This window comes from Paenibacillus sp. EKM206P (assembly GCF_011066155.1).
GTDB classification, from domain to species: Bacteria; Bacillota; Bacilli; order Paenibacillales; family Paenibacillaceae; genus Paenibacillus; species Paenibacillus polymyxa_D.
In genome coordinates this window covers 57,672-173,014 of sequence record NZ_JAAMNQ010000010.1, presented here as the reverse complement: position 1 = coordinate 173,014, position 115,343 = coordinate 57,672, and the positions used below count along the sequence as shown (strand labels likewise).

The following is a 115,343-nucleotide window of genomic DNA, read 5'->3' as shown; positions in this document are numbered from 1 at the left end:
TAGCGATGAGATCAAACCTGAAAGGGCGGACCAGTCCGCCCTTTTTGGCTGTGAAGGAGTTGGGTGGATGTGAAGCGAAGGACGAGGATGTTTACGTTGTTGCTACTGCTTATCATTATAGCAGGAGGGGTAGCCCTCTATATTTGGAATGCCATGCAGCCTGTTCAGCCCCAAACACAACCCGTTGCTTTTACGGTGGTGCAGGGAACAGGAACATCGGCAATCGCAGATACGCTGGAGCAAAAGGGACTTATACGTAATGCGCTCGTGTTTAAGGCTTATGTAAAATTCAAACAGCAAGGAAGCGCATTTCAGGCCGGAAAATATGAGGCGCAGCCTGGCGCAACCTTTGATCAGTTGATTACTAAGTTATCGGCTGGAGATGTTGTCAAAGAGGAAATGATTCGTTTTACAATCCCGGAAGGTTTTACGATTAGACAGATGGCTGATAAGCTGCAAAAGGAAGGACTGGCAGACCGGCAGCAATTTTTGCAGCTGGCCAACGATCCGTCCGCTTTTGACGTCGCGCTGGTGCGGGACATTCCAAAGCAGGCGGGGCTTCGCTATGCGCTGGAGGGCTACCTTTTCCCGGAAACCTATGAGCTGAAAAAGGGCAGCACGGCCAAAGATATGATACAGGTGATGCTAGAACAGACACAAAAGCGGTTGGAGACTGTTTCCGATCTGGATGCCAAGCTGAAACAGCGGGGTGAAACGCTGCATCAACTGCTGACGGTTGCTTCTTTGGTAGAGCGCGAGGTGGTTGTGGAAGATGAGCGGTCTGTAGTAGCTGGCGTCATTTATAACCGGCTCAAACAGGGTAAGAAGCTGGAAATTGATGCTACGGTTCAATATATGCTGGACAAGCAAAAAGAACGGCTGTATTACAAGGATTTGGCTGTGGAAAGCCCTTATAATACGTATTTGCATCTGGGACTTCCACCAGGGCCGATTGCAAGTCCCAGTCTGAACTCAGTGATAGCGGCTTTACAGCCGAAAGCTACAGATTATTTATTTTATGTGACCAAAAAAGACGGGACACATGAACATTTGTTTGCCAAAACGTATAAAGAACATTTGCATAACATTCAGGTAAGTAACCGTAAGACAAATTAGGAGGTGAGCCTATGGCTTACAAACCCGAACTACTGGCAACTTCCAGCTCTCCGGAGGATGCCCGCCATATGCTGGGGGCTGGAGCTACTGCATTACTTATTGGAGATGACCGCTTTGGAATGCGACTGCCGGGACATTTTACACCGGACCAAATCCGTGAAGTGGTAGAAGAAGCACGCAAGCATGCGGCGCAGGTATATGTATCTATGACGAATTTGATGACGAACGAGCTATTGCCGCTCATTCCCGAATATGTGCAGACCCTAGCTGGATGCGGCATAGACGCCATTGAGTTTAATGATCCCGCAGTGCTTATGGCCGTGAAGGAGTATGCCCCGCATCTGAAGCTGTTCTGGAACGGTGAGATGATCTCTACCAACTTCGCAACCGCCAACTATTGGGGTGAAAAGGGGGCTTCCCGGGTCATTTTGGCTCGTGAGCTGAGTATGGATGAAATTACCGAAATGATACCAAAGTTGAACATAGAAGCACAGGTTCAGGTACATGGCATGACTAATATTTATCACTCCAAGCGTAAGCTTGTTCAAAGTTATATGCTGCACCAGGGACGTAATGTAGAAGGGGATTTGGGTAGAGGACGCGGCTTGTTTCTGATTGAAGCAGAGCGGAAAGAAGAGAAGTTCCCTATTTACGAGGATATAAATGGGACACATATTATGAGTTCAGATGATTTTTGCATCATGGAGGACCTGCATATTCTAATGGAGGCGGGCGTGCATAGCTTTAAGATCGAGGGCTTATTGAAGCCTACGGCTTACAATGAGGCGGTTGTTCGTGCTTATCGTAAAGCAATAGATAGTTATACAGCCGACCCGGATGCTTACGCTTATGATGAAAGCTGGCTGGATGAAGTTCGCCGTCTTCAAGATCCTGAACGGGAACTTTCCTTCGGATTTTTCTATAAAGAGCAGGTTTATTAATTTTAAAATGAATTTACAGAGGGGGGAACGTCATGGGGACGATAACCAAAGCGAGAAAATATATAGGTAAACGGAATCGTTTGGACAAGCCGGAGCTGTTGGCTCCTGCCGGAAATCTGGAAAAACTGAAGTTTGCCGTTCACTATGGCGCGGATGCTGTATATATTGGTGGACAAAAATATGGTCTGCGTTCTAACGCCGATAATTTCAGTTTTGAGGAAATGCGCGAAGGTGTAGAATTTGCGAACAAGTATGGTGCTAAAGTGCTTGTGGCCACCAATATCTATGCCCACAATGAAGATATTGCCGGAATTGAGGAGTACTTGCGCAATCTGTACGAGGCGGGAATTCATGCCGTTATCGTCGCTGATCCGGCTATTGTATCCGTGGCATTGCGCGCTGTTCCTGGATTGGAAGTGCATTTGAGCACACAGCAGTCCACGCTGAACTGGCAAGCGGTAAAGTTTTGGAAAAACGAGGGGTTACCGCGTGTGGTACTTGGACGTGAGACCAGTCTGGAGGAAATCGAAGAAATTAAAAAGCATGTGGACATCGAAATCGAGGCTTTTGTCCATGGTGCGATGTGCTCTTCATTTTCCGGCCGCTGCGTGTTGTCCAATCACTTTACAGACCGTGATTCCAATCGTGGGGGATGTTGTCAGTCTTGCCGCTGGAAATACGATCTGTTTGAGGATGCCCGCCCAGGTGAGGTTTGGATATCTGAAGAAGAGGCACAGGTTAGCAATGCACTGAAACAGTTCCAGCTCGGTGTTAACCAGCTTCCATTGTTTGAAGAGAGTGATAATGCTTTTTCTATGGGTTCCAAGGATCTATGTATGATTGAAAATGTCCCTGATCTGATTGATGTAGGTGTAGACAGTTTTAAAGTAGAGGGACGGATGAAGTCTATCCACTATGTGGCAACGGTCGTGAATGTCTATCGTCAAGCGATTGATTCCTATATGGCTGATCCTGAAAATTATGTGCTCAAACCAGAATGGATTGAAGAAATTAACAAGGCAGCTAATCGTCCGCTGAATACAGGGTTTTTCTACGATACACCGGATCATGAGGATCATATTTATGAGCCGGAAGAAAAGGCAGTCCCTTATGATTTTGCTGGACTAGTCATGGACTACGATGCCGCGAGTGGGATCGCAACTATTCAACAACGGAACCATTTTAAACCCGGTCATGAAATTGAATTTTTCGGTCCGAACGGAACATTCTTCAAACAAACGGTCGGAACGATCTGGGATGAGGAAGGCAACGAGTTGGATGCTGCTCGTCACCCGCTTCAACGAATTAGAATGAAGGTAGATCAGCCCGTATCGTATTTTGATATGATGCGTAAAAAGAAATAAATAAGCCTTAAGTCACAGGTGAAAGAATCAAAAGCCTCTCCTATCGGTTGGAGAGGCCTTTTTTTGAATAGTTTTCTAGGAAAAAAGTTTCACAAAATTTAGTCGATGCTCAAAGGAAAGCTACATTCCTTGTCGAATAGTTCCGATAGAAGTTATATAGATAATAGATACATAATGGATGACGTGGAATTAGAAACTAATTATATGGTGGTAGGTGAGAGGAATGGGTTTACGGAAAAAAGAGGGGAATACAGTAAAAAGGCAACCCAAGAAAACGGATCAAATGCAGGGTTTGAAAGGCAGTAAAGCAACGAATAAAGGGGAACAAACGGTTGCGATGTCTTCGAAGGTTGCGCCCTGGTTAGCTAAGGCGATTCGTAAGGGTACACACAATTTAAAGCGTTTACTTAAGCCAGAAAGGTACAGTAAAGATTTCATGCATTTGGTCAAAAACTATAATCCGATACGTTCGGTTGGAATGAAGTTGTTTCTGATCTTTTTTGCGGCAATTATGTTATTTGTGGTCAGCTTGGGGATGCTCTCATACTACAAGGCTAAAAGTACGATTGAGCAAAATGCAGCAACGGCTTATCAGCAGACCGTTCAGCAAACTTCAGAAAAGCTTGACATTATTCTAGAGCGCTTTCAAGACACATCGACACAGGTATTTTTTGATACTGAATTAAGTGATCAGTTGCAAAAGGCTGTAAAGCAAGATAAAAATCCCTTTGCATCTTTTGTTGCTATGGGCGAAGTAAACAAGAAATTAACGAATATTGCTTTTACGAATAAAGCGATTGATTCATTGTATTTGTACCCGGAAGAAACCAAGTTTGCTGCTATGGGCACTGGAACACAAAAAGATGTACGGCAGGAAGCATGGTTTAAGGATATTTTGAAAAACAAGGGAATTGTTTGGTTACCTACACAGGTGAATGACAATGGCAGCAAGACCTTTCGCCTAGCACGCTCCATGAACAGTATGTCCGGGTTGGGAGGGACTTACGTTCTGGTTATGGATTTAAAGTCCAGTGCGGTGGAGGACGAGTTGAAAGGTGTTAATTTGGGCTCAGGCAGTATGATTAGCCTTGTGACAGACAAGGGTGAGTTTGTAGGTTCTAACAATGAGAGCTTGGCAGGAGGAAAGACAAAGCTGGATTACGTTTCCAAGCTTGAAGGGATTGAAGGAAATCAAATTATGGAGCAGGTTGCAGATGGCAAAGAGCAAAATGTGCTTACAGTTCATAATACGCTGGGAACTTCCAAATGGATTCTCGTGGGTGTAGTACCTGTATCTGAGCTGGTGAGAGACGCTAAGGGGATTCTAACCACGACCTGGATATTTGCTGCAGTGGCTGCACTCATTGCATTGTTCATTGGCCTGTGGATCGTGCGCCTCGTGGCTCGTCCATTGACACACCTGAAGGATTTAATGGTCGAAGGCGCCAAAGGTAACATGCAAATTCGAACGAACTATAAGGCTGAGGATGAAATTGGGCAGTTGTCAGAAAGCTTTGATATCATGATGGAGCAAATTACATTGCTGGTAGAGCAGACGAATGCCTCAGCTCAGGAGGTTCTGAAAACAGCGACGGAACTAGGCGATGCCTCGAAGAAGACAGCCATTTCAGCCAAAGAAATAGCAGCAGCAACGGAAGAAATTGCTCATGGCGCCGCCAGTTTGGCAACAGAGGCCGAACGTGGCAGCGGACTAACCGGGAATATATCTCAGCAAATGGATACGGTTATGGCTTCCAATCATGAAATGAGTCTGGTCGCACAAGAAGTTGAACAATCCAGTGAACAAGGGACAGTTCAACTGAAAACTCTATTGAGCAAGACTAAGGTTACGGAAGAAACTACGCATGCTCTGGTAGGCAAAGTAGATGTACTGAAGAAGACAACTTCCGATGTCTTTAAGGTGCTGGACGTATTACAGGATATTGCTAAACAAACGAACATTCTGTCACTGAATGCGACGATTGAAGCAGCACGAGCGGGGACGGCTGGGCGTGGTTTTATGGTGGTAGCCAATGAGGTTCGGCAGCTGGCTGAACAATCACGTCAAGCTATTCGCACAGCTACGGGTATTACTAATAACATCGTCAATGAGATGAATGAAACGGTACAGGCGTTATCTGAGGTGTACCCGCTGTTCCGGGAGCAGATGGGAGCCGTGCAGGAAACAACGGACATTTTCCAATCGGTGCAGCAGCAAATGGGAGAGTTCGCGCTTCGGTTGGGAACGGTCACCGCCTCCATTCATCATCTGAGTGAATCACAGACCACATTGTCCGAGGCAATGACCAATGTAAGTGCAGTAGCTGAGCAATCCTCGGCCACTTCACAGGAAGTCGCTTCACTCAGCACTGAACAGGCCAATATTGGTAATCAACTGGTAGGTTTGTCGGATAAACTGGAAGGAGTATCAGTGAACTTGAAGGAACAGCTTTCGCGGTTTACGGTGTAGATATAACTAAACCATGGGAATCAGGATTGTCACTGATCTCCGTGGTTAACCCATTCAACGTTAAAAGTTGAGTGGGTTTTCTTTTTCAACTACAGGACATACTACTGGAAAAAAGATGAAAGAAGGATGGGTGTGCCGAGGCGTGGTAGCAGTTTCATACGAAAACGTCGAATTGCATATATGGCCTTGGGGGTGATGGCGCTACTGCTGATTTTATTATTCCGACTGGCTTGGCTTCAGGGGACAGCGGGCATTCATATGTCCGTTTATGGGGGGCATTCGCTTAAGGAAATGTCAGCACGTCAGCGACAGGAGGGCATTTCTATCGACTCTGGACGTGGACAGTTTACGGACCGGCATGGGCGACCCTTGACTGGCGGAGTAGTATGGACGCCAGTACTTTTTCCCGATGTAGATGGCAAAGCGGCTTTACATGGCGAAGAACTGGCCGAGCTACTGCGTACGAATAAGAAGCAACTACTGACACGATGGAAAGGGCTGCAATCCCCGCTCATATGGCGAGATGGGCGCGGAGAGCCCGTACAAATCAATCCGCATGAAGCAGGCAAGCTGCTGAAGTTAGCCCCTTCGCTTATTGAGCTTGTACCTTATGCGAAACGTTACAGGGATTTCCCCAATGGCAGGCAATGGCTTGGCTTTTTGTATGAACGTGCCGACCGAGCGAGTGAACTGCCGATGGGGGCAGCCGGGCTGGAAAGAACGCTGGAGCCGCTACTGAGCGGCGTCGGTGAAACGTTCGTCTCCCGATTTGTAGATGCGCAGCGTCGTCCATTGGCTCATGTACCGCTGCGTGTCAGTGCTCCATCCAATGGTCACTATCCATTACAGGTACAGACTACAATTGATCTACCTATACAGGAACAGATTGAAAAGCTGACGGAATCTAGTCATTTGGCAGAAGGGGCGGTGGTAGTGCTCGATGCAGGCAACGCGGATGTACTGGCGATGGTGTCTCGCCCTTTTTATAATCCCGGTCATGTTGATCCCCAGAAAAAAACAGACTGGTCTAATCGTGCACTTAAGGCGATAACGCCTGGTTCCATTTTTAAGTTGGTTACGGCTGCTGCTGCACTTGAATCAGGTGTTGTCCAACCGCAGGAACAATTCCATTGTCATGGAACTTATGGCAAGTACGGTTTGGCTTGCTGGAAAAAAGAAGGACACGGTACCCTGAACCTGGAGGAAGGGCTTGCCGTATCCTGTAATAGTGTGTTCGCTCATCTCGGCGAACGGCTTAATCCTGAGCAAATTCAGGCCACAGCCTCTGCACTGGGATTGGGCCGAACTGTGGGCTGGCAGGAGCGGAATCTTGCAGGACTACCTCAATTCAGACCGCTGGATCACGAAGAAAAGGGAGCCGTATTCGGCCCCCATACGAACGCGTCTGATCCGGGCGTACGTGTACAGACAGCTATCGGCCAACGTGATGTGCTGGTGACGCCTCTCCAAGCTGCCAATCTCATCGTCACCTTGCTGCATGATGGTCAAGTACATGCACCACGCGTCGTCAAACGCATCAGTTATGCAGATGGTAGCACCTTACTGGAACTACCTACTCACGCTGCACCTTCACCTGAGGGTAGCCGCTTGATTCATACATCGACGGCTCGCACGCTTCGTGAAGCAATGGAAAAGGTTGTGACACAGGGGACTGGTGCCTCGTTGCGTAATAAATCATGGAATCTGGCCGGCAAATCAGGTACGGCCCAAGCTTTGAAGAACGGTCAACCTATAAATCACCAGTGGTTTATAGGTTATGGTCCGATAGAGCGGCCTCGTTATGCGGTCGCCGTCCTTGTGCAAAATGCTTTAACAGATTCTACAAATCAAGCTACAGCACTGTTTGGTCAAGTGATGGATCTGTTAGCTCAATCCTCTTGAGTACCACGAGTAGCTTCACGATCCTCCTCCTGTATTTTAACGATAAACGGAGGCTCGTCAAATTCCTCTGTCGGAAACCGAATCCATTGCTGCAGATAGCCTTGCTGCCACAATTCCTTGAGCAAAATGATCAGAATGGGTGACAGAATTAAGCCGGCTAGTCCAAAGATGGACAACGATATAATGGCAAAGGAAAGCATCAGATAGGCAGATGAAACACCGATGGAATTACCAGTGATTTTAGGCTCTGCCAGCTGGCGGACGATCACCGTGACAGCCATGACAATAAGCAGGCCTACAGCCAGGCCGGTATTGCCTGTGATGAACAGATACACTGCCCACGGAATAAAAATAACAGGCACACCCAACAAGGGCAGGATATCAAACAAAGCTGCCACGAGCGCCAATGAGAGGGCATTATCCACTTGCAAAATGAGTAAACCTATAAATACGAGAACAAAGGTAATCCCTACCAGTAGAGCTTGAGCCTTGAGAAAAGCGGAGATAGCTTTAAGTACGTGGTTTTTCAGAAAAAGATAAGCAGTTTTTAGTGTCTTGGGTGTTTTACTACGGGCAATGCTCTTCCAAAGATTAATTTCCATACTTAAAAAGAACGCTAAAATGATTGCAATGGCAAAGTTGCCCATAAAAACAGTGAAAGAACTGAGGAACTGTATGAAAAAGGATAAGCCTAGCTGTGCCCATTTCGTAGCAATGGTGGTGGCAGTCGCAAAATATTCATTCACACGTTCGGTAACACCCGGAGGTAAAGCAGCGATTTTATCTTGAGAAAGATGAAGATACCGCGTGAATTCCGCTTGGATAATCTGAGTATACTGTGGGAGGTTTTGCGCGACTTTCGTAAATTGCGTAACCAGAATCAGACCCAATCCGAAAAAAATAGCAAGTAAAAGGATAATAAACAGCAATACGGAGAGTGCGGAGGCAAAAGGTTTTTTCATTCCTTTTCGATGAAAATAACGGGCAGCAGGTTCAATGCACCAGAACACGACGAACGAAAGGAACACAGGTGCGGCAAGTTGATACAGTTTGCTGGATACGAACATAATTAAATACACGGTTAATACGATCAAACCGATATCAAAAACGGTACGCCAATATTTTTTGTACAATGGAAGCATATGGATACAACGACTCCTTTTAGATTTTTATTTATTGTACACTAAATTGGACCTCAATGCTGACCGTATGAAGTAGCGAAATCTCGGCATGTTTACGTCATTGTGATAACATATAAGTAAGTGAGTTTTCCTCAGGAAGCCTGCTTAGGGAGTTCAGAATAGAAAAGTGGGGATAAAACGTGCAGACTTTGCTGTTATGGATGTTTTACATTTCAACTTTTTATGCTTTTATTCCGGCGCTGGTTAGTCGTATATTTGGTTTCCGGGTGTTCAGGCGCGGCAAAAGTGAACAAGAATATGCGCTCACCTTTGATGATGGCCCTGATCCAGTGTATACATCGCAGCTGCTTGATTTACTGAAGCGTTTTGATGCCAAAGCTACTTTTTTTGTTGTTGGGATAAATGCAGAAAAACACCCTGAGCTTCTGAAACGCATGCATGATGAAGGTCATCTAATCGGTATTCATAATTATGTGCACAAATCGAATTGGCTTATGCGGCCTGTTACTGTTAGAAGACAAATTGCCCAGACAGAGTCAGTCATTCGTCGAGTAACTGGCGAGGGAACGACCTTTTATCGCCCACCTTGGGGGATAGTGAACTTCTTTGATATTTCCAACACCAATGGTCGTCGAATCGTATTATGGTCTTCCATGTTCGGGGACTGGAAGGCAAGCATTGGAGCGAAACAATTGGCAGAGAGAATGCTTAAAAAGCTAAGGGGTGGCGAGGTGATGCTGCTCCATGACTGTGGTACGACATTGGGGGCAGACGCGGAAGCGCCACAGAATATGCTAATCGCACTGGAGAAGCTACTGAGGGTCGCCCAAGAACGACAATTACGCAGCGTGCGGGTGGATACATTGTTTTGCCGTCAGTCTGTCAATCAACCTACTGCCTCCGAGATGTCCAGTATGGGTTGGTATAAAAGAACGCTGGTATTTGGATGGCTTCAGTATGAGCGTCTATTTCATGTTTTGTTTCGTCTTCGTCCCGTAAGTCAGGAGGATACGATCTTTTATTATCGTCGCCGTATCTATCATGGGCCAAATGTAAATATGGAGAACAGCAGGTGGCTAAAAAAAGGGGACCCGGTAATCGAACTTCATTTTGATAATAAAAAGTTGTTCCAATTGGGTTCGACGGCAAAGTCGATGGTACATCTAGCTATTCAATTAATTCGGATTGTAAAAAAACAACTTCCTGATCTGACCCAACGCATTGTACATGATTCTGAAATGAAAGGTGTAAAGGCGATCTATGCAGTAAGTATGATTCATCGGGGACCAGAGAAGTTGGGATTTCAAGTTCGAGAGCTTCCCAAAGGATTGTTTAAGCATGTGTCCACTGTATATCTTAAGCTGTTATTTCGTGTTATCCATCCTTCGGGCTTAGAGAAATTGAGTGAAAAAAAAGATGTAATGGTACCAAAAATAATTGTGATGCCACTGGATACCTTGTTTGAACGTTTTCATCAGGGAGACTCACACCGCTCAAACGAAGCTCTTGAGCAAACAGCTCAGAGAGATGATGTCCATGCACTCAACAGCGAGCTGACTGAATAGGCTAACCCTGATGACCTAATAAAAAAGCCTCTCGATCCTTTGTCAGGGATCGAGAGGCTTTTTAGCCGTTCATAAAGTAGTCCTATCTTAGCAAAGCATTTAGATTTTCATAATTCCGCCGTTACTTGCGTTCGTCACCAGCTTGGAATAACGCGCCAGGTAACCCGTTTTCACCTTCGGCTCAAAGCCTTTCCAGTTGGCGCGACGACGTTCGAATTCTTCGTCCGTAATCTGGAGCTCAATCTTACGATTGTTCAAGTCCAGCTCGATGATATCGCCGTCCTCAACAAATGCGATAGGTCCGCCTTCTGCAGCTTCGGGGGAAATATGACCGATGGAGATACCACGGGAAGCACCTGAGAAGCGTCCGTCTGTAATCAGGCCAACCTTAGCACCAAGCCCCATACCCACGATTTGTGAAGTTGGAGCGAGCATTTCAGGCATACCAGGTCCGCCTTTTGGACCTTCATAACGGATAACAACCACGTGTCCTTCATTAATTTTACCGTTGGCGATACCTGCCAGTGCATCTTCCTGTGAATCAAAGCAGATAGCAGGACCTTTGTGATAACCACCAACCGAAGGATCAACTGCACCGACTTTAATGATGGAGCCTTGCGGTGCAAGATTACCGAATAATACAGCCAGACCGCCACGTTCGGAATAAGGGTTGTCCAGTTTGTGGATGACGTTAGTATCCAGAATTTCCTGACCCTCTACGTTTTCACGAATGGTTTTTCCGGTTACAGTAATACAGTCTCCATGCAGTGCGCCCGGTTTCTTCAACAATTCATTCAGTACTGCGCTTACGCCGCCTGCATTATGAACATCCTCAATATGATAGTCGGAAGCAGGTGCCAATTTGGACAAATGAGGTACGCGGTTTGCGACTTCATTAATACGTTCGATAGGGTAGTCAACTTCTGCTTCATGGGCAAGTGCCAATGTATGCAATACTGTATTTGTGGAACCGCCCATTGCCATATCCAATGCAAATGCATTATCAATAGCTTCTTTAGTCACGATATCACGTGGTTTAAGATCCAGCTTAATCAATTCCATCAATTGGCGTGCAGATTGTTTAACGAATTCTTTACGTTCTTCTGCTACTGCGAGAATGGTGCCGTTACCCGGCATAGCCAGACCCATTGCTTCTGCGAGACAGTTCATGGAATTCGCTGTGAACATCCCTGAACAGGAGCCACATGTCGGACAGCCATATTGTTCTAATTCAAGCAAGCTTTGATCGTCGATTTTACCAGCCTGATATGCACCTACGCCTTCGAAGACGGAGGTCAGGGAAATAGAGCGACCGTTCTTGTCTTTACCAGCTTTCATAGGACCGCCGCTGACGAAAATAGTTGGAATGTTAACGCGCAATGCGCCCATCATCATGCCAGGGGTAATTTTATCACAGTTAGGAATACAAACCATGCCGTCAAACCAGTGAGCGGACACGACAGTTTCCAGAGAGTCAGCTATAATTTCGCGACTGGGCAGAGAATAACGCATACCGATGTGGCCCATGGCAATGCCGTCGTCTACACCGATGGTGTTAAACTCAAAAGGTACACCGCCTGCGTCACGAATGGCTTGCTTGACAATTTTGCCAAACTCCTGCAAATGGACGTGGCCCGGTACGATATCAATATACGAGTTACATACCGCAATAAACGGTTTGTCAAAATCTTCTTCCTTGACACCCGCTGCGCGCAGCAAGCTGCGGTGAGGAGCGCGGTCAAAGCCTTTTTTAATCATATCGGAACGCATTTTCGTCTTAGCTGTCATGATGCTGGTTTCCCCCCAAAGTATAAAAATAGTATGGCGTTCAATGGACGCCGTAATAGCGCAGATGTTTTCTAAAGAGTCTATCATAGATGTGAGCTTTTTTCTACATATATGAAGATTTTGAAAAAGTACAAGAAGTGTTCTGTAATCAACAATATATAGATATGACCAGTTTTATTTGTCTATATATTGCATTTAGAGGAGGTTAGAATGTGATTCTATTAGAAATATGTATACTGATAGGTTTGCGTATCAGGTAAAATATGAAAGGGCCCATTCCGCAATAAAGCGGATGGGCTCAAGCTTGTTTTTATGTTAAAGGAGGGCGGAAGAGGACATTACACCTTAATTTCTGCCGCCTTTACGACCGATGTCTCTGTAGAAATCTTTGTCATGCGACTCAGCTGTAGCATCGCCGCCCTTTTTGCCGATTTCCTGATAAAATTCTTTATCGTGAGAGTTTGCGGTTGCTTCCCCGCCTTTTTTACCAATCTCCTGATAAAATTCCTTATTGTGCTTCTTGGAAGTAGCCTCTCCACCCATACGACCTGCCTCTTCGCGACTCATTTTCCCCTGATTTTGATTACGTGCCATTACAAATCACTCCTTAATAAAAAAGTTGTTTTTTGTTGCGCGCATCCTTTACTTACCACGTCACGCCTGTATGAAACAGGCTCCAAGTGGAGTAAAGAGGGGGTAGACTCGCTTACATGTTGGTCTGTAAGTGGGTTGTGGCGTGTTCAATGTTAAATAAAAAATGGATAAAAAAATTACGCGGACCGTCTAAAGGGATAAGGAGCTGGCTTTAGCATCCACTCTACCTGTGGCTCAATCAGAGGTCGTGTTGCAGTTCGAACCCAAGGCATGGTCAACATACAGCACAGACCAGCAGCACACACTACAATCAACATGACTTCCACTGGAGTGTCTATATATTCGTAGACTCCCTTCGCAACGACGGTACGGACGATCAAGCCATGCAGTAAAAAGACATATAGTGTCCGTCTTCCCATCTCGGTTATACGTCCTGTGACAGCTGGAACAAAGCTTAGGAACGCCATGGATGCTATCCATTGAACTCCATAAATGCCGATGCGGTAAATTCCTGCGTACCATTCGGTATGGCCCAATTCACCGTAAGTCATATTGCCATACAGCCAGCCTGCCGGGATGTCGAAATACGACGTTCCCGCCAGTACCATAAGCAGAAGAGATATAAAGCCAGCGATTATGCGGACTGGAGCTGTGAAGAACCGCCGAACGTCCGCATAATTCAAATGATAACCTGCTACAAAGTAAGGCAAATAAACAAAGGTTCTGCATACGCTCAGCCATATACCATCCACAGGGAGATACCCGACGAGGATACCGAGCAGCACGGATATACCCAATTGGAGGACAGGTGGTATTTTCTGAAAAGACAGCATTAGCAGTCTCCAACAGATATGGCTGGCAAGGAACCAGAGTAGCAAATAAGGAGCAAAGAACGAATGATGGATATGGGGAACGTGGAAGAGCGCAACATCCAAGATCGAATAGAGCGATTGAAAAATAAGATATTGCATACCGATCTGAAGCAGAACTTTTCGGCCTGCAGATCCGGTCAAAGATGTTTGGGCAAAGTAGCCTGTAACGAGTACAAACAACGGCATATGAAACATGAATATCCAGCTGAACCATTGTTGAGCAATATGAAATGAACCGACTAGAGGTTCCAGAGCATTTCCTGCAAATACGCATATGATCAACAGAAATCGCAAATTGAGAAAGAAGCTTTCCCCTTGTACATCATGGCTTGTCGTCATGTGTTTCCCTCCGAGCGGCTTCTGCCGAATAAACTATTTAAAAAATAATTCTTTACAAGGAACAAGGTACGATACTCTGGACTTTATCATTGTGATTTTATTCACAATAGTAAGCGTTATCATAACCTTATTGTGTGGCGAAAGCTTGAACACCAGACAAAGACGGGCTAATACCTGGAAATGTATGCTGATTTGACCCTGTATGTGCAACGATGTTACCCTAACAAGGCTATAGTTACGCTGAGAATACAGCGGCACATTTTATATTCAAATTACGAATTACGAGGTACGAAAGACGAAAGGGACTTTTACAATGAGAAGAAGAACAAGAAGATCATACAATTCATATGGGACACGTGGTCCTCGGAGAATATGGAAAGTTCTCTTAGGCATCCTGATTATTATTGCACTGATAGCAGGGTGGGGAGCATGGAAGGTATTTACGCCTTATCAGCCTGACGAGACGGCGGCGGCTGCATTAGCCGAAGTAGCGGATGCTGTGAAAGTAAATGAACAAGAACATTGGGTTGGTTTTGAGCCTGTAAAAAGAAGCGGAGCTGGAGTCATTTTGTATCCAGGGGCGTTGGTGAAGCCCGAAAGCTATGCGCCTTTGGCACGCCGTCTGGCGGAAAAGGGTCATCATGTGATTATTGCAAAAATGCCACTCAACCTTGCATTGATCTCCCCGGATCTAGCGAATGAAGTGCTAAAGGCATATCCGAAAGAAGCGTTTGTTATTGGAGGTCATTCGTTAGGTGGAGTGATGGCGGCCCGATATGCAGCTGCGCATCCTGATCAGGTCAAAGGTGTATTTTTCCTTGCCTCCTACCCGGATAACAAAGGAAATTTAAAGGATAAAAATCTGCCTGTTATTTCTCTACTGGGAAGTGATGATGGAGTCGTCCAGATGGAAAATGTCCAAAGTGGTAGAACTTATTTACCAGCCAACACGCTGTATTTTACAGTCGAAGGGGGTAATCATGCTCAATTCGGCAGTTATGGTGCCCAAAAAGGGGATAATCCTGCAAAAATTAGCGCTGTCGAGCAATGGAATCAGACGGTAACGGCTTTACAGGACTGGATGAAAGAAAGTGTGGATGTGGCTCCTAAGAATCAGTAAAGGAGGTATGCTGCATGTCTGAGCTGATCGTGCAGGGGGAGCGGTACCCATGCCGTGGTATTCTATTGGATAAAGATGGAACGTTGCTGGATTTTATTCAGTTGTGGGGCCCCTGGGCTCGTTCTATACTGGATATGATGGAGCAGCATCTTGCCGTGGCGGGTGCCGGTTTTACGGTGGAAAAAGGTACCGTTCTAGGTACTGTTCACGATCAGGAGGGCCGTGTGATCGGTTACGATCCTTCTGGCCCGCTGGCCGTGGGGACGGTGGACGAAAGTACAGGGGTACTGGCTTGGCAGCTTTATACTGCTGGTGTACCGTGGAATGAGGCTGTGCGGCTTGTCCGCGACTTTAATAAAACGGCGATGGCTGATATTCGGCGACATCGGGCAGCGAAGGTGTTTCCAGGATTGCGGACATTGCTGGAGCAAAGCCGCCATGCCGGGCTGAAGCTGGCAGTTGTGACCTCTGACAGTACCGAGGCTGCACAGGAGCATTTGGAGTGGATGGGGCTGACATCTTATTTTGACGAGATTATCGGACATGATAGGGTTACATACGGTAAGCCTGACCCGGAAATGGCTGAAAAAGCCTGCGCATTACTAGGATTGTCGCCGGCGGACGTGGTAGTCATCGGAGACAGTAATGGGGACATGCAGATGGGCAAGCGTGCCGGAGTGCGGCTCGCTATTGGATTTGCGCCAGAAGCAGAACGTTCTGGTCATTTACTGGATGCGGATAAGGTTGTTCGTGGATATGAAGAACTGGAGGTGCGTAGGGTATGAAAGTTAATACGTTGGCGGAATGGATACAGCAATCGCAGAATGTTGTTTTTTTCGGCGGAGCAGGCACATCGACGGAAAGCGGTATTCCGGATTTTCGTTCGGCAGCAGGCCTGTATCAAAGTGAGGAGAAATTGCCTTATTCCCCTGAGGTTATGCTGAGCCGTTCATTTTTTGTGAAGCATCCTGAGGTGTTCTTCGACTTCTATCGCAGCAAAATGCTGCATCCCGATGCGGAGCCGAACGGTTGTCATCATTTCCTCGCGTCATTGGAAAAACAAGGCCGTCTAAAAGCGGTTGTGACCCAAAATATTGACGGTTTACATCAGGCTGCAGGTAGTGTGAATGTACTAGAACTTCATGGCTCGGTACATCGCAACCACTGTATGGAATGTGGACGCTTTTACAGTCTAGATGAAGTGATGAACAGCTCTGAGGTTGTACCCAAATGTCCGATAGATGGAGGAATTATCAAACCGGATGTCGTTTTATATGAGGAGGAGCTGAATCAGGATACCATTATTCAATCCGTTCAGGCTATTTCACAGGCTGATCTGCTGTTAATTGGAGGAACGTCGCTGACAGTACATCCCGCTGCGGGCTTGATTACTTATTTTCGTGGTAAACATACGGTGCTGTTGAATACAGATCCGACCTCGTATGATCATAAGGCGGATCTTTTAATCACTGATCCAATCGGTAAAGTTATGGAAAAACTTGCTCATCAATTAGGTTTGTAATCGTTTTCTTGTCAACGCCTGGATAAAAGCGCTATGATGATGTTGTGATGGACATTACAATGTTTCGAGAGAGGCTGGGATAGCATGGTTTATTTAGCTGGCGAAGATCGTTATGAAAGTATGAAATATAACCGTACAGGGAGATCAGGTCTAAAACTGCCCGCTATTTCGCTGGGCTTGTGGCACAATTTTGGCGGGATTAACAACGCGGAGAATGGCCGTAGCATGATTACCCGCTCCTTTGATCTGGGAATTACGCATTTTGATTTAGCTAATAACTATGGCCCTCCTGCGGGATCAGCTGAGGAATTTTTTGGACAAGTTTTAGCCAGTGATATGAAACCGTACCGGGATGAGTTGGTCATCTCCACCAAAGCGGGCTACAATATGTGGGCAGGGCCTTATGGAGACTGGGGATCTCGCAAGTATATGATATCTAGTCTGGATCAGAGCCTGAAGCGGATGGGGCTGGACTATGTCGATATATTCTACTCTCACCGATTTGATCCTGATACGCCGCTGGAAGAAACGATGGGAGCACTGGATCATATCGTACGTTCTGGCAAAGCGCTGTATGTGGGTGTGTCCAATTATAGTGCGGAGCAAACAGCGGAAGCAGCTCGCATTCTGAAGGAACTGGGAACACCGCTTCTGATTCATCAGCCGAAATACTCCTTGCTTGACCGCTGGATTGAAAATGGATTACAAGATGTACTGGACGAAAACGGGGTAGGCAGCATTGCCTTTTGCCCGCTGGCGCAGGGATTGCTGACCAATAAATATTTGAACGGAATTCCTGAGGATTCACGTGCAGCGAGTACATCGGTTTTCCTGAATGAGAACCATGTGACGCCAGAGACACTTCGCAAGGTACGCGCCCTGAATCAGATGGCTGCTGCACGCGGACAAAGTTTGGCTCAATTCTCGCTGGCCTGGGCTCTGCGCGGCGAACGTCTGACCTCTGTCTTGATTGGGGCAAGCCGTGTAAGCCAAATTGAAGAAAATGTTGCTACTTTATCCAATCTGGACTTTTCTCAGGAGGAACTGGATCGGATTGATTCGATTCTGAATGCCGGGAACTGACAGGACGGCGGCACAGCCTAATGGCGAAAGTTAATTTGTAGTCATCGGCCTAATTTCGTGTTCTCTTATACAATATAAATTAACAGCCCGTATCCGTTTAAAGGATGCGGGCTGTTTAAGTCTGTTTTACGACTGTGGATACTGCTTAACCTTGCTTCGGTACTCGGTTGGAGACTGACCACAGAAGCGCTTGAATTGACGTGAGAAATATAAGGCATCAGTTAGTCCGACCGAAGCGGCCACTTGCTCTACCGATAGTTCAGGACGCTCACGCAGCAGTTGACGTGATTTGTCAATTCTTAGCTTAAGCAGATAGGTGACGGGGGAGATGCCCGTTTCCTTTTTGAATATCCGTGACAAATACGCACGGTTATAACCAAGTCCTTCAGACATTTGCTCAATGGAAACGGGATGTGCGTACTGAGTGGACATATATTGCACCATCTGCTTGACTGTACGTTGAATTTGTGAATCCGCCCCGGACGGATCAGTCCAGTCGCTCAGGTAATTGCCTGCTTCCCCCATAATCAGATACAAATAGCCCAAGGCTGATAAATGAGAACTAGATTTTCTGCTATAAAAGGCCAATTGCATTTGCTTCAAATAACCGGGGATTGGACTTTGATCGGAAGCATGGAAGACAGGCTGGTGAACACGCAACCCTGCCTCCTGCACCACCTGCTCAGTATGGTGTCCAGTAAACGCAGACCAACGATAACGCCACGGTTCCTCTTCATCAGAGGTATAGCTCACCAGCTGACCAGGATGGATAAGGAAAAAATCGTTTACTTCAAGCTGATATGTGTGCTGTTCCGTTCGGAAGATGCCTTTGCCCGATTCTACAAAGTGGAGCAGATAGTAATCATAGATTTTCGGCCCTACGGCATGACCGGATTTGGTTTGGCTCTCTCCTGCAAAAAGCACATGCAGTGGGCTATTTTCATAAAACACTGGATTAGAGGCGACAGCATAACTATATGAATGCGTTTGCAAAATAGGGTCATCCTTCCTGCATTTGTGAATAGTTTAGCGTATGCGGTATACTTACATTGTACATATCCAAGTCACATTTATCCATAGCTTAAACACATGGATGCATTACATTGTGTGACGCTTTCATTTATACTGAAATCATAAGAGATGTCAACCTGATTAAGATGTTACAGGGAAATCAGGTGGCCTTTACTAACGGTATACGAGGTGGATGCGGATATGAACTCTACTGAATTAAAGAAACATTTTATTAAAAAATATGGTGAAAGCAGCAATGAACTGCGGATATTTCATGCACCTGGACGTGTCAATCTGATTGGAGAGCATATCGACTATAATGGTGGTTATGTACTCCCGGCTGCGCTGGAATTTGGAACGACGCTGATCCTTCGTGCGCGTAATGATGATGAGATTCATTTTGCTTCGACAAACCTGTCGTATGAAGTATCTATCTCCCGCGGAGAAATAGGTAAAAACAAAACGGATGAGTGGGTGGACTATCCGGTGGGCGTGTTGGTAGAGCTAGCTGATAAGGGAGTTTATCCGTCTAAGGGATATGACCTGCTCTATCACGGAGAAATACCGAACGGTGCTGGATTATCCTCTTCAGCCTCCATTGAGGTTGTTACAGGATACGCGTTCCTCACTATTGAAAAACAGAAAACAGATACGGTCGAAATCGCTTTGTTGTCCCAGCGAGCAGAAAACAATTACGTTGGTGTCAATTGCGGCATTATGGACCAGTTCGCTGTAGCGAACGGAGCAGCTGATCATGCAATTCTACTGATGTGCGATACGTTGGATTACCGCAAAGTTCCATTCCGTACGGGAGATTATAAGTTGGTGATCGGCAATACAAATAAGCGTCGCGGTTTGGTGGACTCGGCCTATAACGAGCGTCGTAGCCAATGTGCCGAAGCACTGTCCATTTTGCAGCAGCAGGAGCCGTCACTGGAATACCTCGCTCAGCTGGATGAGACGCGTTTCGGAGAGCTTCAGCACCACATCACGGACGAAACAGTGCGTCGGCGGGCACAGCATGTGGTGGAGGAAAACGCTCGTGTATTGGCCTCTGTCGATGCTCTCGCGGCGAATGAACTTGCAGCTTTTGGTCAGTTAATGAATGCTTCTCATGATTCATTACGCGATTTGTATGAGGTCAGCTGCACGGAGCTGGACGTCATGGTTGAAGAAGCCCGACGCATTCCTGGCACGTTGGGTGCTCGTATGACGGGAGCTGGATTTGGAGGGTGTACGGTTTCGTTGGTTCATGAGGACGATGTTGAACGTTTTGTGAAGGAAGTCGGCGAAGCTTATCAGACCCGCACAGGGCTGGAAGCCAGCTTTTATGTATGCAAGGCAGGAGACGGAGTTAAAGAACTGAAGGAGGACGAATAACATGGCCATTTTAGTAACAGGTGGAGCTGGATATATCGGTTCACATACCGTAGCAGAATTGTTGAATCTGGGAGAAGAAGTTGTGGTGCTGGATAATTTGCAAACAGGGCACAAAGCAGCGTTGCTTGGGGGCAAGTTGTATGAAGGGGATTTGAGGGATAAAGAATTACTGTCCAAACTGTTCTCTGAAAATAGTATCGATGCAGTTATCCATTTTGCAGCCAACTCGCTGGTTGGAGAAAGTATGCAAAATCCTGGTAAATATTACGACAACAATGTATTTGGCACGCTGAGCTTGTTGGAGGCGATGAAAGATGCCGGAGTGCGCCGAATTGTATTTTCCTCTACTGCGGCTACCTACGGCGAACCGGAAAAGGTGCCGATTGAAGAGGGTGACCGTACAGAGCCAACCAACGTGTATGGTGAAACAAAGCTGATGATGGAGCGCATGATGTCGTGGTTTGATAAAGTTTTAGGCATCAAATATGTGTCTTTACGGTATTTTAATGCGGCTGGTGCGCATGAGAGCGGCAAGATCGGCGAAGATCACCGACCAGAAAGTCATCTGATCCCATTGGTGCTCCAGACAGCCTTGAAACAGCGTCCACACATCGCTGTGTTTGGTGAGGACTATGCGACACCTGACGGCACATGTGTTCGGGATTACATTCACGTAAGTGATCTGGCGGATGCTCATGTGCGTGCAGTAAATTATTTGCGCGAAGGCAATGACAGCAACGTGTTCAATCTGGGCAACGGACAGGGCTTCTCTGTGAAAGAAGTAATTGAGACAGCACGCAAGGTCACCGGGCTCGAGATTCCAGTTGTGACAGAACCTCGCCGCGCAGGCGATCCAGCGATATTGGTTGCATCTTCTGACAAGGCTCGTTCGGTGTTGGGCTGGAGTCCAGCGCGTACCCAACTGGAGGATATTATTAGCGGAGCATGGGGATGGCATCAGTCGCACCCTCACGGCTACGGCGACGAATAGACGGGAGACGATGACATATGAGCGAGCGCCAATCTGCAGATAAAGGCCAAGGCCGGGAACATTCCCGGCATCTGGCCCATGACATCGACGAAACTGTACAGCAGTCGGCTCTATATGCGGTGGAGCAACTGGTTGCATTCGCACAAAATAAGGGCTTGATCGGTCCGCAAGACACAGATTACAGCCGTAATTTGTTATTGGATCAGTTTGGTTTTTCCGAGCCTTATTCAGGTAGGGATGTAGGGGGCATTATGGCCCCTGAAGCCCTCCAGCCTGTGCTTAATGTATTGATAGATTATGGTTTTGCCATAGGCCTTATCCCCGAAAACACAGATACGTATCGTGATTTGCTGGATTCCAAAATTATGGGCCTACTGATGGCGAGACCATCTGAAGTTATCCGTGACTTTCATCAAACGAAGACTGAACGTGGCATAGAGGCGGCGACAGATGCTTTTTATCAATTATCTATCGATTCGAACTACATCCGAATGGATCGGGTTGCCAGCAATGTGTACTGGAATCAGTCGACATCTTACGGAGATATGGAAATTACGATTAATTTGTCCAAGCCAGAAAAAAGTCCCAAGGAAATTGCGATGGCGAAGCTTTTGCCGCCGCCTGTTTATCCCAAGTGTCAATTATGCCGTGAAAACGTTGGATATGCAGGAAGAGTAAATCATCCGTCCCGTCAAAATTTGCGTATCATTCCGGTGGAATTGAATGGGGAACCGTGGTTTTTTCAATATTCACCCTATGTGTATTACAACGAGCATTGCATCGTGTTCCATCATAATCATGTACCGATGAAGCTCACGAAGGATACACTGCGCCGATTACTGGCCTTTACGAAAGCGTTTCCGCATTATTTTATTGGCTCCAATGCGGATCTGCCGATTGTCGGCGGATCGATTCTGACCCATGATCATTTTCAGGGTGGTCGTCATACATTCCCAATTGAAAAAGCGGGTGTGGACGGCGTATACCATAATGAAGCGTTCCCGCAGGTTACAGCAGGGATTGTAAATTGGCCGATGTCGGTCATCCGTTTTACGTCAACAGATGCCGAGGCGCTGTTGGAAGCGGGAAATGCTGCTTTTGAAGCCTGGAAAGCTTATAGTGATCCTGTAGCTGATGTCCTCTCTCATACAGAGCAAGAGGGGGAAACGATTCCGCATAATACTGTGACGCCGATTGTGCGCCGTGATTCCGAAGGCAGGTATCAGATGGATCTCGTACTGCGCAACAACCGAACGAGTGAAGAGTACCCGGAAGGTATTTTTCATCCTCACCGCGAGATGCATCACATCAAGAAGGAAAATATCGGTCTGATCGAAGTTATGGGACTTGCCATATTACCGGGGCGGCTCAAGGATGAACTGGATGGAATTGCAGATATTTTGTGTGGGGATGACAAACTGGCTGTGGCTGTACAGCAAGAAGGACATCCGCTGTTTAAGCATGCAGACTGGATTTACCAGTTAAACACTCGGTTCGGTCGTTTGCCTGACAAGGAGACGGCTGTTCGTACCATACAAAATGAGGTTGGACTGAAATTCAGTGAAATTTTAGAGCATGCAGGAGTATATAAACGGAATCCGTCCGGACAGCAGGCCTTTGGTCGTTTTATGAAACAATTGGGATATACTTTGGGAGAATAAAATTGCTTGCGAAGCACATACTATACTACGAGAACCCTCCCAAGATATGACATGGAACCATGCTCCTCAAGGAGTGTGGTTTTTTTCTGAAAACAAAGCAGATTTGTTTCCTGTAACCGAAAAGGTTATAATAGAGTAGTTTCTTAATATTAAACTTTAGAACTATTGGAGGCGAGCGTTTGCGATGAAAGCATTCGAATTTTATAATCCTACACAATTGATCTTCGGTAAAGGACAATTGGAGGCTCTCAAGCGTGAAGTTCCTAAATATGGTAAACGTGTATTGCTTGTATATGGCGGCGGCAGCATTAAGCGCAGCGGCTTGTATGATAATGTAATAGGTTTGCTTGGTGAAATCGGTGCAGAGGTAACGGAACTGGCTGGTGTGGAACCGAATCCTCGCTTATCTACAGTACATAAAGGCGTGGAATTGTGTAAAACACATCAAATCGACCTCGTTCTGGCTGTAGGAGGCGGTAGTGTGCTGGATTGTTCCAAAGCCATTGCTGTTGGTGCAAAATATGATGGCGACATGTGGGATTTTGCAGAGCGTAAAGCGGCACCACAGGCAGCATTGCCATTAGGTACGGTTTTAACTATGGCAGCCACTGGTTCTGAAATGAATGCGGGTTCTGTTATTACAAATGAAAAAACACAGGAAAAATTGGGCTGGGGCAGCGTATTTGCGTTCCCTGCGTTTTCTATTCTTGATCCAGTGAACACATACTCACTGCCGCAAAATCAAACGGTTTACGGAATCGTAGATATGATGTCACACACGCTGGAGCATTATTTCCATCTGGAATCCAATACTCCGGTCCAACTTGGCTGGTGCGAAACGATTTTGCGTACGGTAATGGACGCGGCTCCAGGTCTGGTCAACGATCTGGAAAACTACGAGCTGCGTGAAACAATTATGTATTGTGGTACGATGGCGCTGAACGGCTTCCTGAACATGGGGCTGACAGGTGACTGGGCTACTCACAATATCGAGCATGCGGTGTCTGCTGTTTATGATATTCCACATGGTGGAGGACTGGCTATTCTGTTCCCGAACTGGATGAAACACAATCTGCATGTGAAGCCTGAACGCTTCAAACAACTGGCTGTCAATGTGTTCCATGTAAACCCAGAAGGCAAGAGTGATGAGGAAGTGGCGCTGGAAGGTATTCAGGCGTTGCGTGATTTCTGGAACTCGATTGGTGCACCAAGCCGTCTGGCTGATTACGAGATTGATGCGTCCAAAATCGATGTTATGGCTGATAAAGCTGTGAAATTCGGATCTTTTGGTGGCTTTAACAAGCTCAATCGCGAAGATGTAGTCGAAATTTACAAAGCATCCCTGTAAAACGACATTTGTATCATTTAAAGCACGTTTGTGCGTCATTAGACGTACGAACGTGCTTTTTTGGGTTTGATTTGGGATATTGGAGGAAAATTTTGAAACTTTTTTAGGTTGAATACGTAAACATAGTTATAGACTGGAAACCAGACTGAAAAGGTACATGGAAGGAGGAGTCGCATGGAAACCATATTTTGGTGGCTATTGGCAGGGGGCGCTATCTTTACCGTGGTCAGTGTGCTGATCGGGGATGTACTCGGTAGTTGGCTGGATGGTGCATTGGAGCTGCCGGGCCTTGATTGGTTCAGACCTGTCGTTTTACTTGGAGCCATGACCGCTTTTGGCGGAGCTGGAGTACTGCTGACAAAGTATACCGGGCTGAGCACGGGATGGGTCGTCGTGCTTGCTTTAGGGATTTCGTTTGTCATCGGAATACTCGTGTTCTTTGCGTTTATCAAACCCATGGCGAATTCGGAGGTATCCAGCGGCTTCTCCATGCGTGAGCTGACTGGCCGGATTGGTGAGGTCACCATTCCTGTTCCTGAGGTTGGTTACGGGGAGGTTATGATCCGCTTGGGTGCAGGCAACACCATACATACAGCATCGAGCTTTGATCACAAACCGCTTGCTGCGGGAACCCGTATCGTCGTGGTTGAGGTCGCAGAGGGCGTCGTCCGCGTAGCGTACCTGGACACCTAGACGGCGCAATCGCTTAACTTGAAGGGAGCGTGATCGGGAGTGTCAAATTTGCAAGATATTGTGCTGGTCCCTGGGATTGTTGTTATCGTTATCGTCATATTAGGGATCGCTTTTTGGGCCCGCTACAAAACGGTAGGGCCGGATGAAGGGATGATCGTGACGGGTTCTTTTCTGGGAAATAAAAATATTTCCGAGGATGACTCTGGACGTAAAATTAAAATTGTACGCGGCGGGGGGGCCTTCATTTGGCCTATTTTCCAGCAGTCCGAATTCATCTCTCTGTTGTCCCATAAACTGGACGTAACCACACCGGAAGTGTATACGGAGCAAGGAGTTCCCGTGATTGCGGATGGTGTGGCGATCATCAAGGTCGGCAGTTCTATTGAAGATGTGGCTACAGCAGCCGAGCAGTTCATCGGGAAGCCACTGGAGGCTCTTAGGGGAGAGGCTCAGGAAGTGCTGGAAGGGCATTTACGCGCAATCCTCGGCTCGATGACAGTGGAGGAAGTATATCGTAATCGGGATCGGTTTGCGCAGGAAGTACAGGGCGTGGCTGCTCGTGATCTAAAAAAAATGGGCTTGCAAATTGTTTCATTCACCATCAAAGATGTGCGTGATAAGCACGGATATCTGGATGCGCTTGGTAAGCCGAGAATTGCCGCTGTGAAACGGGATGCTGAGATTGCGGAAGCAGAAGCTGTGCGGGATGCCCGGATTCAGAAGGCGCGTGCGGAACAGGAAGGCCAGAAGGCCGAACTGCTGCGAGATACCAACATTGCCGAGGCAGCCAAAGAGAAAGAACTGAAAGTGGCTTCGTTTAAAAAAGAACAGGATACAGCGAAGGCAGAAGCCGATCAGGCTTATCACATCCAGGAGGCCCGTGCCAAGCAGACTGCCGTCGAGGAGCAGATGAAGGTCGAGCTGGTGCGCAAAGAACGGGAAATTGACCTTCAATCCAAGGAAATACAGGTACGTGAAAAGCAATATGATGCGGAAGTGAAAAAGAAGGCAGAAGCCGATCGGTATGCGGTCGAACAAGCGGCGGAAGCAGATAAATCGCGTAAAATGCGTGAGGCTGAATCACTGCAATACTCGATTGAGACACAGGCTAAAGCGTCAGCTGAACAAAAACGTCTAAACGGGCAAGCAGAAGCGGATGCCGAACGCGCCAAAGGTACGGCAGACGCAGATGTCATCCGTTTGCGTGGACTTGCAGAAGCGGAGGCCAAGGAAAAACTGGCGGAGGCGTTCCAGAAGTTTGGAGAGGCTGCCGTGCTCGATATTATCGTAAAAATGCTGCCTGAGCTGGCTGGACGTATTGCCGAACCGATTGCGTCCATCGATAAACTCACCGTAGTTGATACGGGAAAAGGAGAAGGAGCAGCGCGTGTCAGCAATTATGTCACCGAATTGATGGCTACGGCGCCCGAGATGCTGAAAAGTGTATCTGGTATTGATGTGGAGCAGTTAATCAAGGGGCTGACCACTGGGAAAAAAGGCCTTCATTCCGTGCCGTCCTCCGGTGAAGCGAACAAGCAGCCTCTTCCAGCCTCGGTGGAGGCAGCACTAACAGATAAAGAATAACGATAAGTCTTTGGGAGCTTCTATCCCTAACCAAAAGACCGCTTTTCATCACAGCATTTTCCGGCAATGTGATGAAAAGCGTTTTCTTTTTATTGACCTTTAGCCGAATATTTGGTACTTTAACGTGGATTCCTCTGAGCTTCATGCTATAATTCTTAGGATCAAGGTTCTGATAAAAGAGGTGCGGATGTGAGCAGCCTAAAAGTGGCCAAAGCGCTGAATAACAATGTGATTATAGGAATGCACCCCGAGCATGATGAGGTTGTCGTGATTGGAAAAGGAATCGGTTTCAATCGCAGACCCGGCGATCTTATGCCGTTGGATTCAGTTGAAAAATTATTTATATTAAAAAGCCATGAAGAACAGGAGCAATACAAACGGTTGCTTCCTGAGCTGGATGAAAAGCTCATCGAGGTCATCGGTGAGGTGCTTCATCTTGTTCAGCTTCAAGCAAAGAAGCCTCTAAATGAGCACATTCTGATTGCTTTAACTGACCATATCGCTTTTTCCATCAACCGTCATAAACAGGGAATTACGATTCATAATCCGTTTTTGTATGAGACTAGGGAAATATATCCTCAGGAATACAAGATGGCTGAGCAGGCTGTTGCTTTAATCAGGGATAAGATGAATGTAGATCTGGGAGAAGATGAAATCGGATTCGTGGCCCTGCATATTTATAGCGCCATGACAAACCAGCATATTTCCGAGGTTAGGAAGGATTCTCGTCTGATTGCTGATATGGTTCAGGTTGTCGAGACGACACTGGATTATCGAATTCCTCTCCAATCCCTTGATTATTCTCGACTGCTGACTCATCTGAGGTTTGCGATTGAACGTGTGCGCCGGGGAGAGATTGTGCAGGAAATTTATCGATTGGACAAGCTTTTGAATGAAGAATATCCAGAAATGTATATGCTGTCCTGGAAACTGACGAAGATTATGGAAAAAAGGCTACGTAAACCTGTTTATCCGGCTGAGGTTAGTTATTTGACAATGCATCTGCAGCGGTTGTCCCAACGCAAAGAGCAGGGGGAGCAACAAAAAGTGATAAAACCGGAATAAAAAAGTATTGCCTCGCATTTAGCGGGGTGCTATAATCAATTCTGCAATGAGGAAGACAACAACTGAACATTTAACGTGTTACTGATTCGATCAGGCATGAGTTGCTTTAAGTTATGATTGTTTACAGCCTACTGGGGTAAGCTATATCCCAAGGTTGTTTTCAAACATACTTAAATCGGCTCATGCCTTTTTTGTTGTTTTGCCTCTGTTCTAAATTTCAGAGAAGGATGTGGAAGGTATGTTTAAAAAGCTTTTCGGCGTTTTACAGCGTGTCGGTAAAGCATTAATGCTTCCTGTAGCGATTTTGCCAGCTGCGGGGCTTTTATTGGGTATCGGTAACATGCTGGTCAATCCTGATTTTCTCCAGTACATTCCGGCATTAAATGCGGGCTGGGTTCAATCGGTTGCGACGATCATGATGAATGCCGGACAAATCGTTTTTGATAATCTGGCACTGTTGTTCGCAGTCGGCGTAGCCGTCGGTCTGGCGGGCGGTGAAGGTGTAGCAGGTTTGGCTGCCATCATCGGTTACCTCGTTATGAACATTACTCTGGGTACAGCCGTGGGTGTCACACCTGGTCTGATTGCTCAAAAAATACCGGGTTATGCGAACGTGTTGGGAATTCCAACGCTTCAAACCGGGGTGTTCGGCGGGATAATCATCGGTATACTGGCCGCAGCCATGTACAACCGCTTTTTCAAAATTGAGCTTCCTTCGTATCTGGGCTTTTTCGCGGGTAAGCGTTTCGTTCCAATTGCAACGGCGGTATCCTCACTTATTGTCGGACTAGCACTGGTTCTGATCTGGCCTCCAGTTCAACAAGGACTTAACGCAGTATCTCACTTTATGGTGTATTCCAACCCGACTTTGTCGGCGTTCCTGTTCGGGGTTATCGAACGCGCGCTGATTCCATTTGGTTTGCATCACATTTGGTATTCACCGTTCTGGTTTGAGTTTGGTGAATATGTTAACAAAGCAGGTCAAACCGTTCACGGTGACCAGCAGATCTTCTTCAGCCAGCTTCGCGACGGAGTGGCTTTGACAGCAAGTACGTTCCAAGTGGGTAAATTCCCATTCATGATGTTCGGTTTGCCAGCAGCAGCGCTTGCGATGTACCATGAAGCAAGACCAGAACACAAAAAATATGTAGCAGGTATTATGGGTTCAGCAGCATTGACTTCGTTCTTGACAGGTATTACGGAGCCACTGGAATTTTCCTTCCTGTTCGTAGCTCCACTGCTGTTTGCAGTACACTGTATATTCGCAGGTCTGTCATTTATGACCATGCAAATTTTACATGTCAAAATCGGTATGACCTTCTCAGGCGGATTTATTGACTTCCTGATTTTCGGGATTATTCCAACCCGTACGCCTTGGTGGTATGTAATCATCGTCGGTCTGATTTTGGCAGTTATTTATTACTTCGGATTCCGATTCATCATACGGAAATTCAACTTGAAAACACCAGGGCGTGAAGAAGCCACAGAAAATGTGGATGGCGCAGCAACTGGTAGTAGTGATGAGCTCCCACACAACATTTTGGCAGCTTTCGGCGGTTCATCGAATATCAAGCATCTGGATGCTTGTATCACACGTCTTCGGATCGAGGTTAATGAGAAATCAAACGTTGACAAAGCTCGTCTGAAACAACTTGGCGCATCGGGTGTCCTTGAAGTCGGTAACAATGTACAGGCAATTTTCGGTACACGTTCCGACACCATTAAATCTCAAATGGCTGATATCATGGCTGGACGTACACCTGCACCAGCTCCGGCGCAACCTGCTCCACAAGAGGAGAAGGAAGCTGGAGAAGAACAACAAACCATTATTGTAGAAGATATTGTAATGCCTGTTAACGGCGAATTGGTTGATATCTCGACGGTTCCCGATCCGGTATTTGCAGAACGTATGACAGGTGACGGCTTTGCGGTCGTGCCAAATGATGGAACGATTGTGTCCCCTGTTTACGGCAAAGTATTCAATGTATTCCCGAGCAAGCATGCGGTTGGTATCCAATCCGATGGCGGTAAAGAAGTGCTTGTTCATATCGGGGTGAATACAGTGAAGCTTAAAGGTCAAGGATTTGACGTTTTGGTGAACGAAGGCGATCTTGTGTCAGCTGGCCAGCCTATTATGAAAGTAGACCTGGAATACGTGAAGGCAAACGCTAAATCCATCATCTCACCTGTCATTTTTACTAACCTTCCTGAAGGTTCTTCGGTAACTTTAAACAAAACTGGAGTATTGAAGGCTGGCGAAGATGGTATAATTACGATAAAATAAACTCTATGTGTTTCGGATTAGTTGATTAGGCGGCTTAGGCCGTCTGATCAATTATTCGGTATACTGCGTGTAAACAAATATTATCTTTAGGAAAGTGGGAGGAACAAATTATGCAAACAACTTTTAGAATTACGGATGAAGACGGTATCCATGCACGTCCTGCAACTGCGCTGGTAAATACAGCTAACAAATTCAGCGGTGCTGAATCTTTTGCCGAAGCTAACGGTAAAAAAGTAACTTTGAAATCCATTCTGGGTGTATTGTCTCTGGGTCTGGAACAAGGCGATACTATTAACATTATCTGCGAAGGCGCTGAAGCTGCCGAAGCACTGAAAGCTCTTGAAAATGTAATCGTCAACGAAGGGCTGGGCGAAGTTCATGCTTAAGATTTCTGGGATTGCCGCTTCGGCAGGCATAGCCATTGCCCGGGCGTTTATCTTGGAGCATCCGAATTACGCTGTAGAGAGACGCGCGGTTGGTGATGTTGAAGCTGAAATCGCAAGATTGGATGCGGCTTTGGCACAATCTCAAACCGAATTGGAATCGATTAAGGAGAAAACGCTTAAGGAACTGGGAGAGAAAAAAGCAGAAATTTTTGCATCTCACCTGCTCATTTTGAATGACCCTGAATTGATCGATCCGGTTAAAGCTAAAATCAGAGACGAGCAGCTTAATGCTGACTATGCTTTGAATGAAGTAGCTACACAGTTCATTTCCATGTTTGAAAACATGAAAAGTGCCTATTTGCAAGAACGCGCATCGGACATGCGTGATGTAACCAAGCGGATCCTGAATCACCTGCTTGGTGTTCATTTTGTTAGTCCTGCAGAAATTGCCGAAGAAACGATTGTGCTTGCAGAAGATTTGACACCTTCCGACACAGCTCAGCTGAACCGTGAATTTGTTAAAGGTTTTGCAACGAATATCGGCGGACGTACTTCGCATTCGGCTATTATGGCTCGCTCACTTGAAATTCCTGCAGTTGTGGGAACAAAAAATATATTGTCTCAAGCTAAAAGCGGCGATTTGATTATCGTTGATGGTTTGGATGGTCACGTATTCGTGAACCCTACCGAAGAGATTGTTGCAGAATACCGTGCTAAACAAGTGGCATACGACAAGCAACGCGAAGAGTGGCGCAAGCTGCGCGGCGAAGCTACGGTTTCTGTCGATGGTGTCCATGTCGAACTGGCAGCCAATATTGGTACGCCTAATGATGTAGCTGGTGTCCTGGACAACGGTGGTGAAGGCGTTGGCTTGTACCGTACGGAGTTCTTGTACATGGGACGCGATAAGCTTCCATCCGAAGAAGTACAGTATACAGCGTACAAAACCGTTCTGGAAAGAATGGAAGGTAAACCGGTTGTAGTCCGTACTTTGGATATCGGTGGTGACAAAGAACTTCCTTATCTGGACCTGCCGAAAGAAATGAATCCGTTCCTCGGATTCCGTGCTATTCGCCTGTGTCTGGATCGCCAGGATATTTTCCGCACTCAATTGCGTGCTTTATTGCGTGCGAGTGTGCATGGTAACTTGCGCATCATGTTCCCAATGATTGCTACGCTGAACGAATTCCGTGAAGCTAAAGCTGTTTTGTTGGAAGAAAAGGAAAAGTTGGTAGCTGAGGGTGTATCCGTATCCGAAGAAATTCAACTGGGCATCATGGTAGAAATTCCTTCTACAGCGGTATTGGCTGACCAATTCGCAAAAGAAGTAGATTTCTTCAGTATCGGTACAAACGATCTGATTCAATACACAATGGCAGCGGATCGCATGAACGAGCGGGTTTCTTACCTGTATCAACCATACAATCCATCCATTCTGCGTCTGGTGAAAATGGTTATTGATGCTGCTCACCGTGAAGGACGTTGGGTTGGTATGTGTGGCGAAATGGCAGGAGATACAACAGCAATTCCGTTGCTGCTGGGTCTCGGACTTGATGAGTTCAGTATGAGCGCCACTTCCATTCTGCCAGCACGTAGTCAAATTTCCAAGTTGTCCCGTGCGGACATGGAAAAACTGGCTACAAAAGCTCTGGACATGCAAACAGCAGAACAGGTTGTTGAATTGGTTCAAAGCATCGAAGGCTAAGGAAGGGTATTACATTTCAAAGGTTATATCTTTTTCCAACAAAAAATTGCTGTGTACATACAGCAGCCGGTATCTAATTAGATACCGGCTTTTTTGCATGCTTTAAGTAGAATTTGTTTTAACTGCATGAGCAATTCAGTACAGGTTTGCGGGCTGCGGTAGTTTCGTCCAATCGTGTGACTGGAGTAGTATATGGTGCATTGAGCACCAGCTCAGGGTTCTCTTCTGCTTCCCGCGCAATATGAATCATAGTGTCGACAAAAGCATCAAGTGTTTCCTTACTTTCCGTTTCCGTGGGCTCGATCATGATGCACTCCTCTACATTCAGCGGAAAGTAAATTGTAGGTGGATGGTAGCCGAAATCAAGCAGCCGTTTGGCTACATCAAGCGTGCGCACTCCAAATTTTTTCAAGCCTCGCCCCGACATCACGAATTCGTGTTTGCAATGTCCAGGGTAGGGCAGATCAAAATGTGGAGCGAGCCGATGCATCATATAATTGGCATTGAGTACAGCGCATTCCGATACACGCTTTAAGCCATCAGGACCGTAGCTACGGATATAAGTATAGGCACGGACGAGAATACCGAAGTTCCCGTAAAAGGCTTTAACCCGTCCAATAGAATCTCCCTGTTCCCGGTCCCAGTGGTACACCCCCTGTGGATCCCGTGCGACAAGCGGCTTGGGCAAATAAGGGATGAGCCGTTGCTTTACGCCGACAGGTCCAGCGCCGGGGCCACCGCCACCGTGCGGGGTACTCATCGTTTTGTGCAAATTGAGATGCACTACATCGAAGCCCATATCTCCGGGACGGGTAATCCCCATGATGGCGTTGGAGTTCGCCCCATCATAGTAGAGCAGACCACCCGCGTCATGCACGATGGCAGCAATGTCAGTGATTTGCTTCTCGAACAGCCCAAGCGTGTTCGGGTTGGTCAGCATGAGCGCAGCAGTGTCGTTGCCTACGGCTTGACGCAGCGCATCCAGATCCACTAGCCCCTCAGGGGTGGAAGGAAGGGTGACTGTTTCGAAGCCTGCGACGGTTGCACTGGCGGGGTTCGTTCCGTGCGACGAATCCGGCACGAGCACCTTGGTACGTCGCTCACTACGTGCTTCGTGGTATGAGCGAATCATCATCAGCCCGGTCCATTCGCCATGGGCGCCCGCGGCGGGCTGAAGCGTGACGGCATCCATGCCAGTTAACGCAGCCAAATCATTTTGGAGCGTATGCAGCAACTCCATGGCACCCTGGATGCTCTCCTCGGGCTGATATGGATGGATTTTGGCGAAGCCTGTATATCGGGCGACATCCTCATTCACCTTCGGATTGTATTTCATCGTACAGGAGCCGAGCGGATAAAATCCATTGTCCACGCCAAAATTGCGCCGGGACAAGGCGGTATAATGCCGAATAACGTCTACTTCGGATACCTCGGGTAATGCTGCAGGTTCGCTGCGCAGCGCATAGTCTGGCAAAAGCTCTGCCACCGGGCGACGGGGAACGTCGCACTCGGGAAGGGAATAGGCGATGCGACCCGGACGGCTCAATTCAAAAATGAGCGCTTGATCGTGTTCCTTTAACAGCTCTTGTTTCTGATCCTGTCCGGTATGTGTCATAGCAATCCCCCCAAGGTGTGCACAAATTGGTCAATCTCTTCTTTGGTTCTTTGCTCCGTCACGGCAATCAACATGTGACCAGCAAGTTCCTCATAGTCCCGGCCCAAATCGTAGCCAGCGATAAATCCAGCAGCTAGCAGCTCGGCCTGGAGTCTGCTCATATCTGTACCCTCAGGCAGTCTCAGGGCAAACTCGTTAAAGGTCGGTGCGTTAAACGAGGCAGTTACGCCCTTCAAGCTCAGCAATTGCTCTAAAGCATATCGGCTTTTATGCAAATTTAGCTCGGCTACTTCCTTGATCCCCTGTCTACCCATAACAGACAAGTATACAGATGCAGATAAAGCTAGCAACGCTTGATTGGAACAAATGTTAGAGGTGGCCTTTTCGCGGCGGATATGCTGTTCGCGCGCTTGCAAGGTCAGCACGAAGCCGCGTTTACCATTGCGATCAGTGGTCTGACCCACAATACGGCCGGGGATACGGCGCATATGTGCCTGAGAAACGGCAAAGTATCCACAGGTCGGACCGCCGAGAGAAGAGGAGATGCCAAGTGGCTGCGCGTCTCCTACCACAATATCCGCGCCCTGTTTGCCGGGTGTCTCCAGCAAGCCAAGTGCCAGTGGGTTGGCACTGACGACCAAAAGACCTTTGTGTGCATGGATGAGGTCAGCCATCGGCTGTAGATTTTCCACGGCTCCGAAAAAGTTGGGGCTTTGGACCAAAACAGCCGCGGTCTGTTCCGATACGGCCGCCGCTAACGCATCAGCATCCGTTACACCGTCCGAACAGCCGATCTCCACGATGTCCAAATTCAATCCGCGTGCATAGGTTGCCAATACCTGACGTGCCTCTGGATGGACGGACCTCGATACGATAAGCTGTTTACGGCGGGTAGCTGCGGCGGACAGTGAGCCCGCTTCCGCCAGTGCAGTCGCTCCGTCGTACATGCTGGCATTAGCTACAGCCATGCCCGTCAATTCGCAAATATACGACTGAAATTCGAAAATGGCTTGTAGCTCGCCTTGGCTTACTTCCGGCTGATAGGGGGTGTAGGCTGTATAGAATTCCGAGCGTGAAGTGATGTGCTGGATGACGGACGGAATATGATGATCATAAATTCCTGCGCCAAGAAAGCTGGCATGTGTGTCTGTATTGGCGTTGTGTCCAGCCAGCTCGGCCAAGTGGCGGGTTAAGGCTTTCTCATCGAGTCGAGAAGAAAGAGGGAGTTCCCCTTGATATCGAATGGCCTCTGGAATGTCACTGAATAAATCATCAATGGATGATACACCCACCACACGCAGCATTTCGGTTTGATCTTGTTCAGTCATAGGGAGATAACGATGCTGCTTCATAGGTTCTGGCTCCTTTCGAAAAGCAAAATTTTAAATCGTAATTAGCTAATAAAAAAGTGTGAGCTGAAAAACCCGGAAGTTCATATCTGACATGTTTGCTTTATTGGAATGAAGAGAGTTTAAGATTAGCGCGGGCGTTTATAAAAGGGTGCTGCCACTACCTCGGCACGCAGGCGTTTGCCACGAATCTCAACCTCCAGCGGTGTGGAGAGGGCGCTAAAACGACTGTCCACCAAGGCGAGGCCCAGATTACGCTTCAAGGTGGGCGACTGAGTCCCCGTTGTGACCTCACCGATGCGTTGTCCTTCTGCGAATACCGGATAATGGGCGCGTGGGATGCCGCGATCAATCATTTCCAGCCCGATCAATTTACGAGGAATCCCTTGATCTTTCTGACGTTGCAGTGCTTCTCTACCGATAAAATCTCCTTTATTCAGCTTGACGAAGTACCCTAGACCGGCTTCAAGTGGTGAAATCGTGGCAGATAGCTCCTGTCCGTACAGCGGCAACCGAGCCTCAAAGCGTAGTGTATCCCGAGCACCAAGTCCAGCGGGAATCAGCCCATACGACTCACCGGAACGAAGCAAACCCTCCCATACGGCGGGTGCTTCCGCAGCAGGTACATAAAATTCAAAACCGTCTTCGCCCGTATATCCGGTTCGTGAGACGAGTGCTTTTGCTCCGAACAATGGCACGTTCTCATGAAAGTGGAAAGATGCCAGATTCGTAATATCCGTATCTGCCACGGCTGCGGCAATACGTGCTGCTTCCGGTCCCTGCAATGCCAGCAATGCTATTGCATCAGACACATTCTCCATGTGAACGGATGCAGGCACATGACGAAGTAACCAATCCCAATCCTTATCAATGTTGGAGGCGTTCACAACGAGCATGTAGCGCTCCGGTCCTTTGCAGTAAACAAGCAGGTCGTCTACTACACCTCCATCGGGGTAACACAGGAGTGAATATTGTGCCTGACCTGGTTCCAACTGGCTGACATCATTCGTGGTCACCCTTTGTAGAAAAGCTTCGGCCTCTTTGCCTTCAACCAAAAACTCACCCATATGCGATACATCGAATAAACCCGCACGTTGCCGGACGGCCTCATGCTCCTTTTGGATACCGCTAAACTGAACGGGGAGCTCCCAGCCGCCAAAGTCAATACAACGAACCCCAGACTGCGTCCCGTAGGACGAATATAGCGGTGTTTTTCGCAAATTAGTCATGTTTCCACTCCTATCCGGTGTGATCGGCAAAACAAAAAAGACAGGCCGAAAAAAACGTATAGACAGCAGTCTATACTCTTTTTTCAGCTCTGTCCTTGATACCAGAAAGTTACCCCGGTATGTACCGGGTTTCCTCTTGGGTGATCCGCTCCAATAGCGAATGCTCTCCAGAGATGCGTCCGGCAGAGGTCCTTTTGCCTGAGAGATTCACCTGCAATGCAGGCTTACTCCTTCGGCGCTACCTTCGGGATCAGCAGTATATTACCTGGCTTTGCAGATAACAACTTGATCCGATTCGCGTGCACAACTGTCTCACAAGCGGCAACAGCTATGCGAATCTTTTTGGCAGTCTCTCCCTCTGCGTTCATCCGCGTTTGCAGTTGTCGGGGTGTTTCCCAAAGTATTTGCTATAACCCATTAATACGCAAATTCATTCAAAATGTCAATAAAAATGTCATCAAAAACAATAGAAAAAACATTTAATATATAAATAAGGATATGTAAGCGTTTGTTATAAATTATTATATTTTTATATAGAGCGCTATAGGAGGTGATATGAAGTATTTTTGTTAGTATTATTGACATGAGTGTTCTTATTGTCATAATCTTAACCTGTCTAATACAGGTGAGCAAATGCGATTTTATTCATATGGAAGTGAGGGGAACAGAATGGGTGAAGTGAAGCAGCAACTTTGGTATACAGACGAACATGAGTGGGTTCAGCGGACAGAGAATGGAACGGTGCGGATTGGTATTACAGACTTTGCACAGCATCAACTGGGTGATATTGTTTTTGTAGAATTACCTGAGGCGGGAGTAACGATTGAGCAGGGAGCGGAGATCGGTACGATTGAATCGGTGAAGACGGTATCCGACCTTTTTGCTCCGGTGACGGGAACCATATTAAAAGTGAATGAAGCGCTGGAAGGTACACCTGAGCTAGTGAATGAATCTCCTTATGACAAAGGTTGGATGGTCGAAGTAGAGATGGATAAAGATGTGGAGGAAGCATTGGGCAAACTACTGTCGGCGGATCAGTATGAGCAGTTGATTTCGGAGTAATAAATAGAGCAATGCAGCATGAAATAATAGCGTGTTATTCGGAATTTTATATTGATTTTTAATTGAATAAGAGCATCGTTAGTTTGCTCGATTTTTGTATAAAATAGTCGCTATGATTTGACGTAGCGGCTATTTTATTGTCTTTTTTTGAAAACGTAATTACGTGTGTTGTTCTGATATAGTGGGTTGTCCCCATATAGGAATCATACATAATCCAGCGCGGTTTTTCGACTAATTTCTATAGCTACAGGTCATATTAAGAAGAATTATGCAGGTATAATATCTTCCTGGATAATTTAAATTTAAATGTTGTCATCAACGTTCATGACGAAAGTACGTTTTCATTTCGTTGATGAAGATAGCGCTGTCATTTAGTATGAATTTTAAGAAAAGGTAGTGATGCTTACCTACAAGGAGGATTTGAATATGAGCACATTGGACACAAAGCCAAGTTCAAAAGGAGGCACTCGTGTCGCCGTACAGCGTTTTGGCCGTTTTCTTAGCGGAATGGTTATGCCCAATATGGGAGCCTTTATTGCATGGGGATTGATTACAGCACTCTTTATTCCGACCGGATGGTTCCCGAACGAGGGTTTTGCACAACTGGTTGATCCAATGAAAAATTATTTACTGCCGCTGCTGATCGGTTACACAGGGGGCACGATGATTCACGGACAGCGTGGAGGTGTGATCGGTGCCATTATGACGATGGGGGTCATTGTGGGGGCCGATATCCCGATGTTCCTGGGCGCGATGGTAGCTGGTCCGCTGGCTGCATGGATATTGAAGAAGTTCGACAAGGCCATTGAAGGCAAAGTCAGATCAGGCTTTGAAATGCTGGTCAATAATTTCTCGGCCGGGATTATCGGTGCCATTCTAGCACTGCTTGCCCATGTGGCGATCGGCCCAGTTGTACAAATGATCAGTCAAGTATTGTCGGCAGGGGTACAGTTCCTCGTGAACGCAGGGCTATTGCCGCTTGTCAACCTCATTATTGAGCCCGGAAAAGTATTGTTTTTAAACAACGCGCTGAATCACGGAGTATTAAGTCCGATTGCGTTGGAGGAAGCTGCAAGAACAGGGAAATCCGTACTGTTCATGCTGGAATCCAACCCTGGGCCGGGGCTCGGTATTTTGCTGGCCTACTGCCTGTTCGGTAAAGGCTCTGCGAAGTCGTCGGCTCCTGGAGCGGTCATCATTCATTTTTTCGGCGGGATTCATGAAATTTATTTCCCTTACATTTTGATGAAGCCGATTCTGATTCTTGCAGCTATAGCTGGGGGCGTTGTGGGAACCTTCTGTTTCATGTTGACAGGTGCCGGACTGGTTGCTGCTCCTTCACCGGGCAGCATTATCGCCTATTTTCTAATGACACCAAAAGGCGGATATTTGCCAATGCTAAGCGGGGTGATCGCTGCTGCGGTCGTATCCTTTGCTGTTGCCGCAGTGTTACTCAAGACTGGTAAGCAACAAGAAGAGGGGCTGGAGGAAGCTGCATCCCGTCTGAAAGATATGAAAAATCAAAGCAAGAGTGCAAGTGCTAATGCCACTGTAATGGAAGATAACCACGAAGCTGATCGTGCTGCCGAGATTGCCACAGATCGAACGCTCAAGGATAAATCCGAAGTGAACAAGATTGTCTTTTCCTGTGATGCAGGTATGGGTTCAAGCGCGATGGGTGCCTCGATTTTACGCAAAAAAATGAAGCAGGCGGGCGTAGACGTAACAGTTACGAATACGGCAATCAGTGAAATTCCACAGGATGCGGATATTGTCATTACGCAAAAAACGTTGACAGACCGGGCTAAAACAGTAGCTCCGAAAGCTGAGCACATTTCCATTGACAATTTTTTGAAGAGTCCTGAATACGAAGCGCTGGTTGAACGTCTGAAATCCGATTCTTAATCCCCGTCTTAGTCAGGCTGACTGTATGCAGTGTACGTCTCCTGCTGGAGGGATGAGCTTGGGAAGGAACGGTATGCGCTTATGAATATTACGAAACGACAACGTGACATCGTGGAATATCTTCTGGAGCAGTCCAAAGAGGTTACAGCCGGAGAAATTGCCACGAAGATCAATGTCAGCACAAGGACGGTTCATCGGGAACTGGGCGCAGTCGAGCATTGGCTGGCAACTCATGAGGTGAAGCTGGAGAAAAAGTCAGGGATTGGTATCTGTATAGATGCAGACCCAGCTCAGCTTGTATGCCTGCGAAAGCAATTGCTGTATACGAATCCAGACGAATATTCGGCTGAGGAGAGAAAGATCGTGGTTCTCTGCATGCTGCTGGATACACGGGAGCCGATCAAGCTGCTGGCGCTGGCTTCAGATCTGAAAGTCACGGTAACTACGGTCAGTCATGATCTGGACGAATTACAAGACTGGATCGGAGATCGAGGGCTCGTGCTTGTCCGCAGACGGGGATATGGTGTCGAGATTACCGGACGGGAGATAGACAAAAGACGGGCGATTTCCGAGCTGGCCCTCGAACATTTGGATGAATCTGATCTGTTTTCCAGCCAGGGAGAGGTTCGTTCTGTGACTCGTGTCTCCGACAAATTGCTGGAGATGATTGGCAGAGGGAACTTGCTGATCGTGGAAAAGGCCCTCTGGCAGCCCCATGAAAAGTGGCTGGAAAACATGGTGGAAAGCAAATATATGGAGTTGCTGATTCAGATTTGCGTTTCGCTGGCACGTCTACGACTCGGGTATGTTATGGATCCTCTTCTCTCCTATTTAAAAACAGATTCGGATGAGAATATCATGCTGCGTACAGCTATGGTAGAACGCATATGCGCAGAATTGTCAGCGGCGCTGGATATTAACTTTCCGGACCCGGAACGATCTTATTTCAGGCTGCTGTTCCGTGATGCCGAGGATCATTCTACCCGGCTGCTGCCGCTCGATGATCTTGTACTGCTGGAGTCGGTTCATGAGTTGATTCGTCGTGTGGAGGAAGAAACAGGCACGCCATTGGAAGAGGACCGTGTTCTGCGTGAAGGACTGATTGCCCATATGGCTCCGGTATTCAAACGTTTGAAGGAAGGCAAGTCGATTCGTAATCCCCTCCTTCAGCAAATCCGCAAGGATTACAGCAGCTTATTCGACTCAGTGAAAAAGGCTGCGGCGGACATGACAGAAATGAAAGTCCCTGATGAAGAGATCGGATTTCTCGTCATGCATTTCGGCGCTTCGCTGGAGCGGCTGCGACAATTGCGGCGGGAGGTGCGGGCCATCGTAGTCTGCACGAGCGGCATTGGTTCATCCAGACTTCTGGCAACAAGGCTCGCCAAAGAGCTGCCACAGATCAAAATTGTGGATAGGGCCTCATGGTACGAGGCGGCGCGGATCCCCAAGGAGGATTATGATCTGATCATTTCGACAGTAGAGCTACCGCTTGAACCAGATCGCTATCTTAAGATCAGCCCGCTGCTGACGCAGGAGGAGAGTGATCGCCTGCGTCAATTTATCCAGCATATTACACTCAATCATCCTGATGACCATCAGCAGGAACACGTCGTTCAGCCCGGTCAGGACATGGAGTGGCTTACCGGTCTGCGGAAAAGTCTCGATGAAATTGTACACATTGTACAGCAATTTCAAGTGTACCCGCTGGAAAATCAGGAGATGGATATGGCGGCGACCGTAGAGGCTATATGCATGTTGGAGGCGGGGCGGGGGAATGTTACAGAGCCTTCTGCGGTTGCTGCACAACTCATGGAAAGAGAGCGCCAAGGTAGTCAGGTGATCTCTGATACCTCCATTGCTTTAGTTCATACGCGTAGCCACTATATTCGCAAACCTTCGCTTACCTTGTATAAGCTGGCAGAGCCGCTGTTGGCGGATACAGGCGAACAGGTAGAATGCGTGCTGCTCATGTTAGGACCTCGTGAGCTGCCGAGAGAAAGCTTGGAGGTATTGAGCGAGATTAGTGCATTACTCTTGCAGGAAGACATGGTTACGCTACTGGAACACGGTAGCAGGGATCATATTGTCAATTATATATCGAGTGAGCTAGCTGGATTTTTACACAGTAAATTAGGGACAGGGAGGAACCTACCGTGAGTATTATGACGATAGACAAAGTAAAAATGAATGCAACCGCCAAAGACAAATATGAGGCGATTCGTATGGCTGGACAAATCCTGCTGGATGCAGGACATATTTCAAGTGAGTACATTGACAAGATGCTGGAACGCGAGGAGATCGTGTCCACCTATATCGGGAACGGGCTGGCTATTCCACATGGCACCAAGGAATCCAAGACGCTTATTCAATCCACAGGCATCTCCATCGTTCAGTTTCCGCAAGGCGTAGATTTTGGGGAAGAAAAAGCATACATGGTAATCGGCATTGCAGCACAAGGCGGCGATCATATGGAGATTTTGACGAGTATTGCTGTGGTGTGTGCAGAGGAAGAAAACATGGAGAAACTTCGCAACGCGGTGACCCCACAGGAAATTATAGATCTGTTCGAAAGTGAGCTGGAGCTATGAGAGCCGTCCACTTTGGAGCAGGAAATATCGGTCGCGGCTTTATCGGATTGATTCTGTCGCGTGCAGGCTATGAGGTTGTCTTTTCAGATGTCAATGACACCCTTGTATCCGAGTTACGCCGTCGTAAACAATACACCGTAGAGTTAGCCAATGATACAAAGGATACGGAGCTGGTCATGAATGTGACGGCGATTGACGGCAAGGATGCAGCGGCTGTAGCCGATGCGGTAGACCACGCTGATCTGGTAACGACCGCAGTAGGTGTCAGCATCCTCAAGCACATTGCAGCAGGCATTGCGGAGGGCATCAAGCGGCGGGTAGAGCGAGGAGCGAGGCCGCTGCATGTGATTGCCTGTGAAAATGCAATCGGAGGTAGTGCGCAACTGAAAGAGCATGTTTTTGCGCTATTGGATGAGGCGACCCGTGCCAAGGCTGAGGCTTCGGTGTATTTTCCAAATGCTGCCGTAGACCGGATTGTGCCGATCCAGCAACACGAGGACCCGTTACATGTGCAGGTAGAGCCTTTTTATGAGTGGGTGGTGGATCGTTCGCAAATGGCATCTGAGCATGAAGAAATCGAAGGTATCCTGTACGTGCAGGATCTAGAGCCTTACATTGAACGAAAGCTGTTCACGGTAAATACGGGACATTGCGTGGCAGCTTATCTTGGTTATACGGCAGGTTATGCTACCATTCAGGAGGCCATGAAGGATAGCAAGGTGGTGGATTCGATACAAGGGTCACTGGAGGAAACGGGAGCGGTGCTTGTGAAGCGCTTCGGTTTGGATCAAGAGGAGCATAGGAAGTACATCTCTAAAATTTTGGATCGCTTCCGCAACCCTAATCTAATAGACGATGTTACTCGGGTCGGACGTTCACCATTACGCAAGCTGTCTCCCAATGACCGTCTTGTACGTCCCGCGCTCCAAGCGCAGGAGTATGGCATTCCGACGGATCATCTGGCGTTAGGAATGGCTGCTGCCTGTAAATTTGATATTACGGAAGACCCCGAGGCAGTCGAGCTTCAGCAGGTGATCCGCAACGAAGGGCTGGGTGTGGCGCTGACGCGTTATACTTCCATAACCGCAGACCACCCGTTACATCGGCAGATATTGGAGCAATATGATATTATAAATTCATAAAACAACGTATTACTAACATTAGATTTCGATAATCCTCTTGAAGACAAAGCATCCACATCAACACTAGCGTGTTCTGTAGAGATGTGCTTCAAGAGGATTTTTATATGCGTGATTTACATCACATAACAACCTGCTTAAATTGTTTATATTGATAATGATTATCATTATCTATAAAATGAAATCATTACTATTATAACTATTAGGGAGGATTATAGTGAAACCGATCTATATTACCTTAGGGTTTTTATTTTTGGCGCTTGGAGTTATTGGTGTAGTGCTACCATTGCTACCGACTACACCGTTTCTGCTGCTCGCGACCTTTTTCTTTATGCGGGGGTCCGAAAGGATTCACCAGTGGTTTTCGAATACCTCCCTGTACCAAAAGCATCTAGAGAGTTTTGTTCAAACAAGGTCGTTGAAGCTGTCTACGAAAATCACGACATTGGGCTTAGCGTCAACGATGCTGATTATAGGCTTTATTTTCACCCCTAATGTGTGGGGCAAAACGCTCATCGTCTTGGTCATCCTTTTTAAATATTATTACTTTATATTCCGAATCGGAACAGTGAGAAACGCTGCAGCAAAAATAACACCATCATCTTCACCTGCACCTACTCCAAAAAAAAAGTCTAAAATGGTCGACAGCCGTCTGCTCGGTCTAGTGGAACATTCTCGAAAATATATCGTATGGGGTGTGCTTGTGCAGTGGATCGGTCTTTTGGGGAGTATAGCCGCTGTGTTGTCTATGGCCTTTGTTATGCAGCAGGCATGGGAAGGACAAGTGACTCGCAAGCTGATTCTATCTATGACGGTCATTGTTATTGCTGCTATTGCAGTTCGCTGCCTGAGCAATTATGCAGCCAGTATGTTATCCTATCGTGCTTCGGTAAATGCTAAAAAAACGCTGCGCTCGCAAATTTACAGCAAGTTGCTGAAGATAGGGCCCGCATATACAGATCATACCTCCACCTCGGGGGTTATTCAGGTTGCTGTAGAAGGGGTAGAGCAGCTTGAAACCTATTTCGGTAGATATATGCCTCAGCTATTTTACAGTCTGCTTGCCCCCGTAACGTTATTCATTACCCTCTCTTTTGTCAGCTTCAAAGCAGCCATTATACTATTGATCTGCGTTCCCTTAATTCCAGTGTCGATCATTGTCATTATGAGGATGGCTAAAAAGCTTTTTCGGAAATATTGGGGTAGTTACGTCAATTTGGGCCACAGCTTTTTGGAGAATGTGCAAGGTCTGACTACGCTCAAAATGTACGGAACAGACCAGGATAAACATCAGGAAATGAACACAGCAGCTGAAGATTTTCGCAAAATGACGATGAAAGTGCTGACTATGCAGCTTAACTCCGTGGCCATTATGGATCTTATCGCATTTGGTGGTGCCGCTGCGGGTGTACTGGTCGCGGTAAGCGAATATTCTTCTGGACGAATTGGCTTGGCAGGAGCAATCATCATTGTTTTGCTGTCGGCAGAATTTTTTATTCCTCTGCGTCTTCTGGGTTCTTACTTTCATATCGCCATGAACGGAATGGCTGCAAGTGACAAAATATTCCAAATGTTGAGCACAGAGGACCTTATACAAGGACAAAAAAGCATAGAAACCACAGATATTCGTCTGGAACAGGTGAGTTTCGCCTACGACGAAAGAGATACCTTACGAAATGTATCCATGGATATTCCCCAGGGCAGCTTTGTATCCATTGTTGGGGAATCAGGCTCTGGTAAAAGTACGGTAGCCGGATTGATTGTTGGGCATCACGAGGGGTATCGAGGAAGCCTGACGATTGGAGGAACCGAGCTTACCGATATTTCGGAAGAAAGCCGCATGCGTCATATGACCTGGATCGGTTTTAACAGCTATATTTTTAAAGGCACCGTGGAAGCAAATTTAAAAATGGGCAATGAGCACGCGGATGAGCAACACATGCTGGAAGCTTTGCGACAAGTGAAGCTGTATGATTTTATCCTCTCAGAAGGAGGTCTGGAAGCAGAACTGGAAGAGCAGGGAGCCAATCTGTCAGGAGGACAGCGCCAACGGCTAGCACTAGCCAGAGCATTGCTGCATGATAGTCATGTGTACATTTTTGACGAGGCCACCTCTAACATTGACAGTGAAAGTGAGGAAGGCATTATGGAGGTAATACATGCGCTGGCAGGTCAAAAAACAGTGATTCTTATCTCTCACAGACTGGAAAACGTAGTCCAATCCGACTGTATCTATGTGCTGCAAAACGGTTTGGTGGCAGAATCCGGGACGCACCATGAGCTGTTGAGCCAGCAGGGGCATTATGCGGAGATGTATCTCAGTCAACATCGGGTAGAGCAGTTTGGAAAAGGAGGGGCTGTATATGCGTAGACACGGATTACGGATCATGGGCCAATTATTGGTATTGGCGGGACCTCTTTTACCTGTGCTGCTCATCACGATTGTTACAGGAGTGCTTGGTTTTGTTTGCGCCATTGGCATTATAGTGTTTGGAGCCCTGGCTCTGCTTACAGCAACGGGCATCACGACAGGCTACACCCTATCGTTTTTGCTGACGACGATCGTGGTTTGCGCCGTACTGCGCGGCGTATTCCGTTATGGCGAGCAAATGAGTGGTCACTATCTCGCTTTCAAGCTGCTGGCTGTACTACGTGACAAGGTGCTTCAAGCCCTGCGAAGACTCGCTCCAGCCAAATTGGAAGGCAAGGACAAGGGAAATCTGATCTCACTCATTACAAGTGATATTGAGTTGCTGGAAGTATTTTATGCGCATACGATAGCTCCTGTTATGATTGGCATCATCACCTCACTGCTCATGGTGTTTTTTATTGGTTCTTATGAGCCTCTGCTAGGCTGGCTTGCTGCGCTTGCTTACCTAACTGTCGGTTTATTTATTCCCTTACTCACGTCACGTATGGGCAAGCGTCAGGGGATGGAATACCGCAGCAGCTTTGGCAAGCTGAGCAGTTATTTTTTGGACAGCTTACGGGGGATGAAGGAAATTGTGCAATATGGGCAAGGAGAACAACGTTTGAATGAGATTAACTGTCATACGGATCAATTGGATGCCAAGCAGAAGGACTTAAAGCATCATGAAGGCATCACAAGAGCCATCACAGATGCGGCTGTAGTTGGATTCTCATTCTTGATGCTGCTGGCTGGATTGTACGGTATGTCTAATGGTCAGGTTGACTTTACAGGTATGCTGATTTCTGTCATTGCCCTGTTTAGTTCATTTGGTCCGGTCATCGCACTGAGCAATCTGTCCAACAATTTGCTTCAAACGCTGGCGAGCGGGGAACGAGTGTTGAGTCTATTGGAGGAAACTCCGGAGGTAGAGGAAAATATCGACGGGATGAGTGTCGCCTTTACTGGGGCACGAGTAGACAAGGTGACTTTTTCATACGATGGTCAAACGGTGCTGAATGATGTAAGTCTCATGATACCGCATAAGCGGATTTTAGGCATTCAGGGTAAAAGCGGCTCTGGCAAGTCTACACTGCTGAAGTTGCTGATGCGATTTAGGGACCCGCAGCAAGGTGAAATTTTGCTATCCGGACACGATTTGAAGGAAATTGGAACCCGACATTTGAGAGGCTTACAGAGCTATGTCGACCAGCATACGTTCCTGTTTGATGATTCCATTGCAGCTAATATCAAAATCGGAAAGCCTGATGCTACACATGAGCAGGTGGTGGAAGCAACACGTAAGGCATCCGTGCACGATTTTATTATGACCTTGCCTCAGGGGTATGACAGCCGAGTTGGAGAATTGGGGGACAGGCTGTCTGGTGGAGAACGTCAACGCTTGGGGCTGGCCAGAGCCTTTGTCCATGATACGCCTCTCTTACTGCTCGACGAGCCTACCAGCAATTTGGACAGCCTGAACGAGGCCATTATTTTAAAATCGTTAAAGGAACAGCAGCAAGATAAAACGATTGTCCTTGTTTCGCACCGAAGTTCTACCATGCGGATTGCTGATGATATTTTTCAAATGGATAATCGAAGACTGTCCTGACTTTTCTAACTATTGTTATATCCTAAGGGCAAAAGTTGTAGCCTGTTCATGGTATTGTCATAAAATGGAGTGTGTGTTGAAATGGAAGCGTCATCCTTGTTTAAATCATCCAGCTTTTCAAGCTTGTCTTATTTTGATAGCCTATTAGGTGAAGATTTTATAAAATCCTAAGGTATATTGACAAGTCATAAACATCATAAATGATGGATGAACAGAGGCTGTAAGCCGATGTACAGAAATGGGTGGTGAACAGAAATGTCAGATTTCAATCAGCTTAAGGAGCTTGAGCACACAAAATATCCCATATATGAAGGCTATGATTTGGGTCTTACTTATACGCCTGCGGGCAGCAAGTTCAAGGTATGGGCCCCGACTGCGAAGCAGGTCCATATAGCGTTGTATAGCGATGCGGGGGCGTACGATCAGGAGGGGAACGTTCAGGAGCACGGCGGGGGTCAGGAATTTCTCATGATCCGTGATGATCAAGGGGTATGGTCTATAGAGCTGGAAGGTGACTGGAACAAATATTATTACATGTACAGGCTGGAGTGGGCGGACAACACTGTTCATTATGCTGCCGATCCATATGCCACAGCGGTATCAGCCAACGGGCAACGTACAGCGATCATTGATTTGGCTCAAACCAACCCGGATGGATGGGAATTGGATGCGGGGCCTACCCTTAAGCGGCCGACGGATGCCATTCTCTATGAGGTTCATGTGCGTGATTTTTCGATGGATACCTATTTTAATACAGGGAAAAAAGGCTTATCTGCTGCTCAGGGACGGTTTGAGGCCTTTACGTATACGGGATTGAAGGATCCTGAGGGGAACAGTATCGGGCTGGATCATCTGCTGGAACTGGGCATTACACATGTTCATTTGCTTCCAGTAGCTGATTTTCATACGGTGAATGACTTTGCGGAATTAGATACTGAATATAACTGGGGCTATGATCCCCAGCATTATAATGTGCCGGAGGGGTCTTATTCTTCCAATCCGGCTGATCCGGAGGCACGTATACGAGAGCTGAAACTGCTGGTACAGTCTTTGCATTCTGCCGGCATCGGTGTCATTATGGACGTTGTATACAACCATACGTATTCGGTGGAACAGGGGCCATTTGAGCCTGTTGTACCTGGATATTATTACCGCACGGATGAACAAGGGCAGCTCACCAATGGATCAGGTGTAGGCAATGAGGTGGCAACCGAACGTCCGATGGTGCGCAAGTATATCAAGGATTCACTACGCTATTGGGCAGAGGAATATCATATAGACGGCTTTCGATTTGATCTGATGGGTCTGATTGATACACCAACCGTGGTGCAGCTTACGCAAGAACTTCGCTCTGAAGTGCGTCCGGATCTGCTGATCTATGGTGAGCCTTGGACGGGAGGAGAATCTCCACAACCCTTGCTTACGCTAAAAGGAACACAACGGGACAAAGGCTTTGCTGTTTTTAACGACAACTACCGTTCTGCTATTAAGGGGGATAGCGACGGTACTGGAAGCGGGTTTGCCACGGGGGCAGAACATCAGGAGGAGCAGGTGCTCAAAGGTGCTTTTGGGGCTATTCATGATTTCACAGCTCAGCCATCGGAGACCGTCAATTATGTAACTGCCCACGATAATCTCAATCTGTGGGATAAAATTTTGACGGTAAGACATTTGCGGGAGCACTGTCGTTTTCCACAATGGGAGCAGGGGAAGCCACAGGATGGGAGGACACCTGAACATGCTGTTGCCGAAGCAGATCCGTATGGGGAACTGGATGAAAATAACCTGCTAGAGGACGAAACCGTGCGCAAGTCCCTGTTGGCCAACGGCATGGTACTCACATCTCAAGGTATTCCTTTTATTCATGCAGGGGATGAACTGTTGCGCTCCAAATATGGAGACCACAATAGTTACCGGAGCTCAGATGTGGTCAATGCCATTCATTGGGATAACAAGGCGAGGTTTCGCCCCGTGTTTGATTACTACCAAGGCTTAATTGCTTTGCGACGCAGCCACCCAGCATTCCGAATGGACCAACGTGAGCTGGTGGAGCAGCACATGGAAGTGCTGCAAAGCAGTGGGCATGTGGTGGCCTTTGCTTTGAGGCACCATGCTAACGGCGATGCCTGGAATCATATTGTGGTGATTTATAACGGCTCGGATACGGAGCAGACGATAGTATTGCCTGCGGAATCGGATCGTTGGCATGTGGTCGTGGACGCACACGGGGCTGGTAATGAGACACGGTATGAAGTCGTAGGCCATCGTGTAACTGTATCGCGCTGGTCAATGATGGTGTTATATGATCAGGAAGAACCTGCACGAGTCTCCTTTTTGACTGAACAAGATCAGGCTAATCGTCAGGCGGAGAACGAATTGGAAGACTCGGATGAGGGAACAGATCAAGAAATTGCAGGTACAGCCATGGCTTTGACAGATGTGCAGCTTGGAAACGATAATGAAGTCGCTCCATTTCGTACGATTGAACTGATCTACGAGCGTACAGATCGGCAATACACTGGCTGGAACGTATGGGTATGGGGAACTGGGCATCGCGACGGACATGTCGAATTTCGGGATTTGGATGACGGTCGTGCAATAGCGCGTATTCAGGTGGCTCCTGATATACAGCGAATTGGCTACATTGTCCGGCTTAATCACTGGGATGCCAAGGATGTTGAGGCAGATCGATATATTGATATAGACCAGAACCAGTCTGTGATGCAGGTACTGATTCATAGTGGCAGAGAAGAATATTTGTTACTGGTAAATGATAATCGGGCCGGTTAGACTTGCGTGCTTGGTTGCGTATATACACAAAAATAGCATTTTTCGATCATTTCGAGAAATGCTATTTTTTTATGCAAACGTGTGTCAGTTTCAGAAAAAAGGGGTAAAATAGAATTATGGACTTGTTTAGTTTTGCCAGCTAGCTGGCTTACATCCTGTAGTACGACTGGTAAACAGGCAAGATTCTTGGAGGAAAATCATTTGTAAGGTAACCTGAAGGAGGTTGTATATCATGAGTTCTAATGGAGGAAGTATTCAACTGACCGCCCAGCCGAGAACAGAGAAGAAGGGTTCGGCCATTCGTGGATTGAGGTTAAAAGGACGGATTCCAGCTGTGGTTTACGGCTCTGAGCTTGAAGGAACCCCTGTACATGTCGATGCCAAGGAATTTAATAAAGTAGTCAAAACCGGACGTTCAGAGGTGTTTAACCTCACAGTAGAGGGTGGAGAAACCATTCCAGTTATTATTAAAGATTATCAACAGCGTGATAACCAATGGTTGCATGCCGACTTTCTGAAAATCTCCAAAAACAAACCGCTTCGCGTGCGTGTTTCTATTGATTATCAGGGTACACCTGCAGGTACAAAAACAGGCGGTATTCTGCAAGTTCAGGAAACGGAAGTTGAGGTCGAAGGTCTTCCGGCTGATTTGCCATCTACCATTGAGGTGGATGTATCCGCGCTGGATGTTGGCGACAAGCTGAGCGCTAGCGACTTGAAACTCCCTAAAGGAGTAACACTGCACGTCCCTGAAGAAGAACTGCTTGCTTCTATTATCGTTCCACGTGCAGTTGAAGTAGAGAATGCTGCTGTGGAAGGTGATGCAGCGGCAACCGAAGGCGCTGAAGAGGCTTCTGAAAACAAGGAATCCTAATATTATCAGTGGTACATGAACCTTTTCCAATTGCAAAGATCATCAAAAATGAATTCAAAATCGCTCCCTGTCAGGGGGGCGATTCTTTGCATTCATTTATTTACAATTACATACTCTTTCCCTTTAAGAGTTGTCCTGTTGTAATTTGACGATTAAAGGGAATGTGGAGTGTTTGCATGATTTTCATTCACTACGTGTTCTGATATGACGATATATAAAGTATGGTATTTACATTTTTATTTTATAAATACCTAATATATATTCTAAGGAGCGCGTACACAATCATGGACAGAACGAGTGAATTGTTGTGGCAAAGAAACAAATTGGTGATCATTATTTTTTGGATTATGGCCTTGAGCGGCATCGTCCCGGCATTATCTAATCCCTCGATGTGGGTATCTAATGGTGTAGGATTTGTAGTCGCGGCAGTTTTAACGATCCTGAATGTGAAAAAGAAAGGAATCCGCCTTATTCCGTGGATTACTACGTTTTTTAGCGTATTAATGTGTATATTTTTGAACTTATCTAACGTCGAGGTAGGGACCACCATATTAATTTGCTCTTTGTTTTTGCTGTATCCGTCTTACCGGTATTTTCTGGTAGCTATGACCTTAAATCTCTGTAATATATTTGTGCAAATAACAATCGGTACGCCCCCAATTCCCCCGGCTACCGGTTCTTTGCGCTATGTGCATGAGTTTATTATTGTTTTACTCATTGGTTTGCTACTGTTAGTGGTATCGGTGTTAAATCAAAAGCAGTTTAAGAAAAGTGAAGAGCAAAATAAAGATATCGATGCTACAAGGCAACGAATTGAATTTCTGTTTGAGCAAGTTAGACAAGCAGTGGCTGGATTGCATAGCTTTACAGAACGATTCAGGAATCAAGTAGATGCGACGGGCAGCGTGACAAATGAAGTCGCTATCGGATTTCAGGAGGTTGCCAAAGGGGTAGAAATGCAAGCTTCGAATATCACCGAGGTTACGGATAACTTGGCTCAATCTGACCAGCACGTGCGAGAGGTAGCTGATCATTCCCGAGAACTGAAGCAGCTTTCCGAAGATACGAAAAATGCCGGGGACAGAGGGAGCAGTCAACTGCTTGCATTGACGTCTCAAATTAAGGATTTGGGTCAAGTCATGAGTCGTACCAAAGAAGAACTGGACGAGTTTAGAGTACAAAGTGATAACATGTCTGCCATGCTTAAAGATATTACTCAAATCTCGAAACAAACTAATTTGCTGTCCTTGAATGCATCCATTGAGGCCGCCAGAGCGGGAGAGCATGGAAAAGGATTTGCCATCGTAGCTGGCGAAGTGCGTAATTTGGCTGAAATGGTAGGGAACACCTCGGTGGCGATGGAAGCTATTTTGACTCAACTGAGAACTCAGATGGATTCTGTCGTAAGCCAATTTGACATGGGACAGCACAGGCTACAGCAAAGTATGGAATCGGCACATTCGACCGAAATTGTACTGGAAGACATCCTGCAAAACGCCAATAAAGTGCTGATGCAGGCCGTGGATGTGGAAAACAGTACGAATAGCATGCAGCAGTATTCATCTCAGGTTGTTCAAGAGATGACGGAATTTTCAAGTGTAACGGAACAGGCGAGTGCAGCATCAGAACAAATTTTGGCTGGAGTAGAGGAACAACGAAATATAACCTCCAATATGGTGACCGGGTTTAGTGAGCTAGAGGCGTTGATTATCCAATTAAAAGAACTGGTACATGATCAGAAGGAGTACAACAGTCCTACCGAAATCAGCAAAAGCAAATAACCGACAAGCTTCTTCATCGGACTAGAGAGCCGGGGAGTATCGCTATCAAGCGGTACTCTCCGGTTTTTTTCTGCGTTTGAAGAAGGGAAATGAAGAAGAGGCGATTTCTAGAAGCTATAATTAGATGGAAGTTGATGGTATAATTTGTGGCAGTTTAAATGCTTTATAACTAAGGGGGGAGAAATTCTATGGAGTTTAAATATTTGTTAATCGGCGTGTTAAGCCTATTGGGTAGTGGAGTGATATATACGATGGAGCGCTTTATATCCGTCATTCAATGGGCTGCGAATTCTGTCCCTGTTAAATTGAATAGTTCAGGTATATCTATGTCAGAACCTGATATGCCGAGTTTTGTTGACAATATATTTGTTATTATTTTATTCGTATGTGGCTTGATGATACTTGGGTATGGTGTGTATGAACGACGTACACGATAACATAAGCATATTCGTTTTTATTTGGGAGGAACGCAGGTGAACGCCTTGTTGGAAATGCTGATGCAGCTATTTGAGCGCGCAGCGTTGTTACTAATTTGTTTATTTTTTATTACACGTATCCCCCGATTTAAGGAAACCTTGCAAAAGAACAGTCATTCTCCGGCAGAGCTGGCCATACTAACATTGATTTTTTGCATGTTTGCACTGTTCGGCACCTACACCGGGATTGAAGTTGAAGGTTCGCTTGTTAACGTTCGAATCATAGCAATTATGGCAGGCGGTATTTTGTTTGGACCCTGGGTTGGGATCGTTACAGGTATTATATCGGGTATCCATCGTTATCTGATTGATATCGGGGGAGTGACCTCGATTCCGTGTCTGATTACGAGTATTCTGGCAGGTGTGGTGTCAGGATACATCGGCCGCCGGGTCAATCGTTCCAAGAGATGGCTGGTCGGTATCGCCGCAGGTATGGTCTGCGAAGCGTTGACGATGCTGCTCATTATGGTGATGGCACAACCCCATAGCCTTGGAGTGGACATCGTTTCCAAGATTGGTCTACCGATGATTATCGGAGAAGTCAGTATCGGTTTAATCGTTCTGTTGATACAGAGTGTGGAGGGGGAAAAGGAGAATATCGCGGCCAGACAGGCCAAGCTGGCACTGGATATTGCCAATAAGACGTTACCTTATTTTCGCTCCATTAATGCCGAATCCTTGCATACGATTTGCTCGATTATAAAAGAAGACATCAAGGCAGACGCGGTGGCGATTACGGATACCAGAGATGTGCTGGCCTATGTCGGTTTTGGCGAAGAGCGTTATCACATCGGAGATGAGATCATTAGCGATGTGACTAAATCGACAATCCGCAGCGGTAAAATCACGATTCGCAACCATATTGCAGACGATAAAACACCCCAAATCCAGTCTCTGCTCATTATTCCGTTAGAAGAGCGGGGAGAAGTAACCGGAACCTTGAAGATTTATTATCGCAAAGCTTATAAAATCACGTATCCGTTGCAGACGATGGCGATTGGCTTGTCTCAAATCATTTCCACGTTAATGGAAGTGTCGCGTGTGGAGCAAATTAAGGAAGCGGCGAATAAAGCTGAGTTAAAGGCACTCCAAACGAAAATTAATCCCCATTTTCTGTTTAACGCGCTGAACGCCATTGCCTCTACGACACGCACCAAGCCGGATAAGGCCCGAGAGCTAATCATTAATTTATCGGGTTATCTGCGCTATAATTTGGAGCTGAATGATGATTTGATTGAAATTCATAAGGAGCTTCAGCAGGTGTCTGATTACGTAGAAATTGAAAAAGCACGCTTCGGCAACCGGCTTCAGGTAGAGTATGTAATGGATGAGGTGTCTGTGCGTATTCCAAGCCTTATTATCCAGCCCCTGGTTGAGAATGCGATTAATCATGGAATCCTCAAGAAAAAGGGGGCAGGTACAGTAACCATTTCTGTAAAGGATCGTGGAGAAAAGGTGCGTATTTCTGTGGCAGATACCGGGGTGGGTATACGCGATGATGTTGTGGATAACCTGTATCATGATCGGGTTCCGGCTAAACAGATCGGCTTGTACAATGTGCACAGACGGCTCAAGCTTATGTACGGCGAAGGAGTTATTATTCTAAAGCATGAGCCGGGCACCGAAGTTTATTTTGACATACCAAAGGAGAAGTCATGAAGGCCATAATTGTAGAAGACGAACTTCCGGCACGTGAAGAGCTGGAGTATCTTATTCAGACTCATAGCAACATTGAGGTGACCGATAGTTTCGAGGATGGGCTAGATGTGTTTCGGTTTCTGCAAGATCAGGAGACGGACGCGATCTTTCTGGACATTAACATTCCTTCATTGGACGGGATGCTACTGGCACAGAACATTAGCAAATTTGCCAAAAAGCCCTATATTATTTTTACGACCGCCTATAAAGAACATGCGGCGCAGGCTTTTGAACTGGAGGCGTTCGACTACATCCTCAAACCATATGATGAAAAAAGGATCGCATCTATGCTACGTAAGCTGGAAAATGCTTATGAGCAGCAGAACGTTCCAATACAGGAGCCTGTCCAGACGGCGCAACCCCGAGCTGCTGAAGCCAGCACCGTTGCTGCGCCAGGTCGTATTAATCTGCTGAAAAATGACAAAATCATCGTAACGGATGCGAACGATATTTACTATGCGTGTGCGCAGGAAAAGGTGACCCGTGTCTTTACTAGGCACGAAGAATATACGATGCCGATGAGCATTTCAGAATTTCATAGCCGGTTGCCGCAGCAGGACTTTTTCCGCTGTCACCGATCGTACACAGTTAATCTGTCGCAGATCCGTGAAATTGTACCTTGGTTTAATCATACGTATCTCCTGCGTTTGCGTGGACTAGAGGCTGAAATTCCAGTAAGCCGTAGCAAGGCCAAGGAATTTCGGCAAATTATGCGACTTTAAAGGCATTTCATTCCGCTATATGTGCATTTCATTCCTCAAACGATTTCTGGCTGACATGCAGGGTTATAATAACCCGTGTAGAGAGAATCCTTACAGACTTGCTCCTCCTCAGGCGCAAAGTATACTGGATTCCCGGTTATCATAATCACAAATTGACGCTGTAGAGCCGGAATGAAAAGAGGAGATTGAAATGAAAACAAACAGCGGAAATCGTTGGCTTGTCGTACTTGGAACAATAATTGTACAAATGGGATTAGGAACCATTTACACATGGAGTTTATTTAATCAACCGTTGGTGGACCGCTTTGGCTGGAACCTCAGTTCGGTTGCCATTACATTTTCAATTACCAGTTTTGCACTGGCGTTTGCTACCTTATTCGCAGGCAAACTACAGGATAAATGGGGACTACGTCGTTTGATTTTGTGTGCAGGTGTCGTGTTAGGAGCAGGGCTCATGCTCAGTTCACAGGTAACTTCGTTATCCCTGCTATATATTTTGGCGGGTATTGTCGTAGGTTTTGCGGATGGAACGGCATATATTACATCACTTTCTAATCTGATTAAATGGTTTCCTGAGAAAAAAGGACTTATTTCCGGTATTTCGGTTGGGGCATATGGAACAGGCAGTCTTATATTCAAGTATATTAATGGTTCGTTGATTCAGTCCGTTGGTGTATCGCAAGCGTTCTTATATTGGGGAATGATCGTGCTGATCATGATTGTGGGTGGTTCTTTCCTGGTAAAAGAAGCTGTAGTCGTGAACAAGCCTTCGGTACAAAATGGGGTTGTACAGCGGGACTACACCGTTAAAGAAATGCTGCGCACCAAGCAGGCATACCTGCTGTTCGTCATGTTCTTTACCGCTTGTATGAGTGGTCTATACCTGATTGGAGTCGTCAAAGATATCGGCGTACGGATGGCCGGCCTAGATGTAGCAACAGCCGCGAATGCGGTCGCTATGGTCGCTATTTTCAATACGGCAGGTCGGATCATTTTAGGTGCGCTATCGGATAAAGTAGGTCGTCTGAAAGTAGTAGCGGGTGCTCTATTAACAACGGCGGTTGCAGTTACAGTGCTGAGTCTATTACCGCTGAATTATGGTTTGTTCTTTGCCTGTGTAGCAGGAATTGCTTTTTGCTTCGGCGGCAACATTACAGTCTTTCCTGCCATCGTAGCTGATTTCTTCGGTCTGAAAAATCAAAGCAAAAACTATGGTATTGTGTATCAAGGCTTTGGCCTCGGTGCGCTGGCGGGATCATTTATCGCAGCCTTGCTCGGCGGATTCATCCCGACCTTTACCACGATTGCGGTGCTGTGTGTCGTATCGTTCCTAATTGCCCTCACCATTCGCACTCCGGAACAAGGTAAAGGCAAACTGCGCAGTGAACGGAAGAAAAATACGAACAGTGTGCGTAGCATGAAGCCCGGAACAAAACTGGGTTAAAGGATTTGAGAAAAAAGGACCAGATGAATGCCAAAAGACCTGTCATCATTTCTCTGTGGGAGATTATGGCAGGTTATTTGTTTTTCCAATAATCTATTTTACGGTATAATAAAAAGATGTGTAATAAGCCGATATATACAAAAGACATAAGCTAAGAACCTGACAGGAGGACGAGTCATGATCGTGGATACAAGCGGGAATCTGCTTGCCCGCAATACGAAGCTGCGAAATACATATCAAATTCGAAGCGCCTTGTCCCGCAGTGAGCTGGCCATCGTGTATACGGCAAGGCTGTTGGATAACCGAGAAAAGGTCATTGTGAAGGAATTTTTTCCGAATGCACTGGCTTTGCGGGGGATGGATCGAAAAACGGTCACTTGCGGTGCTTCTATGCAATCCAAATACGTGGAGTTTATGCATTATTTTTTGCGTGAAGGGCAAATGTTGAAGGAGTTAAGTCACCCGGGAATTGTCGGTTATATAGATCACTTTGAGGAAAATGGAACTGCCTATCTGGTCATGGAATACTGTGCAGGCAAGACACTGGATCGAATGATGAAAGAAGAGGCTGCGCCAACGTATGACCCCACTTTTTTGTACCATACGCTGCTACCTTTAATTGATGCCATGGAGTACATTCATGACAAAGGAATTATTCATCGGGATATTAAGCCGGGCAACATTATGATTGGGGAAAATGGCAACGTCAAGCTGATTGATTTTGGTTCGGCTGTGCATTTTGAAGGCAAAGAGCATCCGATTTTCACCACGGCGGGCTATTCTCCGCTGGAATTTTACTCTAATCGTTCGCAGCAGGGACCTGTGTCGGATATCTATAGTTTGGCCGCTACGCTGTATTATTGCCGAAAAGGAACACCTCCGCCAGATGTGCCAGGCCGATTATTTGCAGATCATGCTGAGCGGATTCAGATTGAAAATGCGGGACTTTCTCTGCTGCCGTATGTCATTCGGCGTGGTCTGGAGGTACAGGCTAACAAGCGCTGCCGCTCACTTCGATGGTTTAAAGCCGCACTACGTGCGGAATATTGGATAAAAAAAGGGAAGCGCCCTACTCTTACGGTTCGTTAATCGTAAGAGACGGCGCTTCTCTTTTTTTACGTTGTGACCGACATTATCCTGTCGGAGCTTGGATATGGTCGGTGTACACTGAAGTATTTGGTTTAATCGCTTTGTATCGCAGCTCGATTTCAGTGACACCATCCTCGAATGTAATGTACAGTTTGTCACTGTACTCCATGACCGCTTTTTTGTTGCGAGCTAATCTGATCTTTCCATGCTGTAAGGCACAGCGTGTATCATGTTTCACGATCAGGCTCCCTTTTTTACCTGCGGAAAATAGGATCCGTTCCGCTTCTGGCAACGGTTCGTGAACGTCAAGCGTACGGAACAACTCCTGCAAGCTGACCTTACGACCCGGAAAGGAGGTGAGCGGCCAGGATTTTACCGGAATCTCCTGCCCACTTGCTGTAGCGAGAAAATATCCTTCGATTCTTCCGGCAAACTGCGGCTTCGGCCGCAAGAACCAATACAGAAGAGCGGCTACCACGATACTGATGGCTACTGTCCATTTAATGGCTGTATACCGAGATTGTACGGTAACGGTTAGTGTAGCGCTGCTGGATGCTCCTTCCGGATCGGTGGCAGTAATCTTTAGCTGAGAGTCACCTGTGCGGAGCTCGGATAGCAGCAGATCATTACCGTTAATCTCAGCATGGATCGCATCCCCAGAGGCTTCTGAATCCAACTTATAGTTCAGCTTGTCATGATTCGGGTCAACAATAAAATCCGATATACTTCGACGGGAATCACCGTCTTCTTTCACCAGGTGAATCGTCAGGTCTTTTAAGACCTGTGGCGCTGCATTGGCCGCGTGAACTTTATGTACAGTTCCCTTACGGTACCATTGCGGACTATCCAGAGATAGCTGCCATGTATAATCCCCGGTTTGAGGGAACGCATATTCGGTATGGAAGGCTCCTGACTTATAGGTCATAGGCACCTTTTTGGCTGTGCCCCCCTTTGGAGTAACAATAATATGGGCTTGGAGAGACGTATATACGGCTTCATCCGTAAGCTTTTGACTGTCGGGTAACAGGAGCTGAGCTTGAAACGGTGTGGCTTGACCTTTCAGCAACTGCACAGGCTTGTCGCCATGAGTTGCCGATGCTTGCTTTCCTCCTATGGTTGCTTCGGCTTCCAGTCGGTAGCTGCCAAGTAAATTGATTTTCACCAAATCCCCGCGTATGCCCCGTAGTTTCAACTTCACTTTGCCTGCCTGTGGATGCTCGATTTTTAAAATCGCATATCGGCTCGACTTGTACCTGCGGACATTTTCTGAATTGGAATATAGCTGTGTTTCCAGAAGGGGATGCTCCGACAAAAGCACCAGATTGGCTTCCTCCATACTGGAATCAGGTAGAGTTACAGTTAATTCCTGCATCTCGCCAGTGGTCGTAATTGCAGCAATTGGAACGAGCTTGGAGCGAATTTGACTGGCGAAAATACGGTTCAGAATTTCCGGCAGATCCTCGGCACTACTCGTAATAAAAGAAGCTCCACCCGTTTGAGAAGCGATCCGTTCGAGTTCTTGTCGGTTCACTGTGCCATCATGGTTCAGACCAATCGTGTACACCGGATATCCTTTGGTCTGTGCAGATTTGATGACAGAGGATACATCGTTATTGGAGTCACCTTTGGATCGGGAACCAGAGGAGGCACCAAAATCAGTCTCTCCATCTGACAATAGAATCATAAAAGGCTGACGCCCTTGGGATGCTCCTGCCGCTAGAAGCTCCGAGCCTTTGCGCAACCCAAGTCCCAAATCCGTATAACCGGAACGGTTAAGTGTTCTGATTTCCTGCTGGATCTGGGATTTTTGCGCTGCCACGGCAATCGAAGTGAGTGGTTTCGAGGCGACCACGTGATGATTGTAGGCAACGAATCCGACGCGTGTGCGGTCTGCATCACTCAAATCCATAAACATATTGATGACTTCCGCGGCAATGCCCTCAGGATCGGTATCCCTCATGGAATAACTGGTATCCAATACAAAAACGGCATCATAACCCTCGATCGGGACAGCGCCTAAAGATGCTGCATTAGCCTGATTTACAGTGCAAATGACCCCGTTTAAGCCCATTTGTAAAAATAGTACAAAAGTCATGAAAATGATAATCCCTAGTTTCCTTATTCTGAACATAAGCTCCTCCATCGCCGAGGCCAACATGGGGGGATCAACTCTCCTAATCCTTGGGATATAAGGGATAAAGGATCAAAACAGCTGATAACCCTCACATTAGCCATGAATTTGATTCTTTTACGCTTATCAGAAATATCCAATGGACTTCTATCGGTAATTAAGTTCCATTTGTGAATATTTCCCTGAAGAAACAGGTCTAACATATCATGAAAATTACGTATTCACGCATAAAATGAGTCAAAATGCCCTATTTCAATCTGAGACTACAGAAATTGACAAAACTGAAGGGTGCTTTGTATGATAGCTCTCGTATCAACGGCAAAAATTGGGATTGAAGTTAGGAATACGAAATCATAAATTTGAAATTTCTGTGTTATCTGACTTTTGATTTTGAAAAAACATCTCATGTGCATGCTTTGCCGTTAAAAGCCGAATAACGCTTCGGACCGATTTTCGAGGTTACATGCCTGTACCGTAAATGTGGTATAAGCTCAATCCTTTGACGAATTTAAATGTTAAGTAGGGGGGAGGAGGCAAAAGAACTAAAAATGAGTATTCGTCCGTTTCAAATTGGACATCCCGTGTCCGTATATGGAGCAATGGACCTATAACTCATACTTTATTCATTTGCCGACAGCGATGGAAATCATTTATCAAACCAACCGGACAATGCTTTTTGAAGAGATTAACCCGGAAAAGCTGGACCTGATCACCATAGTAGGTGATGTGAAGGGTATTGACAGCTTGAGCGATGAGAAGATCAAGGAAATTAATCAGCACCTTCTGGTGCGCAGCTTTGACGAATTTTTGGATAAGTTTTCGCCGACCGTGTATTCGTTTTTTAACGCGGCCAATCAAAAAGTCGTCTACACCCTTAAAAAGCCAGAAGGAATTGATGAGGATAGCATTTCTGAAATTCGTGTAAATCAAAGTAATGACTTTCTGAAAATGTTGTTTACGCTCATCGATACCAAGCGGAGTCAAGGAATCACTAATGTAGATTTCAAATTTGAAAATCTGCTGGATATGATTTCACCGAAAAAGGTCATGGATGATATTCGCCAAGTCCGCAAAGAAATTCACTATATGTACGGTGAATACGACAAGCTGGATGATGGTGACCCGAAGAAACTCGACATGGGGGACAAGCTGAATGGCATGTTCGAGGAAGCGAGTCAAAACTACAACAACGTTATGGCTATGCTTCCACTGGCAATTGAGGACATCAAAACCCGCCTTCTGCTCGGTGGCGCGCAAGAGGAAAACTCCGGTGAACTGATCCAGGTGGGCATGCTCTCCATTGGGGAAAGCGGCGAACTGAAAATTATTGAAGCGCCGAAGAGCGACAGCACTGAGCTGATGTTGTTGGATGAGAACAGCACTGGCGATCTCTCTCAAGTATTCGAAGAAGATTATAACTCTATCACAGATACGCCTTCTGATTATGTGAAGGATTTGGTAGTTCGCACGTTTGTGCCACTGCCAGCTGTTCAGACCAAGGTGGATACAGCAGTTGAGGTTCAGAACTACAACACGTATCTGGAGTTCTATAAAAATGCCAAGGACGATTTCGTAAAGGCGGTTAAGCCGCTTGTGGAAAAAATTCTCGGTGTCAAAATGTTCTTCGATCAATATGCAACGAAGAGCAAAGGCATGCTGCCGACAATGCTGGTGGCGAACAACAAGCTGGACATGCTGGTAAAAAGTAGCAATATTCCGCGCCTGGAAACGTACCTGAACACTGTGAATGCTAAGAATGAATTCAGCGACACGATCTGGTTCGGTATCGTTCCATCCGTCGAGCTGGAAGCAGCCGGTAAGGTAAAGGTTTCACGTGAACGCTTCAAGGGCAACGAGAAGGTCGTTAAGCAGGGCGGAAATTCTATGGAATCGCTCTCGATGTTGCTGCAAGTCGTGAAGGATTACAAAATTCAAATGTTCTTTAATTTTGAATCCGGTGAAGAAACGACTTTCAACAGTATGGCAACAGCAGGCATCGATAAATATGTCGATAAATGCGCCAGTCTCGTTCGCAGAGAATATAGCGAATTTGCAATTCCTTGTGTACCGAACTTTACGATTATTCCGAAGGACAAATCGGGTGTCATTATCGACAGCAAAATGCTACAGACCGAAGATGGTGTACAGCTCTCTAAGGAGAAAGAGGATATTCTCAAGCTGTGGATCGAGGGCGTTTATGTAGGTGCAGCCTACGTTGCCGCCGGCTTGGTTGCTTCCTATCAGTGTCCTGAATACCTGCGTGAGACGTTCAAAACGGTCAATAAGAACTTCCCTGGCGTACGCTTCGACATCGAAGCAGGAGACAACAGTCTGCGCACGGTGACGACGATGGCCAAGGAGATCACCGGTTTCACCAACACGATCAAGGATGCCATCAACCGTAAAAACTTCGGCTTTGTATTTTCGTCGGAGAATGCACAGATCCAGGATAAGGATATCCGCCGGATTACCGTCTACAAGGCGAGAAGCATGGCGATGTCCGAGGACGGTTTTGACTCCATCTACAAGACGCTGGTCAGCACGTATATTGAACGTATTTTGCGCTACCAGACAGGGGACTTCAAACACGAGAATATCGTCCGTTTCTTCAGTAACAATCCGAGCAGTCAGAAGAGCAAGTGGCTGAGCAGCAGAGGATCTGTTAACTCGATCATTCAGGACGGAGACGATATGAGCTTCATTATTGATGAGAAAAGCAATATGTGCCATATCGACCTGGTCTTCAATGGTAATGTGAAGAACCTGGAAGTCATGATCACTAAAGGAACCAGCTCGGTCAAATCATGATCCGAGTCCTACGAAAGATGTTAGAGGCGTTTCTTTCTAGAACCGCCTTTATACATAAATCGCGAAGAAGCTCTGCTTCTTCCGCCATCATATTACCTAATTTCAAGGAGGCAACACACATGGGATTCAGATTGAAAGTAGAAGGACAAGAAACAATTGAGCTGGGCTTGGATAACATCCAAACGGTTATTTATGACACCGATACACCGGACGATTCCAATGCACGCTCCACTGACGTAGGCTCCACGCTGCGCATCAGCGGCAAAATCATCACAGCCGTAGACGGTGACAGCGCGGATGACACGCTGAAACTGGCTTTGTGGTCTCTGGTTCCTGCTGAAAAAGCAGACAGCTACCGTAAAGTAACATTGGAAGTTATCGCAGCTGATCAAGTTGTGCGTAAAATCCACTTCCCGAATGCTTTCGTTGTAGACTACAACGAGCATTTCGGCGACACAGAAGGTGTAGGTGCATTTACACTCTACATCAAACAAAAGAAAGACAAAACCGAGCTGGCTACAATCGACGGCGGATATCCGGTTTAAGCTTAACGTCTTCACGTTAAGTGCAGCTTAAACACACACTCACCCGGCACACAAGTGCAGGGTGGATAAATATTAAGAGGCCTACGGGTCTCTTAATATTTATTTTTTTCGGAGAGGGGAACATCACACAATGACTAACTACTATGAGCTGCTCGGTGTCAGCCGGGATGCTTCGGAGGCAGAGATTAAGCAGGCTTACCGTAAACTGGCCAAAAAGTATCATCCTGATACCAACCAGGGAAGCGAGGAAGCAACGCGCAAGTTTAAGCTGATTCACGAGGCTTACAATACATTGCGTGACGAAGCATTGCGGCAGGCATACGATGCCGAGCTCATCCGAAAAACCGAGGGAGCTGGCGGGAAACAGCAAGAGAGAGGGAGAGGGGCTTCATCTTCCGGCGGTGCGCGTACGGCAGCCAAAGGATTCAATCCGGCTGATATAGGAACTGATTTTGAGCAATTTTTTGGTTTTCATCCGAAAACGAAGGAAGGCTCACCAGGGAAAAAAACGAAAAAATCCGGTGATCCGACGGATACCTCAGCGATGTTTAACCAATTTTTTGGTATTCGTAAAAAATGATGATTTCAGGATAGAAATGGGGGAAGCAAGCAGTGAAAACGGCGCAGAACAGATGGGTTTTCATCATAGATGTTGCCATGTTCGGGCTGATGCTGGCGATCGCCTTTTATGTGTTTAATCGTACAGGCTACAGCGGTTTGAAAACCGTGGTCGCGACAGGTATTGGAATCGGCGTGCTTGTATACATACTGCGCAATCTGGTGTCCGTTGTACCTGTGGCCAAGTCAAGGGCACAACGTCAGCGGATTGCCAAGCTGGTGTTGATTGATGAAGAGGGCGAGTCCATTAAAGAATGGTATATCGAAGGCGAAACGTCGCTCTTAATCGGCAAAACGACGTCACGTTCGGAGGCGGATATTGATTTGGCAGGTACAGATTATGCCTCCCTGGTAAGTGTGGAACATGCGGTACTCAACCGGGTGAACAGCGACTGGTTTGTGGAAGATGTGGATTCCGGTAATGGTACAGGTTTGCGGTCTGCCAACGAAAGTGTAACCAAGAAATTGGAAAGCGGTGAGCCATACCGGATTTACTCAGGTGACTTGTTATATATTGCCAATACAAGGGTGCTCGTTAAATAGATGAGGATGCTGCAAAATCCTCAGATCGCTGAAAAGACAATCATGACAATGGGGGAAGGAACCGACTATGAGTTTGACAAGATGCCCGAACGGACACATGTTCAGTACACGAAAGCACGGAAATACGTGTCCTTATTGCAACACGGTAGTAAATATAGCTGCACCCAAGAGCGCGGAGCCAGCAGCGAAAACAAACGTCGCGGGAGATAATGACAAAACAATGCCGTATTTGGGTGAGACGGTGGGGATTCATCCGGTAACTGGATGGCTGGTATGCATCGAAGGAGCACAGGTGGGTCAGGACTATCGCATTATGGCGGAGAAGAACTTTATCGGGCGCGCAGAGGAAATGCATGTCCGCATTATCGGGGACAACACGATTTCTCGCAGAAATCATGCGGTTATTGTGTATGATCCGAAGAAACGCAACTTTTACTTGCTGCCAGGCGATTCATCGGGTTTGGCGTACCACAATAACGAGGCGGTATATTCACCAGCAGAGCTGGCTGCCTATGACGTGATTCAGCTGGGACACAGCAAATTTATCTTTATCCCGCTGTGTGGCGCCCATTTTGAGTGGGATAACGAAAACTAGGATGGAATTGGGCAATGGTGCAGGGAGGTAACGATATGCAGCCTTATTTTGTTGTAAGTGGAGCTGCGGTACTATTCGCTGTTCTTCTCATGATCCGTATACGACTGACGCGAAGTTCCGGCAGCCGTACCGTAAGTGGAATTGAAATCGGAAATGGTCAAACGATCGGGAGCCGGAGCGAGCAGGATGATTATTTCTCCAGTATGACGACACCTGTCGGTACGCTGGCTGTTGTCGCAGACGGTATTAGTGGACTGGACAATGGACGTATGTCCAGTACCTTGGCTGTGACGACTTTTACAAAGGCATTTGCCAAGCTGGAAGATGCAACGAATTTGAACGGCTATTTTGCAGAAGCGGCAACTCAAAGCAATCGCGGCATTTTGCAAAATTTGAATGGACAGGGTGGAGGAACGACGCTGGCTGCGGTCATTGTGTGCGGATATCAGCTGCATTACGGAGCGGTGGGTGACAGCCTGATTACGATTTACCGTAATGGTCATTTCCAAACAGTCAATTCCAAGCATACAGCAGAAACACTGCTGGAGGAACGAGTGCTTGCTGGACAAATGACCTCGGAGGAAGCCAAAACGAGTCCAGTGCGCAATCAACTGGTCAACTACTTGGGCTATGAGGGCTTTGAGAGCATGGAACTGGGGAGTGCACCGATTCGTCTGTATTCGGGCGATCATGTGCTGTTGTGCAGCGATGGCATTCAGGAGGCGCTGACGGAGATTGAATTGGAAGAGATTATGCGCAAGGGTGGAACACCGCAGGAAACAGCGGATGCCATGATCGACGCCATTAATGATAAAGGCTTTAAAAGTCAGGATAATGCAACAGTACTTATTTTGGCGATAGGATGAAACAAGAAAGACGGGGGTAGCGATGCGCAAGGACAACAGCGATTTTAGTACCGCCTTTGTGTCGGAAGCGGGCTCTTACATAGACAACCGGGACTATTTTGCATTCATGGAGACGGACGACATGGCCTGTTATGTCCTCGCAGACGGTCTGGATTCGGATCAGGAGCTGCGCAGCGCAGAAATGGTTGTCAAAACGGTGCTGGAAAACTTCATGGAGAAGCCTTCCATGTCCAAGCGGCGCTTGATGAGAGATCTGCGTGAAGCGCAGGAATGGCTGCAATTTGAAAGCCGTCGTGTTCGGCTCAAAGCCAGTCTGCTGATGGTAGTGACCAACTACAACAAAATGGTGTACGTTTCGTGCGGTAATGTGCGGCTATATCATTTTCGCAATGGAAGGCTTAATTTTCGCAGCAAGGATCATAGTCTGGCTCAGTCATTGGCAGATGATGGACGCATTCCAGACGAAGCGACCAGCACACATGAGGAACGAGGTAATCTGCTGGAATACTTGGGAAATCCGAATGGAGTTCATGCCCATTACGCCAAAAAGACCCAGCTTGCAGATGGAGATGTAATCCTGCTCGCCACATCCGGGATGTGGGAGGACGTTGAGCTGGCGGAAATGCTGGGGGCGCTAGAGGAAGCGAAGGATCCGGTCATGCTGACGGACACATTGGAAGAGGTTCTGCTAAGCAAACAGCACCGGACGGTGAACAATTACACGGCTGCGGCCATTTATGTAAATAAAGTTTTTCAGGAAAAGCCTAAAAACCGCCGTAAGCTGATCAAACGGATTTTGATTGCGTTGCTCGCCTTTGTAATCGTGGGCGGGGGAGCATGGATTACACTGGCACGTATGGCAGCGAACAAGGCGGCTGCGCTGGAAACGATGGTCGAATCGGCACAGGCCGCGGATGATTACGCCAGGGCAGGAGATTATGCGAAGGCACTCAAGTCCTACAGTGAAGCGAAAAACGCGGCGGTTAAAATTAACGATAAGATTCATAAGCGACTATATACAGCCGAGCAGAAACTATCTCAATTACTGGTGGACGGAGACGGCTATGTGGAAAAGGCGGACTTTACCAAAGCTGAAGCCAGCTACGAGAAAGCACGGAAAAGCGCTGGTCTGTACCCGCCTTTCAATGTGAAGGATATTGAGCATAAAATCGACCAACTGGACAGCTATGCTGAGACGGCGAGCTGGATGAAGGACGGAGATATGAAATTTCAGGGCGGCGATTACACGAATGCACTCAAGCTGTACAAAAAAGCAAATAAGGCTGCGATGGAATCCGGTTATACGTCTGCGCAAAAAGAACTGGAGAAGAAAATTACCGAGGCCAACGATAAATTGACTGCTATTCAGCAGCAGCTCAAGGAGATTCAAGCTGGCAAGCTTCAGGCTAAAGGAGATCGAATGATGAAGGATCTCGATTATGAAGGAGCCATTGATGCCTATAGCGGGGCACAGGAAATTTATCAGGAGATCGATAAGCTCGAAAGTGTTCTGGCATTGGAGCGGAGCATAGCCAAGGCGGAGGAAAAGCAGAGCGCTGAGCAGCAGAAAAACGGTCAGCTTCCTGCTGGATTGGGATTGTCTGACGGAGCGTTGAACGACACGGACGCAGGGGACGCAGCGAGTAATGCTTCAGCTTCCGTCGCTGCAACCCCTGCTGCAGAATCGCAAACGAAGGCTACGCCAACGGCTTCAGCGGGAACTACACCCGCGAAGAAGGAAGTCTCTTCAGCGGCAAAAAATAGCGGTACGGGCGATGGAAATGCCTCTTCGGCCAAGGCGGGCACCAGCAAAGAACAAGGAACTGCTGATTCCGCTTCTAAAGCAGAAGGAGCGTCTGATTCAGAGAACCAAGATCGGGCTGCTGCGAATGGAAGTTAAGTTTTCATGTTCAATGAAGCTGGAGCCGAAAGGAGTGAGACGTCGTGAAAGAGTTGGTACAGGACCGTTTGAGCAAGATGGACGATTTGGAGCAGAGACGTTTACTGAAAAATATGATGGCGGGGGTATTTATGAACCTCGTCGAATATCAGGAAGAAATGACCCGCCAGCTAGAACGGCGGGTATTTGAGGAAATTGAGAATACGGAAGAAAAGATTGATGTGTACGTGTCATTGACATCGCGTGAGGACTATGACCCGATTCATGAATTTTTATACCCTGTGTTACCGTCTGATACGGAGGAAAAGCAGATTGACATCAGCCATGTGGCAGAGGTGGTACGCGAAGGCGGATCGATGCCGCTGTTTACGCTTTTCCTTGAGATGGAGACCGAACGAATCTCAGCACTGGTGCGAAGCAAACGAATTTTCTCAGGAATGTTGGTCACGGAAACCGGCAATTATCCGATTCGTTTTCGTCTGGAGCATAACCGTTCTTATATTTTAGAGATTGAGCAGTTATATCACACGTTTATGCAAAATGGCATGCCGTGGAAAACAATTAATCACCCGTACGCTTATAAGTTTGTGGACTGTGTATTGATTGGTGGAAACGGCGAGCCGGCCGCCCATGAAGAAATTCATGAAATTACAATTTCATTGGAGGAATTCGACGGTTTTAAGAAGGGTGACGTTTTTCCGCTTTGGAACATTGAAAGGCTATCTCTAAAGAACAGCGGCTTTCCTATACCCGCTATGGATCGTGTGAATTATGAGCATGTGCTACCTTTGCGAAAAACAGGTCCTGAGCATGGTTACTTGATTGACGGGACTGAAGGCGATATCCGGTATATCAAGCGTACAGAAGAGGAACTGACGATTGTCACACCACGTGATAAGTCTGGCGAATGGAATGTGTTGAAGGTTACGAAGCCTGTTACAACGAGACTTAGTCGTCAGACTTATCCGTTATTGTCCAATCGGCGACAGGACAGCTTTTTGGGCCGCTATGCAGGAAAACAGGCCGTGATTGTCCGTGCCAAAGCGGAAATCATGCGCATCGTAAACTCGTTTGAAGCAGCGCAGGGGCTTGAGCTGGAACGTGTAGACATCTGGGGAGGTGCAGGGAGAAATGATGTAAGCAACCTTTTAACCAAAACCCAGACGTATCCGTTAAATCCGTTTGTCAGCGATAACGTACGGACAGAGGAAGGCAAGCAGATCATGCGTTTGGGGTTCAGACGTGGTTCTGACGATGTTTTGCCCACTGCGCCTGCTTATATTTTATCCGATTTAATGAGCTTTCTAGTATCAGAAGTGCAGATGTATTTTCCGGAGTACAAGTGTGAAGGAGAATGGGTGTGAATTACGTCTGGGATTTGCTCATGCGCGCGAGGGAACAGGGGCTGGATGTAGATAAATTCCGCTTCGTACCCGCTGTCAGCTACTCTCCGTATATGGAGCTTAGTCTGGCAGAGTTGAATACTTCCCATTTGGAGCAGGTAGTGGAAATCAATCCGTACTACCGCTTTTATTCTATTTTTCGGGATCTGTTTCCACCGGATGCTGAAGAGTATCTAGAGCTGAGAGAATCGCTATTTGATATTATGATGCATTTCCTGGCGGAAATGGACTTGTATCAAGGGATGAATCGGCGGGAGTACCATATCCGGTTTGTTCAGCGTGATATTGCAGAGGGCATTTTTGGCCCGAAGGTAAAGGAAGGCTTTGGACAATTAAACCGTGAGAATCAGGACGCGATTGCTGAAGGATTGCTGCGCCTGTATGAGACGGGAGAAGCCGTACATTTGCTAAAAGAAACGATGCGGCGCGTCTTTCATCGCTCAATCATTTACACCAATTGTGAGGAAAAAGACGAACTGCTCATCTATATCGGCCAAGAGGAGACACCATTGTCACGGATTAAAGTGGATTTGATTCTGGATTTGTTTCTTCCGGCACGTTTTACGACGGAATTGTATTGGACAAGTCATTTCGGCATTTTGGAGGAAGATCCTACGATGAAAATAGACGCTATCGCCCTCTATTAAGGCTAAATGGCTAAGAAAGGACATGTGAACGATGAACGGACCCTATACATACAGGTTGCTAGACCCGCTCACCGATCGAAAAAGCATACGCTTCACGGCGAAATACACGCGGGCGGAATTGGAGCAAATGACGACCTTTCAGTTACGCGGAATATGCGATAAGGAACGACTGGTCGAGGGCTTTGCCAATCGCCTAGCACGTGAAGAGTTGATTCGCGTGATTTTGCGATTTCGGAGCGCGGAAGAGCATTTACTCATCACAAGGCCGAATCCTGGCGGCTTTGAACGCATGGAATCGGCACTACAGCGAAACTGGAACGACCGTCGGCAGGAGAGCAGCGGTATCCGGGTTCCCGCCAAAATCACGCTGTATCAGGGTGTACGCACAGGTCGCATGGACAACTACCGGATTGAATCCGATTTGCCTTGGCTGAGCTCATCTAATGTGCTGCTGGTGAATGCAACAGGAGAACTGTGCGGTGTTTTGAATTTGGTGAAGGATGAGGCACGAACAGGCGTATATTATCTTTCTCGTCATCGTGATGCTGAACTGCGAGAGACGTCCAATCATAGTTATAGCCTGCTGTTTCTGCGAAGACAGGAATCAGAATATTTTTATAACCTCTACTATGGAGATAAGCCCATGCTGCCGCTGAAGCTTCAAGGCCACCGGGTTCCTGTGGCAGAGCTGATCATTCGGGGCACGGAAACAACAGATGCGGTGCTTGCGATTGATTTTGGCACCTCGAACACCACAGCAGGTGCTTATTTAGATAGTTCCTACGTTACGGCTCCTGATACAGGTATGAGCAGCACGGTAAGGCTGAACGCCATCAACTATGTGTCATTCCCCGGCCCACAAGGGGCAGAGGGTGACTGGATCGAAGTATTGCCGACTGCTATTCGCGTCGCAGACTGCTCCAATCCGGAACATATCCTTTATGTATTTGGGGAGGATGCACTACGTGGATCTGACGTGGCAGGCAGCCGTGCAACAGTATTGCGGGGGATCAAGCGGTGGGTCAACGATTATAAGCGAATCGAGGAATTAATGGATTCCGAGGGGAATACAGCAACTGCTTCCCGCAATGATATTTTAGCTGCTTTTATCCGTTATGTGATTGCTACAGCCGAGCAGCAATTTAAGTGTCGGTTCCGCAACCTGCACTTTTCTGCTCCGGTCAAGCTACAGCCCCAGTTTATAGAGATGTTTAGCGATATTTTGCCTGATTACCGGATTGAAGCGGAGGATGCGCTGGACGAAGGGTTGGCTGTGTTGTACAACACGCTGGCAGACCAGATGGAACGAGGGACCTTTGCGGATGGTGAAGAATATCAGGCACTTGTCATTGATTGTGGTGGAGGCACGACAGATTTGTCTTCCTGCCGATTCCGAATTGAGAACGGGCGTATTGCTTATAAGCTGGACATTCACACAACATATGAAAACGGGGATACCAATTTTGGCGGCAACAATCTGACGTATCGGATTATGCAGTTTATGAAAATTGTATTTGCAGGTTATTATGCTGCCGAGACGCGTTTGCCTGACACCGATATTGATGCCCTGATCGGCATTCCTTCGGGAGATTTGTACCGTCATGTGGATGAGTTTGGTGTAGATGCTGTATATGCGGGACTGGAGGAGCGCTACCGAGAGGCAGAGGCCATCTTGCCTACCGCGTTCAAACAGTATGAGCATGCTACACGGGATGAATATCAGCGGGTACTGAGTAATTTTCATCTGTTGTGGAGCGCGGCAGAAAATATGAAAAAGGAATTTTTTCTACGTACGGGGATCTTGCGCAGCCGCTTCGAATCCGAGCAGGTATTATCTGCTGAAAGCGACCTGAACATTGCAGTGATGGACCGTTGGCTGGTTTCAGTCATCGAGAACGGACGGTTTCGTGATGAATATGGTTTGCCTGATGTGGTGTTTAACATTCGGGAAATACAGCAGCTTCTTAAGGCGGACATCTACAATATTGTGCGCAAGTTTCTGGATGAGTTTTATCTGGAGGGACGCTTGCAGGATTATTCGATTATCAAGCTAACCGGGCAATCCTGCCGGATTGACGTATTTCGCGAAGCACTCAAGGAATTTGTACCGGGGCGCAGTATTGAGTTTCGTCAAAAGGCAGAGGACCTCAGCCGGGTACCTGAGTTGAAAATGGCCTGTCTGCGCGGGGCTATCCGTTATCTGAACGCTAAAAAAATGGGCACGATTGAGCCTGTCATTACCAATCATATTCCGGCTATACCGTACACGGTTAGCGCATGGACGCATACGGGGCGCGAAAAGGAGCTGATTGCGAGTTTGGAAAGCAACCGGGTACGCGGTTCTATTTCCCGGCCGTCTCATGCGGCTGAGGTGGAGTTCTTCCTGACGGCCGACGACGGCAAGCTGCGTCAGCGCCATGTGTACCGTAGTCGGCCAGAAGCTTTTGAACCCATGCCGTATGAGGAAATTGCCGTGCTGTACGGGCGGGATATCCCGCAGGATGATACGGACTCCATCCGTAATGGGGAAACGAAATATTTTGTTTTTGTCGGGGATAGCCGCTGGGGCTTTTATGTAGTCCCGATTACTCGCCGAGATGAATTGCTGCATCTGGGTCCCAAACGCTTTTTTGCCTTCGAAAATGATCTCTCCGAGCTGGATTTCTTTGACGGCACGAAATAGTAAATTAAGGATTTCGCAAAATGCTGAAATTAGAAAAGTACACAACACTTGGAGGGGATAACGTGCTGTATGCAGGTTTTTGGAAACGAACTTTGGCTTATATCATCGATAGCCTTATTTTATGGTTTGTATTTTTAATATTTGGGTTGATCTGGTTGGTAATTCGGACCTTAGGGGATTGGGTACCGTCTCCGGCAGAAAGCTCTTTGCTCCCAGACGGATCGTCTTCTATTGTTACCATGAAAGTAATAGGACAGACCTTGCTGAATTGGGGAGCTATATGGCTATATTATGCGCTTATGGAATCATCGAAATGCAAAGCCACGGTGGGCAAGCTGGCTCTCGGCATCGTTGTAGTAGATGAGTTTAATCACAAGCTCAGCTTTGGACGTGCTAGTGCCCGCTACTGGAGTAAGCTTCTATCAGTCATCATTTTGTTCGCCGGCTTTATTATGGCAGCCTTTACGGCGAGAAAACAGGCTCTCCACGATCTGATTGCCCGTACCTACGTTGTGGACAAACGCGAGCTGAATTATATCCTTCGTGAGCAGGCTGGGCGCGGAGCTGGAATGTAACATTTAGGTTGGCACACAGATTCAAAGATTCTGATGAACAGCAGGCTTTAAACAGGAGGAGCAGTAGGATGTACGCTGGTTTTTGGAAAAGATTTTTAGCCCATTTGCTAGATTATACTATTTTATTTGTGACTATTCGTTTGATTGATACGTTGCCGTTTGTGACGATAGGGTTTGTCTCTGCGTTCGTAAAAATGCCGAATTTTTCGGAGTTTGTTTCACACTTAGACGATGTGTCGGTGAGAATTTTGGGAGCTATTATTATTTTTGGCCCTCTTTTATTGGATTGGCTTTACCACACCATCATGGAATCATCAAAATGCAGAGGAACGGTCGGCAAGCTGGCTGCGGGGATTGTCGTTGCGGATGAAAATAATGAAAAAATATCTTTCGGACGGGCCAACGCCCGCTACTGGGGTAAAATCATTAGCTTAGTCACTATATTTGTAGGCTATATCATGGCAGCTTTCACTGAAAAAAAGCAGGCGCTGCATGACAAAATCGCTCGTACCTATGTGGTGAACAAAAATTGGCTGGACTACTCTGAGTATATTAAGCAAAATCCATCGCTGACAGAGATGCCTGTCCCGGCTCCTGCACCCGGTGTGAATCGGTTGTCCGTTCCCTTGAATAAAGAAGAGCAGTAATGACGTCGCAGAGCGACCCGGCTGGCGCATAACGTTGCTACGCAATGTCATTACTGAGGTGCCGGGCGACACTTGTGCCGAAATCGGCACGGAGAGGAGGAAACCACATGTTAACCCATATCGTGCCGAAGTTCGAGAAAGGCCGTATTCTCAAAACCGAGATGCTAGAGAACCTGCGGGACTACCCCCGCAGCTTTCTCGATATCCGGTATCAGGATTATTCGGATGGCATCATTACAGGAATGAACGTAACTGTCGGGGAGTACACGCTAACCATTGGTAGAGGCATCGTGAAGCACAAGGGTAGATTGTATCTGCTGGAGCAGGAGCAGGAAGTGCCGTATGCGGCCACAGGGCGGCTGTCGGTGTTGAAGCTGCTCTTTTTGGAACAAACAGATCGCCCGGATTTCACAGCCCATCATGCAGATATCGTGCTGGAGGATGAGGCAGAAATCGGTCTGGATGAGATGGAGCTGGGCCGATTCAAGCTCAAAGAGGGAGCCGTGCTTCGCTCGGATTATCAGGATTTTGCCGACATGGCAACGGAATTCAATACATGGAGTGATATCCATGCTCCTTTTGCGGGTTTGAAGCAGAGTACATTGCGCCCGGAGACGATGCGCTACTTCGCATCCGAGCTGCTTAAAAGTGGTGCATCCGATCCGATGGATTGTATGTTTGCCCTCATATGCCTGAACTCAGAAGCCGTAGACAGGGAGTCCATTCAGCATTACATCGCAAACCGAAATGGTGCGGAATACAGAGATTATTCTCATGCTCAGTTGCATAGACAGCTAGTTCTTATTCTAGAAGGCGCCGGACGTGGAAAACGAACAGCAGGCCGTTGGCAGGGCGGCGGAGCCGGACGGATGATTGTGGATTAGAAAATCAGGTAGAGGAGTGTGCATTATGAAATATGAGGATGAAAAGATTTTGGATCAGCTCCGTGAGATGGAGAAGCTGAAGAGGCCTAACAATATTTTAGCAGGACCCATAATCATTGACGGTCAATCCTATGTGTTTGAAGAGCGGTCTTTCTTTAAGGATCGGCTGAAAATGCATGTCCCCTCTATCTTTACTCCAATGCCCAAGCATTTGCAAAAGATTAAATATCCTCATGAGCAACGTCCAGAAATGATTTTGACGAATGATTTGGGCAGTGTGGATGTTACCCTGAATCGGGTGGACCAGACGCTACAAGATGAATGGGTGGAACAGCTCACTTCTGGCATGAAGGCAATGATGAAAAATATGAATCCTGCCCATGTATTTTATGAAGAAAAAATAGAAGAGGTACATGGTAAGCAGATTGGCTATTTTGACTTTAAAAGTCCTGCGCTGGACCAGCCCATCTACCACAATATGTTCTACTTTGAGCTGGAAGGAAAGACGGTCATGGGAACATTTTGTTGTCCGTATAAGCAGTATGCTGAATGGCGGGATGTCGCCCTACAGATGATACGCACCATTCAAACGGTTGACGAGGCAGAAAAGGAGGGATATGAATGAGTAACCCCATTTACACCACAGCAGATGTTCAGGTGGCCCCTTATCAGTTTCAACGTGTATTAAGTATCCATCTCATTAAACAGTTAAACGAACATGTGAGCTTCTGCATACGTGGAATTGTTTCGGAGGACAAGCTGGATCAATACGTAGAAAAAGCAGATGAAGATGAGCACATCGAAGTCTTCTTAAAAAGTGAAGGCAAGGAGATCCGGCTTTTTCAGGGAATCGTCACGAATATTGCTGTAAAAGCTGTAAACGGAGTACGCGAGCTTACGATTGAGGCTAGCAGTGAAACCTTAATAATGGACATTCGCCCCAAACGTCGTTCATTCCAAAAAACAGCGGAATCATATAACAATCTATTTTCGCATGTTACAAGTTCATATACTGATGCAGAAGTGATTGACGAGGCTTCTCATGGCGCAGCTATCGGTGAATTGTTAGTGCAATACAATGAAACGGACTGGGCTTTTGTCAAAAGAATTGCTTCTCGGCTGCATGCTGCTTTAATTCCAATTACGATGCAACAAGGATTGAAATATGTGATTGGTATCCCCCATTCTAGTGCCCCTCAACCGCTGAACGAACATAACTATTCCATAAAAAAAGACTTGAAGGAGCACAAGCTCATGTCCCGTAACGGACTGCCGGAATACGGTGAGTCTAACAGCTTGAGTTATGAAGTGACCAGCAACAAAGTGCTAGAGCTGGGCAGTTCCGTCATTTTTCATAGAAGAACGCTTTACATAGCTAGGGCGGAGACGACCACGGAAGGAAATCTGATCGTTAATCGTTACATTTTACGGGATGCACATGGGTTAAAATGCCCAACCGTCTATGCCTATAATCTTTCAGGAGCCTCTCTGTTTGGCAAGGTAATTGATATTTCCAAAGAAAAAGTAAAAATCAAGCTGGAAATTGATCAAGGCTCGACTGCATCCGGGGCTATGTGGTTTCCCTATTCTACGGTTTATTCTTCTCCTGATGGCAGCGGTTGGTATGTTATGCCGGAAGCAGGTGATCAAATTCGTCTGTACTTTCCGGATGAACGGGAGCAGCATGCTTTTGCCGCCAGTTCTGTCGATCTTGCCTCCTCTGATCCTGTTAAAAGAAGTGATCCTGCGGTTAAAAGTATCAGCACCAAATACGGCAAACAAGTCGTTTTCAAGCCTGGTGCAGTAGAAATTATCAACAGTGGGCAAATGCTCATGCGTCTCACGGATGAAGGCGGGATCGAAATTAATAGTAACAAAAAAATAACCCTGTCTGCTCAGGAAGATATCCAAATTACAGGGGGAGCGAAAATTATTATGGAGGGGAAAGAAGGCGTAAGTTTTATTCAATCCGGAGCCAAACTCGACATCATGGACGATGTGAGATTAACCGGGAGTAAGGTGAACATTGAATGAAGCTCATGGATCGGGATGCTGCGTTGCAGGATTTGCTGGAAAAGCACGTATTTACGGAATGGATACATGATTTGGCTCTTATTGAAAACAACTTTCTGACGCGCCAGCAAGCCATTGAAGACGAGCTTATAGCAGCTCTAGAGTCGCTATGCCAGCTCGCTACCCTTCAGCACGAGCAAGGTCGTAAGGGGGATATTCGATATATTTATATCTCCTTGCTCAGAACTCGTGTTGCGAAAAATAAAGCGGTTTATCGTCTAGATGCCTATGATGAAAATTGGTTTCTGGATGAGACTGAATGCGCTGTGGAATGGTCGGCAGACTTTGTTTTCGAGCCTCTGTTCAATCGTATGACTAAGCTGGAAAAGCTTAAATCAGATTATGCCCGTAAGATCTCGACGATGGATATTGAACAAATTCAACAAATTGAGGCGGTCAAATACCATCTGCTCACTGTAGAGTTCTTGAAAAGCCAGATGCCAGTTTTTATAGCTTCCCCTTCGTTAGAAAGGATGCCAAAAGCAAATGTATGCACGATATTTGCTGGAGAGTATCGAGATGATAGCGAAATATTGTGCCGTTTTACGCGTAGTGAGGGAGCTGAGACACGAAAGGAGGAATCTTCATGGATTATTTCCTCTTAAAACAGGATGTGCGGTATACCCATGTTCCTGCGCTACAAAAGGTGATGGAAACGATTGATCCGTGGAAGCTGTATGATTTGCAGCCGGAGGATATTGTCAAGCCATTGATGTTTCACGTGAAGGCAGATGCAGAAAGTATTTTTATTGATTATCTAGAAGGTCCCATCCCACTCATTTCAGATGCTTTAAAACGCCTTGTCCAGGCCTATGTGCCGGAGATGCCTATGAAATTAACGATACTTACTCAGATCGAACAGAGGATACAGAAGAATTACTATATTCCTTTTGTGGAGCGGCTTGCAGCAGTACATCCAGAAAGCGAATGGAATTTAGATCAAAGTGTGCTTAGAAAGCTGGTATTACGTGCAGATGCTATTCGGGGCCACAAGATATTTAGAATCCAGGAGAGTGCTACCCCGATGATCATCGTCCGTTTGGACATTGCGGAAAGTATATTGCGGCGTGATTATACCGGGATCGCTTTGGAGCAAATTCAGGTGAAATAGGGAGGGAAAGGGCACATGTCAGACAATGAGTATTATGTCGTACGGGGGGCTTGTATGCGTTGCACTTGCGGGACGCATCCTCGAAAGATCAATTTGCCGAACAGCCACGGGGCTTATGTTAACGGTAAACCCATGATGAATGAAGGAGATTATTCTCCTGAGAATGTCCCTCATTTTGGAATTTGTACCAGTCCAGAACAGCCGAGTGCCGAGACTATATATCTGATCGCCGAAGATGGCTCCACAATCTCAGGGAAGCCATGCCTACCAATGCTGACGGATAAGTGGAAAAACACAAAAGAACCGACAAAGGTGGAAGGCCAGCCAGCCTTGACGACCTCTTCATTTCAGACTTGTTTATATCATGGATTTATCGAATTTCATACGAATGGCCAGCAGGAGGAGTAGCTGGAAGGGAGGTTTGAAAACATGATAGGATATGATCAGATTCGAATAGATTCCCCTTACCCCATTCAGGTCTTAAAGGATGTTCAGATCGAGTGGAAGCCGGGTGAGCATGGGCGTATTACACTCACAGGCATTTGTAAGGAGTCGAGTCATGCCACGGCTGCGCTGAATGCGACCTCAGAGGATCAGCTACATGTGTATGCGCAGAATGGACAAGAGGAAGTCAGCTTGTTTAAGGGTGTCGTCCATACGGTAGAAGTTGAGAACCATAATGGAGTGTATACACTTACACTGGAAGGAATCAGTGGCTCATTTGAGCTGGATATTGTCAAAAGAAAGCGGTCTTTTCCTGAGGAAAAACAAACATATAAACAGTTAGTGAATAAGCTTGCTCAAGGATATGAGCGAAGTGATGTCTTGTACCAGACCGGAGAGCAGTCGGTAGGCGAAGCCATTTTACAGTATGATGAAACCGACTGGGAGTTTATGAAACGGATGGCGAGCCGTTTACATACAGTGGTGGTCAGCGACATATGGGAGTCCGCATCGCCGAAGCTGTATTTCGGCATGCCTGCTGGCACCCAGCGAACAATTCGGAAGGATACGCCATATACGGCAAGTAAGGATTTAAAGGGCTATCAGCGGGCAGGCGGAAAGTCAGCCGGGCTACATGATACCGACTTTTTCAAATACGAGATTGAAAGCGGAGAACGGTATGCTCTTGGAGACGAGGTGCAATTTCGCCAGAAAATAATGATTGTAACTGAATTGCGAAGCCGCATGGAAAAGGGGCATTTGCTATTCAGTTATGTGTTGGCCCGCGCAGAGGGCATTCGCAGTGATTTCATCCCCAATCCCAAAACAATCGGAATTTCTCTGGAAGGAGAGGTCATTGCGGTACGGGGAGAGGAAGTGAAGCTGCGGCTGGCGATTGATAAGGATGATGGGGTATCCGAGCCGCATTGGTATCCGTTCGCTCCCCCAACGGGAAGTGCGATGTACAGTATGCCGAAGGTGGGAACACAGGCAAGCCTGTACTTTCCAGATGCGTCTGGTTCCAGAGCAATGATTTTGGGTGCGGTTCGTACAAATGGAGACGGTTGCGCGAAAACGAGTAATCCTAATGATCGATATTTTGGAACGGAGCATGGAAGTGAACTGAAAATGGCACCGGGTCGCATCCATATCATGGGTGATCCGGGTGGGACATTGCAGATGAGTCTGGACGATGCTACTGGGATTGAATTAACTAGTCCCAAGAAGTTATCGTTAGAAGCAGAGCAAGAAATCATTCTGAATACGCCGAAGAAAATCATTATTGATGGAACCAGCCAGGTCATGGCGTATCAAACGGGAGGAAGCACGGGGCTTTCGGTAGAAAACGAATACCACGTGTTGGGAGGAAACGTCTGGGCGGACGGTAGCGACCGAACTGCATACCCGCCGTTTGATGATGAACCGAAGGAAGGCGAGCCACCTCCACCGCCGCCACCCCCTGAACCGTTTAACTGGGGCAAGCTGGGGATGAATATTTTGGGCGGTTTGGCAGTTGTGGCAGCCGTAGCCGTGGTAGCAGCCATTACGGTAGCGACGCTTGGAGCGGGTACGGTGGTCATTGCAGCGGTAGCCGGAGGAGCGCTGCTGGCGGGTGGCTTGGGTGTAGCAAGCTTGGCCGCATCAGATATCGCCCGAGGGGAAGTGAGCGACTTCAGCGACTATGCCCTGACCGGCTTGAAGGAAGCGGGAATCGGGGCGGTATCTGGAGCAATCTTTGGCCCTCTCGGTGTAGGGGGAACCTTACTGAGGAAAGCAGCGATCGGCGGTGTCACAAATGCCGCGGAAAATCTAGCGAGTCAGGTGCTGAGTGGTGAAAAGATCAACTGGGGCTCAGTAGCAAAGGACGCGGGATTGGGTTTTGTCACCGTAGGCGTACTGGATTCCAAAGTAGGCAAGGCCATTGGCGGATTCGCTGAAAAAGTAGGCAGCAAGGTTACACCGCAATGGATTAGCAAAGGTGTAGATGCAGTCGGAGCAGGCTTTGGCAAAGCTGTAACCAAGCTGGAGCAGTCCGGCAGTAAACTGGGTCAGAAGTTCAATGAGCAACTGAGTAAAATGGCAGACGGCCTCAGCCCCGGGAAGTTGGCCACAGCCAACGGAGCGCCAGTTCCGCACGTTAATAAGATGGACAGCGGACCACTTCCACAGACGGATGTGCAGAAGAATTACAACAAGGTCATGAAGGAAATGGAAGAGAGCGCGGCGAAAAAGGTTGAGGGAACAGTAGGAAGTAAAGAAAAAGTAACTGTTAAGAAGTATGGTGAGTGGAAATATGATAAATCTGGGAAGCAAAAGCATCACCTTAATCAAGATGCTGCATTTAAAAAAGATGGGAATGGCAAACAGGTAATCCCGTCAGATGAAGGATATACTATCGAATTAGAGGGCAATGCATTTAAGGATGTTGGTTCACCACATTTTATGGCACATAAAACTATGGAAGAATTTTTTAATAGATATAGAAAAGGGGATAAAAAAGGTTTAATTCCTACAAATGCTGAATATAACGTAGCATTATATAAATCGTTGAGAAAGGCCGGATTAACCGAAAAACAAACCTTAGATGTAGTGGAGAAAGCTAGAAGCCAACGGTTAAAATATGGTTTACAAGATGATGATCCAATACCAAAAATACCAGGACAAATAAATTCTATATATAAATATTTATTTCAAAAAATAAAACTAAACTGAGGGGAAGAAAATGAACGAAGTAAAGGATTTTTACGATAATACAATATCTAAAATTGACTTTTTCAGTAACTGTGGGGATGCTATTAATGCTACACTCAATGTTAATGTTACGCAAGTACGTAACTGGGTTGATGTTGAAAAAAAAGTTAATTCTACTTGGGATAATGTTAGACTCCAAATAAGAAATCAACTAACTTCGACTCTACATGAGAATTGGCGAGAAGAATACAGACAGTGGAATAATATTACTATGGAGGCTAAATTATTACTTAAGGATGGAGTCCTTAAAAATATTTCTACTTTTATAGAAAGAAATAAATTAAACAATTGTATATATGAGAGCGTTGAGTGGGATTTGCTTACTGCAATGATGGAATATGCCTATAGCACGTATGTAAAACCAGGCTTTCATACAGAATTGTTGGAAATATATAATTCAGGACATATACCTTGTGGTTGGAAAGGGAAGTGGCCTCAAGGAAGCCTATTGGTATTCTAACAGCCTATGGGAGGACTTCAATACAAAGAGATTGCTTATAAGAGGAAGTGATAATATTGGATATAAATAATCAATTATTAGAACATTATAAGAAATACATTGGTGAGCCAGATTTAATAAATATAGAGACCGTTTCAGAAAGTCTAAATATAAACTTAATCATTTTTCGAGCAAACGACCAAAGAGACTTTCATACTATTATAACGTCAGGAATGAGCTTATTACCTGCACAAGTTTCAGAAGATAATAAAGATTGGGAATATACAGAACTTATCATGTATCTTCCGGCATCATGGCCTGTGGCTAAAGAGGATATTAAAGATTTTAAAGATTATTGGCCATTTGGTTGGCTAAGAAAACTTGGCAAGTTCCCGCATGAAAGAAACACATGGTTTTGTTATGGAGACACTATACCTAATGGGGATCCTCCAGAACCAATTGCAAATGACAATAATTTCACTTGTATGCTATTATTACCTCCTATTCGTGAAGATGAAGGATTTAGCTCGTTAATGTTAAGTAAAGATAAAACAATACAATTTTTAGTTGTTTGTCCAATATATCAGGAAGAAATGGAATTTCAACTATCAAAAGGTTTTGGTGCTCTTCTTGAAAAGTTTGATGAATACAACGTAAATGATATTGTTGAAGTTAATAGATTAAATGCATGTAAATAAAGATATTAATAGCTAATTAAAAGAGCGAGAATAACAGATTGTAAAAAGAATTCACACAATTAATTGGCCCCAAAATTATAATTTATCTTAAAAAACTTATTTCACTCGAACATGAGAGGAATAAGTTTTTTTCTCGTAGAGAATAACCAGTTGTGCGCTATGGTGACACTATAAAATATTGGTGAATAGTCCCTAGTCTCCAAAACAAGCAGTGAACTCTTAGAAGGCTACTCAATAATTAGCTTATTTCTAATCAATCAACCCTATGAAAGCCTATACATTCTTTTAAATAAAAAAGTTGACATATGTCTAAAAACAGGTGAAAAGTCACTAAGACTAAAGTCTCTTGTTAGATGAATTATGCATTCCTTAATCTGATGAAATTCGACATTTTTTATGCTAGATGGATTGTTCGAAATTAAGCTAGAAGTCAATGGGGTTGTCGCATCAAGGAATAAGCCCCGTTTAGGAATTCATAAGTAGGAAACTGGAACGGAGAAGTAGTGCTATTGCGCAATTGTGCTTGTCCTTTATGAGTATTTCTAATCGTTCATTCACATTTTATTAATTCAGTTCGATTAGATTAGAATATTTGCATACATATGTATAAAAATGAGTATTAAGTCTCGGAAACTCCCTTTGCTACTGTGAATTGACAAAATATGAAGCAGTGGCTAATATGGTTGGGTACACGGGAGATATTGGAATTTATAAAGGGGTAATGAGTTTTGAACAAGAGACTAGATAACAGATGTAGTAACAAAATGAAATGGGGCCAAACGATTTTTGGAGCGCTGTTGGCGCTTAGTCTGGTGTTACTCAGTGGGGGTAATGCGTGGGCCTCATCCAATGAACAATTAAAATGGATTGAGGGTGGCCGAAAGGTAGATCTGGGAAAAATGGCTACGGTTGAACTGGACTCATCTCTTCTTTTCTTGGATGCAGCTAACACAGCAAAGGCAAGCGAGATGAATCATGATAAGCCATCTGGTAAGGAGATTGGGAGTATATTTCCGAAAGATGAAAATCAAAATTGGGAAGTTGTTTTTGAATACGATGAACTTGGACACATTAAGGATGATGAAAAAGAAGATATCGATGCAGATGCCATTCTAGATAGTTATAAAAAGGGGACGGAAGAGAGTAACAAGGAAAAAGCGGAAAGTGATCGCTTGTATGTTACGGGCTGGGATGTCGAGCCTTTTTATAATGAAGCGACCCATAATCTAACCTGGTCTATGTTGGCGGAGGATGGGAACAAGGAAAAGCTGATCAATTATAATGTTCGTTTGCTCACTCGTCAGGGTTATATTTCTGCAATATTAGTGTCCGATCCTGCGCATTTGGACGTAGATAAGAAGTTTTTGAATGAGAATATATTACCCAAGCTGACAGTCAAATCAGGTGAGCGGTACGAGGATTTTAATGCTTCAACGGACAAAATATCCGAATACGGCCTGACCGGATTGATTTTGGGAGGAGCAGGCTTGGCAGTAGCTAAAAAAGTAGGCTTGTTGGCATTACTCATTGCTTTTTTTAAGGGCGCGGGAATTAAGGTTATCCTACTTATTGGTGCTGCTTGTGCAGGTATGTTTGGTGTAATAGGCAAGTTTTTCGCCAAATTATTTCGCAAGAAAAAATCGGAATCTATGCACAATGAAACGAACGCCCAGGATCAGTCAGAAACACTACAGTAAAGATAAAAAAACACTCTATAAAATTGCTGATAAATAGGGTTGATGATTGAGCGCAAAACACAATCTGAGGCAGCCTGATAAGTACACACGAACATGTAGCTTGGGCAGAAAATTATGAACAGATGATCATGGTGACGTTAGACCCGTGAATCATCTGTTTTTCGTTTGTTTTATCCCTTGTAATACTTTCGGTACACCGCGGGCGTTGTGCCTTCATACTTTTTGAATATTTTGATAAAATACCCCGGCTCATTAAAGCCGAGCTCGCTACTGATCTGAGATACAGGAATATCTGTAGCTTCGAGCAACTGCTTCGCCCATCTAATCTTCAAGCGGGAAAGATAGCTGGAAAAGTTCTCACCCGTTTCCTTGGCAAACAGCCGACTAAAATAGCTTGGGCTAATGTGGCACAAGTCAGCCATGGCTTTCAAAGAAAAAGTTTCACCCTTGTGCTCAAAGATATATTCGAAGGCGGATTTGAGTACGGGATTTCCGCACGGAATATCCACATCTTCTGAGGAATTCAGATAGGCATCTGCTAAGAAATTATTCATTTCTTTCTTAAGGTTTTCGATATGCTCCAGCGAGTAGCCAGGAAGGATCTCGGACAACTGCGGAGTGGAATGTGTGGCCGACGCCTTCTCGAACATTTCCGCGAGAAGATTTTTGTTCATGGCTTCTTCTACAATATAATTACACAATAAGGATAACATGTTGGAGATCGTCTGAATTTCCTGATAGGTCATGGAGGGCAGATCGGCGTAGTCGTTCTTAAGTTCCTCCCATTTGGAACTGTACAGTTTTTCATTTTTTGACGTGAGGATTTGCTCCAGCTGTAAGGCACTCGAAGGATCGGCTAAACGGACCTGACCTGCCATGACGGCGCCAATGTACTTATCGTCGATAATGATCGGTACCGCGATGTCGACGATGTCATAATGACAGAGATAAATATAAGGTTTGTTGGAACGTACCGCTTCAAGTCCACCGCGAGAGTCACATTTTTGGCAATAGGGGAGGAGATTTTCATCCTGGCGAACCTTCTTGCAAAACGATTGGCATTGACTGTGGCTAGTTACAGGATTCCCTTTATAATCGACGGTGAGAATGGCTAATTGGGTAACGGATGCTAATGAATCCTGCAACTGCTCCCACTTTTTCAAATCAAAGATTTTCTGGATGCTCAAATGTTCACGTATCAAGATCTCATCCCTTAATAGTAAATTATCTTGTAAGCGATAACAAGAAAGTACAATTCGTGATCTTTAGTGCAAAAAAATACGATTGTAGATTATAATATATTCCTTGATTCCTCCAATGTAAAGTTTACATGGTTCGGTTATAGTTTTAATCAGAACGAAGCCAACACAATCATAAGGAGGAATTATAGATGAGAAAAGCTTTTATCAGCCCAAGCAAATATGTACAAGGTGAAAACGAATTGTTGAATTTGGGTTACTATGTGAGCACCTTCGGCAAATCCGCTTTACTGATTGCGCATCCTGCCGATGTGGCGCGGGTAAAAGATAAACTTGATTCCACTTTGGGTAAATATAACGTGACCTTTATTGAAAGCGGTTTTATGGGTGAGTGTTCCAGACAGGAAGTGTCCAGACTTCAGGAAATTGCTACTGCAAACGGATGCGATTGTATCGTAGGTCTCGGCGGTGGGAAAGCGATCGACGCGGCGAAATGTGTGGCTCAAGGGGAAGCGCTTATCATCTGTCCGACGATTGCTGCGACAGATGCACCGACAAGTCACTCGGCCGTTCTGTACACTCCGGAAGGTGCTTTCGACGATTACGCCTATTTTAAGCAAAGTCCGAGTGTCGTATTAGTCGACACCACCGTAATTGCCAATGCACCAACCCGATTCCTTGTATCAGGTATGGGTGATGCACTGTCAACTTACTTTGAAGCCCGTGCGACCTCCCGTTCTTACTCCTGGGTCAATGCCGGACTGCCTAACGGAGTACGCGAAGGACAGTGTGCGCCAGCAGTAGGTACAAATGCGGCGATTGCACTTGCAACGCTATGCTATGAAATGCTGTTGAAAGACGGTGCCAAAGCAAAAGCGGCATGTGATGAAAACCAGGTTACGCAAGCACTCGAGAATATCATTGAAACTAATATTTTACTCTCAGGCCTCGGCTTCGAGAGCGGCGGACTTGCGGCGGCCCATGCGATTCATGATGGACTCACGATTTTGGAAGGCACGCATCATTATTATCATGGAGAGAAAGTTGCGTTCGGCACGATCGCACAGCTGGTGCTCGAAAACGCACCGACGGAAGAATTACATCAGGTACTTGATTTCTGTTTAGCCGTCGGTTTACCGGTCTGCTTGGCTGATATCGGCGTCGATCATATCAGTCAGGAAGAACTCATGGAAGTAGCTGCAAAGGCCTGCATTCTGGAGGAATCGATTCATTCCATGCCGTTTCCGGTCACAGTGGAGCAGGTTGCAGCGGCAATCGCTGCGGCCAACCGTATCGGGAGCCAGTACAAAGCGGAGGTAAAGTAGCATGAAAAAGGTCATCAACCGTGCGGAAAATTTGGTTCTTGAGATGTGCAGTGGTATTGCGCTCGCGCATCCTGAGTTGGAATTTCTGCCAAAATACAAAGTGCTCAAGAAAAAGGAATTGAACGCGGAGAAAGTAACGCTCATCAGCGGCGGTGGCAGCGGGCATGAACCCGCCCACGCCGGCTTCGTTGGCCAAGGGATGCTCGATGCCGCGGTCTGCGGTGATGTCTTCGCCTCTCCCTCACAAATTCAAGTATATCAGGCCATCCGAGCGACGACCGGGAAAAAAGGTGCGCTGCTGATTATCAAAAATTACAGCGGCGATATTATGAACTTTAGAAACGGCGCCCATCTGGCCACTGAAGACGGTCTGGAAGTGGACTATGTAAAGGTTGAAGACGACATCGCGGTAGAAGACAGCCTATATACAGTCGGACGGCGCGGAGTGGCGGGAACGGTACTCGTCCACAAGATCGCGGGTGCAGCGGCGGAAGAGGGCCGGAGTCTGGCGGAAGTTAAAGCAGTAGCCGAGAAAGCCGCTGCGAATGTACGCAGTATCGGATTCGCATTGACTTCGTGTACCGTGCCGGCGAAGGGCACGCCAACATTAGAGCTCGGGCATGATGAAATCGAGTACGGCGTCGGCATTCACGGCGAGCCTGGGACCAGCCGCGAGAAGCTGACGGATGCGGATACGTTGGCAGGCAGAATGGTAACCGATCTCCTTCGAGACATGCAGATTGAAACTGGCTTCAGCGGAGAAATCGCCTTATTGATCAATGGTTTCGGCGGTACTCCTTTGCAAGAACTGTACCTCTTCAACCATTCGGTTACTCGCGAACTAGCAGCGAAGGGGATCAAGATTGATCGCACTTTTGTCAACAATTATATGACGAGTATCGATATGTCAGGTATCTCGGTTTCCATCATGAAGCTGGACAACGAACTGAAAACGCTCCTCTCCCATGAAAGTAACGCGCCTGCGTTCAAGGTGGCTGGACCTGTTGATCATGTCGTATTCACGGATATTTCAACTGTAGCAGACGAAAAGCGGCAAGTATCCTTTGAGGTGGAAACGGACCCTGCCTTCGCAGTTATTGAGAACAACAAAGTTACGTTGAACAATCTTACCTACCTAGTCGATAAGATGAGTGAGGTTATCATCAAGAATGAGGTACCTTTCTGCGATCTTGACGCTCATGCAGGCGACGGCGACTTTGGCATGAGCGTTGCTAAGGGATTTCGTCAGCTGAAACGGGAATGGAGAGACATCCTGAATCAAGACTCTTTGACGATGGGAGCCTTTCTTCATTCATGCTCGCTCGTCATCATGGAATACTGCGGTGGCGCTTCGGGTCCGATCTGGGGCTCAGCATTTCGCGCAGCGGCACGATCTGCTGGCGAACGAACCGAACTCACCGTTTCCGAATTCGCAGATATGATGCAGGCTGCGGTGCAAGGCATACAATCAACAGGCGAACGTTCTTTCGGCAGAGGAGCCGTTGTTGGCGATAAAACACTTATAGATGCATTAGTGCCATGTACAGATAGCTGGTTGGAGAGCGCAAAATTAGATTTTGACGTGAAGACAGCCTTTGTAAGTGGTGCTCAAGCCGCTGTATTAGGGGCCAAAAAGACGGAAGACATCGTGGCGCGTATGGGCCGTGCCGGAACGGTAGGAGAGAGAAGCCTTGGTTATCCAGACGCGGGGGCTTATGCGCTTGGCGTGATTTTTACGGAGCTTGCTGATTGTTTGAACTGATTTTCTATAAATCCAAAATTGCTGGCACGAACACTTCGTTTAGGTTTCCATTCCTGCCCGTACCACTCGCTAATTCTTAAAAATTCAAGGTTTGTTCATTGCAATTGATGTGCATTAGGTTTATAATTTCAGACGGATTCAACGGGCTTATCCCGGAATCCATGGGAGTTCATCCCATCTGAGCTAGCTTACTGCATGCTCAAATATGAATTAAGCGAGGGATTTACAATGAAAACCTGCTGCACCATCCAAGTTGACGAAGACAGTTTAGTTATTGATTTGCCAGAAGAAGGAACCACGCTAGAGTCCCTGCTCGGTGATATTGAGAGCTGTGGAGGTAGTGAAGAACCTTGGCTACAACTTATTGACAAGGTAATAGGTAACTCATCTGAGACTGTACTGACAGAGCAAGCGACGGATGGCGGCGATATGAAGAAAGATCAGACGACCAAAGAACCTCAAGCAACTGCTCAGGGGTAATAGGGAGATCATACGTTAAGACGATATTTGTAACATTATTCGATCACATATAAGATCATCTATAAGACTGCTACCGAGCCAAGGCACGGGAAGCGGTCTTTTTTTATTAAAATAACTAAAATTCTCCGAATTTTGCAATTAGTAAATGAGTCTTTTGTCCCTTTAGTACTCCATAGTAGCCAACCAAGTAGAACACATCCCAAAACCGTGACTTCCTGTTCATTTTCTATCATAAAGTCGAAATGTAACATGGAACTAACTATAATAGTAGTATCATCCATATACAGGTAAGTGACATCGATGTTTGGACCTGATCCTCTTGTTGTATAAAGGAGGGGGTAAAAGAGCAGAGAACAACGTACTGATAAGTCTCATCTACTTTATAAAAAGGAAGGAATGTGTAAATGATGAATGGGCAATGGATCCTGTCAAGGATCGCAAAAAGAGTAGCGGTGATGCTAACAGCAGTATTACTATTAACGTTAACGAACGGATTCAACTGGAATACGCAAACAGCAGAGGCTGCTGGGACGACACCTGTGGAACGTTACGGACAACTTTCAGTAAAGAATGGTAAATTGGTGGATAAAAACGGTAAACCTGTGCAACTCAAAGGTATTAGCTCTCACGGCGTCCAATGGTTTGGGGATCTGGTAAATCAGGACTCTATGAAATGGCTACGGGACGATTGGGGCATTTCCGTATTTCGGGTTGCACTGTACACTGAAGAAGGTGGTTATATCGCCAATCCTTCTTTGAAAAATAAAGTGAAAGAAGCGATTGAGGTAGCACAGAAACTGGGCTTGTACGTCATTATCGACTGGCACATTCTTTCAGATGGCGATCCGAACATTCATAAAAATGAAGCCAAAGCTTTCTTTAATGAATTTTCAACTCAGTACGGCCATTTACCTAACGTAATCTATGAACTTGCCAATGAGCCGAATGGAAATGTGAACTGGAACAATCAAATCCGACCTTATGCGTCTGAGGTATCTCAGGTTATTCGCGCTAAGGACCCGGACAATATTATTATTGTAGGAACAGGCACATGGAGTCAGGATGTACATGATGCAGCAGACCATCCACTTCCAGACAAGAATACAATGTATACCGTACATTTCTATGCGGGTACGCATGGACAATTCTTGCGCGATCGGGTCGATTATGCACTGAACAAAGGCGTGGGCATATTTGCTACCGAGTGGGGTACAAGCGATGCTTCGGGTAACGGTGGTCCGTTCCTGAATGAATCCAAAGTATGGACTGATTTTCTGGCTAGCCGTGGAATCAGTTGGACTAACTGGTCGCTGTCAGATAAAAATGAGACCTCTGCTGCGCTGATGTCTGGTGCTGACCGTAAGGGCGGATGGCCTGATTCACAATTGTCCGCTTCTGGAAAATTCGTAAAACAGGCGATTCTGGAAGGCTCCAGCAACATTGGTGGAGGCGGAAACAACGGTGGGGATAACGGCGGAGATGGCAACACTGGCGGTAATAACGGTGGTGGCAACAACGGCGGCAATAACGACAACGGAGGAAGTACACCAGGCAGTAACGATCAAGGAATTGTGCTACAGTATCGCACCGGTGACACAAATGCCAAGGATAACGCAATCCGTCCTGAATTTAATATCAAAAATAAAGGGAAAACAGCTGTGAAGTTGAGCGATCTAAAAATTCGCTACTATTACACAGATGAAAGCAAACAAGCTCAGCAGTTTTTTGTAGACTGGGCCAGGATTGGCAATGAGAAGGTAAAAGCAACTTTTGTAACATTGCCGAATCCAAAGGCCAAGGCTGATAAATATGTGGAGATTTCTTTCACAGATGGAGCCGGAACGATTCAGCCCGGTGGGGAAAGCGGAGAAATTCAACCCCGTATTCATGCTGCAAATTGGAGCAATTTTGATGAGACCAACGATTACTCCTATGGTGCTACCCAAAAAGCATTTGCAGACTGGGACCATGGCACTGTATATCAGCAGGGTAAGCTGGTTTGGGGTATAGTACCTTAGGAACCTTAGAATTTAACCGTTATTAACTTTATCGGAATGAGTAAAGAATGGGACTTTTGGGTGCAATTTTTCCAAGGTTTGGAGTATAGAATATGCGCCTTTGGTATATACGAACTGGAACTTTAGGAGGTAACAACTGGAACTTTAGTTTCGATGTGTATACTACCAAAGTACCATATGGTGTTAGACTTTTGTAGTGCTTGAATTACTTCCATAGTGTAGATGGGTTGGTTCCAATGAACCCTTTTCTACGACAAACCCCCGCTGTTGCCATTATAGGCTGGCGGGGGTTTTTTATGTTTCTGAAGCTCAGCCTCCGTTCAACGGCTGTCTATACCAAATCAAAAGCTTTGGCCAGCAGACGGTAGGACTGAACACGTTTATCAAAGTCATGAATGGATGAAACGACCAGTAACTCATCGGTACGATACTGCTCAGCCAGTCTTAGTAGCTGTTCCTTACACTGTTCAGGGGTACCAACAACACGCCATGCTGCGGACTGACGCAGCCGCTCACGATCCAACTCTGTGTATGGATAGGCCATTGCTGTTTTCACCGACGGAAGAGAACTCATTTCTTTACCTTGCATGAGCAAAAGGAAATACAAACTAGCACTGGACGCCAGCTGCTCAGCTTCTTCTTCGGTTTCAGCGCAGGCCACCGTAACTGCCGCCATGGAATGGGGCTTATCACCCAGGATCGAAGGCTGAAATTGCTCGTGGTAACGTGCAGTAGCTTCTACACCGCCTGGAGTCCCGAAAAATTGGGCAAAGGCATAGGAGGCCCCCATCATCGCAGCCAATCGGGCGCTCTCTCCGCTGGAGCCGAGCAACCATAATTCAGGAACGGTCGATATCATCGGGGAGGCATGAAGACCGGCAAACCGATGATTGTCAGGCACCGAATCATGGAAGTAGTCGATTAAATCGAGAATCTGCTGTGGATATTGTTCGACAGATTGGTACTTGCCTTCCTGCAGGGCGCGAGTAGCAAGCGGTAAACCGCCGGGAGCCCGCCCTATTCCCAGGTCGATACGTCCTGGATGGAGTGCCTCCAGCAAACGGAAGTTTTCGGCGACTTTATACGCGCTATAGTGTGGCAGCATAATACCGCCTGAACCCACACGAATGCGTGATGTGTGAGCAGCCAAATGCGCAATCAGCACCTCAGGGCTGGAATGCGCTAGTGTTTTGGAAGCATGATGTTCGGATACCCAATAACGGCTGTACCCCAGTTGGTCAGCTTCGCGGGCTAAATCTGTTGTATTGGATAATGCATCCTGAGCAGTACCGCCTTCAGGAATATGAGACTGGTCCAGTATACCCAGTTTAAGCATTTATAATCACCTCTTACACAACTCTATCAGACACAACTCACTAGGTCAAAATTCAAAATGGATAGGTTGGAGTTTGGGGACCTTTTCGTTATAATAAAGGATGTGTAAAGGATGAGAGTACATCCTTGCTAATGGAGAGGGGATTGAAATTGTGTTAAGAACACCTTTAGGGCGTGTCCGACTCATGCTCTGGATTCAAGCTATAGCTTATTTGGCGATACTATTCACCCACCAGCCGCTGCAAGCAGCGGGCATGGCCCAGGCGGTTATGGTGATTGGTAACATATACCGGGTGAGCTTTTTGTTGCTCCTCGTTGCTTTGATCTATGGGAAAACAGCACTGCATTGGTCTATACGGCGGCCTCTTTTTATTATGTTTGCCTCCTTCATTCCGTTTGGTCTGATGATTATGGATTTTGTTTGGGTGCGAAAATGGACAGGGGATTCGGCAGCAGAACAGCGAGCTGCATCGTAATCTTAGAAGTTTTGTTTTGTGTGAGTTGTCGAGGAGTTTGTCTGGCGTAAGCGGGACTGGCCCCGATGCAGCAGAAAAGAACATTACGCAGGTTGATGCGTGGTGTTCTTTTTTTGTGCACCGGAGGAATTATGAAAAATGCTGCACTAAAAATTCAACTGTTTTACGTCTTTGAAAGCCTTCAACCCAATGTCCGGTAAACGGATAAATTTCAATCGTTTTCGGTGATTCAATACGGTTATAAGCGGCGAAAATCGTCTCTGGCATACACACAGTATCCTTGAACCCTACCGATACCATGATCGGGATACGAATACGATGAGCAAGATTCATCACGTCAAAATAACTTAATGTATGTAGCACCTGCTCCAAATGCTCCGGAAATCGGTTAGCAAATTCAGCTGCTTCCGTCAGCGAACTGGTAGAATTCATCATACCAAAATCCATATGACACATATTGGGGATATCCGCTACTGAAATAGCAGCTTTATCGCTGAGCGCAGCCACCATTAATGAAAGTCCTCCGCCCTGACTGGCGCCACTGATTGCGATTTTAGCCGAATCGACATCCGACTGCTCCGCTACCCAATCTACGGCTCTAAGGGCATCAGTTGTAATCGTTTTGTAGTAGCAGGTATCTTTGTCCAATATTCCTTTCGTTACCCAGCCTTTAACCGTACCATGAGCATCACCCAGACGGTCTCCCGTTTCTCCACCTTGACCACGTACATCTACTGCCAATACAGCAAAGCCAAGCATAAGCCAGGAGGAATAATCTTCAGGATAGCCTTTTCCGCCTGTATAGCCATGAAACAGAACGATACATGGCAGCTTTTGATCTCCGGCAAATCGGGGGCGTACATACCAGGCATGCAGAGGCGTATCATCGACACCCTCAAAAGTAACCCGGTAGGCAAGAATATGAGGATATGGCGTTTCTACGAGAGTTTTGAACGCATGTACAGGTTTGGCGTGGACTTCTTCCAGTGTTTTGGCCCAGAATAAATCTATATCATTCGGGGCGGTAAGATCGGGTCGATATTGCTTCAATTCGGCAATTCTTTTTTCAATAACATTCATAATCAAAATTCTCCTTCATATAGAATGAACTTCTCCTTAAGTTTTACCCGGTAAAGTTGACTCCTCTAGCTCTCTCAGTAGCTGATATGCTCTTTCATTAGTGCTTCCGCACGTATCCTCATCAGCATGGAACCCACTGCACACAACTGGGCGCTCAGGTTTGCCAAACAATCGGCAACGGTAATCGGAAGTTAGCTGAGGGCAAGGAACACCAGCTGGTTTTCCATCTGGCATGCCGGGAATAGGGGAAGAAATCGTAATGGCAATGCAGCACGCGGCACATCCTACTCGACACTCCAGTTGGGGTCACTCCTTAATAATCTGTTATTTTTGTAACTTATGCATGAAGTGACATTGATGAAGCCATAATGTGAGGATGGCACAAAAAAAGCAGGAATACAAGGATAAACGCATATGAGACACACTTTTCACACAAGGGGTATAAATAGTCGTAGAGGCACGTAAGATGGTATCAAGTCCCTAAATCAGTGTTCCATACTGTGGTAATATTAACCAATCGTCTTTTGTGTGTTCAAAAGGAGTTCGAGTGGTTAATAATAGAACACAACGATAAAAACTTAAACGAGGTGACGCAAAATGAGTTGGTTATGGGCATTGATTGTTGGTGGTATTATTGGTTGGTTGGCAGGAATTATTGCAGGTCGTGATGTTCCGGGTGGCGTGATAGGTAACATCATCGCTGGTTTTATCGGCGCATGGTTGGGTAGCTTGATTCTGGGAAACTGGGGTCCTGAAATCGGATCATTCTACATCGTTCCTGCATTAATTGGTGCGATTGTGCTGGTCGTGATTGTAAGCTTGATCTTCCGTTCCGTTGGACGGACTAGAGGCTAACCTTACGAATCATTGAATAGACTAGCCCCTATGGGGCACAAGGCTAAAATGGAAAGAAGCTGCTTCCGCAAGGTTCGCAAATGAACCTGTGGGAGCAGCTTTTTTTTGAGGAAAAGTCCTATTGAAAACGCCTGATATGAGGAACACTCAGAACGCCTAGCACGATACACATGCCGATGGTTGCAAACATACCCATGGTGAACATACCACCAAGCTTATCAGCCGCAGCACCTACTGCCAGATAGCCGACAGGGAGCAGGGCAAAGGAAAACATTAGATCCAGACTAGCTACACGTCCAAAAGACTCGGCTGGGACTAATTCCTGAAGGCTCGTCTCCCAGATAATCGCAAATATCATAATGCCAAACCCTTCGAGCATCATGCTCATAATCAGTCCTGGCATCCAAGTGACTACAGACAACAGTAGTAAAGCAAGACCGCTGACAAAAGCTCCTAAGTAAGCGAGCAGGCCACGATGCTTCCAATGCTTGCGTGATCCATACACAAAGGCCCCCAACATGGCGCCAATACCGCTACTTGCCATCGCAATGCCATATACGACTGGATTGTAGCCATGATGAACCTTGAACAGCCATGGAATGAGTACAGCGATAATGCCTGAATAACAAATATTAATGAATGAAAAGGCAAGAATCGTAATCCATAGCCAAGGATGGCTTTTGAGAATGGTAAAGCCTGCGATAAAATCCTTGAGAAAATGCTGTCCCCCCTGATCTTGCTGTTCTGGATCTACCTGACCTTTGCCGATGATGGAGGCCAAATGAGCGCTCAGCATCCAAAAACAGGCAAAAGATATCAGATAAGCGATAGAATCCAGCCCAAAGCCCACACCCGGTGAGGAAAAAGATACAATGAAGCCTCCTAACGGAGGACCAAGTAGACGGACGGCTTGTATACTAATCTGGCTAAGCGCGTTGGCTGCATTGCGTATGTCCGGTGTGAACACCTGTGCACGTAAGGCAGAATAAGCGGGATTAAAGATACCGTCCATCAATCCGTATAACGCTAGGCCAACGAATAGAAACGGCAATTTCATCCCGCCCGTAAACATCAGCACGGCCGCAATGAACATCAGCCCAAACCGGGCGATATTCGTAAACAGAAGGAGACGGATTCGGTCAATTCTGTCCACAATCATTCCTGCGAAAGGCAGAATAAGTACATTAGGCAGCATATAAACCGTCATCGCCAGTCCCATGATAGTAGTCGAGCCTGTTAGGGAATAGATAACCAGTGGCAAAATGACTGTGGTGACTGAGCTCCCCAACATTGCGATCCAATGTCCAAGCCACAACAAGGTGAACGCTTTGGATTGTTTTAAGGGTGAAGTGAAAGTAGCCCAGGCCGAGGGACTGCCTTCAGGTGAAGTAGAGGATAAGGTTGAATTCTGGGTATCCATGATCACACTCCGGTACATATTTCTAAATTGCATATTAAAACCTATTATACGAAATCTCAAACGTGAGGGTACAGAAAAAGTTGCTGTGAGGGGAGTTATAATGAATAACCTGCCAATGAAAGAGTCAACCTAGAATAACTTTAGGCCACAAAAATATATAACTTACCTTTTTCATAGGGATTATTGGATAAAAGCATTGACGCGTGAAAATGAATGATGTACTATTCAATGACCAGCCGCGTGCTAGGTTATCAAGAAAAGGGAAAGAGTGTGGATACCATGAAAAAATTTAGTTTTTTGCCGATTGTACTCATCGTGATGGCATTGCTGGTTTCGGCCTGCGGGAACAACGATAAAGGCGCCAGTACCAATAATGCATCTACCGGAGAAAACGGATCTAATAATGGAAAAGCAGATACCACTGCTACAGCTACTCTTGAATCTGTAAAAGCAAGCGGCAAGCTAAGAATTGGCACGGAAGGCACCTATGCTCCGTTTACCTACCATGATGCTGCTGGTAAACTGACGGGCTTCGATGTCGATATTGCGACTGAAGTGAGCAAACGCCTGGGTGTACAACCGGAGTTTATCGAGACGCAATGGGACGGCATATTCGCAGGGTTGAACTCCAAGCGGTTTGACACAGTGTTCAATGAAGTATCCATTACAGACGAGCGCAAGCAAAAATATGATTTTTCCGATCCGTACATTGTCTCCAAGGCAGTTCTGATCGTAAGCGAAGACAATACAGACATCCATAAATTTGCTGATCTAAAAGGGAAAAAGTCCGGGCAATCCCTGACCAGCAACCTGACTCAAATCGCGAAAAGCAACGGTGCGGAAATTGTGGCAACAGAGGGATTCAACCAAGCCATTGACCTCCTCACTTCCAAACGGGTGGATGCGACCGTCAATGATGGATTATCCTATCTCGATCTGAAAAAGCAAAAGCCAGACGCACCCATCAAAAAGGTGGACGAATCTCCAGATGCTTCACACAGCGCAGCTGTATTCAATAAAGGCAGCGAAGATTTGATCAAGGAAGTAAACAAAGCGTTGGCTGATATGAAGGCTGACGGTACGTATCTGAAAATTTCCGAGAAATATTTTGGAGCCGACGTATCCAAATAATAAATGAAGACCAAACGTTCGCCAAGGCGAACCGAATCTTCTCAAACCTATCTTTTCAAAGGATGTCTGTACAATGGATGATCGCCAAATACAAATCATTATGGATTCATTATTGCCTCTGCTAAAAGCAGGGGTTTCTTTTACGATTCCGCTCACGCTTATCTCCTTTGCTCTGGGACTCGTGCTGGCGCTGATTACAGCGTTAGCCCGGCTGTCCAAATGGAGAATACTCAAGCTGATTTTCGGCTTCTATGTATGGGTGATTCGAGGAACTCCGTTGCTGGTGCAATTGTATATTATTTTCTATGGTTTACCTTCCGTAGGTATTACATTGGACCCGTTTATTGCTTCAGTAATCGGTTTTACCCTCAGCGTAGGGGCTTATAGCTCTGAAATTATACGTGCGGCTATCATATCTATTCAGGAAGGCCAATGGGAGGCGGGATACTCCCTGGGGATGACGCGCTGGCAAGTATTGCGACGTATCGTGCTACCGCAAGCATCCCGTGTGTCCATACCTCCGTTGGCTAATTCATTCATCAGCTTGGTGAAGGATACCTCACTGGCTGCGACCATCACCTATGTGGAAATGTTCAGAACGGCTAACCAGATTGTAGCTACCACATACGAACCGCTATTGGTGTATACCGAGGCGGGGGTTATTTATCTGCTGTTTAGCACTATTTTGACTGTGCTGCAAAATTACCTGGAGAAGCGACTAGGCCGTTTTTCCGTCAGATAAAGGAGATTGTACCGGTGATCCAAATTCGGAATATACACAAATCGTTCGGCTCGCTGGAAGTGCTTAAGGGTGTTGACGTAACGTTGGGTAAGGGGAAGGTGCTTGTTATCATCGGTCCTTCCGGTTCTGGTAAAACAACGTTTTTACGCTGCTTAAATTTGCTGGAGATTCCTGACCAAGGAGAGATTCAAGTAGGGGATATTGCACTGAATTTTGCGAAAGGAACGAAGCTCCGGCAAGAAAATATTTTGGCGCTGCGCAAGCGGACAGGGATGGTGTTTCAATCCTACAACCTTTTCCCACATATGACAGCAGCACAAAATGTGATGGAGGGACAAGTCACGGTTCAGAAAAAGAGCAAGGACGAGGCGCGCAAACGTGCATTGGAATTGCTTAAAAAAGTGGGGTTGGCTGATAAAGCCGAATCCTATCCGCATCAGTTATCAGGAGGACAGCAGCAACGGGTCGGTATTGCCCGGGCAATGGCGGTCGAACCTGAGGTGCTTTTGTTCGACGAGCCGACCTCCGCGCTCGATCCTGAGTTGGTAGGCGAGGTGCTCAAGGTCATGAAGAAACTGGCTGCTGAAGGAATGACGATGGTCATTGTCACCCATGAAATGAAATTTGCAGCCGAGGTCGCGGACCATGTGATTTTGATGGATCAGGGCATAATCGTTGAGCAGGGTACGCCGCATGAGGTTCTGGAGCAGCCCACCAGTCCACGGGCTATTCAGTTTTTGAATCGTCTGAGCGGGGAAGTGGAATAAAGGGAACTACAGTATTTATTAAAATAAGCGTTTAGACTGAATAAAAGGCAGCTACAGCCGGGCATTGAAAAATAAGCCTCGCACCCGTAGCTGCCTTTTGCTCATCAGTTGTCTTCTTTTATTTCATTTTTAATGTAAGCAAAAAAGTAATCAACAGAATACAACAGCCTGCTATAAATGGAGCGAACAGATTTGCATCCAATAAAAAACCCGCTAGAGTAGGGCCTAAAATATTCCCAACACTCATATAGGCATTATTCATACCAGCTACATATCCTTGCTCATTCCCGGCCATCTTCGATAATTGTGTATTAAGAGCTGGACGAAGCATAGCTGTGGCAAAGAAAATAAGGGAAGTGACAAGGAAGATACTCCAGAAATCTTTGGCTAAGAGAAATAAAATATAAGCAACAGAGGTGAAAAGAAGCGATCCTTTGATCACTCTTTGTTCACCAAACTTATTGATTATTTTAGCAACAACTAATGCTTGCATACCGACTCCGATCACAGCACCTGCGGTCAGAATGACAGCAATATTTTGCGGCGAGAATTGGAAGCGGTTCGTTACATATAAACCAAGAACAGATTCAAAATTAGCGAGTCCAAAGGTCATCACCAGGACAAGTACAAAGAGCATTGTATATTTTGACTTCAATGATCTCGCGTATTGTTTATAAATAGATTCCTTCTGAATCATTCTTGCCCGTGCTGCTTTCATTTGCTCTTTCGATAAACTTTCAGGCAAACAAAACACTGAAAAAATAACAGCAGCTATAGCAGCACCTGTCGCTGTGTAAAGCGGCACTCTCGTTCCATATCCTGCAAGAAGACCACCCAATCCAGGTCCAATAACAAATCCGAATGACATGGCTGCGGCGAGCAGGCTGTTCCCTTTGGCGCGTTCTTCGGTTGTTGTAATATCCGCTACATATGCCATCATGGGTGGAACAATCAAGGCTGCTGCCATTCCTTCCAGAAGTCTTGAGGTATACAGCATCCATAATTCATCTCCGATAGCAAAGATAAATTTAGCTACAGCAAAAACAATGACACCTACGAGGATAAAAACTTTTCTCCCATATCGATCAGACAGCTGTCCAGTCAGGGGAGAGAGCAGGAACTGCGTTATGCCATAGGCTGCTACCAATAAACCGATTGCCCGCCCACTGGCTCCAAACTCAATGATCAGTTCCGGCAGGATGGGGGTAATTAAACCCACGCCCACCATAACAATGAAGATATTAATCATTAGAATCCCAAGTATTCTTTTCATGCAAAAAACCTCCTTATCCATTGGTTTCTGGATAGGAGGCAGACATACGAACAAGAAGATACACTGCTCCCGTCAAAGAAGCAATGCTCTTATCGTTAATACCCAAAAGCCTACACTAATCCTATCCAGAAAATTCGTAAGATTACGATTTTTTTCTTTGGTGGAATAGGATTAGTAGATCATTGGCTTAAGGTCACCCTTTCGATACTTTATTGTTTATCAACGTAACATAAATTTCTTGATAAGGCAATGAAAGGATAAATCAGAAGAACCCGACTCGTCCTTCGGCCACATTTTTTAGCCAGTCCTGCTTACGGCTCTTATCGAGCTCGCCTCGCATACCTTTGATAATCAGTTCAATATCGGCTTTTCCCTGCTCATGCCACTCCAGAGCCGTGCTGACATAAAGTTCTCCGAGCTGTGCCAGCGAAAACCCGTCAGTCATGGCTGCCGCCTTCTGTGTACCCGTTTCTCCTGCAAAAACAAGGAAGTTACGCAACTTGAGATATGCCAGTCGCAGCGCTTCGTCAGGCAAACTGATTTCATAAGCCCGGTCGAAACGCCCTGCCCGGTTCATCAGACCCGGGTCGATTTTTTCGGGATAATTGGTCGTTCCGATCAGGAAGATGCCCTCCTTGGATGTAGCACCGTCGAGGGTATTCAGGAAAAAAGAACGCACCTCCTGAGGCATGGAATCAATGTCCTCAATGACCAGCACCATCGGAGCCAGGCGAGTAGCCGCCTCGAACACCTCTTTGACCGATTCACTGGTTGTATACTCCGTAATTTGCCAGTAGGCTGCCGGACCCGGTACACTGCTGGCAATTGATTTTACAAGTGTTGTTTTACCATTGCCCGGATGGCCGTATAGCAGAATGCCGCGCTTGTAAGGAATGTTATAAGTCTGATAGAAGGTACGATCCGCTTCAAAAAACTGATCAAGTGATCGGAAAATATCCCGTTTGATTTCCGCTTTCAAAATCACGTCATCTCGCGTAATTGCGCGGGTTATCGGCTCTGCCTGCCGAGAAAGTCCACGGCTTGTGTCGGTAAACACGGTGACACGCTTCATATTCTGCTTACGTTCACGACCGCGTACTCCCGCGAGGAAGCCTTGCAGCTCCTGGTCGCCTATCGCAAATACGTAATCTTCATTGTACACGCCATTATCACGGAAAAAGGGAACTCGTGCCAGCGCGATGCCCCACTTGGGATAGGCGAATACATTATTACGCATCGATAGATGCACGCCGTATTCAGGAGTCGGCCCGTCATCGTCATACTGGATGGTGCGTTCCTCCAAACGATCGAAGACCCGTGCCACATGCTCCAGGTCGGGACTGCCTGAACGAATATCCTCCTCCAGCAGATCCCAATACTCAATATTGGGATCATCGCTGGCATACAGCACGTATTTTACGCCATAGCGGTTATAGAGTGCTTCACTGATACCGTCGATCAGACGGGCATAAGCGGCATAACCGGTAATGCGTCCATCTGTACGTTCATCAAATTCATAAATAGCTGGGATGTCTATACTCAAATTATTTGGCTCCTTTCAGGGCAGCTAGCGGCTTGCATTTGGCTACAACTGCTGCGAGTCCTGCCCCGGTGACACTTTCGATAATATCATCTACATTTTTGTAGGCTTGCGGAGATTCGTCGATAATGCTTTCCAGTGATGCCTGATTGACCACAATTTCGTCGTCTGTCCCTACACCCAGGGCCCCTGCAAAATCGTCCACACTGACGAGTCGTTTGGTCGCAGAACGCGAACGAATACGGCCTGCTCCATGGCAAATGGAGTGGAAGTTATCCTGACCGCCCGGTAAGCCTACCATAATATAAGAGGCTGTTCCCATAGAGCCGGGAATCAGGGCCGGATGCCCTGTCGCCTGATAAGGCCGCGGATTGTCGGGGTGTCCTGCTGGAAGAGCACGCGTAGCACCTTTACGATGCACAAACACACTACCGTGATCCGGATGGGATTCCTCCCAAGCATAATTGTGCATTAGATCGTACAAAGTACGCAACTCGCACTTTGTACCAAAGACATCGCGAAAGGCTTCACGCACGGAGTATGCGATGAGATGTCGGTTCACCACGGCATAATTCAGCGCCGAATACATCATATCGACATAATGTGCAGCTTCGGGATGGTCCAGCGGTGCGAATACCAGTCTCGGGTCAGAGGTACCGAGTCCGAGACGGCTCATCGTCTTGGCAATGGCAGATGAACTAGCCTGGCTGACTGCTCCACCCCAAGCCCGCGATCCAGAATGAATCATCACAGCCACCTGACCGTCGAACATCCCCCAAGCTTCAGCTGTTTCACGGTTTTCCTCCGCGATTTCAATCGCCTGAATTTCGACGAAATGATTGCCTCCACCCAGTGTGCCGAGCTGTCGGTGAGCCCGGTGCCATGTACGGTCTTCGACAAGATTCAGCACCTCCTCGTCAAAGGAGAACTTACTGTGCTCTACATGGGTGAGTGAGGTGGATTTCTTAGGAGTGTAGCTGTCCGGAATATATTTGTTGGGTAAGCCGTGTAGACCCTTGCGTACAATATGCTCCAGTCGGATATCCGAATAATGCCCGCGTTGGTGGGCTTCCATGGGCAAATATTTGTCGATGGTTTTGACCAGCTTACGGCGCAGCTTGGTTTCCTTCAAAGCATCCTTGTGCAGATTGGTCAGGTGTACGCGCATGCCGCAGCCAATATCACTGCCGACGATGGAGGGAGATACGTAACCATCCTCCATTCCCCATACAGCAGTCGTACCGATGCAGGTTCCGACGCCTACATGTACATCTGGTGTGTATCCCATATAGCGGATACCTGGAATTTGTAAATTGTTATTAGCCATCTCGAACACTTTGTAATCCAGTGAGGAGAAAAGTTGCTGAGAAGCATAGACGGTTAGATCACCTGCCGGAAGCTTCATCAGATGGCTGTATGGTCCTTCATGCAAGGACGAGTCGGTTGTATGTTGTATATTCATATAAATGGGTAGTTCCCTTCTTCAAGTAAATTCATAAATACTTGCATAAAAAGATTTAAAAAACAAAAAAAGCCGCAGACTTGTCGTCTACGGCTTCTTGCACCGAAAGTGTTATTACATTTTATGATCAACACATCATAAATACGTAAAATAACTTGTTCTTCCAATAGCATAAAAAAATAAAAAAGCCTGGCTAATCACGCCGTCAGACAGCGTGATATCACCCATCATGTCGCCCGAACGGGGCCGATGAGACGAAAACTCAAATATGTGGTTGTATCATGCTGCCTGTCTGTCGTTATCATGTAAAGCACGGTCATGTCTGTCGGCCCCCTTTTCTTAAAGTTAATTGCTATGTTAATGGAAACCTGTGGAAGCTGTCAACCCCTGAAAGGTAGAAGTGTGGAAAAATGTGACTTTACTCATGGTGAAGTGTGAGTAACATCATAGTTCAATTGGCCCGAAGCTGTTATTGTACTAAATATTCAAATATTCAGATATTGTTGATCGTTTATAGGACAATTCTGTGAGGGGGACGGAGCAGGCATGGAAGGAGATCTCCAGAAATTTAAGGCCGACTTTTTCAAAGCATTGGCTCACCCTCTGCGCATCCGCATTTTGGAGGTGCTGAGTGAAGGGGAACGGAATGTGAACGAGCTGCAGACTGCGCTCGGTTCTGAAGGTTCTGCCGTATCGCAGCAATTGGCCGTTTTACGAGCCAAAAATTTGGTGAACAGCTTCAAGGAAGGTACATCGGTTGTGTATTCACTACGTGATCCGCTTTTGACGGAGCTGCTTGCAGTGGCGCGACGGATTTTTGACAATCATTTGGTCGAAGCTATCTCGTTGCTGGAAGGTATACGTAACGAGAAGTAATGCTATTACAGAAAAGAAGGGTTACAGGAATGAAGTGGATAGGAAGGTTCGAAGGCTATAACGCAGGGGCTTTGCGAAAGGATCTCATTTCCGGAAGTATTGTAGCGATTGTGGCGATTCCACTCGGTATGGCGTTTGCCATTGCATCAGGAGTAAAGCCGGAATATGGGCTGTATACGACCATTGTTGCGGGAATTTTGGTTTCGCTGCTGGGAGGATCCAAATTCCAGATCGGAGGACCTACAGGCGCGTTTATTCCGATTTTGCTAGCTATTGTCATGCAATACGGTTATGAGAACTTACTCATAGCCGGTTTTATGGCGGGCATTATGCTCATTTTAATGGGTGTACTCAGGCTGGGGGCATTGATCAAGTTTATTCCCAAGCCAGTAACGATTGGCTTTACGGCCGGAATTGCCGTGACGATATTCAGTGGTCAGATTGCTAACTTTCTCGGCTTGCGCGGGATAGAGAGGCATGAAACTTTTCTGCCTTCCATGGCAGAGCTCATCCATCGACTTCCTTCACTGAATGTGTATAGTATCCTGACGGCTTGTATCTGTCTTGCCGCGCTTATTTTGGTGCCTAAAAAATGGCCCAAGATACCCGGATCACTGGTTGGTCTACTCTTGTCAACGCTGGTGGCAGCTTTACTTTTTCCAGGGCAGGTGGCTACGATTGGCTCTGCGTATGGCGCAATTCCAGCATCTTTGCCTGAGCTACATATTCCTGCGGTGACGTGGGATTTGATCGTGAAACTCTTGCCGCCAGCACTTGTTATTGCAATGCTGGGAGCTATTGAATCTCTGCTTTCAGCGGTGGTAGCTGACGGTATGACGGGAGCCCGGCATAGCAGCAATCGTGAACTGGTTGGACAAGGGATTGCTAATTTGCTGACACCGCTGTTCGGCGGTATTCCTGCGACAGGTGCAATTGCCCGCACCGCCACAAATATCCGTAATGGTGCTGTTTCTCCTATGTCAGGCATCGTACATGGGTTCGTGGTGCTCCTCATTCTGGTGCTTTTTGCACCTTACGCATCTAACATTCCGTTGGCCAGTATGGCTCCGGTGCTGATGGTAGTAGCGTGGAATATGAGTGAGCGCAAGCATTTTGCGCACATTCTCAAAACGCGGACAGCGGATTCTATTGTGCTGGTTGTCACCTTTTTGCTGACGGTTTTTACGACGCTGACAACGGCTGTGGAGGTAGGCCTGATTCTAGCGGTTGTATTGTTTGTTAAACGTATGAGCAGTACACTTTCAGTAGACAAGGTACTTCCTGATCCTTCTGTAAAACATGAAAAAGTAGGCGCCCATATGGTCACAGATCAGCATGATTGTCCACAAGTGGCTATTTACAATGTGGAAGGCCCTCTATTTTTCGGTGCAGCCTCGGTATTGGAAAACTCAGGTGTGGGAGGCCGGACTGATCACCTACAAGGGATTTTGTTGTTACGTATGGGAAAGGTTCCTTTTATGGATATGACGGGAGAAGGTAACTTTACTGCATTAATTCAGAAATACCGGAAGTCTGGCGGGACAGTGCTTGTTTCCGGACTCCAGCCTCAACCGCTGGCATTACTACAGAAAACTGGATGCTACGACATGATTGGACAAAAGCATTTTTTTGAACACACAGGAGAGGCCCTTACGGCTGCTCTTGCACTGGTGAATCAGGATCATTGCTGTGGATGCAGGCAAATGGCTTTCCGAGAATGTACGAGTCTGTGCCGCAGACCGCAGCCAACCAAATCATCCTTTCCAGATGGAGCCGTCTCGGTTCCCATACCTGTAAATAGCGGCAGATAACACTCTTTTAAGTTTCTTGCTGAATGTCGAAAAATCTCTTCTGATCTCCGAAACCAAGTGCACAATGAAGACTTGCATTTGCTTCGAAAATGGAAGAGATTTTTCTTTTCTTCAAGGAAAAAAGGAATAAAATTCAAAAAAATGCTTGAATATCTGATTTTATGACACTATACTAGATTCAAAAGATACCATATGTTTCATTCTTTTGTTTTAAATTGTATTTTAATACTTGCACATTAACCTCCTCGATTACTTCTAAATTTCTTATCCTACCTTTCTCTTCATTTTTTTCACTTATCATTTTCAAACTTGTCCACCTGTTTCTACCCGATGCTCGTTTTTTACGGTCTGCACCAAGGGTTGTTCACCTCAGAATGATGATCTATGGATTTCACCCCGGCGGAATCTATATTTTTTAAAGGAGGTGAGTACCAGAGGCTATTTTGTGAGCTTTTGACGTAGCTGTCCGGAAGGTTGTCCTTGAGAATTAAAAAACCAAGTAAAGGGAGATGGAAAGTATTGATTAAGTCGAAAAATATCAAAAAGACGCTGTCGGTCAGTTTTACCGCTCTTCTTGCCTTTTCTCTAATTTCCCCGGTATATGGGGATTCCAGCACAACCACCTCAGAGGAGGATCAACCATTTCCGCCAAGGTTTCAGCCAAGCTGAACCAACCATTCAGTGCCAGTGAGTATGTCACCTATCTGGTTAAATTGAAGGATCAGGTGGATACGGAGTCCGTTGCCAAGCATGCTTTCCAAAAGGCCTCTGCAGAGCAGATTTCACCCGCTGCTGCTAAGCTTTCTGTACGTACAACAGTTGTGAACTCTCTCATGGATACAGCAGAAAAAACGCAACAATCCGTGGAAGAATACTTAAAGAAAGAAGTTAATAACGGAAGCGTCAAAAAGTACAAGAGTTACTTTATCGTGAACGCTTTTGCGGTCACCAGCACCAAAGAGGTCATGGATAATCTGGCCACACTTCCTGAGATCGACAAAATTTTACCGGATGAAAAGCGGGAACTGCAAAAGGTAGAAATAGATAAGGATGCCCAGCCTGTGGTTGAGGAATCTACAGCTGACCAAGTGGTTGCAGATCAGGCCGCTGTAGATACGGCTGTGACGGAAGAGAATGCGCAAAAATCGGTGGAAGAATCCGTATATAAGGATGCGGTAACACCAAGCCGTGTCGAGTGGAATATCTCTAAAATCAAAGCACCACAGGTTTGGGCCAAAGGCATTGACGGCAAAGGCATTGTTGTCGCCAATCTGGATACAGGCGTTGAATATACTCACCCGGCGTTGAAAAGAAAATGGCGTGGTCTGGATGCTTCCGGTCAGGTCGTGAATCCAGAACTGAGCTGGTATGATGCGGTTGATGGAGCATCGCTGCCAACTGATTCAAATGGACATGGTACACATACGATGGGTACAAGCGTTGGCTCGGACAGCAACGGTACGAATGAAATCGGTGTTGCTCCTGGCGCCAAATGGATTGCGGTTCGAGTATTCAATCCAGATACCACCGACTCCATCTTACTGGACGGTGGACAATGGATTCTTGCTCCTGTAGATAAAAACGGTAAAAAGCACCCTGAGCTTGCACCGGATGTGGTGAATAACTCTTGGGGCGGTGGACCTGGCCTGGATGAATGGTATCGTCCAGTCACCAAGGCGTGGAGAGCGGCTCAGATTTTCCCTGAGTTCTCCGCAGGCAACACAACACTGTCCAATCCGGGCGGACCTGGGTCTGTAGCCAATCCGGCAAATCTGCCGGAGGCTTATGCGACAGGAGCCACGGACGTTAACAACAAGCTAGCCAGCTTCTCGCTGCGCGGTCCTTCTCCTTATGGCGAAGTGAAGCCTGAAATTTCGGCTCCTGGTGTAAACATCCGTTCTTCTGTACCGGGCGGAGTGTATGAGGGGGGATGGAACGGTACCTCCATGGCAGGCCCGCATACTGCCGGATTAGCAGCATTACTGCTTCAGGCCAAACCATCTTTGACCGTGGACCAACTGGAGGATGTTATTTCAAAAACAGCAACTCCGCTGACAGACAGCCAGTATCGGACTTCACCGAACAATGGTTACGGATATGGTCTGATCGACGCGCTTGCTGCGGTGAACTCCGTACTTAAGTAAAAATAATCAGACAGGATTAAGAAAGTCTTCCGAAAATCCCTTTGAGCGGCTCGTACAGAGATTGCATACACCTGCTAACCGTGTAATGCACTAATTACGTAGCCGCTAAAAAGGGGTTTTCGTACATAAAAGAATATAAAAGTCATAGAATTTCAAGAAAAATGCAAAAAAATGACTTGTATATCTGTTTTGATAACTTTATACTATTCCATAATATATGATTATATATCAATTTTTAATATAAACTGTAATGATATAACATGTTTTTCTTCGAAGTTCTCCTGCTTTTTCTCCTTGGTTTCTACTGAATTTCATCGCTCTTCTATTGGGATTGTAAACTCGCCTATGAAGTACTGCCATCTATGAACAGCCAAATATTTTTGTGCCTCTATATTCTATGAAGGAGGTGGTCGCCAACCACATCATGTTGCGCAACCCGTGTGTTTGATGTGCAAGGCATGAGGTCTTACTCTGTACAGGTTATTTCAGAAACATTAAACCTAGTAAAAGGAGTGGAAAAGTAATTGATTAAACCTAAACGATTCAAGAAACCACTGTCTATCGGACTATCTTTACTAATGGCCTTTTCCTTTGTTCAACCTGCTTTGGCGAATAACACACCGGATGGCTCCAAGCTGGAGCTGAAATCAGCCTCTCACAAGGTCACGACCGCGAAGGTATCTCCGAAACTGACCAAACAGTTTGAGGAGAATAACTATGTTACCTATCTGGTCAAATTAAAAGAACAGGTAGACACCAACAAGGTTTCCAAAAATGCTCTCCAAAAGGCCTCACTTGAGAAAATAACACCCTCCGCTGCCAAAATGGCTGCACGCAGCCATGTGATCAGCTCTCTGCGTGAAACCGCTTCAAGAACCCAATATGGGCTTGAAAATTACTTGGACAAGCAATCAGAGAGCGGCGGAGTGAAGGAATATAAAAGCTATTTTATTGTCAATGCATTGGCTGTAACAAGCACCAAGGAGGTGCTGGATCATATTTCGAAACTACCTGAGGTCGATAAAGTCTTACCGAATGAAACGCGTTATCTGCAAAAGGTGACAGTTGACAAGCAAGCAGAGGGAGCAAATGCCAAAACGGCTGAAACAGCTGCAACAGCGACAGCAGCAACGGCGAAGTCTGCATCGGTAGAGAAAGCTGTAGAGCTGGAGAAGGACGATGGCAAAACATCGGCTAAGCCTGGCAATGCAGGTAAGAACGCTGTAGACCCATCTACGGTGGAATGGAACATATCCCATATTAACGCACCACAAGTGTGGGAAAAAGGAATCGACGGAACCGGAATCGTGGTTGCCAATCTGGATACAGGTGTAGATTATACACATCCGGCCCTTCATCGCAAATGGCGGGGTCTGGACGCGGCAGGCAATGTCGTGAATCCCGAGCTGAGCTGGTACGATCCGCATAGTCACGCAACGCTTCCGGTCGATCAGGAAGACGATTCCCATGGTACACATACAATGGGTACCATGGTCGGCTCTGAGGAAAACGGAACGAACCGAGTGGGCGTTGCCCCTGGCGCGAAGTGGATTGCGGTTCGGATTTTTAATCCGGAAACGACGGATGCAATTATACTGGATGGCGGTCAATGGCTGCTTGCGCCAAAAGATGCCCAAGGAAATCTTCATCCCGAGCTTGCTCCAGACGTAGTGAACAACTCGTGGGGAGGCGGACCGGGTCTTGATGAATGGTTCCGGCCTGTGGTTCAGGCATGGCGGGATGCTCAAATTTTCCCCGAATTCTCTGCAGGTAACACCTCTCTTTCCAATCCGGGCGGACCTGCCTCAGTAGCCAATCCGGCGAACTATCCGGAATCCTTCGCTACTGGAGCCACGGATAGCAATGATAATCTGGCCAGCTTCTCATTGTTAGGACCCTCACCCTATGGTGAAGTGAAGCCCGAAGTTTCCGCGCCGGGTGTTAATATCCGGTCATCTGTTGCTGGTGGCGCCTATAAAGGCGGATATAACGGTACTTCTATGGCGGGACCTCATGTTGCGGCCCTTGCAGCGCTGTTGCTGCAAGCGAATCATTCGCTTACCGTAGATCAACTTGAGGAAATTTTGATGAATACGGCTACACCACGAACGGACAGCACATATCCTACTTCACCAAACAATGGCTACGGACATGGTGTCATTAATGCGCTGGATGCGGTCGGTTCGGTCATGCAGGGTCTGGGCTCCGTGTCTGGTAAAGTTGTAACGGGTGGCGACGATCTGGAAGCACCTGTTCTCGAGCATACACCGCCCGCTGCGGCATTCGAGGGTATTGATATACCTCTGACTGCTCATGTAACGGATGATGTCGGCGTGACAGCCGTTGAGGCATTTGCCAAAACAGCGGGTACGTCAAATTATGTATATATTCCGTTGGAACGGACCTCCGGCGACAGCAAAGATGGTACATATCAAGCATCCATCCCGACTTTTTTGGTGGATAGCGCTGGTCTGGAATACTATATTCGTGTAAATGATTACGGTAATAACGGATTTGAAACTGAAGTATATAAGGTGAAAATCTCTAAAGGGGTAAAACCAGGCTACACACAAGACTTTGAAAAAGACATTGCCGGTATTAATATCGGTGGACAGGGCAGTGTTTGGAAATGGGGAACTCCAACAAGCGGCCCTAAAAGCGCACATTCGGGTACAAAGGTCATCGCGACCAATCTCGAAGGCCAATATCAGACCAACTCCAACAGTTATTTTATGGCCCCTCCGATTGATCTGACCGAGAGCTCAAAAGGGGCACTGGTTAGCTTCAAGCATTGGTACGATCTTGAAAACAATTCTGATTTCGGCAAAGTGTACGTAGCAACCACAAACAATCAGAATGCGTTTGAGCAGGTATTATCATTTACCGGCGCCAGCAACGGCTGGAAAACACAATATCTTGATTTGCGGGCATTCGCGGGTCAAAAGGTATACCTCCTGTTCAACTTTACTAGTGACAATACGGTTGTGAAAGATGGCTGGTATATTGACGATCTGTCGATTCAGGAGCCAGACACCGTTGCACCTGCTGCGCCGAGCAATTTGACTGCTGAAGCAGATACTGTAGGCAACGTCACACTGGCCTGGAATGCTTCCTCCGATGAAGATGTGAAGCAGTATAAGGTGTATCGTTCTACCCAATCAGGCAAAAATTATACTTCCATCGGTACAACCTCAGCACTGACACTCACAGATACCATCACGGTCGGTGGAGCGACCTATCATTATGCAGTGGCGGCTGAGGATTATAGTGGTAATGAAGGAATCAAGTCGAATGAGGCTTCTCTGAGAGTAGACGTGCCGGATACGCTGTATAGCGATCATTTTGACGGCAGCTCGGATAATGGCTGGACTCATTCTGGTACTAAGGATGAGTGGGAACGCGGCATTCCCAAGGAAGTAGGACCAGAGAGCGCAGCGTCCAGACCCAATGTGTGGGCAACCGATCTGGATAGCAATTATGAGAACGGAGCTGAATTTTCGCTGGTTTCACCAAAAATTAATTTGCAAGCTGTACGCAACGCAACACTGACCTTCAATCACTGGTTTGAAATTGAGGCTGGCTATGATTACGGTTATGTGGAAGTGTCCAAAAACAATGGTGACACGTGGAGCGAGCTGGGCAAATTCTCTCACAATACGAACGGGAAAAAGTGGGCTCCAGTTTATTACAATCTGGATAGCTACGCCGGCAATGAAATCCAAATTCGCTTCCGTTTGAAATCGGATAACAGTGTGAACAAGAACGGCTGGTATATTGACGATTTCCGTGTGCTTGGCATTCCAGCTACGACAGTGACTAAGGACATCGTACCTGAGTCGAATATCAAGCTGGAAAAAGCGGAAGAACAGTTCCCGCTGTACAAAATTACAAGTACTGAAAAGAGTGAATTCCAGGAGAAAGTGAAGCCGGCAGAAACAACGGTGGAACGTGGACGTGTCGGTCTCGACAGTCTTCCAGCCAGCGCTACGGTTACGGTATTGGAAACCGGACGTTCGGTAAAAACGGATCCGACCACGGGCAAATACAGCTTCACCCATGTAGCCGGCGACTATACGCTGAAGGCTGAAGCCTACGGTTACGTTCCTCAAACGAAAGCAGTCACGATTGAGAATAACAAAGTCATCAGAGCAAACTTTAGTCTTCAGGCCATACCTCACGGTACGATTCACGGGGTCATTACCGACAAGCAATCCGGTGAACCGATCCAAAAAGCGAAAGTGTTGGTGGTGGAGGATGCACGCATTGCTCCGGTAGAAACGAATGAGGCTGGAGAATTTACGCTGGACGTGCTGGAAGGAACATACACGTTGTCCATTGCAGCCGAAAATTATTATAGCGACAGTGTATCCGTTACTGCTCCTCCGAACGGTAGTGTGGAAGCGAATGTCATGTTGAAACCTTTTATCGGGTTCCAAGGAGGCATTGCTTACGATGACGGGACAGGAGAAAATGCTAGAGCCTTTAACGCGGCAGGCAATTCATGGGCAGTCAGAATGACACCTGAGTCGGAAGTGACTCAAGTGACAGGAGCATCGCTTTTGTTCTGGAACTCTGCCTTCCCGAATCCGGGAGGAACGGCATTCCAATATTCTGTCTATGACGCCTCCGGTGCCGCAGGAGCACCTGGACGATTGTTGGCTGGTCCATTCGACGGGACTGCCGTACGGGATGAGACACAATGGACGACGGTACAGCTCCCAGAGCCGGTGACGGTTCAAGGTGACTTCTACATCGTATATACACAGTCTGCTGTAGGCACACAGTCGCCGGGTCTTGCTACAGATGAAAGCAGTCCCAATGCGCTTCGAAGTTGGCAAGGTGTAAGCGGCACATGGAGCCAATCACCTGAGGAGGAGGGTAACTACATGATCCGGGCTATCGTCAGATATCCGGTGAATGCTCCAACGATTACGACTCCTACGAAGGCTACCTATACGCAGGAAGAGACGATTACCGTAACAGGAACTTCTCCGGCAGAAGGAGCCGATATTCAGCTCTTTAACGGTAAGGAGCTGGCTGGCACAACGAAGGTGAAGGATCGCCAGTTCAGTTTGTCGGTTGATCTTCAACCAGGTGCTAATCCGCTAAGTGTCCAAGCAGCGGTATACGGCAAAATAACGGATCGTTCCGAACCGGTGGTCGTGACACTTGACCAGACTAAACCGGGTCTGATCCTGACTTCGCCAGATGAAGGAGCCCGTACGAATGCGGGTGTCGTGAGCGTCACCGGTACGGTGTATGACGAATTCCTCACCGATTTGACGATTAACGGCGAGCCAGCCGAATTTGGAAGTGACGGCACCTTTAACAAGCGATTGCTTATCAACGAAGGTGAAAATCAAATTACGGTGACGGCCAAGGATCTTGCCGAAAACGAAACAACCGTTACGCGCTCGGTGTATGTCGATACAGCTCTGCCGAAGCTTGAAAACATTAACCCTGCTGAGGATGTGCGTATTACTCCAGGGCAGTCAGTACGGGTATCTTTTGACAGTGCATCCGGTTTGGAGGCGTCCTTCCATGTGGAGCTGCCTTTCAACCTGTCCACTTTGGGCCGCAACGATATTCCATTAAATGAGACTTCGTCAGGCCACTATGAAGGTACTTATTTCACTTCATCTTCTCTGAACCTGGAAGGCGGAGTCATCGTGATCCGGGTAAGGGATGCAGCGGGAAATGAAGTGGAGACGGAGGCGCCGGGAAGATTGTATGTAACCAATGGTGGGGGACAGAACCCTGATCCGAATCCACCTACATCCAATGAGAAGCCAGTAGCCATTATTCAGGCTAATGAATCCGCTAAGAAGAACAAAAATGTACAATTTAACGCCAAAGCTTCCCGTGATGTAGACGGTGAGATCGTCAGTTACAGCTGGAATTTTGGGGATGGTGATACGGCGGTCGGTTCCAAGGTGAAGCATAAATTCACCACAGCTGGAACGTATACCGTGGAGCTAACGGTGACGGATAATGACGGCGCAAGCGGTAAGACTGTGCATACGATCACGATCCGTTAACACCCAGTAGGAAATGGAATGCTTGTTTTAGAATAACAATGAAGGCCCACAGCAAGCTACGGTTTATAGGCTGCTGTGGGCCATTTTTAAATTGTCGAACTGTTCAAGAAGCGATACAATGAGTAGAACTCTATAAAGTGAATCGTTTCACAATAATATTTTTTAGCAGGAGAGGATCCTATGATTCATTTGCAAAAAGAAAGCGGCCGTATCCGTCTTGTACTGAATGCCTATTTTATGGGGGAAGATATCGTTGTACTCATTTCTGGCGGTGATCAGCCCCATTTGGGAACGATTACAGCAGGGGCCAGACTCGAGCCGATTCAAACTGTGCAATTGCAAAATCACAAGGAGTTTTATATTACCGAAGAAATTGCAGTTCGCTTACGAAAAGAGTTTGCGGGCAATTTTGCCATTTGCTGCGGGACACATTTGGACCATGCATCCAAGGACGAAATCCGAGTGCTGACAGATATGGCCATACAACTGGGAAAAGAGCTCATTGGAGAACTCAAGCAAGCACGCTAGTAGCAACCTTTTTAAGTGAACTCTCGAAAGAGCAGATTGCGATAGGGGTATTTACTAAAGGAATACTTAAAAAGCAATGCAAAGCCATCGTCCTCAATTTGTACGGATTTCAGCGCAGAGGATGGAATCAAACTACGGATCATGACATGAACTGCACGCTGGTCTTGTCTGTTGATCGCTTTGGCTAAGGCAGAAGCAAAACATGGATTACGTGCTAATTCGCGATACAGCGGAAAAACGGCTTTTGCGATGGCGCGATGAACTCTCGGCTCAAATGTAAACTGCACAGTCCCCGGTGGAATCGTTGTTCCATTCGTATAATAGAGCATCGGTGGCTGAGCTAAAAAGGAAATAAAGTAGCCGATGCCATTCGTGCCTAAGCCTTGTTTGGCGGCAAATGGAGCTACTGAGCAGAGAAGGGATTTCATCCGATCCAAATTCGCCTGAACGACAGCTCGTGACCATTGAACTGCAAACGCACGGCGAGTTGCTATAGCTTTGTAAAATGGCAGCATGGCAGTGGATATTATCCTAAGTGTGTTTGCATTTAAACGTTTGTGAGGCGAGCGCTTTCTGTGGGATGTTGCACGATATAGCATAGCTCCGACCTCCTTGGCAGGATGCTCTCATGGAGCACAATTGATCTGTAACAGGTAAAATACTGTATGCCCAGTTACCTCAAAAAGTGCTAATATCGCTATGTTTCTTCTTTTTAACGTTCTAATTTAAAAATTCGAAATAAGTACTGTCCTGATTTGTAAGATTGTGGTACCCTAGAACTTATATAATTGCTATTTTTCGTATTGGAGTTGAATTTAACAGATGAGTGATTTGTACAAGGAGCCTCGATCTTCCGATCCTTTTCAGGAGACGAACGATTATAACGCCCCATTTAACCCGCCCCCAGTAGTTCCACCTACCAATAGTAAAGCTGTTGCCTCGATGGTGCTCGGGATTTTATCTGTTGTCATTCCCTATATCGGGTTGATTATCGGAATTGTGGGTATTATTTTGTCCAGTCTTTCCCTGAAGGAAATTAACCGTCATGGCGAGCAAGGCAGAGGTATGGCCATTGCTGGACTGGTATGTAGTATTATCGGTACACTGATTTATACACTGATCATCATTTTTATAGTTATTGTTTTTATTGTAGCGGCCTCCAGTGGCGATCCGGATATTTTTTCAGACATTTAATGAATTGAAGAATGCTTGAGTCAGACAAACCATTCACGATTTGACTATTGGATGCTATGATAAAAGGAGTCCAATGAAGGAGAGTGAAGCCGTATGGCACGTACTCAAACACAAAAAGCG

General features: G+C 46.6%; 90 protein-coding genes, 1 pseudogene and 1 riboswitch (1 of these 92 only partly in view). Of the genes and pseudogenes, 73 read left to right on the top strand and 18 right to left on the bottom strand.

Features of this window, described 5'->3' with window-relative positions:
* Positions 1–87: 87 nt before the first annotated feature.
* From mltG to G9G53_RS19300, 5 genes are all read left to right on the top strand, one after another.
* Entirely contained in the window at positions 88–1,116 is a 1,029-nt protein-coding gene (gene mltG, locus G9G53_RS19320) for an endolytic transglycosylase MltG (RefSeq protein ID WP_069012469.1), read from the top strand.
* Positions 1,117–1,127: 11 nt separating this feature from the next.
* Positions 1,128–2,057, top strand: coding sequence for a peptidase U32 family protein (locus G9G53_RS19315; protein WP_069012470.1), 930 nt, complete (start codon positions 1,128–1,130; stop codon positions 2,055–2,057).
* 32 nt (positions 2,058–2,089) lie between these two features.
* The gene (locus G9G53_RS19310; protein WP_069012471.1) at positions 2,090–3,421 is read left to right on the top strand and encodes a peptidase U32 family protein; all 1,332 of its coding nucleotides are present in this window, start codon (positions 2,090–2,092) and stop codon (positions 3,419–3,421) included.
* A gap of 223 nt (positions 3,422–3,644) precedes the next feature.
* On the top strand, positions 3,645–5,891 hold the full coding sequence (locus G9G53_RS19305; protein WP_165149665.1) for a methyl-accepting chemotaxis protein: 2,247 nt from the start codon (positions 3,645–3,647) through the stop codon (positions 5,889–5,891).
* 126 nt (positions 5,892–6,017) lie between these two features.
* Positions 6,018–7,793 carry a peptidoglycan D,D-transpeptidase FtsI family protein gene (locus tag G9G53_RS19300; protein WP_185156359.1) on the top strand — a complete coding sequence of 592 codons (1,776 nt, stop codon included), beginning with the start codon at positions 6,018–6,020 and terminating at the stop codon, positions 7,791–7,793.
* Here the strand turns inward: G9G53_RS19300 and G9G53_RS19295 are convergent.
* Positions 7,781–8,935 carry an AI-2E family transporter gene (locus G9G53_RS19295; RefSeq protein ID WP_069012474.1) on the bottom strand — a complete coding sequence of 385 codons (1,155 nt, stop codon included), beginning with the start codon at positions 8,933–8,935 and terminating at the stop codon, positions 7,781–7,783. The genes G9G53_RS19300 and G9G53_RS19295 overlap by 13 nt on opposite strands.
* A gap of 179 nt (positions 8,936–9,114) precedes the next feature.
* On the opposite strand from G9G53_RS19295, the gene G9G53_RS19290 reads away from it, so the two are divergent.
* Positions 9,115–10,500, top strand: a complete 1,386-nt coding sequence (locus G9G53_RS19290) for a polysaccharide deacetylase family protein (RefSeq protein ID WP_165149661.1) — start codon at positions 9,115–9,117, stop codon at positions 10,498–10,500.
* A 99-nt stretch (positions 10,501–10,599) separates the two neighbouring features.
* Here the strand turns inward: G9G53_RS19290 and ilvD are convergent, their stop codons facing one another.
* The 3 genes from ilvD to G9G53_RS19275 all read right to left on the bottom strand — a co-directional run bounded on the left by ilvD (position 10,600) and on the right by G9G53_RS19275 (position 14,093).
* Entirely contained in the window at positions 10,600–12,288 is a 1,689-nt protein-coding gene (gene ilvD / locus G9G53_RS19285) for a dihydroxy-acid dehydratase (RefSeq protein WP_039272868.1), read from the bottom strand.
* Positions 12,289–12,633: 345 nt separating this feature from the next.
* On the bottom strand, positions 12,634–12,882 hold the full coding sequence (locus G9G53_RS19280; protein ID WP_165149659.1) for a KGG domain-containing protein: 249 nt from the start codon (positions 12,880–12,882) through the stop codon (positions 12,634–12,636).
* 176 nt (positions 12,883–13,058) lie between these two features.
* Positions 13,059–14,093 (bottom strand): acyltransferase family protein, encoded by a 1,035-nt coding sequence (locus tag G9G53_RS19275; RefSeq protein ID WP_039272871.1) that lies wholly within the window; start codon positions 14,091–14,093, stop codon positions 13,059–13,061.
* Positions 14,094–14,406: 313 nt separating this feature from the next.
* On the opposite strand from G9G53_RS19275, the gene G9G53_RS19270 reads away from it, so the two are divergent.
* From G9G53_RS19270 to mgrA, 4 genes are all read left to right on the top strand, one after another.
* Positions 14,407–15,213: an alpha/beta fold hydrolase gene (locus tag G9G53_RS19270; RefSeq protein ID WP_039272872.1), complete on the top strand. Its 807-nt coding sequence runs from the start codon at positions 14,407–14,409 to the stop codon at positions 15,211–15,213.
* A gap of 14 nt (positions 15,214–15,227) precedes the next feature.
* On the top strand, positions 15,228–15,998 hold the full coding sequence (locus G9G53_RS19265) for an HAD family hydrolase (RefSeq protein ID WP_069012477.1): 771 nt from the start codon (positions 15,228–15,230) through the stop codon (positions 15,996–15,998).
* Positions 15,995–16,735 carry an NAD-dependent protein deacylase gene (locus tag G9G53_RS19260; protein ID WP_039272876.1) on the top strand — a complete coding sequence of 247 codons (741 nt, stop codon included), beginning with the start codon at positions 15,995–15,997 and terminating at the stop codon, positions 16,733–16,735. Before G9G53_RS19265 ends, G9G53_RS19260 begins: the two co-directional genes overlap by 4 nt.
* Before the next feature lie 84 nt (positions 16,736–16,819).
* Positions 16,820–17,818 (top strand): L-glyceraldehyde 3-phosphate reductase, encoded by a 999-nt coding sequence (gene mgrA, locus G9G53_RS19255; RefSeq protein WP_039272878.1) that lies wholly within the window; start codon positions 16,820–16,822, stop codon positions 17,816–17,818.
* Positions 17,819–17,944: 126 nt separating this feature from the next.
* Here the strand turns inward: mgrA and G9G53_RS19250 are convergent, their stop codons facing one another.
* Positions 17,945–18,811 carry an AraC family transcriptional regulator gene (locus tag G9G53_RS19250; RefSeq protein WP_069012478.1) on the bottom strand — a complete coding sequence of 289 codons (867 nt, stop codon included), beginning with the start codon at positions 18,809–18,811 and terminating at the stop codon, positions 17,945–17,947.
* 219 nt (positions 18,812–19,030) lie between these two features.
* Between G9G53_RS19250 and G9G53_RS19245 the strand changes: the two genes are divergently transcribed.
* The 10 genes from G9G53_RS19245 (at position 19,031) to ptsP (ending at position 31,926) form a co-directional block, all read left to right on the top strand.
* Positions 19,031–20,209, top strand: coding sequence for a galactokinase (locus G9G53_RS19245; protein ID WP_029515710.1), 1,179 nt, complete (start codon positions 19,031–19,033; stop codon positions 20,207–20,209).
* Position 20,210: 1 nt separating this feature from the next.
* Positions 20,211–21,200, top strand: coding sequence for a UDP-glucose 4-epimerase GalE (gene galE / locus G9G53_RS19240; RefSeq protein WP_029515709.1), 990 nt, complete (start codon positions 20,211–20,213; stop codon positions 21,198–21,200).
* Positions 21,201–21,217: 17 nt separating this feature from the next.
* On the top strand, positions 21,218–22,861 hold the full coding sequence (locus G9G53_RS19235; protein ID WP_165149657.1) for a UDP-glucose--hexose-1-phosphate uridylyltransferase: 1,644 nt from the start codon (positions 21,218–21,220) through the stop codon (positions 22,859–22,861).
* Between the two features lie 184 nt (positions 22,862–23,045).
* Positions 23,046–24,209 (top strand): iron-containing alcohol dehydrogenase, encoded by a 1,164-nt coding sequence (locus tag G9G53_RS19230; RefSeq protein ID WP_069012479.1) that lies wholly within the window; start codon positions 23,046–23,048, stop codon positions 24,207–24,209.
* A gap of 174 nt (positions 24,210–24,383) precedes the next feature.
* Positions 24,384–24,902 carry a membrane protease regulatory membrane protein gene (locus G9G53_RS19225; RefSeq protein ID WP_029515706.1) on the top strand — a complete coding sequence of 173 codons (519 nt, stop codon included), beginning with the start codon at positions 24,384–24,386 and terminating at the stop codon, positions 24,900–24,902.
* A gap of 48 nt (positions 24,903–24,950) precedes the next feature.
* Positions 24,951–26,486, top strand: coding sequence for a flotillin family protein (locus G9G53_RS19220; RefSeq protein WP_039272892.1), 1,536 nt, complete (start codon positions 24,951–24,953; stop codon positions 26,484–26,486).
* 189 nt (positions 26,487–26,675) lie between these two features.
* The gene (glcT, locus tag G9G53_RS19215) at positions 26,676–27,551 is read left to right on the top strand and encodes a glucose PTS transporter transcription antiterminator GlcT (RefSeq protein ID WP_029515704.1); all 876 of its coding nucleotides are present in this window, start codon (positions 26,676–26,678) and stop codon (positions 27,549–27,551) included.
* Between the two features lie 238 nt (positions 27,552–27,789).
* Complete coding sequence (gene ptsG, locus G9G53_RS19210) at positions 27,790–29,835, top strand: glucose-specific PTS transporter subunit IIBC (protein WP_029515703.1); 2,046 nt, start codon at positions 27,790–27,792, stop codon at positions 29,833–29,835.
* A 110-nt stretch (positions 29,836–29,945) separates the two neighbouring features.
* The gene (locus tag G9G53_RS19205) at positions 29,946–30,221 is read left to right on the top strand and encodes an HPr family phosphocarrier protein (RefSeq protein WP_013372579.1); all 276 of its coding nucleotides are present in this window, start codon (positions 29,946–29,948) and stop codon (positions 30,219–30,221) included.
* Entirely contained in the window at positions 30,214–31,926 is a 1,713-nt protein-coding gene (ptsP, locus tag G9G53_RS19200) for a phosphoenolpyruvate--protein phosphotransferase (protein ID WP_029515702.1), read from the top strand. Before G9G53_RS19205 ends, ptsP begins: the two co-directional genes overlap by 8 nt.
* Positions 31,927–32,044: 118 nt before the next feature.
* Here the strand turns inward: ptsP and gcvPB are convergent, their stop codons facing one another.
* The 3 genes from gcvPB to gcvT form a co-directional block, all read right to left on the bottom strand.
* Entirely contained in the window at positions 32,045–33,541 is a 1,497-nt protein-coding gene (gene gcvPB / locus G9G53_RS19195) for an aminomethyl-transferring glycine dehydrogenase subunit GcvPB (protein ID WP_165149655.1), read from the bottom strand.
* Positions 33,538–34,893, bottom strand: a complete 1,356-nt coding sequence (gene gcvPA, locus G9G53_RS19190) for an aminomethyl-transferring glycine dehydrogenase subunit GcvPA (RefSeq protein WP_029515700.1) — start codon at positions 34,891–34,893, stop codon at positions 33,538–33,540. The genes gcvPB and gcvPA overlap by 4 nt, the downstream gene beginning before the upstream one ends.
* 125 nt (positions 34,894–35,018) lie before the next feature.
* Positions 35,019–36,119, bottom strand: coding sequence for a glycine cleavage system aminomethyltransferase GcvT (gcvT, locus tag G9G53_RS19185; RefSeq protein ID WP_029515699.1), 1,101 nt, complete (start codon positions 36,117–36,119; stop codon positions 35,019–35,021).
* 176 nt (positions 36,120–36,295) lie between these two features.
* Positions 36,296–36,395: riboswitch (glycine riboswitch) on the bottom strand.
* Between the two features lie 393 nt (positions 36,396–36,788).
* Here gcvT and gcvH point away from each other — a divergent pair.
* The 15 genes from gcvH to G9G53_RS19110 all read left to right on the top strand — a co-directional run bounded on the left by gcvH (position 36,789) and on the right by G9G53_RS19110 (position 57,709).
* Positions 36,789–37,181: a glycine cleavage system protein GcvH gene (gene gcvH / locus G9G53_RS19180; RefSeq protein ID WP_029515698.1), complete on the top strand. Its 393-nt coding sequence runs from the start codon at positions 36,789–36,791 to the stop codon at positions 37,179–37,181.
* A gap of 426 nt (positions 37,182–37,607) precedes the next feature.
* On the top strand, positions 37,608–39,086 hold the full coding sequence (locus tag G9G53_RS19175; protein ID WP_165149653.1) for a PTS mannitol transporter subunit IICB: 1,479 nt from the start codon (positions 37,608–37,610) through the stop codon (positions 39,084–39,086).
* An 81-nt stretch (positions 39,087–39,167) separates the two neighbouring features.
* Positions 39,168–41,246: a BglG family transcription antiterminator gene (locus G9G53_RS19170; RefSeq protein ID WP_069012486.1), complete on the top strand. Its 2,079-nt coding sequence runs from the start codon at positions 39,168–39,170 to the stop codon at positions 41,244–41,246.
* Positions 41,243–41,677, top strand: coding sequence for a PTS sugar transporter subunit IIA (locus G9G53_RS19165; protein ID WP_165149651.1), 435 nt, complete (start codon positions 41,243–41,245; stop codon positions 41,675–41,677). Before G9G53_RS19170 ends, G9G53_RS19165 begins: the two co-directional genes overlap by 4 nt.
* A complete protein-coding gene (locus G9G53_RS19160; protein WP_165149649.1) occupies positions 41,674–42,819 on the top strand; it encodes a mannitol-1-phosphate 5-dehydrogenase in 1,146 nt (381 codons plus the stop codon). Before G9G53_RS19165 ends, G9G53_RS19160 begins: the two co-directional genes overlap by 4 nt.
* Before the next feature lie 214 nt (positions 42,820–43,033).
* The gene (locus tag G9G53_RS19155; RefSeq protein WP_165149647.1) at positions 43,034–45,187 is read left to right on the top strand and encodes a DUF454 family protein; all 2,154 of its coding nucleotides are present in this window, start codon (positions 43,034–43,036) and stop codon (positions 45,185–45,187) included.
* A complete protein-coding gene (locus G9G53_RS19150; protein WP_165149645.1) occupies positions 45,180–46,835 on the top strand; it encodes an amino acid ABC transporter ATP-binding/permease protein in 1,656 nt (551 codons plus the stop codon). Before G9G53_RS19155 ends, G9G53_RS19150 begins: the two co-directional genes overlap by 8 nt.
* A 255-nt stretch (positions 46,836–47,090) precedes the next feature.
* Entirely contained in the window at positions 47,091–49,625 is a 2,535-nt protein-coding gene (gene pulA, locus G9G53_RS19145; protein ID WP_029515691.1) for a type I pullulanase, read from the top strand.
* A gap of 232 nt (positions 49,626–49,857) precedes the next feature.
* A complete protein-coding gene (locus G9G53_RS19140) occupies positions 49,858–50,499 on the top strand; it encodes a 50S ribosomal protein L25 (protein ID WP_029515690.1) in 642 nt (213 codons plus the stop codon).
* Positions 50,500–50,783: 284 nt separating this feature from the next.
* A complete protein-coding gene (locus tag G9G53_RS19135) occupies positions 50,784–52,280 on the top strand; it encodes a methyl-accepting chemotaxis protein (RefSeq protein WP_029515689.1) in 1,497 nt (498 codons plus the stop codon).
* Positions 52,281–52,468: 188 nt separating this feature from the next.
* Entirely contained in the window at positions 52,469–52,717 is a 249-nt protein-coding gene (locus G9G53_RS19130; RefSeq protein ID WP_165149643.1) for a hypothetical protein, read from the top strand.
* 36 nt (positions 52,718–52,753) lie between these two features.
* Positions 52,754–54,415 carry a sensor histidine kinase gene (locus G9G53_RS19125; protein ID WP_176715758.1) on the top strand — a complete coding sequence of 554 codons (1,662 nt, stop codon included), beginning with the start codon at positions 52,754–52,756 and terminating at the stop codon, positions 54,413–54,415.
* Entirely contained in the window at positions 54,412–55,176 is a 765-nt protein-coding gene (locus G9G53_RS19120; protein WP_029515686.1) for a LytR/AlgR family response regulator transcription factor, read from the top strand. Before G9G53_RS19125 ends, G9G53_RS19120 begins: the two co-directional genes overlap by 4 nt.
* A gap of 190 nt (positions 55,177–55,366) precedes the next feature.
* A complete protein-coding gene (locus G9G53_RS19115) occupies positions 55,367–56,620 on the top strand; it encodes an L-lactate MFS transporter (protein WP_029515685.1) in 1,254 nt (417 codons plus the stop codon).
* Positions 56,621–56,797: 177 nt separating this feature from the next.
* Complete coding sequence (locus tag G9G53_RS19110; protein WP_029515684.1) at positions 56,798–57,709, top strand: serine/threonine protein kinase; 912 nt, start codon at positions 56,798–56,800, stop codon at positions 57,707–57,709.
* 43 nt (positions 57,710–57,752) lie between these two features.
* Here the strand turns inward: G9G53_RS19110 and G9G53_RS19105 are convergent, their stop codons facing one another.
* Positions 57,753–59,840, bottom strand: a complete 2,088-nt coding sequence (locus G9G53_RS19105; RefSeq protein ID WP_238437891.1) for a vWA domain-containing protein — start codon at positions 59,838–59,840, stop codon at positions 57,753–57,755.
* 639 nt (positions 59,841–60,479) lie between these two features.
* Here G9G53_RS19105 and G9G53_RS19100 point away from each other — a divergent pair.
* From G9G53_RS19100 to G9G53_RS18995, 22 genes are all read left to right on the top strand, one after another.
* Positions 60,480–62,648, top strand: a complete 2,169-nt coding sequence (locus tag G9G53_RS19100) for a hypothetical protein (protein ID WP_023989860.1) — start codon at positions 60,480–60,482, stop codon at positions 62,646–62,648.
* 119 nt (positions 62,649–62,767) lie between these two features.
* Complete coding sequence (locus G9G53_RS19095) at positions 62,768–63,193, top strand: hypothetical protein (protein ID WP_013311475.1); 426 nt, start codon at positions 62,768–62,770, stop codon at positions 63,191–63,193.
* A gap of 130 nt (positions 63,194–63,323) precedes the next feature.
* The gene (locus tag G9G53_RS19090) at positions 63,324–63,773 is read left to right on the top strand and encodes a J domain-containing protein (protein WP_029515682.1); all 450 of its coding nucleotides are present in this window, start codon (positions 63,324–63,326) and stop codon (positions 63,771–63,773) included.
* Positions 63,774–63,805: 32 nt separating this feature from the next.
* The gene (locus G9G53_RS19085) at positions 63,806–64,354 is read left to right on the top strand and encodes an FHA domain-containing protein (protein ID WP_029515681.1); all 549 of its coding nucleotides are present in this window, start codon (positions 63,806–63,808) and stop codon (positions 64,352–64,354) included.
* A 67-nt stretch (positions 64,355–64,421) separates the two neighbouring features.
* Complete coding sequence (locus G9G53_RS19080) at positions 64,422–64,949, top strand: FHA domain-containing protein (protein ID WP_028542470.1); 528 nt, start codon at positions 64,422–64,424, stop codon at positions 64,947–64,949.
* Positions 64,950–64,984: 35 nt separating this feature from the next.
* A complete protein-coding gene (locus G9G53_RS19075; protein ID WP_165149641.1) occupies positions 64,985–65,815 on the top strand; it encodes a PP2C family protein-serine/threonine phosphatase in 831 nt (276 codons plus the stop codon).
* A 22-nt stretch (positions 65,816–65,837) separates the two neighbouring features.
* Positions 65,838–67,715 (top strand): serine/threonine protein phosphatase, encoded by a 1,878-nt coding sequence (locus tag G9G53_RS19070; protein WP_165149639.1) that lies wholly within the window; start codon positions 65,838–65,840, stop codon positions 67,713–67,715.
* Between the two features lie 44 nt (positions 67,716–67,759).
* Positions 67,760–69,079, top strand: a complete 1,320-nt coding sequence (locus G9G53_RS19065; protein WP_165149637.1) for a normocyte-binding protein — start codon at positions 67,760–67,762, stop codon at positions 69,077–69,079.
* Positions 69,076–69,765 (top strand): iron-dependent peroxidase, encoded by a 690-nt coding sequence (locus tag G9G53_RS19060; RefSeq protein ID WP_165149635.1) that lies wholly within the window; start codon positions 69,076–69,078, stop codon positions 69,763–69,765. The genes G9G53_RS19065 and G9G53_RS19060 overlap by 4 nt, the downstream gene beginning before the upstream one ends.
* Before the next feature lie 31 nt (positions 69,766–69,796).
* Complete coding sequence (locus G9G53_RS19055; RefSeq protein ID WP_165149633.1) at positions 69,797–72,448, top strand: molecular chaperone; 2,652 nt, start codon at positions 69,797–69,799, stop codon at positions 72,446–72,448.
* A 62-nt stretch (positions 72,449–72,510) separates the two neighbouring features.
* Positions 72,511–73,023 carry an RDD family protein gene (locus G9G53_RS19050; RefSeq protein ID WP_165149679.1) on the top strand — a complete coding sequence of 171 codons (513 nt, stop codon included), beginning with the start codon at positions 72,511–72,513 and terminating at the stop codon, positions 73,021–73,023.
* A gap of 68 nt (positions 73,024–73,091) precedes the next feature.
* Positions 73,092–73,670 carry an RDD family protein gene (locus G9G53_RS19045; protein ID WP_029515674.1) on the top strand — a complete coding sequence of 193 codons (579 nt, stop codon included), beginning with the start codon at positions 73,092–73,094 and terminating at the stop codon, positions 73,668–73,670.
* Positions 73,671–73,777: 107 nt separating this feature from the next.
* Positions 73,778–74,554, top strand: a complete 777-nt coding sequence (locus G9G53_RS19040) for a hypothetical protein (protein ID WP_029515673.1) — start codon at positions 73,778–73,780, stop codon at positions 74,552–74,554.
* A 25-nt stretch (positions 74,555–74,579) separates the two neighbouring features.
* Positions 74,580–75,179 (top strand): hypothetical protein, encoded by a 600-nt coding sequence (locus tag G9G53_RS19035; protein WP_013311463.1) that lies wholly within the window; start codon positions 74,580–74,582, stop codon positions 75,177–75,179.
* Positions 75,176–76,588, top strand: coding sequence for a phage tail protein (locus G9G53_RS19030; RefSeq protein ID WP_165149631.1), 1,413 nt, complete (start codon positions 75,176–75,178; stop codon positions 76,586–76,588). Before G9G53_RS19035 ends, G9G53_RS19030 begins: the two co-directional genes overlap by 4 nt.
* Positions 76,585–77,232, top strand: coding sequence for a hypothetical protein (locus G9G53_RS19025; protein ID WP_029515670.1), 648 nt, complete (start codon positions 76,585–76,587; stop codon positions 77,230–77,232). The genes G9G53_RS19030 and G9G53_RS19025 overlap by 4 nt, the downstream gene beginning before the upstream one ends.
* Complete coding sequence (locus G9G53_RS19020) at positions 77,214–77,738, top strand: hypothetical protein (protein WP_165149629.1); 525 nt, start codon at positions 77,214–77,216, stop codon at positions 77,736–77,738. Before G9G53_RS19025 ends, G9G53_RS19020 begins: the two co-directional genes overlap by 19 nt.
* A gap of 15 nt (positions 77,739–77,753) precedes the next feature.
* Positions 77,754–78,146: a DUF4280 domain-containing protein gene (locus G9G53_RS19015; RefSeq protein WP_029515668.1), complete on the top strand. Its 393-nt coding sequence runs from the start codon at positions 77,754–77,756 to the stop codon at positions 78,144–78,146.
* Positions 78,147–78,167: 21 nt separating this feature from the next.
* Positions 78,168–80,894: a contractile injection system protein, VgrG/Pvc8 family gene (locus G9G53_RS19010; protein ID WP_238437888.1), complete on the top strand. Its 2,727-nt coding sequence runs from the start codon at positions 78,168–78,170 to the stop codon at positions 80,892–80,894.
* 10 nt (positions 80,895–80,904) lie between these two features.
* A complete protein-coding gene (locus G9G53_RS19005) occupies positions 80,905–81,393 on the top strand; it encodes a hypothetical protein (RefSeq protein ID WP_029515665.1) in 489 nt (162 codons plus the stop codon).
* A gap of 56 nt (positions 81,394–81,449) precedes the next feature.
* Positions 81,450–82,070 carry a suppressor of fused domain protein gene (locus G9G53_RS19000; protein WP_051718019.1) on the top strand — a complete coding sequence of 207 codons (621 nt, stop codon included), beginning with the start codon at positions 81,450–81,452 and terminating at the stop codon, positions 82,068–82,070.
* Between the two features lie 764 nt (positions 82,071–82,834).
* Positions 82,835–83,767: a DUF2167 domain-containing protein gene (locus G9G53_RS18995; protein ID WP_029515663.1), complete on the top strand. Its 933-nt coding sequence runs from the start codon at positions 82,835–82,837 to the stop codon at positions 83,765–83,767.
* Positions 83,768–83,937: 170 nt separating this feature from the next.
* Here the strand turns inward: G9G53_RS18995 and G9G53_RS18990 are convergent, their stop codons facing one another.
* The gene (locus tag G9G53_RS18990; protein ID WP_165149627.1) at positions 83,938–84,969 is read right to left on the bottom strand and encodes a PocR ligand-binding domain-containing protein; all 1,032 of its coding nucleotides are present in this window, start codon (positions 84,967–84,969) and stop codon (positions 83,938–83,940) included.
* Between the two features lie 188 nt (positions 84,970–85,157).
* Here G9G53_RS18990 and G9G53_RS18985 point away from each other — a divergent pair, with 188 nt between their 5' ends.
* From G9G53_RS18985 to G9G53_RS18970, 4 genes are all read left to right on the top strand, one after another.
* A complete protein-coding gene (locus tag G9G53_RS18985) occupies positions 85,158–86,291 on the top strand; it encodes a glycerol dehydrogenase (RefSeq protein WP_165149625.1) in 1,134 nt (377 codons plus the stop codon).
* Between the two features lies 1 nt (position 86,292).
* Positions 86,293–88,053 (top strand): dihydroxyacetone kinase subunit DhaK, encoded by a 1,761-nt coding sequence (gene dhaK, locus G9G53_RS18980; protein WP_165149623.1) that lies wholly within the window; start codon positions 86,293–86,295, stop codon positions 88,051–88,053.
* Positions 88,054–88,281: 228 nt separating this feature from the next.
* On the top strand, positions 88,282–88,533 hold the full coding sequence (locus tag G9G53_RS18975; RefSeq protein ID WP_039273050.1) for a hypothetical protein: 252 nt from the start codon (positions 88,282–88,284) through the stop codon (positions 88,531–88,533).
* Between the two features lie 404 nt (positions 88,534–88,937).
* Positions 88,938–90,551, top strand: coding sequence for a cellulase family glycosylhydrolase (locus tag G9G53_RS18970; RefSeq protein ID WP_165149621.1), 1,614 nt, complete (start codon positions 88,938–88,940; stop codon positions 90,549–90,551).
* A 331-nt stretch (positions 90,552–90,882) separates the two neighbouring features.
* Here G9G53_RS18970 and G9G53_RS18965 read toward each other — a convergent pair whose 3' ends face one another.
* On the bottom strand, positions 90,883–91,887 hold the full coding sequence (locus G9G53_RS18965; protein ID WP_165149619.1) for an LLM class flavin-dependent oxidoreductase: 1,005 nt from the start codon (positions 91,885–91,887) through the stop codon (positions 90,883–90,885).
* Positions 91,888–92,038: 151 nt separating this feature from the next.
* Between G9G53_RS18965 and G9G53_RS18960 the strand changes: the two genes are divergently transcribed.
* Positions 92,039–92,362, top strand: coding sequence for a DUF3817 domain-containing protein (locus G9G53_RS18960; protein WP_029515655.1), 324 nt, complete (start codon positions 92,039–92,041; stop codon positions 92,360–92,362).
* 129 nt (positions 92,363–92,491) lie between these two features.
* Here the strand turns inward: G9G53_RS18960 and G9G53_RS18955 are convergent, their stop codons facing one another.
* Positions 92,492–93,442: an acetylxylan esterase gene (locus tag G9G53_RS18955; protein ID WP_165149617.1), complete on the bottom strand. Its 951-nt coding sequence runs from the start codon at positions 93,440–93,442 to the stop codon at positions 92,492–92,494.
* Positions 93,443–93,478: 36 nt separating this feature from the next.
* Positions 93,479–93,742 (bottom strand): YkgJ family cysteine cluster protein, encoded by a 264-nt coding sequence (locus tag G9G53_RS26565; protein ID WP_238437904.1) that lies wholly within the window; start codon positions 93,740–93,742, stop codon positions 93,479–93,481.
* Between the two features lie 297 nt (positions 93,743–94,039).
* On the opposite strand from G9G53_RS26565, the gene G9G53_RS18950 reads away from it, so the two are divergent.
* Positions 94,040–94,297 carry a GlsB/YeaQ/YmgE family stress response membrane protein gene (locus G9G53_RS18950; RefSeq protein WP_013311445.1) on the top strand — a complete coding sequence of 86 codons (258 nt, stop codon included), beginning with the start codon at positions 94,040–94,042 and terminating at the stop codon, positions 94,295–94,297.
* A gap of 118 nt (positions 94,298–94,415) precedes the next feature.
* On the opposite strand, the gene G9G53_RS18945 is transcribed toward G9G53_RS18950, so the two are convergent.
* Positions 94,416–95,717 carry an MFS transporter gene (locus G9G53_RS18945; protein WP_165149615.1) on the bottom strand — a complete coding sequence of 434 codons (1,302 nt, stop codon included), beginning with the start codon at positions 95,715–95,717 and terminating at the stop codon, positions 94,416–94,418.
* Between the two features lie 279 nt (positions 95,718–95,996).
* Between G9G53_RS18945 and G9G53_RS18940 the strand changes: the two genes are divergently transcribed.
* The 3 genes from G9G53_RS18940 (at position 95,997) to G9G53_RS18930 (ending at position 98,357) form a co-directional block, all read left to right on the top strand.
* Positions 95,997–96,848: an amino acid ABC transporter substrate-binding protein gene (locus G9G53_RS18940; RefSeq protein ID WP_165149613.1), complete on the top strand. Its 852-nt coding sequence runs from the start codon at positions 95,997–95,999 to the stop codon at positions 96,846–96,848.
* Between the two features lie 73 nt (positions 96,849–96,921).
* Positions 96,922–97,590: an amino acid ABC transporter permease gene (locus G9G53_RS18935; protein WP_069012510.1), complete on the top strand. Its 669-nt coding sequence runs from the start codon at positions 96,922–96,924 to the stop codon at positions 97,588–97,590.
* A 14-nt stretch (positions 97,591–97,604) separates the two neighbouring features.
* On the top strand, positions 97,605–98,357 hold the full coding sequence (locus tag G9G53_RS18930) for an amino acid ABC transporter ATP-binding protein (protein ID WP_069012511.1): 753 nt from the start codon (positions 97,605–97,607) through the stop codon (positions 98,355–98,357).
* Between the two features lie 118 nt (positions 98,358–98,475).
* Here G9G53_RS18930 and G9G53_RS18925 read toward each other — a convergent pair whose 3' ends face one another.
* From G9G53_RS18925 to G9G53_RS18915, 3 genes are all read right to left on the bottom strand, one after another.
* Positions 98,476–99,630 carry an MFS transporter gene (locus G9G53_RS18925; RefSeq protein WP_069012512.1) on the bottom strand — a complete coding sequence of 385 codons (1,155 nt, stop codon included), beginning with the start codon at positions 99,628–99,630 and terminating at the stop codon, positions 98,476–98,478.
* Between the two features lie 262 nt (positions 99,631–99,892).
* Positions 99,893–101,173 carry an AAA family ATPase gene (locus tag G9G53_RS18920; protein ID WP_029515648.1) on the bottom strand — a complete coding sequence of 427 codons (1,281 nt, stop codon included), beginning with the start codon at positions 101,171–101,173 and terminating at the stop codon, positions 99,893–99,895.
* A 1-nt stretch (position 101,174) separates the two neighbouring features.
* Complete coding sequence (locus tag G9G53_RS18915) at positions 101,175–102,632, bottom strand: RtcB family protein (protein ID WP_029515647.1); 1,458 nt, start codon at positions 102,630–102,632, stop codon at positions 101,175–101,177.
* Positions 102,633–103,178: 546 nt separating this feature from the next.
* Here G9G53_RS18915 and G9G53_RS18910 point away from each other — a divergent pair.
* The 5 genes and pseudogenes from G9G53_RS18910 to lpdD all read left to right on the top strand — a co-directional run bounded on the left by G9G53_RS18910 (position 103,179) and on the right by lpdD (position 114,029).
* A complete protein-coding gene (locus G9G53_RS18910; protein ID WP_013311437.1) occupies positions 103,179–103,508 on the top strand; it encodes an ArsR/SmtB family transcription factor in 330 nt (109 codons plus the stop codon).
* Between the two features lie 29 nt (positions 103,509–103,537).
* Entirely contained in the window at positions 103,538–105,319 is a 1,782-nt protein-coding gene (locus G9G53_RS18905; protein WP_165149611.1) for a SulP family inorganic anion transporter, read from the top strand.
* A 519-nt stretch (positions 105,320–105,838) separates the two neighbouring features.
* Positions 105,839–107,463, top strand: a pseudogene (locus G9G53_RS18900) (S8 family serine peptidase).
* Between the two features lie 524 nt (positions 107,464–107,987).
* On the top strand, positions 107,988–113,501 hold the full coding sequence (locus G9G53_RS18895; RefSeq protein WP_165149609.1) for a S8 family serine peptidase: 5,514 nt from the start codon (positions 107,988–107,990) through the stop codon (positions 113,499–113,501).
* Positions 113,502–113,681: 180 nt separating this feature from the next.
* Positions 113,682–114,029, top strand: a complete 348-nt coding sequence (gene lpdD / locus G9G53_RS18890) for a prenylated flavin chaperone LpdD (RefSeq protein ID WP_165149607.1) — start codon at positions 113,682–113,684, stop codon at positions 114,027–114,029.
* An 11-nt stretch (positions 114,030–114,040) separates the two neighbouring features.
* Here lpdD and G9G53_RS18885 read toward each other — a convergent pair whose 3' ends face one another.
* Complete coding sequence (locus G9G53_RS18885) at positions 114,041–114,628, bottom strand: hypothetical protein (RefSeq protein ID WP_029515643.1); 588 nt, start codon at positions 114,626–114,628, stop codon at positions 114,041–114,043.
* Positions 114,629–114,851: 223 nt separating this feature from the next.
* Here G9G53_RS18885 and G9G53_RS18880 point away from each other — a divergent pair, with 223 nt between their 5' ends.
* Together G9G53_RS18880 and G9G53_RS18875 are read left to right on the top strand one after the other, a co-directional pair.
* Positions 114,852–115,223: a DUF4190 domain-containing protein gene (locus tag G9G53_RS18880; RefSeq protein WP_025720792.1), complete on the top strand. Its 372-nt coding sequence runs from the start codon at positions 114,852–114,854 to the stop codon at positions 115,221–115,223.
* A gap of 93 nt (positions 115,224–115,316) precedes the next feature.
* Positions 115,317–115,343 carry the beginning of a hypothetical protein gene (locus G9G53_RS18875; protein ID WP_049816899.1) on the top strand. Its footprint extends 177 nt past the window's final position, so only the first 27 of its 204 coding nucleotides appear in the window; its start codon is at positions 115,317–115,319; its stop codon lies beyond the right edge, outside the window.

Bases quoted from the DNA above. Each gene is read 5' to 3' on its own strand.
- G9G53_RS19300 (WP_185156359.1), top strand. From the start codon at position 6,018: ATGGGTGTGCCGAGGCGTGGTAGCAGTTTCATACGAAAACGTCGAATT.
- G9G53_RS19130 (WP_165149643.1), top strand. From the start codon at position 52,469: ATGGAGTTTAAATATTTGTTAATCGGCGTGTTAAGCCTATTGGGTAGT.
- G9G53_RS19120 (WP_029515686.1), top strand. From the start codon at position 54,412: ATGAAGGCCATAATTGTAGAAGACGAACTTCCGGCACGTGAAGAGCTG.
- G9G53_RS19115 (WP_029515685.1), top strand. From the start codon at position 55,367: ATGAAAACAAACAGCGGAAATCGTTGGCTTGTCGTACTTGGAACAATA.
- galE (WP_029515709.1), top strand. From the start codon at position 20,211: ATGGCCATTTTAGTAACAGGTGGAGCTGGATATATCGGTTCACATACC.
- dhaK (WP_165149623.1), top strand. From the start codon at position 86,293: ATGAAAAAGGTCATCAACCGTGCGGAAAATTTGGTTCTTGAGATGTGC.
- G9G53_RS19005 (WP_029515665.1), top strand. From the start codon at position 80,905: ATGAACGAAGTAAAGGATTTTTACGATAATACAATATCTAAAATTGAC.
- G9G53_RS18910 (WP_013311437.1), top strand. From the start codon at position 103,179: ATGGAAGGAGATCTCCAGAAATTTAAGGCCGACTTTTTCAAAGCATTG.
- G9G53_RS18915 (WP_029515647.1), bottom strand. From the start codon at position 102,632: ATGAATATACAACATACAACCGACTCGTCCTTGCATGAAGGACCATAC.
- G9G53_RS18970 (WP_165149621.1), top strand. From the start codon at position 88,938: ATGATGAATGGGCAATGGATCCTGTCAAGGATCGCAAAAAGAGTAGCG.
- G9G53_RS18995 (WP_029515663.1), top strand. From the start codon at position 82,835: ATGAAATGGGGCCAAACGATTTTTGGAGCGCTGTTGGCGCTTAGTCTG.
- G9G53_RS19025 (WP_029515670.1), top strand. From the start codon at position 76,585: ATGAAGCTCATGGATCGGGATGCTGCGTTGCAGGATTTGCTGGAAAAG.
- G9G53_RS18925 (WP_069012512.1), bottom strand. From the start codon at position 99,630: ATGAAAAGAATACTTGGGATTCTAATGATTAATATCTTCATTGTTATG.
- G9G53_RS18905 (WP_165149611.1), top strand. From the start codon at position 103,538: ATGAAGTGGATAGGAAGGTTCGAAGGCTATAACGCAGGGGCTTTGCGA.
- mgrA (WP_039272878.1), top strand. From the start codon at position 16,820: ATGGTTTATTTAGCTGGCGAAGATCGTTATGAAAGTATGAAATATAAC.
- G9G53_RS19090 (WP_029515682.1), top strand. From the start codon at position 63,324: ATGACTAACTACTATGAGCTGCTCGGTGTCAGCCGGGATGCTTCGGAG.
- G9G53_RS19135 (WP_029515689.1), top strand. From the start codon at position 50,784: ATGGACAGAACGAGTGAATTGTTGTGGCAAAGAAACAAATTGGTGATC.
- G9G53_RS19235 (WP_165149657.1), top strand. From the start codon at position 21,218: ATGAGCGAGCGCCAATCTGCAGATAAAGGCCAAGGCCGGGAACATTCC.
- gcvT (WP_029515699.1), bottom strand. From the start codon at position 36,119: ATGACTAATTTGCGAAAAACACCGCTATATTCGTCCTACGGGACGCAG.
- G9G53_RS19315 (WP_069012470.1), top strand. From the start codon at position 1,128: ATGGCTTACAAACCCGAACTACTGGCAACTTCCAGCTCTCCGGAGGAT.
- G9G53_RS19035 (WP_013311463.1), top strand. From the start codon at position 74,580: ATGAAATATGAGGATGAAAAGATTTTGGATCAGCTCCGTGAGATGGAG.
- G9G53_RS18935 (WP_069012510.1), top strand. From the start codon at position 96,922: ATGGATGATCGCCAAATACAAATCATTATGGATTCATTATTGCCTCTG.
- gcvH (WP_029515698.1), top strand. From the start codon at position 36,789: ATGGGTGAAGTGAAGCAGCAACTTTGGTATACAGACGAACATGAGTGG.
- G9G53_RS18945 (WP_165149615.1), bottom strand. From the start codon at position 95,717: ATGGATACCCAGAATTCAACCTTATCCTCTACTTCACCTGAAGGCAGT.
- G9G53_RS19230 (WP_069012479.1), top strand. From the start codon at position 23,046: ATGAAAGCATTCGAATTTTATAATCCTACACAATTGATCTTCGGTAAA.
- G9G53_RS19010 (WP_238437888.1), top strand. From the start codon at position 78,168: ATGATAGGATATGATCAGATTCGAATAGATTCCCCTTACCCCATTCAG.
- G9G53_RS19270 (WP_039272872.1), top strand. From the start codon at position 14,407: ATGAGAAGAAGAACAAGAAGATCATACAATTCATATGGGACACGTGGT.
- G9G53_RS19100 (WP_023989860.1), top strand. From the start codon at position 60,480: ATGGAAATCATTTATCAAACCAACCGGACAATGCTTTTTGAAGAGATT.
- G9G53_RS19225 (WP_029515706.1), top strand. From the start codon at position 24,384: ATGGAAACCATATTTTGGTGGCTATTGGCAGGGGGCGCTATCTTTACC.
- G9G53_RS19295 (WP_069012474.1), bottom strand. From the start codon at position 8,935: ATGCTTCCATTGTACAAAAAATATTGGCGTACCGTTTTTGATATCGGT.
- G9G53_RS19020 (WP_165149629.1), top strand. From the start codon at position 77,214: ATGGATTATTTCCTCTTAAAACAGGATGTGCGGTATACCCATGTTCCT.
- G9G53_RS19080 (WP_028542470.1), top strand. From the start codon at position 64,422: ATGAGTTTGACAAGATGCCCGAACGGACACATGTTCAGTACACGAAAG.
- G9G53_RS18955 (WP_165149617.1), bottom strand. From the start codon at position 93,442: ATGAATGTTATTGAAAAAAGAATTGCCGAATTGAAGCAATATCGACCC.
- G9G53_RS19110 (WP_029515684.1), top strand. From the start codon at position 56,798: ATGATCGTGGATACAAGCGGGAATCTGCTTGCCCGCAATACGAAGCTG.
- ptsG (WP_029515703.1), top strand. From the start codon at position 27,790: ATGTTTAAAAAGCTTTTCGGCGTTTTACAGCGTGTCGGTAAAGCATTA.
- G9G53_RS18885 (WP_029515643.1), bottom strand. From the start codon at position 114,628: ATGCTATATCGTGCAACATCCCACAGAAAGCGCTCGCCTCACAAACGT.
- G9G53_RS19140 (WP_029515690.1), top strand. From the start codon at position 49,858: ATGAGTTCTAATGGAGGAAGTATTCAACTGACCGCCCAGCCGAGAACA.
- G9G53_RS19275 (WP_039272871.1), bottom strand. From the start codon at position 14,093: ATGACGACAAGCCATGATGTACAAGGGGAAAGCTTCTTTCTCAATTTG.
- G9G53_RS19310 (WP_069012471.1), top strand. From the start codon at position 2,090: ATGGGGACGATAACCAAAGCGAGAAAATATATAGGTAAACGGAATCGT.
- G9G53_RS18965 (WP_165149619.1), bottom strand. From the start codon at position 91,887: ATGCTTAAACTGGGTATACTGGACCAGTCTCATATTCCTGAAGGCGGT.
- G9G53_RS19260 (WP_039272876.1), top strand. From the start codon at position 15,995: ATGAAAGTTAATACGTTGGCGGAATGGATACAGCAATCGCAGAATGTT.
- G9G53_RS18975 (WP_039273050.1), top strand. From the start codon at position 88,282: ATGAAAACCTGCTGCACCATCCAAGTTGACGAAGACAGTTTAGTTATT.
- G9G53_RS18940 (WP_165149613.1), top strand. From the start codon at position 95,997: ATGAAAAAATTTAGTTTTTTGCCGATTGTACTCATCGTGATGGCATTG.
- G9G53_RS19030 (WP_165149631.1), top strand. From the start codon at position 75,176: ATGAGTAACCCCATTTACACCACAGCAGATGTTCAGGTGGCCCCTTAT.
- G9G53_RS19015 (WP_029515668.1), top strand. From the start codon at position 77,754: ATGTCAGACAATGAGTATTATGTCGTACGGGGGGCTTGTATGCGTTGC.
- G9G53_RS18950 (WP_013311445.1), top strand. From the start codon at position 94,040: ATGAGTTGGTTATGGGCATTGATTGTTGGTGGTATTATTGGTTGGTTG.
- G9G53_RS19245 (WP_029515710.1), top strand. From the start codon at position 19,031: ATGAACTCTACTGAATTAAAGAAACATTTTATTAAAAAATATGGTGAA.
- G9G53_RS19175 (WP_165149653.1), top strand. From the start codon at position 37,608: ATGAGCACATTGGACACAAAGCCAAGTTCAAAAGGAGGCACTCGTGTC.
- G9G53_RS19170 (WP_069012486.1), top strand. From the start codon at position 39,168: ATGAATATTACGAAACGACAACGTGACATCGTGGAATATCTTCTGGAG.
- pulA (WP_029515691.1), top strand. From the start codon at position 47,091: ATGTCAGATTTCAATCAGCTTAAGGAGCTTGAGCACACAAAATATCCC.
- G9G53_RS18985 (WP_165149625.1), top strand. From the start codon at position 85,158: ATGAGAAAAGCTTTTATCAGCCCAAGCAAATATGTACAAGGTGAAAAC.
- G9G53_RS19265 (WP_069012477.1), top strand. From the start codon at position 15,228: ATGTCTGAGCTGATCGTGCAGGGGGAGCGGTACCCATGCCGTGGTATT.
- G9G53_RS19040 (WP_029515673.1), top strand. From the start codon at position 73,778: ATGTTAACCCATATCGTGCCGAAGTTCGAGAAAGGCCGTATTCTCAAA.
- mltG (WP_069012469.1), top strand. From the start codon at position 88: ATGTTTACGTTGTTGCTACTGCTTATCATTATAGCAGGAGGGGTAGCC.
- G9G53_RS19105 (WP_238437891.1), bottom strand. From the start codon at position 59,840: ATGTTCAGAATAAGGAAACTAGGGATTATCATTTTCATGACTTTTGTA.
- lpdD (WP_165149607.1), top strand. From the start codon at position 113,682: ATGATTCATTTGCAAAAAGAAAGCGGCCGTATCCGTCTTGTACTGAAT.
- G9G53_RS19095 (WP_013311475.1), top strand. From the start codon at position 62,768: ATGGGATTCAGATTGAAAGTAGAAGGACAAGAAACAATTGAGCTGGGC.
- G9G53_RS19075 (WP_165149641.1), top strand. From the start codon at position 64,985: ATGCAGCCTTATTTTGTTGTAAGTGGAGCTGCGGTACTATTCGCTGTT.
- G9G53_RS18880 (WP_025720792.1), top strand. From the start codon at position 114,852: ATGAGTGATTTGTACAAGGAGCCTCGATCTTCCGATCCTTTTCAGGAG.
- gcvPA (WP_029515700.1), bottom strand. From the start codon at position 34,893: ATGAAGCAGCATCGTTATCTCCCTATGACTGAACAAGATCAAACCGAA.
- G9G53_RS19045 (WP_029515674.1), top strand. From the start codon at position 73,092: ATGTACGCTGGTTTTTGGAAAAGATTTTTAGCCCATTTGCTAGATTAT.
- G9G53_RS19280 (WP_165149659.1), bottom strand. From the start codon at position 12,882: ATGGCACGTAATCAAAATCAGGGGAAAATGAGTCGCGAAGAGGCAGGT.
- G9G53_RS19150 (WP_165149645.1), top strand. From the start codon at position 45,180: ATGCGTAGACACGGATTACGGATCATGGGCCAATTATTGGTATTGGCG.
- G9G53_RS19055 (WP_165149633.1), top strand. From the start codon at position 69,797: ATGAACGGACCCTATACATACAGGTTGCTAGACCCGCTCACCGATCGA.
- gcvPB (WP_165149655.1), bottom strand. From the start codon at position 33,541: ATGACACATACCGGACAGGATCAGAAACAAGAGCTGTTAAAGGAACAC.
- G9G53_RS19205 (WP_013372579.1), top strand. From the start codon at position 29,946: ATGCAAACAACTTTTAGAATTACGGATGAAGACGGTATCCATGCACGT.
- G9G53_RS19305 (WP_165149665.1), top strand. From the start codon at position 3,645: ATGGGTTTACGGAAAAAAGAGGGGAATACAGTAAAAAGGCAACCCAAG.
- ptsP (WP_029515702.1), top strand. From the start codon at position 30,214: ATGCTTAAGATTTCTGGGATTGCCGCTTCGGCAGGCATAGCCATTGCC.
- ilvD (WP_039272868.1), bottom strand. From the start codon at position 12,288: ATGACAGCTAAGACGAAAATGCGTTCCGATATGATTAAAAAAGGCTTT.
- G9G53_RS19160 (WP_165149649.1), top strand. From the start codon at position 41,674: ATGAGAGCCGTCCACTTTGGAGCAGGAAATATCGGTCGCGGCTTTATC.
- G9G53_RS19070 (WP_165149639.1), top strand. From the start codon at position 65,838: ATGCGCAAGGACAACAGCGATTTTAGTACCGCCTTTGTGTCGGAAGCG.